The organism is Ferrovibrio sp. (assembly GCF_036381655.1).
In the GTDB taxonomy this organism is placed as follows: domain Bacteria; phylum Pseudomonadota; class Alphaproteobacteria; order Ferrovibrionales; family Ferrovibrionaceae; genus Ferrovibrio.
On record NZ_DASVCJ010000068.1, the window covers coordinates 1 to 113,222 of the forward strand.

Below are 113,222 nucleotides of genomic sequence, written 5' to 3' on the forward strand. Positions count from 1 at the left end.
CGACACGCGGCTCAACCTGACCGATACGCCGATGACGACGGCACAGCTCGTCGCCGCGGTGAAGCAGGCGGACGTGCTCGTCCCGACGGTCACCGACCGGATCGATGCCGGCGTGCTCGCGCAGGCCGGGCCGAACCTGAAGCTGATCGCCTCGTTCGGTACCGGTGTCGACCACATCGATCTCGCGACCGCGCGCCAGCGCGGGATCACGGTGACCAATACCCCCGGCGTCCTCACCGAGGACACTGCAGACATGACGATGGCGCTGATCCTCGCCGTCGCGCGGCGGCTGGCCGAGGGCGAGCGCCTGATCCGGGCAGGCAAATGGCAAGGCTGGGGGCCGACCTTCATGCTCGGCCACCGCATCTGGGGAAAGCGGCTCGGGATCATCGGCATGGGGCGGATCGGCCAGGCGTTGGCGCGGCGTGCCCGCGGCTTCGGCCTGTCGATCCACTATCACAACCGCCGGCGCGTTCCGGACGAAATCGAGCACGCGCTCGAGGCGACGTACTGGGAAAGCCTCGACCAGATGCTTGCGCATATGGACATCGTGTCGGTGAATTGTCCGCACACTCCGGCCACCTACCACCTTCTGTCGGCCCGGAGGCTCAAGCTCCTGCGCGAGCATGCGATCATCGTCAACACGGCGCGCGGCGAGGTGATCGACGAGAACGCGCTCGCGCGCATGCTCGCCAACAAGGAGATTGCCGGCGCCGGGCTCGACGTCTTCGAGCACGAGCCCGCGGTGAACCCGAAGCTTCTGCGCCTCGACAACGTCGTCCTTCTGCCGCACATGGGCTCGGCAACGCTCGAGGGCCGGGTCGACATGGGCGAGAAGGTCATCATCAACATCAAGACCTTCGCCGACGGGCATGCGCCGCCTGACCGGGTCATTGCCGGATTGCTGTGAAACCGCCACGGCGCCGGGCCTTCCGGCGCCGTTTTCGTATCGGCATGCCGTGATCGTATTTTTCAACAATCCTATTCTCTTTATACGAGTACGGCGCCATACTGGCGCAACAACGCCACCTCCCGCATGACCGCGTCGCCGCCATACGCTCCCTGCCCCTCCGATCTGGGCGACCTTTTGGAGTCGCATGGCCGTTTCGTCATGTCGATCGGCAGTTCGGTGCGCATCGGCCGGCGGCTGCAACTCGAACGGGTCGACCTCGACGCCGTCAAGCTGCACAAGCGCGATCTGCGCCACGCCGCCCTGCGCTTTTGCCGCCTGGCCTGCGCCGATCTGCGCGAGAGCAAATTCGTCGAGGCCGAATTGCCGGCCTGCGATTTCACCGCCGCCGATCTGAGCGACGCCGATTTTTCCAAGGCGGATATGCGCGGCACCGATCTGAGCCGCGCCGTGCTGACCGGCACCAGGTTCAACGAAGCCCAGTTCGGCCCGTATCGTGCCGCCGGCGCCGAGCCTGGCACCGCCACCAGGCTGCATGCCGCGAGCCTGCGCGGCGCATCCTTCGCCCGCGCCATACTGATCGATGCCAGCTTCGACAGGGCGAATTTGCAGGATTGCAGTTTCGCCTATGCGCGGCTGGAGAATATCAGCTTCCAGGGGGCCGATCTGCGCGGCGCCGATTTCGCGCTGGCCGATATCGCCGAAGATACCCTGGCCGGGATCGCGGCGGCCGGCGGCACGCTGCCGCTGCGCCCCGAACAGGAGCAGATCCGCGACATCGTGCGCGAGCACGAGGCCTGGGTCATCAGCAACGGCGGCTGCGGCCGGCGCGCAAACCTCAATCGCCATTGCCTGATCGGTGCCGATTTGAGCCGGGCCAATCTCAGCGGCGCCGATCTGAGCGAGGCCAACCTCACGGCGGCGAATTTATCGGGCGCCAAGCTGATCTGCGCCGATCTGCGCGGCGCCAATCTGTCGCGCGCCAATACCCTGGACGCCGATTTCCGCGGGGCCCAGTTGGACGGCAGCTTCGGCTTCAATCAGGCCGAAATGCTGTAGCGCCCCGCCGCCCGCCTACGCCGTCGCGCGCAGGGCCTCCGCCCCGGCCAGGTCGACCGAGACCAGCGTCGAGACGCCGCGCTCGGCCATGGTGACGCCGAACAGGCGGTCCATGCGGGCCATGGTGATCGGATGGTGGGTGACCACCACGAAACGCGTGCCCTCGCCGATATCCGAGGTCTGCCGCGCCATCGCCTCCATCAGGTTGCACAGGCGCTCCACATTGGCGTCGTCCAGCGGTGCGTCCACCTCGTCCAGCACGCAGATCGGCGCCGGGTTGGTGAGGAAGACCGCGAAGAGCAGCGACAGGGCCGTCAAAGCCTGCTCGCCGCCCGAGAGCAGCGACATGACCTGCAGGCGCTTGCCCGGCGGCGAGGCGTAGATCTCCAGGCCGGCCTGCAGCGGATCGTCGCTTTCGACGAGCTGCAGATGGGCGCGGCCGCCGCCGAACACCTCGACGAACAGCTTCTGGAAATGCTCGTCCACCTTCTTGAAGGCGTCCAGGAGGCGCTCGCGGCCTTCCTTGTTGAGCGACGAGATGCCCTGGCGCAGCTTGTCGATGGCGGCGACGAGATCGTTCTGCTCGGTCTGCAGGGTGGTGAGCTTTTCCTCCACCTCCTGCGCCTCGATATCGGCGCGCAGATTGACCGGCCCCATGTTGTCGCGCTCCTTGCGCAGGCGCTCGAGCCGGTTTTCGACCTGCGGCAGTTCGGGGAAATCCTCGCCCTCGTCCACCTCGCCGGCCTTGAGCACCTCGTCCAAGGTGCAATCCAGCGCCTCGCGCACGCGGATCGCCAGTTCGTCCATGCTGGTCTTCTGATGCTCGAGATCGGCTTCGGCGCGCACGCGCTCTTCGCGGGCGGCGCCGAGGATCTGCTCCAGCTCGCGCGCCGTCTTGGCGGCGAGCTGCTGCGCGGCTTCCGCATTGGCGAGGGTGTCGGCGGCTTCGTTGCGCTCGGCCTCGGCGATGGCGATCTGATCGAGCAGGGCCGCACGGCGGCTGTCGATCTCGAGCGGAATCTGCTCCAGGCGCTGCAGCTCGGCCTCGGCTTCCTCGCGCCGCTGGGCCAATGCCGTGATCTGCTGGCTGGCGCTTTCGAAGCGGGCGGCGGCGGTGCGGCGCTCGACGACGATGGCTTCCAGACGGCGGGCGCGGGCCTCGGCGTCGCGGCGCAGCTGCTCCAGCGCGGCGCGGCGTTCGGCAAGCGCCTGGCGCAGCGCATTGACCTCGTCGCGCACCATGGCGATGAGCTGACGCACATCGTCTTCCGGCGGCATCGCCTCGAGGGCGGCGATCTCCGCCTGCCGCGCCTGCTCGGCTTCGGCGATCTCGGCTTCGGTCTGCTGCTTCTGATCGGCCAAAGCGGCCAGGCGCGACTGGCGCTCGGCTTCCTTGCGAACCACCTCAGCCTGCCTGTCGCGCGCCAGGCCAAGCTCGCGGTCGGCGCGGGCGATATCCTGATTGGCGCGTTCGCGGGCAGCCTGACGCTCGCGCTCGGCGGCGGCGACAGCCTGGCCGGCGCGCTCGCGGGCGGCCTGACGGTCGCGTTCGGCCTGACTGACGCCCTGGTTGGCGCGGTCGCGCGCGCCCTGGCGTTCGCGTTCGGCGGCGGCAACCGCCTGGCTGGCGCGCTCGCGCGCTTCCAGGGCGGCGCGTTCCGCCATCTGTACGATGCTGGCGGCCTGCTCGCGGGCGGCGGCGCGCGCCTGTTCGGCGGCCTGCACGATGCTGGCGGCCTGCTCGCGCGCCGCAGCGCGCTCGTTGTCGGCGGCGGTCACCGCCTGACGGGCGGCGCGCTCGGCGGCGGCGGCGGCTTCGGTCGCCTGCTTGGCCTGCTCATAGCGCTGCTGGGCATCGGCCAGCCTGCCTTCCAGCTCGCGCAATTCCTCGCGCAGATCGGCAAGGCGGTTGCGCTGCTCCAGCTTCAGCGAAGCGGCCGTCGGCGCGCCGGCCTTGACGGTGAAGCCGTCCCAGCGCCACAGCGCGCCGGATTTCGACACCACGCGCTGGCCCAGCCGCAATTCCGCGCGGATGCGGGCGCCGTCGGCGTCGTCGCCGACGATGCCGATCTGGCTGAGGCGGCGCTGCAGCGCGGCCGGCCCGGTCACGTATTTCGACAGCGGCTCGACCCCGGCAGGCAGCGGCGGCGCATCGGCCAGCGGCGGCAGCGCATCCCAGTGCATCGGCGCGTTCGGATCGGTCGCGGCATTCAACTCGTCGGCCAGCGCCGCACCGAGCGCCTTCTCGCAACCGGGCGCCACCGTGACCTGATCGATCAGCGGCGGAAAGAGATTGCTCTCGTCGATCTTGAGCAGCTTGGCGAGGCCCGCCTCTTCGGCCTTGAGCCTGGTCAACTCGCCCTGCACGCCCTGCCAGGCTTCGCGCGCCGCCTGTTCGGCCTGGGCGACATTGGCGCGTTCGGCCTCGGCCGCCTCCTGCTCGCGGCGCGCCGCCGCGATCTTCTCGGCATGCTCGGCTTCCACCGCATTCAGTCCGGCCCGCGCGGTTTCGATCTTCTGCGCATGCTCGCCCTCGACGGCGGCGAGGCCGGCGCGCGCCTGCTCGATCTTGCGCTCATGCTCGGCGTCGAGCTCGGCCATCGCGGCGCGGGCGGCTTCGATCTTCTGCGCATGCTCGGATTCGACCGCTTCCAGAGCGGCGCGGGCGGCTTCGATCAGCCGCGCCTGTTCGGCCTCGACGGTCTCGTAGGCGGCGCGCGCCGCCTCGAGCTTCTGCGCATGCTCGGCCTCGACGGCATCGAGCGCCAGCCGCGCCGCCTCGACCGCCTGCTGCTTGGCCTCGACCTCGGCATTGGCGGTTTCGGCCTCGGCCAGGGCTTCCGTCTGCTCCTGCAGGCGCTGCTCTTCCGCGGCGATCTCGTCGATCCGGCCGCGCAGACGGGCCAGCCGCCGCTCGGCATCCTCGATGGCCTGACGCAGACGGGCGCGCTGCGCCTGCTCCTGGGCGGCGCGTTCGGTCAAGCGGTCGAGTTCGCCCTGCCGCTCGTCGACCCGGCCCTGCGCCTCGGCCACGCCGCTTTCGGCGCCGGCCTGGGCTTCCGCCTCGCCGGCACGCCGGGCTTCCAGTTCCTGCTGCTCGACATCCAGCCGCTGCACGGTGGCCTCGGCCTCCTGGGCCAGACCGCTTTCGCGACCGGCATCGGCGCCGATCTGGGCGAGCCGCGCGCGCACCTGCTCGGCGGCTTCGCGGGCGCGGCCTTCCTCGGCATCCAATCCGTCGCGGGCAACCGCCAGGCGATGCAGCTTGGCACCGGCCTCGGCCTCATGCTGGCGCAGGGCCGGCAAGGCTTCGCCGGCGATGCGCTCGGCCTCATGCGCTTCGCTGACCTGCAAGGTGCGGTCGGCGACGTCGCGCTCGGCGGCATGCAGCGCCTGCTCGGCCTCGGCCATGGCCTTGCGCAGAGCTTCGTGCTTGAGGTGGAACAGGATGGCTTCGGTCTTGCGTATCTGGCCGGCGATGTTGCGGTAGCGGCTGGCCTGGCGGGCCTGGCGCTTGAGCGACTGCAACTGGTTGTCAAGCTGGCCGATCACATCGACCACGCGCTCCAGATTCTGCTCGGCCGCCTTCAGCCGCAATTCGGCTTCGTGGCGGCGCGAATGCAGGCCGGAAATGCCGGCCGCCTCTTCCAGCAGCATGCGGCGGTCGGTCGGCTTGGCGTTGATGATGGCGCCGACGCGGCCCTGGCTGACCATGGCCGGCGAATTGGCGCCGGAGGCCAGATCGGCGAACAGCAACTGCACGTCGCGCATGCGGACGTCGTTGCCGTTGATACTGTAGTCGGAACCCTTCTCGCGCTCGATGCGCCGGGTGATCTCGAGCATCTCCTGCTCGTTGAAGGCAGGCGGCGCCGTGCGTGACTTGTTGTCGAGGAACAGCGTCACCTCGGCGATATTGCGCGCGGGCCGCGTGGCGGTTCCGGCAAAGATCATGTCGTCCATGCCGGAACCGCGCATGCGTTTTGCGGAATTCTCGCCCATGACCCAGCGCAGGGCTTCCACCAGATTGGATTTGCCGCAGCCATTCGGGCCGACGATCCCGGTCAGGCCGGGATGAATGATGAAATCCGTCGGCTCGACGAAGGACTTGAAACCGGACAGACGCAACTTGGTGAACTGCACAGGGACTCCCTTTCAGTGACGCTGTCGGCGAAGCCCTACTTGGACTTCGCCTTCACCAGCGCGTTGAGCTTGGTGCGCAAATCATCCAGCGACGGCACGCCGGGCTCGGCCTTGCCGTCGATGATGAGCGTCGGCGTCGAGTTGACGCCGAGTTTCTGATTGGCATCGAGGCGCGACTGCAGGATGTAGTCGCCGAGCGCCTTGTCCTTCAGACAGGCATCGAACTGCTCGGACGTCATACCGCCGAGCCGGCCGATCTGCTTGAGCGCCGCCACCGGGTCCTTCGCGGTGGCCCATTCGACCTGCTGGGCGAAGAGCACGTCGACATAGGTGAAATATTTCTCCGGGCCGGCACAGCGCGCCATGATGCTGCCGACGAAGGCGAGCTGGTCGAGCGGGAAATCGCGGAAGATCAGCTTGACCTTGCCGGTATCGATGAATTCGGTCTTGATCGCCGGCAGGACTTCCTGATCGAAATGGGCGCAATGCGGGCAGGTCATCGAGGCGTACTCGATGATGGTGACCGGGGCATCGGCCTTGCCGAGCACCATGTCCTGCAGGCGGGGATCCGCTCCCGGCTTGCCATCCTGGGCCCAAACGGGGCCGCCAGCGGCCAGAACAAGCGCGAAAATGGCCGCGATCAGGGCATGGGCGGAAACGAAACGCTGTATATATTTCATAAGGATGCTCCCACCCCCTACATCTAGGGGGCATATTATGTTTCGGCGGGACCGGCCTCAACCGGACTCTGCCGTTATCCACAAGAATCTGGCGCGGACAAGGCGCCGCGCCGGTCGATCAGCGGCGCGCACCAAGAATTGATCGTCCAAGATTTTCAAGGGCTTGGCGTAAGCCGCGATCCTCGATCCCCGCCAGCATCGCGGCGAGCCGGGCCGCCGCCTCCGAACTGAGCGGCCGGCTGGCGCGGGGCGGCGGAGCCGGCGACTCGGCACGGTGGATCGGCTTCTGCTTGAGCCGCAGCCCGGCGATGGCGCGATAGCCGAAATAGCCATTCACCTTTTCCACCACGAACGGCGCAAGATGCTGCAATTCCAGAGCAAAGGCCGGGCTGACCGCGATCTCCAGCGTGGCGGCATGACCGGCGCCGGCGGCATAGATCAGCCGCTCGGGCTGGGTCTCCTGGTAGAGCATCGGCCCGGCAATCGCCTCCCAATGGGAGAGGATATCCGCCAAAGCGGCGCCGCGCTGTTTCACGACGGGGCCGGTCAGCCGGTGCAGCGCCGCGCCCAGCGCCTTGGGCGCATTGAAGCGCTGGGCCGGATCGCGCCGTTTCGGGGGATTGCTCATGCCGGCATTCTAAGCCCTGCACCGGCGGCGCGCGACACTTGCCCCGCCATTTCGCTATGCCTAGGGTCGCGCCATGGCCGCAAAGACGCCGGATATCGCAAAGCCGCTGCTGGCCTGGTACGACCGGCATCACCGCACCTTGCCCTGGCGCACGCCGCCGGGCGCCCCGCCGATGGATCCATACCGCGTCTGGCTCAGCGAGGTGATGCTGCAGCAGACCACCGTGCCGGCGGTGATTCCGTATTTCCACAAATTCCTCGCGCGCTGGCCGCGCGTGCAGGATCTTGCCGCCGCGCCCGTCGAGGCGGTGATGGAGGCCTGGGCAGGCCTGGGCTACTACGCCCGCGCCCGCAACCTGCATAAATGCGCGCAGGCCGTCGCCGCCAAACTCGGCGGCAGGTTTCCCGATACCGAAGAAGGCCTGCTGGAACTGCCCGGCATCGGCGCCTATACGGCCGCCGCGATCGCGGCGATCGCCTTCAACCGCCGCGCCGCGGTGATGGACGGCAATGTCGAGCGCGTGCTGGCGCGGCTGTTCGCCGTCGAAACGCCGCTGCCGCAGGCCAAGCCGGAATTGCGCCATCTGGCCGAACGGGTCACGCCGCAGGAACGGCCCGGCGATTTCGCGCAAGCCATGATGGATCTCGGCGCCACGATCTGTATGCCGAAGAATCCCGACTGCCTGCTCTGTCCGTTGCGCGCGGCCTGCCGGGCGCGCCAGCAGGGCTGCGCCGAAAGCCTGCCGCGCAAGGCCGCGAAGGCGGCGCGTCCGGTGCGGCATACCACGGCCTTCCTGCTGCAGCGCGAGGATGGCGCGGTGCTGCTGCGGCGCCGGCCGCCGAAGGGCCTGCTCGGCGGCATGCTGGAAGTGCCGAGCACGCCCTGGCGCGAAACGCCCTGGCAGGACGGCGAAGCGCTGGCCCATGCGCCGCATGCCTGCGACTGGCAGGCGATGAGCGGCACGGCCAAGCATGTATTCACCCATTTCGCGCTGAAGATCGCGGCTGTGCATGGCCGCGTTAACGCCAAGGCGGCCGCCGACCTGGACGGATTCTGGCAGCAGCCCCAGGAGGCGGCGCTGCCGACCGTGATGAAGAAGATGCTCCGGCTGCTGCCGGCCGAAAGCGCTACCGTCAGATCGACGAGAAATCCCCGCCGCGGCCGAGCCCGCTCTTGAAGCGCGCGGCGCCGGCGATCGCCTCCTTCTCGACGATCGGCAGGCCGCCTTCGGCCTCGTCATGCAGGGCGGCATCGAGCGACAGATCCCATTGCCGATAGCTGGAAGCGCGGTCCGCCTTCATGCAGGCCTGCGGAAAACGCGCGATTTCAGCCGCCAATGCCTCGGCGGCGGCGCGGGCCTCGCCTTTCGGCACGACGCGGTTGGCAAGTCCGATCTGCAGGGCCTCGTCGGCCTGCACCGGCCGGCCGGTGAGGATCATGTCGAGGGCGCGGCTATGGCCGATCAGGCGCGGCAGCCGCACCGTGCCGCCATCGATCAGCGGCACGCCCCAGCGGCGGCAGAAGACGCCGAACACCGCATCGGCTTCGGCGACCCGCAGATCGCACCACAGGGCCAGCTCCAGTCCGCCGGCGACGGCATGTCCGGCCACGGCGGCGATGACGGGTTTGGACAGCATCAGCCGCGTCGGCCCCATCGGCCCCTCGCCCTCCGGCGAGACATCGTTGCGCTTGTCGCCATCGGCGATGGCTTTGAGATCGGCGCCGGCGCAGAAGGTGCCACCGGCGCCCCAGAGCACGGCAACGCGCGCAGACTCGTCGAGATCGAAATCCTTGAAGGCCTGCCGCAATGCGTCGGCGGTCGGGCGGTCGACGGCATTGCGGGCCTGCGGCCGGTTGAGGATCACAGTGGTCACCGGGCCGTTCTTCTCGATCTGCACGCTCATGCTGGTCCCTCCCTCGTGAACGGGCAGGCTGACAGCCCGGGGCAGGGCCGGCAAGCCTTAATCCGTCCCTTCGCAACGGCAATATTCGCAGCGATCCGCCGCCTGGAATCTAGCGAGCGGCAAACGGAGCTTGCTATACACCCTCATGGCTTCCGATTGGCGACGCTCGATCTGGCGCGGCGCCGGGCATCTGCTCGGCCCGGTCCTGCATCTGTGGCTGCATCGCCGGGCGCGGCGCGGCAAGGAGGATCCGGAGCGGCTGCAGGAGCGGCTGGGCAGGGCTTCGCTGCCGCGGCCCGACGGCATCCTGATCTGGTGCCACGCGGCCAGCGTCGGCGAGGCACAATCGGTGCTGCCGCTGTTGCAGCATCTGCACAAGCAGCGGCCCGATCTGATCCTGCTGCTCACCACCGGCACGGTGACATCGGCCGCATTGGTGAAGCAGCGCGGCGGGCCCGGCATCCTGCATCAATATGCGCCGCTGGACCTGCCGGGCGCGGTCGACAGCTTCCTTGCGCATTGGCGGCCGTCGCTGGCGCTGTGGACGGAATCGGAATTCTGGCCGGGCCTGCTGAACGCGTTGAAACAGCGCGGCCTGCCGGTGCTGCTGGTCAATGCGCGCATGTCGGAGCGCTCCTGCCGGCGCTGGGCGCTGGCACCCGATACGGCGCGATGGCTGCTCGGCTGCTTCACCGCGATCTTCGCCCAGACCATGCAGGATGCCGAGCGCCTGCGGCGGCTGGGCGCCGGGGATGTGCAGCAGGCCGGCAACCTGAAACAGGCGGCGCCGCCCTTGCCGGCCGACGATGACGATGTGGTGGCATGGCAGATGATGCTGGCGCAGCGGCCGCGCTGGCTCGCCGCCAGCACGCATCCCGGCGAGGAAGACGTCGTCGCCGGCGTGCATCGCACCTTGAAGCTGCGCTTTCCGCAATTGCTGACGCTGATCGTCCCGCGCCATCCGAAACGCGGCCCCGAGATCGCCGCCAGCCTGGCGGCGCAGGGCTTGTGCATCGCGCTGCGCTCGCGCGGCGATACGGTGGATGAGGCCACCGATATCTATATCGCCGATACGATGGGCGAGCTTGGCCTGTGGTATCGCGTCAGTTCCCTGGCCTTCATGGGCGGTTCGCTGATCCCGCATGGCGGACAGAATCCGCTGGAGCCGGCGCGGCTTGGCTGCGCCGTGCTGTTCGGGCCGTCGATGTTCAATTTCAGCGAGGCGGTCGACGGCCTGATCGCGGCCGGCGGCGCGCAGCAGATCGCCGATGAGGCCGAACTGACCGCCGCCGCCGGCATCCTGCTGGCCGAACCGCAGCGCTGCGAAGCGATCGGCGAGAATGCCCGCGCCTATGCCGCCGAACAGGGCCGCATCATCGAAGCGCTGACCGCGGCGGTACTGGAGCGGCTCGCTCCCGTCTGAGCGTCCAAGCCTCAGTCGCCGATGAAGGGCTTGGCGATATGGCCGACTTCCTCCATCGACGAGGCGAAATGCTGCGGCTTGGACATGTCGGTGATCTTCGCGTAATTGGCGGCGAAATCCTCGATCGTGACCTTGGCGTCGACGCCGAAGAACATGCCCTGCGATTCCATGATCTGCATCTTGGCGTAGAAGCCCGCGCCGGCCGAGATGATGTCGCCCGTGGCGGTGCAGGCTTCCGAGCAGAGATAAGCGACCGCCTGGCTGACATATTCGGGCTTCAGATGCGGCAGCAGCTTGGCGGGCAGCAGGGATTCGGTCATGCGCGTGGCGGCGACCGGCGCGATGGTGTTGACCAGGATGCCGTATTTCGCGCCTTCCTGCTTGAGCGCATTCATCAGACCGACCACGCCCATCTTGGCGCCGGCGTAATTCGACTGGCCGAAATTGCCGTACAAGCCGGAATTCGACGAGGTCATCACCACGCGGCCGTAATTCTGCTGCTGCATGATCGGCCAGGCCGCCTTGGTCACGTAAGCCGAGCCGAGGAAATGCACCTTCACGACGGTATCGAAATCGGCCAGGTCCATCTTGGCGAAGGTCTTGTCGCGCAAAATCCCGGCATTGTTGACGACGATATCGACGCGGCCGAACGCATCCATCGCGGTCTTGACGATATTCGCTGCCGCCTGCGGCTCCGACACGCTGTCGTAATTGGCGACCGCCTCGCCGCCATTCGCCTTGATCTCGGCCACCACCGCATCGGCCGCCTTGGCCGAGCCGCCGGTGCCGTCCACCGCGCCGCCCAGGTCGTTGACCACCACCCTGGCGCCGCGCGAGGCGAGCAGCAGAGCGTGGCTGCGGCCGAGGCCCGCACCGGCGCCGGTGACGATGGCGACGCGATTATTGAAATCGATGGCCATGATTACTTTCTCCTTCAATCTTCGATGTCAGATTTTATGAGCGAGCAGCAGATCGCAGACCTCGCGCACCGCGCCATGCCCGCCGGCAGCCTCCGTGACATAGGCGGCCGCCGCCTTGACCTGCGGACGGGCATTGGCGACGGCAACCGGCAGGCCGACCGCCTGCATCAGCTCGAGATCGTTGAGATCGTCGGCGACGTGGCAGACCTCGTCGAGGCCGATGCCGGTCGCGGCGCAGATTTCCTTCAGCTTGGGCAGCTTGTCGTGGATGTTCATGTAGCCGTGGCGGATGTTCAGCTTCTCGATCCGGCGCCCGATGGACGGCGTATCGCTCTGGGTGATCAGCGCCACCTCGATGCCGGCCCGCATGACGGCGACGATGCCGAAGCCGTCCTGGACGAAATACTTGCGCAGCTCCGAGCCATCCTCGGCGTAATACAGGCCGCCATCGGTCAGCGTGCCGTCGAGATCGAGCGACAGGAGCTTGATGTGGCCGAATCGGGCGATCAGGTCGGCGTCGAGCATGGAATGCGATTCCCCAAGCTTATGTCAGCGGGGGAGATTAGCGGGAATGGCGGGCTCGGCGCCAGTATTGACGCCGCGGAAAGCGTTATCGCTCAGCGCCGGTTCTGCTGTTGCAGCTGCTCTTGCTGGGTGCGCTGGCGCTGGAGTTCTTCCTGCAATTGCCGCTGGCGCTGCCGGTCGATCTGACGGCGGCTTTCCTCGTCGCGCAGGCGCTGCGATTCGTAGTTGCGCTGCTCGCGTTCCTGCTGCTGACGGTAATCCTCCTGCTTGAGCCGGTTCCATTCATCCGGCGTCGACGACGGTTGCGCAACGGCTGAAACGCTCAGCAGCAGGACGGCGACAGCGAATAACGACGGATGGCGCATGACCGCCTCCCATGGCTGGCTTATCCAAGCGGCCCGTTATCGAGGTTTGCCCGGGCCGGCGGCATCAAGCCAATACACGATGTGATCCTCGAGTTCGCCGGCCGTCTTCTCGGAAATGCAGCGGCCGGCCACCGACATGCCGGCCTGATGCACCGTCTCGCGGCTGCCGCTCTTCAAATGATGCCACCAGGGCAGATCCTTGCCGGCCAGGACGAGACGATAGGCGCAGGTCTTCGGCAGCCAATTCATGCTCTTGATCTTGGCCGGCGTCAGCTGGATGCAGTCGGGCACCAGCTTCTTGCGCTTGGCGTAGTTGCTGCACTGGCCGGTGGCGCAATTCAGCAACTTGCAGGCGACATTGGTCTGCTCGAGCTTGCCGGTATCGACATCCTCGAGGCGATAGAGGCAGCATTTGCCGCAGCCGTCGCACAGCGCCTCCCATTCGGAAGGCGTCATCTGATCGAGGCGCTTGCGCCGCCAGTACGGAAGGCTGCGAGACATAGACAGGATGTAAGGCAGTCGCCGCGAGGATGAAAGCCCCGCGGCGATCGAATCGCCTAACCGCGGTCGTGCTTGCGGATGAAGGCGCTCACCGTCGGCGCGATCTGTTCGCGCCAGCGGCGGCCGTTGAAGACGCCGTAATGGCCGACGCCGGCCTGCAGATGATGGCCGCGCTTGGAAGCCGGGATATTCGGGCAGATATCATGCGCCGCCTTCGTCTGGCCGACGCCGGAGATATCGTCCTTCTCGCCCTCCACCGTCAGCAAGGCCGTCTTGGTGATCGCCTTGGTATCGACCTTCTCGCCGCGGCAGGTCATCAGGCCGCGCGGCAATTCGTGATCCTGGAACACCCGCTTGACCGTCTGCAGGTAATATTCCGCCGGCAAATCCATGACCGCGAGATATTCGTTGTAGAAGGTATTATGCGCCTCCACGCTGTCGCCATCGCCCTTGACCAGATGATGGAACAGCCGGACATGGGCGCCGACATGGCGGTCCAGGTTCATGGTCATGAAGCCGGTAAGCTGGATGAAGCCGGGATAGACCGGCCGCATGAAACCGGCATGCGGAAACGGCACGCGGCTGATCACGCTGTGCTCGAACCATTCGATCGAGCGTTCCTGTGCCAGATCGTTCGGCACCGTCGGGCTGATGCGGGTATCGATCGGGCCGCCCATCAGCGTCATCGAGCGCGGCAGGTTCGGATCGTTGGCGGCCGACATCAGCGCCACGGCGGCCAAAACCGGCACCGAGGGCTGGCAGACCGCCATCACATGGCAGCCGGGGCCAAGCACATCGAGGAATTCGCGGACCAGATCGATGTAATCGTCCAGTTCGAAGGGGCCTTCGCGCAGCGGAATATCGCGCGCATCCTGCCAATCGGTGATGTAAACCTCGTGGCCCGGCAGCATCGCCTCCACCGTGCCGCGCAGCAGCGTGGCATAGTGGCCCGACAGCGGCGCCACGATCAGCAGCTTGGGATCGTTGCGTTCGGCGCAGCCCTCGCGCTCGAAATACTTCAGGTGGCAGAACGGCGAGCGGACCACGATCCGCTCGGTGACCTTGCGCGGCGCGCCGTCCACCAGGGTGGTGGCGAGGCCGAATTCCGGCTTGGAATAGCGCTTGGTGATATTGGTGAAAACCTCGAGGCCGGCGGCCAGCGTGCGGGCGGCCGGGGTGTAGTTCAGCGGCAGATAGGGCAGCTTCAGTGCCTGGGTCTGGGCTTCCGCAAGCGCCCGGACCGGCTGGAGCGCGGCTCGTTGAAGTTCGTACAACGAATAGAGCATCAGGTCCCACCCCTCTGCTGTGGCACCATCCTGGCGCCGTGATCCTAAACCCGAAACGGTTAACGTATCGGATCGCTACTACTGTTCTATATAGTCATTCCGGGAGCGATTCGTTCGTTTGTCATACAATGATTCGCCGCATAGGCGCAGAGTTATTTCGCAGTGCAGTGGCCCCAGCCTGCACCGTCCGGGCAGAAAGCGCGCAATTAAAAGATGTTAACCTGCCCAATCAGAGCTTGCTGCGGATGCGTTCTGCGATCTCATCCGGGGTGGCGTCGTGACGTAAATGCGCCAAATACCGGCCTTTCCGGTCCATCAGATAGATGAATCCGGAATGATCGACGGCATAGCCGAGGCTGGAATTTTTAAGCTCCGCCTTCTGATAGTAAACACGATACTCTTTTGCGACTTTCGCTATTTGCTCCGGCGTACCGGTCAGCCCGATCAGCCGCGGATGGAAGGCCTGGACATATTCCTTCAGCACGGCCGGCGTATCCCGCTCCGGGTCGACGGTGATCATGATCGGCTGCACCTGGTCGCCGGCGGCACCCAGTTCATCCATCGCCAGGGCGATATTCTGCAACCCGGTCGGGCAGATATCCGGGCAGTTTGTATAGCCGAAATAGACCAGCATCAGCTTGCCGGCGAAATCCTTGTCGCTGACCGTCTTGCCGTCCTGGTCGGTCAGGGCGAAGGGGCCGCCGATCGTCACCTGGCCGATGCCGGCGCCGTTGTCGTCCGACCGGCCGCCCGGGCCGAACCAGCGATAGGCCGTCAGACCGGCAAGAGCGGCGAGCAGGATGGCCGCGACAATGATCAGGCCGCGGGTCAAACCGCGCTGTGCGGGAGACATGGTTTTCAGCTTGCCTTTCCGCCAAGGGCCGAGGCGGCCCCTTCAATGAAGGTCGCCAGCGTGACATCGCGCTGGCTGAGCCCGCCGGCGTCATGGGTGGTCAGCGTGATCGTCACGCGGTTATAGACATTGGACCATTCCGGGTGGTGGTCCATTTTCTCGGCCATCAGCGCCACGCGGGTCATGAAGCCGAAAGCGGCGTTGAAATCGGCGAAGACGAAGCTCTTTGCAATGGCGTCCCGGCCCTCGACGGGCTGCCAGCCGGTCAGCGATTGCAAAGCCGTTGCCCGCGCCGCGCCTTCCAGTCTCTGGATTGCCATGCCATCCTCCTTGCCGACAGCCCGGTTTTCCGGACATGCCGCAGATGAAGTGCGAGGGAAGCTAACGCGCAGGGCAGCCCGCTTCAACCGGTGCCGGCGCCGAATGGGACAATCCGCCACATGGCAACAAGGTCCAATCCGAACCTGACCGGCTTGACCGCCCCCGGCCTCGACGACATCGCCGCCATCGCGGAGATGGAACTGAACCGGCTGAAGCCGGCGCTGGGGCGCTATATCGACAGCGTGCCGGTGCAGGTCGCCGAATTCGCCGACGAGGAGACGCTGGACGAGATGGGCTGCGAAACGCCCTTCGATCTGCTCGGCCTCTATCGCGGCGGCAGCATCCTGGCCGAGCAGCGCGCCCTGACCGGCACCCTGCCGGTGATGATCTTCCTCTATCGGCGGCCGTTACTGGATTACTGGTGCGAAACCGGCGAGACGCTGCGCCGGGTAATCCGCCATGTGCTGATCCACGAAATCGGCCATCATATCGGCCTGTCGGACGACGACATCGACCGCATCGAGTCCGAGTCCGAGAACGATTAGCTGGCGTCTCAGCCGGCCGCGCGCAGCAGCCTCTCGACGAAGGACGGCACCACCTTCGTGGCCGGGCCGTAGATGCCCTCGTCGAACAGCGAATAGCCATCGGAGCGGTCGAGGTTGAGTTCGAGCGTATGGGCGCGGCCGATACGGCGCACTTCCGCAACAAAGCCCGCCGCCGGATAGACCTGACCCGACGTACCGATCGAGACGAACATATCGCAGCGCTCCAGCGCCGCATAGATCTCGTCCATGTGCAGCGGCATTTCGCCGAACCAGACGACATGCGGGCGCATCGCACCGGCATCGCCGCAAGCGGGACAGGCGGTCGCCAGGTCGAGATCGCCGTTCCACGGCCGCACGCTCTGGCACAGGTCGCAGCGCACTTTCGTCAGCTCGCCATGCATATGCAGCAGGTTGCGCGAACCGGCCCGCTCATGCAGGTCGTCGACATTCTGCGTCACCACCAGCACCTCGCCGGGCCATCGGCGTTCGAGCTCGGCCAGGGCGTAATGCGCCTTGTTGGGTTCGGCTTCGATCAGATTCCTGCGCCGGGCATTGTAGAAGTCATGCACCAGCACCGGGTTGCGGGCGAAACCCTCCGGCGTGGCGACATCCTGCAGATCGTATTTGGTCCACAGGCCGTCCTTGTCGCGGAAAGTGCCGAGACCGGATTCCGCTGAAATGCCGGCCCCGGTCAGGATGACGATGCTGGCCGGCCTAGCGGCCATGGCCATAGGCAGCCGCTTCCAGCGCGTCCCAGTGATCGGCCTCGGCCGACATCCAGTCCTCGTCGTGATCTTCGTTCAGGCCGTCGAGCCGGTAGACGCGTTCCGGCGTATAGATCGCCCCCGAGCTGGACAGGAAGCTGGAATACAGCACGAAGCGCTCGCATATGAAGCCCGGCGCCTCGTAGAGCGCATGATGGCTCAGGAAAGCGCCGAGGCGATCCACCGGGGCGTTGTTGAGCCGCGCCAGCGTGACATGCGGCGCGAATTTGCGCCGGTCGGGCGCCAGACCGGCCCGCAACACCGCGTTGTCGACCTTTTCCTGCAGCCGGTTCAGTGCCGGATTGGGCCGCACGCCGGCCCACAGCGAATGGCTCTTGCGCTTGTCGCCGAAGGTGCCGACCCCGAACAGCTTCAGCTCGAAACTCGGCATGGTGATGCCGGAGAGTTCATCGGCGACGGCATGGGCAGCGCGGCCATCGACTTCGCCGATGAAACGCAAGGTGAGATGGAATTGATCGGGTTTCGCCCAGCGGGCGCCGGGCACGCCGGCGCAAAGAGTGGCAAGAGACTGGCGGATCTCTTCCGGGAAACTGATGGCGACGAACAAGCGGATCATGGCTCGGCCCTCCGCTGCAACGGGCGCTCGCACGCCCAGACATGAGTCGCTGACCGCGCCTCCGGGGAAGCGGAAAATCAGGCGCTCGGGTTCGGTTGATCGCGATGGATCGCTTCGATGCCGTCCAGAACCTCCTGTGAAAGTTTCACCTCGATGCTGTCGATATCGCTCTTGAGCTGTTGCATCGTCGTGGCGCCGATGATGTTGGCGGTCACGAAAGGCCGGCTGTTCACATAGGCCAGCGCCATCTGCGCCGGATCGAGTCCGTGCTGGCGCGCCAGCGCCACGTAGCGCTCGGTGGCCCGCTCGGTCTGCGGATTGCTGTAGCGGGTGAAGCGGGTGAACAGCGACAGCCGGGCGCGTTCGGGACGGGCCCCGCCCAGGTATTTGCCGCTGAGCACGCCCATCGCCAGCGGCGAATAGGCCAGCAGCCCCACGTCTTCGCGATGCGCCATTTCCGCCAAACCGACCTCATACCAGCGGTTCACCAGGTTGTACGGATTCTGAATCGAGGCGATCCGCGGCAATCCCTTGGCCTCCGCCGCCTGCACATGCCGCATCACCCCCCAGGGGGTTTCGTTCGAGACGCCGAAGGCCCGGACCTTGCCCGCCTTTTTCAACGCGGCAAAGGCATCGAGGGTTTCCTCGATGGCGACGGTTTCCTCCTCGCGGTGCTTGTATTCCGCGGCGCCGAAATTGTTGGTGGACCGGTCCGGCCAATGGGTCTGGTAGAGGTCGATATATTCGGTCTGCAGCCGCTGCAGGCTGCTGTCGATCGCCTCGAAAATCTGCGCCCGGCTCAAATTCGGCGCCTGCTTGTCGCGGCGCAGCCAGTCGAAACTGCCGCGCGGCCCGCCGCCGCGGCCGGCCACCTTGGTGGCCAGGATCACTTTGTCGCGATTCTTGCGCGCCTTCAGCCAGGTGCCGATATAGCGCTCGGTGCGGCCCTGGGTTTCGGCCCGCGGCGGCACCGGATACATCTCGGCGGTATCGATGAAATTGATGCCGCGCTCCAGCGCGTAATCGAGCTGGGCATGGGCCTCTGCCTCGGAATTCTGTTCGCCCCAGGTCATCGTACCCAGGCAGATCAGGCTGACCGTGATATCGGTGCGGCCCAGGCGACGGAACTCCATGACCAAACTCCCAACGCGAAACACCCCCGCCCCAACCAGCGGCAGGCCCATATTGTCGGTCTGCCCATGAATTTACAACTATGATTTGCGATCAGCTCTGCAGGAACCGCAAAATCTGGGGAAGAATGCGCTCCACCATCACCGCGACGCCCTGCCGATTGGGATGCATGCCGTCGTCGAGATTCAGCTTCGGATCCGCCGCCACGCCGTCGAGAAAGAAGGGATACAGCGGCACGTCGCGCTTTTTCGCCACGGCGGGAAAGATCGCCTCGAAGCGGCGGCCGTAATCGGCGCCGAGATTGGGCGCCGCCCGCATGCCGATCAGCATGACCTTCACGCCGGCCTGCTGCAGCTTCGCGACGATCGCATCGAGATTGGCTTCGGCCTGTTCGGGCGGGAGCCCGCGCAGCATGTCGTTCGAGCCGAGTTCGACCAAGGCATGGCTCGGCTGATCGGCCAGCGCCCAATCGACCCGCGCCAGACCGGCCGAGGTGGTATCGCCCGACACGCCGGCATTGATGACCGGAATATCGACGCCATGCGCCTTCAGCGCCTGCTGCAATTGCACCGGAAAGGCCGCGTCCGGCGGCAGGTTATAGCCGGCCGAGAGGCTGTCGCCGAATACCAGCAGCTTGCGCGGCGCAGCCCCGGCGGGCAATGCCGGCAACAGGACCAGCAGCGTGACCAGGATCACCAGCGCCGCCGAACATGCATTGCGGCGCCGCAGGAAAGCCCCATATCTTGCGTGTTTCATTGTCGCATTTTCCATCCTGTAGCGCAGGCTCAGAAGCACATGGCCCCATCCAAGGCGAAACCCTCGGCCGGCGAACAGCGCGCCATCGTGGCCCTGAGCGATGTCCATCTCACTCTCACGAGCACGGCCGGGCCGGTCAACATCCTGCGCGGCATCGACCTGAACGTGATGCCGGGCGAGCATGTCGGCATCGTCGGGCCGTCGGGATCGGGCAAGTCCACGCTGCTCGCCGTCATCGCCGGGCTGGAACGGGTCAGCAGCGGCAAGGTCGATGTCGCCGGCGCCGACCTTAATGGCTTGAGCGAAGACCGCCTGGCGCTGTGGCGGCGCAATCATGTCGGCATCGTCTTCCAGAGCTTCCATCTGATTCCGACCATGACGGCGCTGGAGAATGTCGCCGTGCCGCTGGAACTCGCCGGCGCAGCCGATGCCGCCGGGCGCGCCCAGGCCGCGTTGGCCGAAGTCGGGTTGGGGCATCGTCAGGCGCATTATCCGGCGCAGCTTTCCGGCGGCGAACAGCAGCGCGTCGCCCTGGCCCGCGCCGTGGCCGCGCGCCCGGCGCTGCTGCTGGTGGACGAGCCGACCGGCAATCTCGACGGCGGCACCGGCCAGGCCATCATCGACCTGATCTTCAACGAGGCGGGCAAGCTCGGCTCGACCCTGATCCTGATCACCCATGACGACAAGCTGGCCGCGCGCTGCGATCGCGTGCTGCGCATCGAGGACGGCCGCATCATCGGCGATACCGGCGACCGCGCCGCCGCCGGGCTGCAGCGCCGGACGGCCGACTGAGCATGGCGGCCCAGTTCCTCTCCCCGCCCCTCTCCCTGCGTTTCTCGCTGCGCGAATTGCGCGGCGGCCTGCGCGGCTTCCGGCTTTTCGTCGCCTGCCTGGCCCTGGGCGTCGCCGTGATCGCCGGGATCGGCACATTGTCGGCCGCCATCGTCGCCAGCCTGGAGCAGAATGGCCGCAGCCTGCTGGGCGGCGATATCGAGTTCCGCCTGGTGCAGCGCCCGGCCGATGCCGCACAGCAGGCCTTCCTGCGGCGCCGGGGCAGGCTCTCCGAGACCGTGACCATGCGCGCTATGGCGCATGCCCCGAACAGCGATCAGCGCACGCTGGTCGAATTGAAGGCCATCGATGGCGCCTACCCGCTTTATGGCGAACTGGCGCTGGAACAGCCGATCGCGCTGGCCGACGCGCTGGCGCCCCGCGATGGCGTGCCCGGCGCGGTGGTCGATCCGCAGACCCTGCTGCGCCTCGCTGCCAAACCGGGCGATCCGATCGAACTCGGCGACGCCATGTTCGAGATCCGCGGCGTGATCGCCCGGGAGCCCGACAAGGCGACCCAGGGCCTGACGCTCGGCCCGCGGGTGATGATCGGCCTCGATGCGCTGCCCGCGACCGGACTGATCAAGCCCGGCAGCCTCGCCTATTGGCATTACCGCATCGGCTTGCCGCCCGGCATCGCGGCCGCCGAGGTCGAGGCGGCGGCCAAGGCCGATTTCGCCGCCGTCGGCTGGCGCATCCGCACCTGGCGCGACGGCAGTCCCGGCATCCGCCGCTTTCTCGGCCGCGCCTCGCTGTTCCTGGTGCTGGTCGGCCTGACCGCGCTGCTGATCGGCGGCGTCGGCGTGGCCAATGCCGTCCATGCGCATCTCGACGGCAAGACGACCACCATCGCCACGCTGAAATCGCTCGGCGCCACCACCGGCTTCATTTTCCGCGTCTATCTGTGGCAGACGCTCTTGCTGGCCGCGATCGGGATCGTCCTGGGGCTCGTCCTCGGCGCGGCATTGCCGAACCTGGCCGCCGGCCTGCTTGCCGCGATCCTGCCGCTGCCGCTGGTGCCGGGCATCTACGCCGCGCCTCTCTGGCTGGCCGCCATATACGGCCTGCTGGTGGCGCTCGCCTTTGCCATCTGGCCGCTGGCGCGCGCCGCCGACATCCGCCCGGCGGCGCTCTACCGCGATCTGGTGGCGCGCGGCCGGCGCTGGCCGCGCCCGCCTTATGTCGCGGCGACCTTCCTGCTGTTCCTCGCCCTGGCGGGCCTGGCCGTCCTCGGCGCCGAGGAGCGCCCCTTCGCGCTGTTCTTCGTGATCGGCGCCGTCGCCGCCTTCCTGCTGTTCCGCGCCGTCGCCATCGGCATCGCCCTCGCCGCGCGCCATGTCAGACCCTCGCGCGGCGGCGCCAGGCTGAAGCTTGCCTTGGCCAGCCTGCACCGGCCGGGCGCGGCGACCTCGGCCCTGCTGCTTTCGCTGGGCGTGTCGCTGACCCTGCTCGTCGCCGTGGCGCTCGTCGAAGGCAATCTGCAGGCGCAGGTGCAGGACCGCCTGCCCGGGGACGTGCCGGCGTTCTTCTTCCTCGACATCCAGCCGGATCAGCGCCAGGCGCTGACCGACATGGTCAAGGCCACACCCGGCACGCATGATCTGGAAATCGTGCCCAATCTGCGCGGCCGCATCACCAGCATCAAGGGCGTGCCCGCCGACCGGATCGATGCCGCGCCGGATCAGCGCTGGGTGCTGCAGGGCGATCGCGGCATCACCTTCGCCCGCGACCTGCCGAAAGGCTCCAGCCTCATCGCCGGGCAATGGTGGCCGGCCGATTACAACGGCCCGCCGCTGGTCTCGATAGAGGCGCGCGCCGCCCGCGGCCTCGGGCTTGAGGTCGGCGATACCTTGAGCGTGAACGTGCTCGGCCGCGAAATCGAGGCGACAGTCGCCAATATCCGGCAACTCGACTGGTCCTCCTTCGGCATCAATTACGTACTGGTCTTCTCGCCCGGCCTGATGGAGCGCGCGCCGCATACCTTGCTGGCCACCGTCAAGGCGGACGATGCGGCGGCGGAGGCCGCCCTGTTCCGTTCCGCAACGCAGAGGTTCCGCAACGTCTCGGTGGTGCGCATCAAGGATGTGCTGAGCGAGCTGAATGCGATCATCGCCAAGCTCGGCCTCGCCATCCGCAGCGCCGCGGGCGTGACGCTGATCGCCGGCCTGCTGGTGCTGGCCGGGGCGCTGGCGGCCGAGCATCGCCGGCGGCTGCGGGAGGGCGCGGTGCTGAAGGCGCTGGGCGCGACCCGGCGCGACATCCTGACGGCGCATCTGATCGAATACGGTCTGATCGGCCTGTGCGGCGCGGTGCTCGCCTTCCTGCTCGGCTGGGCGGTCGCCTGGGCGATGACGACGCACATGATGGGCAGCAGCTTCTTCTTCGCGCCGGGCCGCGCGGCGCTGACCGCTCTGGGCGGCGGCGCGGCGACGCTTCTGCTCGGCCTTGCCGGCGCCTGGCAGGCGCTGGCGGCAAAGCCTGCACCCCTGCTGCGCGCGACCTAGAGACCGGTGCCGTCGGACATAAATGACCGCCGGAACAGGGATATTGCGGTTTTCCGCCGCGGCGGTGCCCGCCGGCCACGACGATGACCGCCGCAATCCGCGGCGGGCCGGCCCGGCGGCTTCATAAAAATTAAAAGGATTTAATGAGTTATCCGCCCGCCCTGCCGCCGGTTGTCCTTGAAATCGACGGCACGGCAGACAATATATCGAACAGCAAAGAATCGTGAGGAGGGATCCACCATGCCGACGCCGTTCAACCAGCCGCGCTATGGCTACGGCGCCACGACGATTGAGCGCGCCACGATCGACCAGGCGCTGCGCTCCTACATGCTGCGGGTCTACAACTACATGGCCTCCGGCCTGGCGCTCAGCGCCATCGTCGCCGTGGCAGTGGCGCAGTCTCCGACGCTCATGCAGGCCCTGTTCGGCAGCGGCCTGGCTTTCGTGGTGATGTTCGCTCCGCTGGTGCTGCTGCTCATCATGAGCTTCGGCGCCAACCGGATGTCGGCCACCGCGACCCAGGCCCTCTACTGGGCCTTCACCGCGACCATGGGCCTGTCGCTGTCGACCATCTTCTTGGTCTATACCGGCACCTCGATCCTGCGGGTCTTCTTCATCACCGCCGGCATGTTCGGCGCCATGAGCCTGTGGGGCTACACCACGAAACGCGATCTGACCGGGATGGGCTCGTTCCTGTTCATGGGCGTGATCGGCCTGATCATCGCCAGCGTGGTGAACATGTTCCTGCACTCGACCGGCCTGCAGTTCGCCATCTCGATCATCACGGTGCTGGTCTTTACCGGCCTGACCGCCTTCCACACGCAGCGGATCAAGTCGGATTTCTACGCCGGCGATCCGGCCGAGATTCAAACCAAGCAGGCGGTGTTCGGGGCCGTGTCGCTCTACGTGAACTTCCTGAACATCTTCCTGGCCCTGCTGAATCTGATGGGCCAGCGCAACAACTGACGGCTTAATACCCGGGAAGACCAAGCCGGCCCCGGCGGGAAACCGCCGGGGCTTTTCATTTGTCCGTGACAGGACGATTGCGGCCGTCCTAAGCTTTCATTCGTCCACACTCGAATCGAAGGCAGCCACTCCATGAAACTCGTCCTGGCGATGATGAAGCATGAGACCAATACCTTCTCGCCCATCGTCACCGACTGGGCGCGGTTCGAAGCCTGGGGCCTCTATACCGGCCAGGCCGCCATCGACGCCTATGCCAAAACCAACATGCCGCTCGGCGTCTATCTGCAGCTCGCCAGGGAATACGGCGCCGAGGTGGTGCTGCCGATGGCGGCCGAAGCCATGCCCGGCGGCAAGGTCACGGCCGAGGCCTATCAGCGCCTGACCGACCCGATCCTGGCGGCGGTCGCCGCCGGCTGCGACGGCTGTCTGCTGGATCTGCACGGCGCCATGGTGGCGGAGGGCACCGACGACGGCGAAGGCACGCTGCTGGAAAAGATCCGCGCCATCGCGCCCGACCTGCCGATCGCGGTGACGCTCGACCTGCATTGCAACCTGACGCCCAGAATGGTGCGAAACTGCACCGCGCTGATCGGCTACAAGACCTATCCGCATGTCGACATGGATGTGGTGGCCCGCCAGGTCGGCCGCATCGTCATGGAGGTGATCGCCGGCAAACGGCAGGCGCCGGCCATGGCCTTGCGGCAATTGCCGCTGCTGTCGCAGACCATCTGCCAGGGCACCGACGACGAGCCGATGAAGTCGGCCATCGCCGCCTGCCGCGAGGAAGAGGCCAGGGGCCTGCCGGCCGCCACCGTATTCGGCGGCTTTGCCATGGCCGATATCGAGCATGCCGGCGCCAGCATCATCACCGTCGGCAAGGATCAGGCGGAAGCCGACGCGGCCGCCGATCGCATTGCCGCCCGCGTCTGGGACACGCGCGACATCCATATCTACCGCCATCGCGACCTGCAGGAGACGGTGGCCAAGGCCAAACAGGTCAAGGACGGCCCGGTGATCCTGCTGGACCATGCCGACAATTGCGGCTCGGGCGGCACCCAGGACGTGATGACGGTGATCGAGGAAGTGTTGCGCCAGGGCCTGGAGGATGTCGCCGTCGGGGCGGTCTGGGATCCCGCGGCGGTGCAGCAGATGCAGAAGGCGGGCGTCGGCGCCACCGTGACGCTGGAGCTTGGCGGCAAGAGCGACATGCCCTCGCTGGGCCTGAAGGGCAAGCCGCTGAAGCTGACCGGGCGCGTGCGGACCATCACCGATGGCGAGTGGATCGTGCGCGGGCCGATGTATACCGGCTACAAGGTGATGATGGGGCCGACGGCGGTACTCGAAGTGGAGGGCCGCATGCAGATCGTGGTCGTCTCGCGCCACCACGAGCCCTGGGATACCGGCGTGTTCACCTCGGTCGGGATCGATCCGCAGCACAAGCGCTATCTGCTGCTGAAATCGCGCATCCATTACCGCGCCGGCTTCGCCCCGCTCGCCAAGGCCACTTTCACCTTGGACGGCGAAGGCGTGACGACGTCCGACAACAGCATCCTGAAATATGAAAAGCTGCGCCGGCCGATCTATCCGCTCGATCGCATCAACGATTGGCATCAATGACGCTGACCGACCGCTGGGGCCTTGCGGTTTCCACCGATGATCCGGCGGTGATCGCCGGGCTGGATACTTTCGACACCAGCTTCATCACCTATGGCACGACGGCCGCAGCCATCTGGGAGGCGGCGAAGGCCGATCCGGCCTGCGTGATGGCGCAGGCGAAAGCGGCCTGCCTGGAGATGTTCCTGCAGACCGGCGCCTCCGCCTTAAAGGCGCGTCCCTGGCTGACGGCGGCCGAGCCGCATCTGGCCAAGGCGACAGACCGCGAGAGGCTGTGGCATGCCCAGGCGGCGGCCTGGGTGGATGGCGATGCCGAAACCGCGATCCGGCTCGGCCGCGAGCTGGTCGCCGATTGGCCGGAAGACCTCTGCGCCGTAAAGATGGCGCAGTTCCATATGTTCCATGTCGGCGACCTCGCCGGCATGCTCGAGATCGCCGAAGCCGCCCTGCCGGCGCATCGCGGCACTGCCGAGATGCATGGCATGCGGGCCTTCGCGCTGGAGGAGATGAACCGGCTCGCCGAGGCCGAGGAGGCCGCCCGCCTCGCCATCGAGATCAAGCGCGCCGAGCCCTGGGCGCATCATGCGCTGGCGCATGTCATGGAGACGCAGGGCCGCTGCGACGAGGGCTTGTCCGTCATGCTGGACCTGGCCGATTGCTGGACCGACCGCAATTCCTTCATGCTGAGCCATAACTGGTGGCATGCCGCGCTGTTCGCCATCGATGCCGACCAGCCGCAGAAGGCGCTCTCGTTCTATGACGATCGCGTCTGGGGCGTCTGGAAGGAATACAGCCAGGATCAGGTCAACGCCGTCTCCCTGCTGGCGCGGCTGGAAATCGCCGGGCTCGAGATCGGCGAGCGCTGGCAGGATGTCGCCGATTACATCGAGCGCCGCGGGCCGGAGCATGTCGAGCCCTTTCTGGACGCGCATTACCTGCTTGGCCTTGCCCGCGCGGGCCGCGACGGCGCCGCGCAGAGGCTGCTGGCCAGCCTGCGCGAGCATGTAGCGTGCCAGCCCGATCGCCTGGTCGGAGACATCTGGCGGCGGGTCGGCCTGCCCCTGGCGGAAGGCGCCGCCGCCTATGGCCGCGGCGATTGGCGGACGGCGTTCGAAAAATTACCTGCCGCGCTGGGCGGCCTGCAGCGGATCGGCGGCAGCCATGCGCAGCGCGACCTGTTCTGGCAGCTTTGGCTGCAGACCGGCGTGAAGGCGGGCGAATTTGCCGCCATACGGCCCTATTTCGAACGGCGCGCGGGCGAGCGGCCAACCGTGGCGAAGCATCGGCGGGATTTGGCTGCGCTCGGCTGAGTTAATTTTTCCTGACGGACAGAATGTCGCAGCCAAAAATATCGCGATTGCCGAAATTCCGGGGCAGGCAGAGAATTGCAACGATGCACAAGCGCCCGATTCGGCCGCTCGATGCAGCACTGTACACACAGGATGGACCCTGATGTTGACCCGCGTGAAGACGATCGCAGCCGCCTTCGTCATGGCCGGCTTTCTCGCTGGCGCCGTAGCTCCCACCTTCGCCCCGGCTGCCCAGGCGCAGACCGAACAGCCGGCGAAGAAGCAGACGGCGAAGAAGCAGACGGCGAAGAAGCATACCGCCAAGAAGCAGATGGCGAAGAAGAAGCCCGCCGCCTAAGCCTGAGTTACCCGACAAATCATAAAAAACCTCGAAACGGGCCCCTGCCGCCAGGCAGGGGCTTCTTTCGTCCGCAGCCGGATCAGAGCGCGGCTTCCCGCTTCGGCTCGAAGAAGCGCAGCATGATCGCCAGGTCGCGGCCGCGGCGCAGGATGCGGCCGCCAGGAGCGATGATGGCGAAGGCGCCCTGCTTGCGCGCCAGCTTCGGCGTCTTGACGATGCGGTAGAGCGCGCCGTCGGCGCTGCGCTTGAAGACGGCGAAGGAACAGCTTTCGCGGTCGTAGCCGATCGCATAGTCGCGCCATTCGCCCTGGCCGACCATGCGGGCATAGAGATTGAGGATCAGGTTGAATTCGTGGCGGTTGAAGAAAACAGCCGGTTCGGCCGGTCTGACGACTGGCTTCTCGGCGCCCGCAGTCCGCGGGGCCTCTTCCCGCGCCGCCGGACGCCGATACTGGTGCAAGGCGATCACCTCGCTCATGCCGAAACGGCCAACCTCCTCCCGCTCCGTCTTGGAGCTGCCCGAATCTTGGGCTTTGGCCGGTGCTGCGTCAAGCCGGCCAAACTTCGGATTGCAAATTAGAGTTCCTTGAGCAGCTCTTCGATGGCGGTATCGGGCATCTGCTGGTCACCCTTGTCGATCATGTCGCGCCGGCGCTCCTCGCCGGTGTAGTTGGAGACCTTGTGCCGGCGCCGGTCGGGACCGAAGAAGTCGTCGGTGCGGACGAATTGCCGGGGCGCTTCGATCACCACCGTGATGCGGCGCGCCATGGTACGCGCCGAAAACGGCTTGACCAGGAATTCGGTCACGCCCGCATCCCGCGCCCGCATCACCTTCCACTCTTCCGACTGCGCGGTGACCATGATGATCGGAACGAAGACGTTCTTCGAGGCGGGATTCTTGCGCACCCACTCGACGAAGCCGATGCCGTCCATCTCGCCGTCCATATGCCATTCGGTGAAAATGATATCGACGACGTTGTTTTCCAGAAATGCGATCGCATCCTTCGCATTCGTGCATTCGGCGATGCGCGCGACACCGAGCGGTCGTAAAACTTCCTTGATAAGCTGCATGTGGTTGTGGTTGCTGTCGACCACAAGCACCGAGACGTTATTAAGCTTGTATGCCATGACCGAAAGCTGCCCTGTGCTGCCTCAGTCGAACAGCTCGATGCTGCCGGCCGGCGTCTGAACAGCCGTGATCTTTTTCGCGCTCTCGCGCTGGAAGACGGCCTTGCCGCTGGCATCCTCGATCTGTTTGACGCGCGCCACGCCGGTGGACGGAAAATACTGCACCTTGCGCGGCAAGGTGCCGCGCAGGTCGGCGGCCATCACCTTGAAGCCCTCCGCCTTCAGATAGCGCTCGATGAAATCGGCATTCTGATGGCCGATGCCGCGCAGGCCGGCCAGCACATTGGCGCCGCCGAAGATCTTCACCTCCAGGCGCTCGCGCCGGCCGCCGGCGGTCAGGATGCCGTTGATCAACTGTTCCATCGAATAGCTACCGTAGCGCAACGCGGCAGAAAACGGCAAATCCGGATTGGTGTCCCCGCCCTTGTCGGGCAGCAGGAAGTGGTTCATGCCGCCGACGCCCGCCACCGGGTCGCGGATGCAGGCGGCAACGCAGGAGCCGAGCACGGTCGCCAGCATCTCGCCCTCGCGGGTCGAAACGAAAAAGTCGCCCTGGAAAACTTGGACGACCTGCACCTTCAGCACCGGGTCGAAATACCGGCGCCGGTCGCTCGAAGCCACGCCGCCGGTTTCGGCAGCGGCGGGGCGACGCAGGATACCCGGTTGCATGCTCATACGGACCGCATCATGGACTGCCGACCTGTTGCGGTTCAAGGCCGCTGGCGCCCTCGGTCACGGCATCGGCCCAGTCGACGCCGTCGCAAGCCGCACCGGCAAGTCTGGCTTTCGACAGATCGGTCGGGATCATCCGGCCGGTGCGTTCGCCCTTGGAACTGAGCAGTTCGGCGCTGGCGAAGCGGCTTTTGCTCAGCCTTGCGCCGCGCAGATCGGCGCCGGTCAGGTTGCAGCCAGCAAAATCGGCGCCGACGATGCTGGCGCCGCGCAGATCGGCGCCGGACAGATCGGCGAATTTCAGCACCACGCCATCGAGCTTGGCGTCGCGCAACGCCGCGCCGCGCAATCGGATGCCGGAAAGGTCCTGCCGGCTGAGATCGAAGCCGCAAAGGTCCTGGCCGCGCAGATTGGCCGGCCGGCCCTGCCCGCCTTCGACCCAGCGCCTGTGCTCGGCCAGGGCGGCGCGGATCTCCGCCTCGCCCATCGGCTTCGGCGGCTGCGCCGGCTCGGCCGCCATATTGGCCATGACGATATTGGCGCCGAAGGTCTCGACCTCGCTGAGATCGACGCCATGCAGATGGGCATCGGTCAGGTTGGCCCCCTGCAGGGTCGCGCCGGCCAGATTGGCGCCGCTCAGTTCGGCACCGACCAGGTTGGCGCCGGCCAGGGTGGCGCCGCCCAGATCGGCCCCGGTCAGGTCGGCGCTGACCAGCTGGCAGTCGGTGAGGGCGGCATCCTGCAGATTGGCGCCGGCAAGATTGCTGCCGCTGAAATCGGCGCCCAGCGCATCGACGCCGATCAGCGTGGCGCCCTCGAAATTGCTGCCGGTCACGTTCTGCCGCAGCACCGCGATGGCGGCGGCCGGATTCTGCCCGATCTCCAGCCCTCTGCGGAAATTGGCGCCGGTCAGGTTGGCGCCCGCCATGTTGACCTGCTCCATCTCGGCGCCGCGCAGATCGGCCCGGGTCAGGTCGGCCTCGCTGAGATCGGCGCCGGTCAGATCGGCCTTGAAGAAGTCGGCCTGCGCCAGCTGGGCCTTGCCCAGGCGCGCGCCGCGCAGCTTGGCCATGCGGAAGATGGCGTGGCGCAGATCGGCGCCGGCGAGATCGGCATTGGACAGATCACGGCCGGAGAAATCCGCCGGCTTGCCGGTCGGCATTCCTTTCAGCCAGAGATGATGGTGGTGCAACATCTCCTTGATATCGATCGGATCCATACCCGGCACCGCTGTCTTTCCCGTGCTTGTTACCATGTTTCCGGAACGCGCCATACTCCCCAAAGCCTTCATAGATAAATGGATATCTATTTGACGATGCATGGTCTGACCCCGCAGTATGGACCGGCGAGCAACCATAGGTCGCATTGCTTCAAGCAGATGCCAGCAACTTCAGGGATTCGTCGGCGCCGAAGGATAAAAACGCCGACTGGTGCAAATCGCCCTGTCTTGTGGAACAATCGCGGCGGGTAAGGGGAAGGCGCTGGTGACTCAACACAATCATCGATCGGGCGGGAAACACGCCGAATCGCCTGGCGTTCCGGCCGCATCCGGCCGTGAGCTCATCGATTTCGTGGCCCTGGTGCTTCTGGCCGTGAAGGAGGAAATCGAAGACCTGCAGCAGTCGCAGAGCGCGACCTCGCAGGCTTTCGCCAGCAAGCTGGTCGAGCTGGGCAAGCAACTGCCAAATTCGCCGCTGATGAGCGAGATCGTTGGCCTGATGCAGAACGACGACCTGCGCGCCCAGCGCCAGCAGCATGTGATCAACGCGCTGCGCTATGTGGAAGACATCATCCGGGAGCATTCCGGCCGCGATTGGGCGCCGCAGCTGACCGAGCGCGCCGCCGGCTGGGGCGAGGGCCTGATCGCCAGCCAGACGCTGGAGCAGGTCCGGGCCCATTTTCACCATTATCTGCTCGGCGCGCCGACCGACCCGTCCGTCAGTATACGTCACTCCCGCGACGGCGCGGCGTCGGACGTGGAGTTGTTCTAGAGGCGGCCATATTCCATTGCGGCGACGTCAACGGAAGTTTAGCTTGTGAACGATAGTGTAATGCCGACTGCATTCATTACCTTTGTCAGGGAGCGGCGATAGCGAGCATGGCTGACGACGACAACGCCAAGGTGACGGGAGCCGATGTCAGGCAGCCTGGCGATGCGCAATTCGTCACGCCGCCGAATTACCTGAAGATGAAGGTCGGCAGCGGCGGCATCGACAAGGAGGCGCTCAAGGAGGCGGAAATCGCCATCCAGGTGCTGGGGCATAAGATGTATGCCAAATGGGCCGATGACGATCTCGACCGCATGCGCGCCGCCTTCGACGAGATGAAGCAGACCGATCTCAACGACCCCGAAGGGGTCAAGAAGATGCTGCGGATCTGCTGGGACATGAAGGGGCTGGGCGGCACCTTCGGCTATCCGCTGGTTACCACCATCACGCATTACCTCAGCAATTACCTGGAGCATTGCCTCGAGCATGCCGAGGCCAGGGTCAGCGCCGCCGTCGTCTCGCCGCATATCGACGCGCTCTATGTCGTGCTCAGCCAGAAGGTCAGCGGCGATGGCGGCGCGATCGGCCGCGAGCTGGTGGCCGGGCTGGAAAAGGTCGTGCTGAAAACCGGCGCCCGCATCGGCGGGCGCGGCTGATCCGCCAGCAAACCCAATACGTTGTGGCCGCTCACGGTGACAACCCCGTGATCTAGCGGTTCAAACTTGACCCTGCGAATCGGCATGGGCTAAGGTCAGCAAGCTGATTCGCCTCGGCGTTTCCATCTGTAGTGACGGGAAAGCCTGTGAACTTCGATCAAGGGTTGCTGCCGACCGATCCTGATGGCGCTGCTCACGCCGAGAGCGCGGCCATTCCCGCCGACGCCGTGATCGATGTCGAGATCGAACCGATCGGCGAGGCCGGCCGCAGAATCGATGACGACCCCGCCGCGGCCAAGGCCAAGGCGCTGCTGGGCACCATCGGCGACCGCTTCAATACCGAAACCCGCTTCCACGACCTTTCGCTGTCGCAGCTTGCCGTCCGTTCCCTCTGGATCGTGGATTACCTGCGCCAGCTTGGCGAAACCGAGATGGCCGATGGCGACCTGGACAGCATCGGCCGCTGCGCCGACGATCTGGAAAATGCCATCATACTGATGTTCCAGCTTGCCGGCGGCACCAGCCAGGAACTGCGCCAGCGCTACCACGACATCATCCGTGCGATGCGCGCCGCCCAGCACGGAACCATCGACCAGACCCGCCCGCAATAGATTCACACTCCGTTAGTGAAGTTCAGCGAAGCCTCGGGCGCCGTTGTGGTTTTTTGGTAATGACCGCGTCATCCCCCTTCCGTCCCGGCGGACCCTCGGCTAGGTTAAGTTGGATTTTACCTGATACCGCTTTCCGTGTGGTATCGGGGGGCTCGAAGGCATGGGGCCCAGGGGGAAAGGTGGATGGAACCGTTCACGATCAGCAAGTCCGACGACACGGCCCGGCTCGGGCTTGTTGCCAGCATGGACCTGCGGGCGGCGGAGCCGCTGCTGCATAGCTTCCACGAGGTCATGGCGCATCCCGGCAAGGTGGAGATCGACGCCTCCGCCGTCGACCGGCTGTCGACCCCTTGCGTGCAGATCCTGCTCTCGGCCGCCCAGCATATGGAGCAGCAAGGAATCCCCTTCGTCATCAAGGCGCCGAGCGACGCCTTCGTTTCCGCATTCGACGATTTGGGCCTGTTCTCGTTTCTCATGAAATGGCCGGTACAGACATGACTAAGACGGTTCTTACCGTAGACGATTCGAAGACGATGCTGCAGATGCTTCAGTTCGCTCTGAAGCAGGGCGGCTACGAGGTCATTCAAGGAGAGAACGGCCAGGAAGGCCTCGAACTGCTCGACCGCAATACGGTCGACGTGATCATCACCGACATCAACATGCCGGTTATGGACGGCATCACCTTCATCAAGGAATTGCGCAAGAAGGCCGCGAACAAGGCAACGCCGGTGCTGATCCTGACCACCGAAAGCAGCCAGGCGAAGAAGCAGGAAGGCCGGGCCGCCGGCGCCACCGGATGGATCGTCAAGCCATTCGACCCGGGCAAGCTGCTGGAGGTGATTCGGAAGGTCAGCCCGTAAGCTGGCCGGCAGAGACGCGGAGCAGAAGCGGGACGCGCCACATGGATGATCTAGCCCAGTTCAGACAGACCTTCTTCGCAGAATGCGAGGAGTTGCTTGGCGACCTGGAAGGCCATTTGATGGCGCTCCAGTCTGGCGAGGGCGACAACAACACGCTCAACGCGGTCTTTCGCGCCATCCATTCGATCAAGGGCGGCGCCGGCGCCTTCGGCTTCGACCGTCTGGTCAATTTCGCCCATATCTTCGAAACCGTCCTGGATCTGATGCGGGACGGCCGGCTCGAGCCGGCGCCGGACTCCGTCCTGCTGGTGCTGCGCTGCGCCGATATCCTGTCCGACCTGGTCCGCGCCGCGCAGAGCGGCACCGAATTGCCGGAAGAGCATGAAAACGAGGGCCGCAAGGCGCTGATCGACCTTGCCGCCACCGTCGGCGTCAATGCCGACCCCAACGCGGCGGACGCCGAACTGGCCGCGCTGGACGCGCAACTGGCCGCCGGCGGGCCCGATACCCTCAATGCCGAAGCGCCTGCGGCCGAAGCGGCGCCGGCCAAGCCCGCGCCGCCGGCCAAGGCGCCGATGCTGAAATACCTGGTCAAGTTCGCGCCGCGCGACGCGCTGTATCAGCGCGCCAACGAGCCGCTGATCCTGATCCGCGAGCTGAAGGAGCTTGGCGGCTTCCTCGCCCGCGCCGATGCCTCGGGCATTCCGGCCTTCGATCAGATCCAGCCCGAAGGCGCCTATATCAAGTGGGAATTCGAGATCGACACCGATCGCGGCGAGCAGGCCATCCGCGACGTGTTCGAATTCGTCCTCGACGATTGCGACCTCGACGTCACCTGCCTCAACCCGCCATCCGAGGCGGCGCCCGCCGCGCCGGTGGTCGAGGCCAAGCCGGTCAGCTTCACGGCTGCCCCTGCCGAGACCGCCGCCAAGCCGGCTGCCGCGGCCGCTCCCCGCAAGCCCGAGCAGGGTGGCGCCGCACCGGCGGCGGCCAAGCCGGCCGCCGCGAAGGCCGAGGCCGGCGGCGGCGCGGAAACCAAGACCGTGCGCTCGATCCGCGTCGATCTCGACCGCGTCGACAAGCTGGTCAACATGGTGGGCGAGCTGGTCATCACCCATGCGATGATCGCGCAGCAGACGGAACATCTGCATGCCGATCAGCATCCCGAACTCGCCAACGGCCTGGCCGAGCTGTCGCATCACATCCGCGATCTGCAGGAAAGCGTGATGGCGATGCGCGCCCAGCCGGTCAAGAGCGTCTTCGCCCGTCTGCCCCGCCTGGTGCGCGAACTGGCGATGATGACGAACAAGAAGATCCGCCTCGACATGAGCGGCGAGAATACCGAAATCGACAAGACGGTGATCGAGCAGCTCGGCGATCCGCTCACCCACATGATCCGCAATTCCTGCGACCACGGCATCGAAAGCCCCGACGAGCGCGTCGCCGTCGGCAAGCCGCCGGAGGGCGTGATCCATGTCTCGGCCGACCAGCGCGGCGGCCGCATCGTCATCGAGATCACCGATGACGGCCGCGGCATCAACCGCGAGAAGGTGATGAAGAAGGCGATCGAGAAGAAGCTGATCGCGCCCGATGCCGTGCTCAGCAACGAAGAGATCGATAACCTGATCTTCCTGCCGGGCTTCTCGACGGCGGATACGGTGTCGAACATTTCCGGCCGCGGCGTCGGCATGGACGTCGTGCGCCAGAACATCCAGTCGCTCGGCGGCCGCGTCCATATCCAGTCGCGCCCCGGCCAGGGCTCCAGCTTCATCCTGACGCTGCCGCTGACCCTAGCCGTGCTGGACGGCATGGTGCTGCGCGTCGGCGAACAATCCTACATCCTGCCGCTGGCCAATATCGTCGAGAGCCTGCGGCCCGAGCCCGACCAGATCAACATCGTCGCCAATCAGAGCGAGTTGCTGCGCATCCGCGGCGAGTACGTGCCGCTGGTCTATCTGCACCGCATCTTCAAGGTGCCCAACGGCATCGACGATCCGACCAAGGCACTGGTCATCATCGTCGAACTGGAAGACGGCGCGAAAATGGGGCTGGTGGTGGACGAAATCGTCGGCCAGCAGCAGGTCGTCATCAAGAGCCTGGAAGAGAATTTCGATCCGATCCGCGGTGTCGGCGCCGCCACCATCCTGGGCAACGGCCGCGTGTCGCTGATCCTTGACGTCGCCGGCATCAAATACATCGCCGAGCACGAGGCCAATCGCCCGTCACCGCGGGCGATGCAGCAACTCGCTGCTCCCGCGCTCGAAGTCAGCGCCTGAGGTGGAAGGTGGTGAGTATGGCATCTGCTGAACCGCGCAACAGCAACGGACAAAGTGGCGAACGGGATGGCGAACAGGCCAGCCGTTCGAGCCGCACCGTGCAGCTCATATCGTTCACGGTCGGCAACGAGGAATATGGCGTCGACATCATGGCCGTGCGCGAAATCCGCGCCTGGTCGGAAACCACGCCGCTGCCCAACACGCCGGAAGTGGTGCGCGGCGTGATCAACATGCGCGGCGCCATCGTGCCGATCTTCGATCTGCGCGCCCGCTTCGGCATGCCGCGCACCGAACCGACGAAATACAATGTCGTCATCATCGTGTCCGTCGCCTCGCGCATCGTCGGCATCCTGGTCGACGCGGTTTCCGACATCATCACCATCAACGAAGATGAAATCCGCGCCATGCCCAGCATGGAGCAGGTCAACGGCATCGGCTTCATGGAGGGACTGATCACCGTCGGCGAGCGCATGGTCGGCCTCATCGGTCTCGACCGGATGTTCTCCGGCCGCATGCTGGAAGCCGCCGACGGCGTCGACAAGCCGATGCTGAGCGGTCCCGCGGAGGCGGCGAGCGCCGCCTGACCTTTTGCCGATGGCCGGACAATGACCGTCGAGACGCAAGCGCGAAACGCCAAGCTGGCCGCCATCGTGCCGGTCCCGGAAGATCGCGAGTTCAGCTTCTCGGCCGACGACTATGCCTTCCTGCGCGCCATGCTCAAGCAGCGGACCGGCATCGAGCTCGGCCCCACCAAGCAGAACATGGTCTATGCCCGGCTGGCCAAAAGGCTGCGCAAACTGGGCTTCAAAAGCTTCCGGCAATATATCGAGTTCATCGGCTCCGAAGAGGGCCGCGACGAACTCGGCACGACGCTGAACGCGCTGACCACCAACCTCACCAAGTTCTTCCGCGAGAACCATCATTTCGAGCATCTCGGCAGCACGGCGCTGCAGGAGATCCGGGCGCGGGCGACGACCCAGGGCCGGCGGCTGCGCATCTGGTCGGCCGGCTGCTCGTCCGGCGAGGAGCCCTATTCGATCGCCATCACGCTGCTGCGCGCGATGCCCGACATCAAGCAGTGGGACGCCAAAATCCTCGCCACCGACATCGATACCGAGATGGTGCGGCGCGGCGCCGAGGGCGTCTATTCGGCAGCCGCCCTGGACGGCATACCGCCGGATATCGCGAAGAAATATTTCGAACTCTACGGAGCCGACAAGATCCGCCTCTGCGACGAGGCGCGCGGCCTGATCAGCTTCAAATACCTCAATCTGATCGGCGACTGGCCGATGAAGGGGCCGTTCGACGCCATCTTCTGCCGCAATGTCGTGATCTATTTCGACAAGGATACGCAGCGGACCTTGTTCGACCGCTACGCCAACCTGCTGGTGCCGGGCGGTTTCCTGTATATCGGCCATTCGGAAAACTTGTTCGGTATCACCGAGCGGTTCAAATTGTTGGGGCGGAACATTCACCGCAAGATCGCTTGACCCCGGCTCTGGCGGGGTATGGGGAGTAGCGCCGTGACGGGCAAGAAAATCAGAGTCCTCATCGTCGACGACAGCGCCCTGATCCGGCAGTTGCTGACCAGCGCCCTGTCGAGCGATCCGGAAATCGAAGTCGTCGGCGCGGCGCCGGATCCGCTGATCGCCCGCAGCATGATCAAGGAGCTCAATCCCGACGTTCTGACGCTGGATATCGAGATGCCGAACATGGACGGCATCTCCTTCCTCGAGAAGATCATGCGGCTGCGCCCCATGCCGGTCGTGATGGTTTCGACGCTGACCCAGAAGGGCGCGACCATCACCATGCAGGCGCTGGAAATGGGGGCGGTCGATTTCGTGCCCAAGCCGACGCTGGACATCAAGCATGCCCTGGAAGAGATCAAGCAGGAGCTGATCGCCAAGGTGAAGATGGCGTCCACGGCCCGCGTCGTAGCGCGCAACCGCCCGGTGGAAGGCCAGACGCCGAAGCGGCTCACTCCCGGCCCGGGCTTCAATTCGACCGATATCATCGTGGCGATCGGCTCGTCCACCGGCGGGGTAGAGGCTCTCAAGGAAGTGATCACGGTGCTGCCGCCCGACAGCCCGCCGATCCTGATCACCCAGCACATGCCGCCGCGCTTCACCGGCAGCTTCGCCGCCCGCCTCGATTCACTCTCCGCCGTGGCGGTCTCCGAGGCGAAGGACAACGTTCGCGTCTTTCCGGGCCATGTTTACATCGCACCCGGCGACTTTCATCTGACGCTGTATCGCTCCGGCGGCCATTATTACACCAGGCTTAACCATGATCCGCCGGTTTCTGGCCATCGTCCCTCCGTGGACGTGCTGTTCAACTCGGTGGCCGAGCATGCCGGCCATAACGCCATCGGCGTGATCCTGACCGGCATGGGCAAGGACGGCGCTGCCGGGTTGAAGAAAATGCTGGAAGCCGGTGCCCAGACCATCGGTCAGGACGAATCGACCAGCCTGGTTTACGGCATGCCCAAGGCCGCGAAACTGATGGGCGCGGTACAGGCGGAGGTAGCGATCGGGCATGTCGCGGAGGAAATCCTGAACCGCTGCAAGCAGCGTTGAGATAAGTGAACTTTTAGGTTAAACAGCGGGATGGAAGTCCAAGTAGGGATGCGGGTTCGCCAGGATGGCAGGACCGGCCAGTGTGGAGATCAACGAGGGGCGGATATATGCCTTCGGCCAGCACTCTTCGGGTATTGATTGTCGACGATCAGATGAGCATGCGCGGTATCGCCCGCTATTGCCTTCAGGAGATCGGCATCAAGAATGTCGTCGAGGCCAAGAACGGGGCCGAGGCGCTCGTGTGCATGAACTCGAACAAGTTCGATCTGATCATCTCCGACTGGAACATGGACGGGATGGATGGTCTGACCCTGCTCAAGACGATCCGCAGCAACCCGCTGACCAAGCGCATGCCCTTCATCATGGCGACGGGGCAGCGCGATACCGAGATGGTCAAGACGGCGATCCAGGCCGGCGTCAACAACTACATCGTGAAGCCGTTCAACGCCGCAACGATGAAGCAGAAGATCGAAGCGGTGCTCGGCAAGCTGGGGGCCTGACCGGCCCCGGCGCTCGCAAGGCCGCACCGTGACCGCCGCCAAGCCACCCACCTCCCATCCCGACGCTCTCCATCTCGACCGGTATCTTCCCTATCTGATCAACCGTGCCGGCGTATCCATGGCGATGCGCTTCGGCGCCGTGCTGCGCCGCGAAGGCATTTCGCTGCAGGATTGGCGCGTGCTGGCCGCCCTGCGCGAACGCGGCGGACAGCGGCTGACCGAACTGGCCCAGCGCACCAGCATCGAAATCTCCACGCTGTCGCGCGTCGTCGGCGCCATGGAAGCGGCCGGCCTTGTCAGCCGCGGACGCGACGAGGCCGACGCCCGCGCCATCGCCATCCGCCTGACCGCGGCGGGCGAGGCCCTCGCCGGGCGGCTGACCCCGGCGGCGGAACGGCTGGAGCGGCATGCGCTGGCCGGCCTGAGCGATGCCGAAGCCGATCAGCTCAAGGCCCTGCTGCACCGGATCTACGACAATCTGGCGACGGTGCCGGGACTGGACGGATCGCCTGCCGGCAGCAGCGTCAGCGGCGGCAATGGCAGGGGCGGCAACGGACACAGGCGCCGATAGCCGCCTCAGCCGCGCAGCGCGCTCAGGCAGCTTTCGAAGAAGGCGATGATATCGGCGGTGACTTCGTCGCGGTTGATCTCGTTCAGCAATTCATGCCGCGCTTCGGGATAGAACTTGCTTTCCACCCTGGTCAGGCCGGCCGCGCGATAGGCCGCCAATAATTGCTGCAGGCCCCTGCCGCCGACGGATACCGGATCATGCCGGCCGGCGATGACGAAGACCGGCAGGGTTTTCGGAATCCGCGCCTGGTTCTTTGGCCGCGCCATCGCCTCCAGGGCGTCGAGCAGATCGATCCAGGACTGCACCGTCATCGGAAAGCCGCAGAAGGGATCGGCGATGTATTTGTCCACTTCGGCCGGATCGCGCGACAGCCAGTCGAATTCCGTCCGCGCCGGCGCGAAGCGCTTGTTGAAGGCGCCGAACGACATCGCGTGGATCAGCATGCTGATGCCGCGCCGCCCGACGCGCAGCCGTTCCAGCCGGGCGATCAGCCGGCCGAGCGCGGCGATCTTCGGCGGCTTGCCGTTCGAGGCGCAGAGCACGCAGCCGGCCAGCATGGCGCCGTGCTGGTAGAGGAATTGCTGCGCCATGAACGAACCCATGGAATGGCCGAACAACAGTAGCGGGACGCGCGGATGGCGCTGCCGCGCCATCTCGCAGATGCCGGCCAGATCGGCGACTGCCCGGTTCCAGCCGTCACGGTCCGCCATATGGCCGAGTTCGGACACGCTCGGCGCCGTATGGCCGTGGCCGCGGTGATCGAAGGCATAGACGGCCTGGCCCGCCGCCGCCAGCGCCGCGGCGAAACGGTGATAGCGCGCGGCATGCTCGGCCATGCCGTGGGCGATCACCACGACGGCGCGCGGCTGCTGCGCCGGCTGCCATTCATAGCCCCGCAGCAGGATGCCGTCGGCCGGCGAAACCAGCGTGATGGTCGGATGCATCGTCATCGCAAAAGCTTAGCCAGCGGGCGGCGATCGGAACAGGGCGGAGTTTCACATATTTTGACAGCGGACGGTTTTCGCCGTCTACTGACGGCCTTCCCAGGAGGCCCGCCCCATGACCGCTTTGCCCAACTCGCTCGCTGCCCGCGACATCGCCCATGTGCTGCATCCCTATACCAACCTGGTGAAGCACGAGACCGCCAGCCCACTGGTGATCGAGCGCGGCAAGGGCATCTATGTCTACGACGACCAGGGCAAGGAATATATCGAGGGCATGGCCGGCCTGTGGTGCGCCGGGCTCGGCTTCAGCGAGCCGGCGCTGATTGATGCCGCCATCGAGCAGATGCGCAAGCTGCCCTTCTATCACGGCTTCGGGCACAAGACGACGCCGCCGGTCGTGGCGCTGGCCGAGAAGCTGAAGGCGATCAGCCCGGTGCCGGTCGGCAAGGTCTTCTTCGCCGAAGGCGGCTCGGCGGCGAATGATACGCTGATCAAGCTGATCTGGTACTACAACAACGCGCGCGGCCGCACCAAGAAGAAGACCATCCTGTCGCGGCAGAAGGGCTATCACGGCGTGACCGTCGCCACCGCCAGCCTGACCGGCCTGCCGGCAAACCAGCGCGATTTCGACCTGCCGATCGCCGGCATCAAGCATGTCGACTGCCCGCATTACTACCGCTTCGCCGAGCCGGGCGAGAGCGAAGCGGACTTCACCGCGCGGCTGGCGCGCAATCTCGACGCCTTCATCGCCGCCGAAGGCGCCGACAGCATCGCCGCCTTCTTCGCCGAGCCGGTGATGGGCGCCGGCGGCGTGATCGTGCCACCGAAAGGCTACTTTCCCGCCATCCAGGCCGTGCTGAAAAAGCATGACGTACTCAGCATCTCCGACGAGGTGATCTGCGGTTTCGGCCGCACCGGCAAGCCCTGGGGCGCCGAGGCCCTGGACTACAAGCCGGATTTCGTCACCTGCGCCAAGCAGCTTTCCGGCGCCTATCTGCCGATCTCGGCGGTGCTGGTGCCCGAACAGGTCTACGACGCGATCCGCGACAATTCCGGCAGGATCGGCACCTTCGGCCACGGCTTCACCTATGGCGGCCATCCGGTCGCCGCCGCCGTCGCGGTGCGCGCGCTCGAACTTTACGAGGAGCGCGACATGCTCGGCCATGTCAACGCCGTCGCCCCGCGCTTCCAGGCGCGGCTGCGCCGGCTAGCCGATCATCCGCTGGTCGGCGAGGCGCGCGGCATGGGCCTGATCGGCGCCGTCGAACTGGTCGCCGACAAGGCGAGCAAGCGCTCCTTCCCCGCCGCCGCGGGCATCGGCGCCGCCTGCATGGGCTTCGCCCAGGAGGAAGGCCTGATCCAGCGCGCCATGGGCAGCGATACCCTCGCCTTCTGCCCGCCGATGATCATCACCGAAAGCGAGATCGACGAGATGTTCGACCGCTTCGAACGGGCGCTGGAGCGGACCGCCGCCCTGGCCGCCAGGGAAGGGTTAACGCGTTAACATTGCAGAACCTTTTTCGTATCGATCCGCCAATAATGTTAAGGTTAATGTAACGGTGTTCCGACCATCATCCGCCCGATGACGACAGTAGATAATCACGCTCATAACCAGGAAGCGAACGAACTGGTTTCGCGCATCGAACAGCGCGCCATCCAGATCTTCAAGTTCACCGAGGATTCGGACGAGAAGCGCGCCAGCGTTGCCAGCTTCCGCAAGTTTTCCGATCTGGTCGACGATTTCCACCAGGCCGCCGAGATGGCCGAGGGCCGCCTGTCGGTGCTCAAGACCGGCCGGCGCGACGAGCTGCGCGGCTATGTCGTGCAGATGCGGGCCAAGATCCTGAAGGTCGAGATCGACGTCACCCAGACCTATCTGGAGAACCTGATCGAATCGCGCGCCGCCCTGCCCTTCGGCGCGCGCGAATTCTTCGCCACCCGGCTCAAGCGGCTGGAGGAGCTGAGCCACGTGCTCAAGGACGGGCCCGAGGCCAGCGGCTCGAGCGGCAGCCTGCTCGATCACATGCGCAAGATGCTTGAGCATCTGATCGCGCAGGCGCCGCAGCTCGAAGTGTTCGAGCGCGACCCGGAGTGGCGGCCGCCGCACCGGCAGGCGGCGGCGCGCCCGGCGGTGAAGGCGGTGGCGCCGAAGCCCAAGCCGACGCAGGCGGTTCCCGAGATCAAGCCGATCAAGCTCACCGGCCGCGACAATTGGGGCCGCGTCTTCCTCGACAAGGGCTCGTTCGACGAGGTCCATATGGCCTGCCGGGCGCGCAACATCACCATCGACCAGGTCGCCGCGCGCCTTGGCATGACGCGCGTCTCGCTGACCCTGATCCTGAACGGGCAGGACCCGATCCAGCGCAACACGCTGGACGTGCTGCACCGGATCATCAACAACTATAACGCCAAGACCGGCGAGATGGGCTGAGCCCTACTTCGCCGGCTCGAGCCGCAGGATGCGGCCGTCGTTGCGGGTCGCGACGTAGAGATAGCCGTCCGGCCCGTTGCGCACGTCGCGGATATCGGCGCCGAGATTGATCCGCTCCTCGCGCACCACCTTGGTGCCGTCGAGCACCAGCCGGTGCAGCGTGCCGAATTTCAATGAGCCGATGAAGAGGTTGTTCTTCCAGGCCGGCAGCTTGCTGCCGGTATAGAAGGCCATGCCCGAGGGCGCGATCGACGGCACCCAGTAATAGAGCGGCTGCTCCATGCCCGGCGCCTCGGTGCCGATGCCGATCTTCTCGCCGGAATAATGCACGCCATAGGCAATGACCGGCCAGCCGTAATTGCGGCCCTTTTCGGGGATGTTGATCTCGTCGCCGCCCTTGGCGCCGTGCTCGCTTTCCCACACCACGCCGGTCATCGGATTGACCGCCAGGCCCTGGATGTTGCGATGGCCGTAGGACCAGATTTCCGGCCTGGCGCCCTCCTGGTCGACGAAGGGATTATCGGGCGGAATGCTGCCGTCCTTGTTCAGCCGCACGATCTTGCCCAGATCGTTCGACAGATCCTGCGCCGGATCGAAGCGGAAGCGCTCGCCCATGCCGAGCCAGAGCTTGCCGTCGGAGCCGACCACGACGCGGCTGCCGAAATGATTGCCGCCGGTCAGCTTCGGCTGCTGGCGGAACAGCACTTCGACATCCTGCAACTCCGTCTCGGCGAAGCGGGCGCGGGCCAGGGCCGTGCCGGCGCCGTCCCTGGCGCCCGTATCCGGGCCGGACTCGCGCTCCGTTTCCGGACCCGGTTCGGCATAGGTGAAATAGATCGTGCGGTTGGTGGCGAAATCGGGATCGAGGATGACATCCAGCAGGCCGCCCTGGCCGGAATGGAAGACCTCGGGGACATTCTTGAGCGGCGCCGACAGCTTGCCGTCCTTGCCGATCACCCGCATGCGGCCGGGCCGCTCGGTGACTAGCAGACGATCGTTCGGCAGGAAGGCGATCGCCCAGGGATTGTCCAGACCCTTGGCGATGGTGACCACCCGCAGCTTCGCCGCCTCGGTGCGCAGAACCGTATCGGACTGCGCCCAGGCCGGCGCGGCGTACCACAGGCCGAGCGCGGCGAGCAGCCATGTCATCGAACGGGCCATCTTTCCTCACAGGAATGCCTCAGCCAGGCCTACAAGATGGAGCCGCGCGGCGCGGCGCCAAGATGCCGGCGAAGATGGCTGGCCAGATACGGCACAGCACCGTTCCGGCCCGGTCCGGCCCGGTCCGGACCGTTTGCGCCCGCCCCGTCCCGCTGCGAACCATTCCGAACCGTTTTGAACCATTCCGTCTTATTCCGGCTTAACGCGCCTTATTCCGGCTTATTCCGGCCTGGCCGCGCCGGCCATTGCAGCCAGCGCCTGCCGCCGCGCGGCCGCCTGGCGGATCAGGCCGCGAACCGTTCGGATTGTCCGAAATGCCGCCAGAACCGCTCCTCCGGGATGCCCACAATCGCGGCGATGTCCTGCAGCGCCCGCCCCTCCGCGACTAGGCCGGCGGCCCGCGCCCAGTCGATGCGCCGCCGCCGGCGCGGCGTGGAAAAGCGGGATTCGGCAAAGGGCACGGCCGGCAGGGCTGCCGATGCCGCCCCGGCTTGGTTCGGATCGCATCGGTCTTCGCGCATGGCAATCTCCTCCTGACAGAGTTACGGAACAATATAGATATTCAAGGAATAAAGTCAATATAGCCGTAATCTCTTCGCATCTCGTTCCAGGCTTCGCCCCGGAGCAGGAAAGCCGCCGGCTCGCCGGCGGGCCGCGCCAGACTAGGTTTTTGCCGGGGCGAGACTGGAGGCGGACATGGCCGGCAGCTTTGCGATCTATCCCAGCCTGCGCGGCAAGGTGGTGCTGATCACCGGCGGCGGCAGCGGCATCGGCGCCGCGATGGTCGAGCATTTCGTCCGGCAGGGCGCGCGCGTCGCCTTCCTCGACATCGACGTCGAGGCCTCCAGGGCGCTGGTGGCCCGGCTGGTCGATGACGGCGAGGAAGGCCAGGTCCGGCCGCTTTTCCTGCGCTGCGATCTGCGCGACATCGACGCCCTGCGCGACGTGATCGCCGGGGTCAGCGAGACGCTGGGCCGCATCGATGTCCTGGTCAACAACGCCGCCAACGACGACCGGCACGAGATCGAGGCGATCGAGCCGGCCTATTTCGACGACCGCATGGCGATCAACCTGCGCCATCAGGTCTTCGCCGCGCAGGCCGTGCTGGCGGACATGAAGCAGGCCGGCGGCGGCAGCATCATCAACATGGGCTCGATCAGCTGGGTGATCGGCGAGCCCGACCTGCCGCTTTACACGGCGGCCAAGGCGGCGGTGAACGGCCTGACCCGCAGCCTGGCGCGCAAGCTCGGTCCGCATGGCATCCGGGTCAATTGCGTCATGCCGGGCTGGATCATGACCGAGCGCCAGCGCAGGCTATGGCTGACCCCGGCCGGCGAGGCCGAAATCATGGACCGCCAGGCGCTGAAGGAAAAACTCTATCCGCCGGATGTCGCGCGCATGGTGCTGTGGCTCGCCGCCGAGGATAGCCGGCTCTGCACCGGACAGAATTTCGTGGTGGATGGCGGCTGGACCTGAGGGGATTCACGCCTGTCATCCGGGGCGCCGCACTCTCCTCGTCCGTCAGCTATACATGAACAGCCAGGCGAGGAAGAAGGCGACGATGACGCCGATGAGGCCAAAGCCCAGCACGTAGCGCATATGGCCGGTCTTGGCAGCGGCGCGGGCCTTCTCGGTGGGAACCACGCGCTCCTTTGTGTCCCAATCGTCTTGCTGCATCGCTATCTCCTCTACTCTGGCCCGGCCCCCACCTTGGCCCGGCTCTACCTGGGGCCGAATTCGGCTGCGGCCACCGGCGCGGCCGGCGCCGGCGCCCTGCCAAGCGACAGATATCTGCCGGCCCGCGCCGTCTCTGTGCTACAACCCGTTATCTAAACCCCTCAGCCGCAATGATGATCCTGCGACGTCCGGCCCGTTTCCCGTTCCCCGCCTTCGCGCTGCCCGCGCAGCAACTGATGAGCGGCGTGACGGCCGCAATCGGCGTGCTGATCGTGGCCCTGCTCGCCGGCCTGGCCGCCGGCCAGATCGCCGCCGCCGCCGCCATGGTCGGGGCGATGTGCGTCAGCATCGTCGACATCCCCGACCCTCCCGAGCATAAGCCGCCCGGCTTCATCACCGCCTCGCTGGGCGGCGGGCTGATCACTGTCGCCGTGGGCCTGAGCGGCAGCAATCCCTGGCTGCTGGTCCCGATCATCGCCGCAACCAGCTTCGGCGCGGCCATGGTCACGGTCTATGGCCGCACCACCCTGCCGCTCTGCATGGCGATGATCCTGGCCCTGGTGCTGGCGCTCGGCGCCCAGGTACACGCGGCGTCCACGATGCCGGCGCTGAAGCCTGCGGATGCCGCTTTGCGGCAGGCCATGCTGTTCACCTTCGGCGGCATCGGCTACGCCGTCTACGGCATCCTCACGGCGCGCATCCTGGAAATGCGCTACAAGCGCCTGGCGCTGATCGACGCCCTGCAGGCCTTCGCCGCCTATATCCGCTGCAAGGCCGGACTGTACGATCCCGCGGCGGAGATCGACCTGACCTATGGTGCCCTGATCGAACGTCAAGTCACGCTGATGGAGCGCGTGCAGACGGCAAGGAACCTGCTGTTCCGGCAATTGCGCGACGCCCAGCACGAGAAGATGGCGGCGGCGCTGGTGCTGCTGATCGACGCCTTCGAGAGCGTGCTGTCCAGCCAGGGCGACTTCGTCCTGCTGCGCCGGCATTACGGCGATACGGCCTTCCTTGGCGATATCCGCGACAACATCCTTGCCGCCGCCGACCGGCTGGATGCGCTGGCACAGGAGGTGCGCGGCGGCAGCATGAGCGCGGCGGTGGAGCCGCTGCGGCGGAATCTCGGCCGGATCGCCGGGCAGGTCCTGCAATCGCGCCCGGTAGGCGGCCGTCACGATGCCGGCCATGAAAGCGAACGCGCGCGCGCCGAGCTGAACGCGGTGCTGGTCCGAGTTACGCACAGCCTGGACATCCTCGTCGGATTGCAGAAGGCCCTGCGCGATCCGGCGGTGGCGCGCAGCGTGCTTGGCCGCATCGATCTGGCGGCCTTCCTGCCGCCGCAGCCCTACCGCCTGCGTACGCTGCTGCGCCAGATCCGCTTCCGCTCGCCGATCTTCCGCTACGCGCTGCGGCTGACCGGCGCGATGCTATGCGCCTTCGCGGTCGCCGAAACCATGACCCGCTATTTCCACCATGGCAGCTGGATCCTGCTCACCGTCGCGGTGATCATGCGGGCCAGCTACAGCGCCACGCGGCAGCGCCAGAAGGACCGCCTGATCGGCAACCTGATCGGCTGCGTGCTGGCGGCGGTGGCGCTGCGCGTGCTTCCCGAATACGCGCTGCTCGGCATCATCTTCCTCGGCATCGGCGCGGCCCATGCCTATGCGGCGGTGCGCTATCGCATCACCTCGATCGCCGGCGCGGTGATGGCGCTGCTGCTGCTGCATTTCCTCGATTCCGGCCAGGAGGTGCTGCTGATCGAGCGCCTGCTAGACACGGCGGTCGGCGCCGCCATCGCCTTCCTGTTCAGCTTCGTGCTGCCGTCCTGGGAGCGGCAGACGCTGCAGGACCGCGTCGCGGCATTGCTGCGCGCCAACCGGCGCTATGCGCATCAGAGCCTGCGTCTGGCCCTGCAGGAACAGGCCTACCGGCTGGCCCGCAAGCAGGCCTTCGATGCGATCGGCGATTTCGCCGGCATGATCCGCCGCATTCCGCAGGAGCCGGGCGGCCGGCGCTACGATATTGGCGTGCTGCAGTCGCTGCTGGTGTCGAATTACCGCCTCTCCGGCCTGCTGGCGGCCCTGCAATTGCTGCTGCGCCGGCGGCGCGGCGAATTGCCGCCGGTCGATACCGAACGCCGGCTGGCGCAGTCGCATGTCCGGCTGCGCCGGCTGCTCGGCGGCTCGGTGGCGGAGCTGCCCGCGACGCCGATGCCGACGGCGGCGCCGTTCGCCGAGAAAGGCCGCGCCGCCGCCGCCCTCGATCACCGGCTGCACCAGGCCGAAGAGATCGCGACGCAGATCCATGCGCTGGCCGGCAAGCTGGCTGCCGCAGCGCCGCTGCCCGGCAAAGCGGCCGCGGACAAGGGCGGATAAGCGCGAGCAAGAGCGGATAAGGAAAGGGCGCCTGGTTGCCCAGACGCCCCCGAAAGCCGGCCTCTTGCGGGCCGTTCCTCCCTGTAAGCTCCGTCAGCCCCGGTTCATCCGGTTGTTGACCAGATCGTCGACCACGCTCGGATCGGCCAGCGTCGTGGTGTCGCCGAGATTGCCGAATTCGTTCTCGGCGATCTTGCGCAGGATGCGGCGCATGATCTTGCCCGAGCGGGTCTTCGGCAGGCTCGGCGCCCATTGGATCAGGTCGGGCGAGGCGATCGGGCCGATCTGCTGGCGCACATGCGCGACCAGCTCCTTGCGCAGCTCCTCGGACGGCTGGATGCCGGCCTTGAGCGTGACATAGGCATAGATACCCTGGCCCTTGATCTCGTGCGGATAGCCGACCACGGCGGCCTCGGCCACCTTGGAATGGGCCACCAGCGCGCTTTCGACTTCCGCCGTACCCATGCGGTGGCCGGAGACGTTGATGACGTCGTCGACGCGGCCGGTGATCCAGTAATAGCCATCGGCATCGCGGCGGCAGCCATCGCCGGTGAAATACTTGCCCGGGAAGGTGCTGAAATACGTGTCGATGAAGCGCTGATGATCGCCATAGACGGTGCGCATCTGGCCCGGCCAGCTATCGGCAAGGCACAGATTGCCCTCGGTGGCGCCGGTCAGCTCATTGCCGTCGCCATCGACGATCACCGGCTTGACGCCGAAGAACGGCAGCGTCGCCGAGCCGGGCTTCTGCGCGATCGCGCCGGGCAGCGGCGAGATCAGGATGCCGCCGGTCTCGGTCTGCCACCAGGTATCGACGATCGGGCAGCGGCGGTCGCCGACCACGCGGTGATACCAGAGCCAGGCTTCCGGATTGATCGGCTCGCCCACCGAGCCGAGCAGGCGCAGGGAGGCGCGGCTGGTCTTCTTCACCGGCGCCTCGCCCTCGCGCATCAGGGCGCGGATCGCGGTCGGCGCGGTGTAGAAGATGTTGACCTTGTGCTTGTCGATCACCTGCCAGAAGCGCGAGGCGTCCGGGTAGTTCGGCACGCCCTCGAACATCAGCGTGGTAGCGCCGTTGGCCAGCGGGCCGTAGACGATATAGCTGTGGCCGGTGACCCAGCCGACATCGGCGGTGCACCAGTAGATGTCGCCGTCGTGATAGTCGAAGACGTATTGATGCGTCATCGCGACGAAGACGAGATAGCCGCCGGAGGTATGCAGCACGCCCTTCGGCTTTCCGGTCGAGCCGGAGGTATAGAGGATGAACAGCGGATCTTCCGCATTCATCGGCTCGGGCGCGCAGGTCGCCGGCACCTTGGCGGCTTCCTCATGCAGCCAGATGTCGCGGCCGGCCGTCCAGTCGATCTTGCCGCCGGTATGCCTGACGACGAGGACCTTCTTCACGCCCGGACAGGTCTTGAGCGCGGCGTCGGTATTGGCCTTGAGCGGCACCGGACGGCCGCCGCGCAGGCCCTCGTCGGCGGTGATGACGAACTGGCTGTCGCAATCCTGGATGCGGTTGGCGAGGCTGTCCGGCGAGAAGCCGCCGAAGACCACCGAATGCACCGCGCCGATGCGCGCGCAGGCCAGCATCGCATAGGCGGCGGCCGGGATCATCGGCAGATAGATGGTCACGCGGTCGCCCTTCTTGACGCCATGCGCCTTCAGCACGTTGGCGAAGCGGCAGACCTCGTCGTGCAGTTTCTGGTAGGTGATATGCTCGGATTTGGCCGGATCGTCGCCTTCCCAGATGATCGCGGTCTGGTTGGCGCGCTTGGGCAGATGGCGGTCGATGCAGTTGGCGGAAACGTTCAGCTCGCCGTCATGGAACCAGCGGATATGCAGATCCTTCTTGTCGTAGGAGACGTCCTTCACCTTGGTGAACGGCTTGATCCAGTCGAGGCGCTTGCCATGCTCGGCCCAGAAGCCTTCCGGATCCTGGATCGATTTCTCGTACATGGCCTTGTATTGGGTGGCATCCACCCAGGCCCGCTTGGCCCAGTCCGCCGCTACCGGAAACAACTCATTGTCGGCCATGGTCAACTCTCCCTTCCTCAACACTTTTCGTTTTTAGCTTTCGGTTCTCTGCCGGGGCGCTTTGGCGCTTCCTCGCGATGTGCCGAATGATGCCTCCAAAAGGCTGCAATCGACAAGCATCGCACGGCGCCCTTCGACCAAAGCATGGGCCGGAAAGGCGGATTTGGCGGTGATTTCTTGTGCAATTACGCCGGATTATTCGGCGGACGGACTGTCGATGGCCGGACTGTCGACGGCCGGCCCCGGCGTGGCGGCGATCGCGGCGGCCAGGCCGCGCGCCAGCGCCGGATAGCTTTCCGCCAGGCCGGCGATCATCTCGTCCTGCGCCCGGCGCCACAGCGCCACGCCGGCGCGATAGACCATGCGGCCCTCCCGCGTCGCGCGCACCGCCTTGGCGCGGCCGCCCCGGCCGAAGCCCCGGCGCGCCGATCCGACCGCGATATAGCCGGCGGCGATCATCGGCCTGATGTTGCGGGTCAGGGTCGTGCGGTCGAGATCGAGCGCCGCGGCCAGTTCGCTCAGCGTCGCCGGGCGGCCATTCTGCTTCTCGAAGGCCGCCGCCATGCCGATCAGGGCATGCTGCGCCAGGCCGAGCCCGAGCGGCGCCAGATGCCGGCCGTACAGCGCGCTGGCCCGCCGCGCCGCCGCGCGCAGCAAGAAGCAGAGGCAGTCCTCGCGGCCGTCCGGCGCCGGCCGAGGCATCGCCGGCGGCGGACCGGCGGCGGAAAGGGATTGCGGCAAGGCCATATCGTGTATATACACAATATGAAATGATCCGACAAGCCAGGAGAGCCGAATGTCCGCCGCCCCGACGGCGCCCGCCGCGCCAGCCCATGCCGGCCGCAGCGCCGATGCCCAGCCGCCCAAGATCCGCGAATACCGCTCGCTCTCGCTGGACGAATTGCGCCAGATGTCCGGCTTCGAACTGTTCCAGCGCATGCTGGCCGGCGAACTGCCCGGCGCGCCGATCGCCGAGCTGATGAATATGTGGGTGCATGAGGCCGAGCCGGGCCGCGTCGTCTTCGCCGGCCGGCCGGAGCGCAAGCATTACAACCCGATCGGCAGCGTGCATGGCGGCTATGCCGGCACGTTGCTGGACAGCTGCATGTCCTGCGCGGTGCAGTCGATGCTGCCCAAGGGCATGGGCTATACCACGCTGGAATACAAGGTGAGCCTCGTGCGCGCCATCACGGATGGCGTCGGCGCCGTCTATGCCGAGGGCAAGGCGATCCAGGTCGGCAGCCGGATCGGCACGGCGGAAGGCCGCATCGTCGATGCCAACGGCAAGCTCTACGCCACCGGCACGACGACCTGCCTGATCTTTCCGATCTGACGCTAGCGCCGCCAGCGCGGCTTGCGCAGTTCGGCCAGGATGTCGCGGCGGCTCAGCCCGACATCCTTCAGGATCTTGTCGCCCAATACATCGACTATCGGGGCTTCGTTTACCGGGGCATCGTTTACCGGGGCCTCCTCGATCAGGGCGGCAAGCCGGGCGCGTTCGCGGGCATTGGCCTGCCATTGCACCAGCCGCGTGGCAAGCGCCAGGCCGGGCCGCGCCAGCCGGAACAGCGCATGGTCGATCAGCCGGCCCAGCCGACCGCCGAATTGTTCGATGGCTCCCGCTTGCTGCATGGCGCTCTCCGTCACGTCGCTGCCGCCTGAATAAGCCGCCCGGATGCGCCTGTCGCGCGCCGTCGCTTCGGTCGCGGCCGAAGCATGCCGCATTGCCTCGCCGCGGCCGCCTGCCTAGATTGGGCGCATGAGCAACGCCGCCAGCACTACCGGCACCGAGCCGCAATTCGCGCTCGTCGCCGCCCTCGTCGGCGATCCGGCGCGCGCCAACATCCTGCGCATGCTGATGGATGGCCGCGCCCGCACAGCCAAGGAACTCGCCTTCGCCGCCGGCGTCACGCCGCAGACCACCAGCGGCCATCTGGCCAAGCTGGTCGACGGCAAGCTGCTGACCGTCGCCAGCCAGGGCCGGCACCGCTATTACCGGCTGGCGAACGGCCTGGTCGCCTGCGCCATCGAGGGCCTGATGGCCCTGGCCGGCGAGCGCGCGATGCCGCGGCACCGGCATAATCATGCGCTGACCGAGGATCTGCGCCAGGCGCGGACCTGCTACGACCACCTGGCCGGCCGGATCGGCGTGCAGATCTTCAATCGCCTGCTGGCCGCCGACTGCCTGCGCGAGAGCGGCAGCGAGCAGGGCGATTTCGGCGTCACCGCGGAGGGCTATCGGCTGTTCGCCGGGATCGGCATCGATGTCGACAGCGTGGCGCGCCAGCGGCGCGGCTTCGCCCGGCCCTGCCTGGACTGGAGCGAACGGGTGCCGCATCTGGCCGGCGGCCTGGGCGCGGCGATCGCCAGCCGCTGCTTCGAGCTGGGCTGGATCGAGCGCCGGCCGCATAGCCGCGCCGTCGCGGTCACCGCCGCCGGCTGGGACGGCCTGGCCCGCGTCTTCGCGCTGGCGCCTGAGACGCTGCGCGGCGGCCTGTCCTGATCCGCCCGGGCTATGAAAGCCAGGTATTGAATGCCGGCCGTTGCAAGCCGGGCGTTGAAAGCCTGGGACCGCTTCGCTATCTTCGCCCGGCGAAGCGGGTGTAGCTCAATGGTAGAGCAGAAGCTTCCCAAGCTTACGACGGGGGTTCGATTCCCCTCACCCGCTCCAAAGCATCCCGGCCGTTCATAATTCCCCTCGATAAACCGTGTTGCGTTTGGCATATCTGCGTATGCCGCGTTTGCACCGCGCCGGGCACCGATGCTGCGCTGCGACATGACGCCTCATGCTTTGCGTTCCTAATTGCGGTATATACAATACATGTTAAAGCACGCCGGGCGGCTTGGCGCCGGCGTCGCGGCAGGTATCGCGCCAAGCGCGCTGGGAAACCTCTAAAAGAACAGATCGCAGCATGATATCGACGTTGACTACCCGCGAGCGCCAGATCGCGCTCCTCATCTCGATCCTGGTCGCTTTGTGCGGTCTGGTTCTGGCCTGGGCGGGACAGCGCGACGCGCTCGCCACCCACGGCTTCGTGATCCTGTTTTTCGGGCTCGCCTGCGCCTTCGCGGTGATCCACGGCTATTACAAGCCCGAACCCTCCGAAACGCGCCTGACGAGCTATTACGACGAGCCGATCAAGGCCGGCATCCTCATCGCCATGGTCTGGGCGATGGTCGGCATGCTCGTCGGCGACTGGGTGGCCTGGCTTCTGGCCTATCCGGAAATGACCTTCGACACCGCCTGGGCCAGTTTCGGCCGGGTGCGGCCGATCCATACGACCGGCGTGATCTTCGGCTTCGGCGGCAACGCCCTGATCGCCACCTCGTTCCATGTCATGCAGCGGACGTCGCGCACCCGCCTGCCGGATCAGCTCAGCGCCTGGTTCGTGCTGGTCGGCTACAACCTGTTCTGCGTGCTCGCCGCCAGCGGCTATCTGATCGGCATCACCCAGTCGAAGGAATATGCCGAGCCGGAATGGTATGCCGATATCTGGCTGGTGATCGTATGGGTCACGTATTTCGTGCTGTACCTGCGCACCCTGGCGCGCCGCAGGGAGCCGCATATCTATGTCGCCAACTGGTATTTCCTGGCCTTCATCCTGGTGGTGGCGATGCTTCACATCGTCAACAATCTGGCCCTGCCGATTTCCCTGGGCAGCGCCAAGAGCTATTCCCTGTTTTCCGGCGTCCAGGATGCCATGGTGCAATGGTGGTACGGCCATAACGCCGTCGCCTTCTTCCTGACCGCGGGCTTTCTCGGCATGCTGTATTACTACCTGCCGAAACGCGCCGGCCGGCCGATCTATTCCTACCGGATGTCGATCATCGGCTTCTGGGGCATCACCTTCTTCTATATCTGGGTCGGCTCCCACCACCTGCATTACACGGCATTGCCGCACTGGGTGCAGACGCTGGGCATGACCTTTTCCGTCATGCTGCTGGTGCCGTCGTGGATCGCCGCCGCCAACGCGCTACTGACGCTGAACGGCGCCTGGCACAAGGTGCGCGACGACGCCACCTTGCGGTTCATGATGGTCGCCGCCGTGTTCTACGGGCTGTCCACCTTCGAGGGCTCGTTCCTCGCCATCCGGCCGGTCAACTCGCTGTCCCACTACACCGACTGGACCGTCGCCCATGTCCATGCCGGCACGCTGGGCTGGAACTCGATGATCATCTTCGGCGCGTTCTACTATCTCGTGCCGCAATTATGGAAACGCGCGCGGATGTATTCGCCGGTGCTGGTGGAGGTGCATTTCTGGCTCGCGGTGGCCGGCGCCTTCGTCTACGTCTTCGCCATGTGGAATTCGGGCATCATCCAGGGCCTGATGTGGCGCTCCTACAATGAAAGCGGCACCCTGGCCTATTCCTTCCTCGATTCCCTCGTCGCGATGCATCCCTATTACATCGCGCGCGCGACCGGCGGCCTGATGTTCCTCGTCGGGGCGGCCATCGGCTTCTACAACATCTGGATGACGACCCGGGCGGCGCCCGCCGCCGCCGAGGAGCCCGCGGCGGAGCAATCCGCCGCCGCGCTGGCGTCGCAGGCCGCATTGCAAGCTGGGAAATGAGCCGTCATGTTCCGGACCCACTATAAACTCGAACGCTATTCCATCGGGCTCGCCCTGGCGATCATCGTCGTCGCCAGCATCGGCGGCCTGGTCGAGATCGCGCCGCTCTTCACGATCCACCAGACGGTCGAAAGCGCCCCCGGCATGCGGGTCTACACGCCGCTCGAACTGGCGGGCCGCAACATCTACATCCGCGAAGGCTGCTATGCCTGCCATTCGCAGATGATCCGCACCCTGCGCGACGAGGTCGAGCGCTATGGGCCCTATTCGCTGGCCGTGGAATCGCAATACGACCATCCCATGCTGTGGGGCTCGAAGCGCACCGGTCCGGACCTGGCGCGGGTGGGCGGGAAATACACCGATCAATGGCAGGCGGCGCATCTCAACAATCCGCGCGATGTCGTTCCGGTGTCGATCATGCCGGCCTACCCCTTCCTGAAGAGCACGCCGTTGCGCACCGACGACCTGCCCGAGCATCTGGCAACCCTGAAGAAGCTGGGCGTGCCCTACACGGACGAGATGATCAAGAACGCCGTCAGCGATGCCTACGATCAGGCGAATCCCGACAGCGGAGATGCCGATGGCGTGAAGTCGCGCTATGGCGAGGCGACGAATATCCGCGCCTTCGACGGCAATCCCCAATCGCTGACCGAAATGGACGCCCTGGTGGCCTACCTGCAGATCCTCGGCCACCTCACCGATGCCGCCTACCAGCAAGAGGAAGCGGCTGGAGAGAAGAAATGATCGGCTTCGAACATGAGACACTGGTCGGCCTCGCCAAGTCCTGGGGCCTCTTCTACCTGATCGCCCTTTCGGCTTGCGTCCTGGCCTATGTCTTCTGGCCGGGAAACCGCAAGCGCTTCAATCGTGCGAAGAACAGCATCATGAACGACGAGAACGGGCCATGGGCGTGATCGAACGCGACCCCCATACGGGTCATGCCACAACCGGACATGAGTGGAACGGGATCAAGGAACTCAATACCGCGGTTCCCTGGCCGATCATCGCCTTCCTGATCGCCACGGTGCTGTTCTCCGTCGCGTGGTGGATTCTCATGCCGGCCTGGCCCCTGGGGCGGACCTATACCAAGGGCCTGCTCGGCGTCGATGTCCGCCAGGAAGTGGCGGCCGGGCTGCGCGCCGCCGCCGAGAAGCGCGCGGTCTGGACGCAGCGCATCGACAAGGAGGATTTCGCCGCCATTCTGGCCGATGCGGCCCTGATGAAGGATGTGCGCGAAACCGGACATGCCCTGTTCGGCGACAATTGCGCCGCCTGCCATGGCATCGGCGCGAAGGGCGGCCCCGGCTTTCCCAGCCTGGTCGACGGTGCATGGCTGTGGGGCGGAACGCCCGAGGCCGTCTTCGAGACGATCCGGGTCGGCGTGAACGCGCAGCATCCCGAAAGCCGCTCCTCCCAGATGCCGGCCTGGGGCCGCGACCAGATGCTGGACCGCGCGGCAATCACCGACGTGGTCAGCTATGTCTATGCCCTGTCGCATCCGGGCCAGGCGAAAAAGGCGGATGCCGGCCATATCTCCGCCGGAGAGAAGATTTTCGCGGACAATTGCGCCGCCTGCCATGGCGCGGATGCGAAAGGCAATGCGGAGACCGGCGCCCCCGACCTGACGGATTCATTCTGGCTTTACGGCGGCGACGAAGCTTCGATCTACGAATCCGTCTACAACGGCAGGCAGGGTCATATGCCGAGCTGGGAAGGCCGGCTGAGCGAAACCGACCGCAAGATTCTGGCGCTTTACCTGATCGATCTCGGCAAGGGGTCGCAATGAAAGCGCGGATCAGGATACGGCTCGCGGTCGGCCTGGCGATCCTGACCGTGCTCGGCATCTTCACCGCCGCCAATGCGCATCTGATTTGGACATCGGTGCGCTCGCAGCCCGATTGCGTGCCGCATCTCAAGATGCCCGGGCGGGACGGACAGTTCCGCGCCGCGCAGTCGTCCTGCTGAGCGCAAGGAGGATCACTATGGCCTTGACCCGCGACACCGACGAACTTCCCCCCGTCGTTCCTCCCATCGCCCCCGCCAAGCCCAACTGGGACCGGGCGGTGCCGCCGGCCGTCGCCTTCGCCTGGCTTGCGGCGGGATGGCGGGATTTCGCCCGGCGGCCCTGGCTCAGCCTGTCCTACGGCCTGGTGGTTTTCCTGATCTCGCTGGCCATCGTCGCCGGACTTTTCAATCTCGGCTACGACTACATCCTGTTTCCGGCAGTCTCCGGCTTTCTGGTGGTCGCGCCGCTGGGCGCGACCGGCCTTTATGAAAAGAGCCGGCGGCTGGCGCTCGGTCAGCCGGTCACGCTGGCCGACATGCTCTGCGTCAAGATCCGCTCCGGCGGCCAGATCGTGTTCGTCGGACTGCTTCTTTGCCTGCTGATGATGCTCTGGAACCGGGCGGCCGTCCTGCTCTATGCCCTCTTCTTCGGGTTCCGCCCGTTCCCCGGCATCAACGAGGTTCTCGTGATACTGCTCACGACGCCGCTGGGCTGGGCGCTGCTCGTCGTCGGCAGCCTGGTCGGCGGCCTGTTCGCGGCCTTTTCGTTCGCCATCAGCGTGTTTGCCGTCCCGCGGCTTCTGGCCGAGCGGACCGATGCCCTGACCGCGATGGGACAGAGCATGGCCCTGGTGTGGAACAACCTGCCCGTCATGCTGACCTGGGGGGCGATCGTCGTCGGGCTTTTCGCCCTGAGCCTGGCAACCGGCCTGATCGCGCTGATCGTCGTTTTCCCGGTTCTCGGCCATGCGACATGGCATGCCTTCTCGACGATGCGGGGCGCGCTGGATGCGGCTGAACAGCCAACCGCCGAGAGGGGAGCGGCCGGAGCCGCCTCATGAACCAGCACCCGCCGGAGGCCGCAGCCTATGCCGGCCCGCCAGCCGCGCAGGATGGCTATCCTTCACGCGAGGAGGTCATGCTGGCCTCGCGTTTGGCCGGGAAGGATCTGCGCGAGGTCAGGTTTTCGGTTCCGTCCATCCATTGCGGCGGCTGCCTTCGCAGCATCGAGCGTGCGCTGGGCCGCCTCGACAACGTGGCGGAGGTGCGCGCCAATCTGACCACGAAGAGCGTCACCGTCCGCTGGCCGGACGGCGCGCCGCCGCCGCCGATAGCCGAGACGCTGGCCGCCATCGGCCATACGGCACATCTGGGCAGTGGCGATGCCGCGGCGACGGACCGCACGCAGGCCGAACTGATCCGCGCGCTGGCGGTGGCGGGATTCGCCGCCGGGAACATCATGCTGTTCTCGGTTTCGGTCTGGTCCGGCGCGGAGGCCGAACTGCGCAACCTGTTCCATGTCCTGTCGGCCGTCATCGCGTTTCCAACCCTCGTCTATTCGGGGCGGATCTTCTATCGCTCCGCCTGGGCCGCCATCCGTCACGGACGCACCAACATGGACGTGCCGATTTCGATCGGCGTGGCGCTCGCCTTCGCGATGAGCCTTTACGATACGGTTCAAGGCGGCCCGCATGCCTATTTCGACGCCGCCGTCATGCTGCTGTTTTTCCTGCTCATCGGGCGCACTCTCGATCATTTCATGCGCGCCAGGGCGCGGTCGGCGGTCGGCGATCTCGCCAAGCTGACGGCGCGCGGCGCGAGCGTGGAGCATGAGGACGGCAGCCGCTCCTATCTGCCGGTGGACGAGATCAGGCCTGGCATGACGATCCTTCTGGCCGCCGGCGAGAGGGTGCCGGTCGATGCGCGCGTACGCTCCGGCGCCTCGACGATCGACCGTTCGCTGGTGACCGGCGAAAGCGCGCCGCGGCCGGTTTCCGCCGATGCGGTCATCGAGGCCGGCACGCTCAACCTCACCGGGCCGTTGCGGCTCGAAGCGATCAGCACGGCGCGCGATTCCTTCCTGGCGGAAATGGTTCAGCTGATGAGCGCGGCCGAGGCCGGCCGCTCCGCCTATCGGCGGCTCGCCGACAAGGCGGCCGGCCTGTATGCGCCGCTGGTGCATAGCGCCGCGTTTCTGGCCTTTCTGGGCTGGGCCGTCGCGACGGGCGACTACCACCGGGCGGCGACGATCGCGATCGCGGTGCTGATCATCACCTGCCCCTGCGCGCTCGGCCTTGCCGTTCCCATCGTCCAGGTGGTCGCGGCGCGCCGCCTGTACGAGCGCGGCGTCATGGTGAAGGACGGCGCCGGACTCGAACGCCTGGCCGAAGCCGATACGGTGGTTTTCGACAAGACCGGCACTTTGACGGCGGACTGCCCGGAGCTTGCACATATCTACTCCGCCGATGACCGGGCCCTGGAGCTAGCCGCCGCTCTGGCGGCGCATTCCCGGCATCCCCAGTCGCTGGCGATCGTGGCGGCACAGGCCGCGCAACCCAAGCACGGCGAGACCAGGCATCTCGATGACCTGCGCGAAGTTCCCGGACAGGGGCTCGAGGCGCGCGCCGGCTCGGCGCTGCTTCGGCTCGGCCGCGCGGAATGGGCGCTCGACGATCCGGCCGCGATTGCGGCCCTGCGGCAGCAATCGCGCACAATCCTGTCCCGCAACGGGCAGCTGGTTGCCGCCTTCGCGTTCCGCGAGCGCCTGCGCCCCGGCGCGCAGGGGGCGATCGCAACTCTGAAGGACCATGGCATCGCCGTCGAGATACTGTCCGGCGATCATGCGGGCGCGGTCGAAAGCCTGGCCGGAAATCTTGGCGTGACCCGCTTCGCCGCCGGCCTGCGGCCCGGCGACAAGCTGACGCGGCTGGAAGCGCTGGCCCAGGCCGGCCGCAAGGTGCTGATGGTCGGCGACGGCCTCAACGATGCGCCCGCTCTCGCCGCGGCGCATGTTTCCATGGCCCCGTCCAGCGCCGTCGATGTCGGACGCAATGCGGCGGATTTCGTCTTCATGCGCGGCAACCTGGAAGCCGTGCCCTTCGCGCTGGCCATCGCCAGGCGCGCCGGCCGGCTGATCCGGGAAAACTTCGCCCTCGCCATCCTCTACAACGCGGTCGCCTTGCCATTCGCGGTCGCCGGCTACGTCACGCCGCTGGCCGCCGCGCTCGCGATGTCGGCATCGTCGCTGCTGGTGGTCGGCAATGCGTTGCGTCTCAATAGGGAACGCCCGCGAAAGACCGGGCGAAAGGGTGCGCCAAGCCTTGCGGACAGGGCGGCGCAGTCCTTGCCTGTTGCAGCCGGAGGTGCCGAATGAGCGTGCTCGTCTATCTGATCCCGGTGTCGATCGCGCTCGGCGCCGCCGGCCTTCTCGCTTTCCTCTGGTCGCTGCGAAGCGGACAATATCAGGACCTGGACGGCGCGGCCGAACGCGTCCTCTTCGACGACGAAGAGGGACCGGAGATCGGCAAACCGTAACAGCGGCGGGACCGGTTCGCGCCCTGGCGGGCCGCCGGCGCGATTTTCAGGAAAACGAGTATTGCCGGGCATACTGCCTGAGGCTGTCCAATGCGACGCCGATCGTCTCCTTGTCGGCCTCTGCATGCGAAACCAGATAGGCCGGCAGCGAGAATTCCAGCGCGCCCCGGATATGATGCAGCCGGCCATTGGCGACATGCGGCGCGACCAGCCGTGCCGGGAAATATCCGGATCCGCCATTGCTGAGGATATGCTGCAGGCCCAGCCAGCCGATATTCGCCGTCAGCGCCGCGCCGGTATAATCGGGATAACTGGCGCTGTGCCGGGCGTAAAACTCCGGCCCCCAATCGTTGTAGACATAGTCGCCGGAGGGAATGGCGGAGCTTTCCGGGTTGGTCGATACCAGCACCAGCCTGTCCTCCAGCAACGGTTCGACGAGCAGGCCCGGCCGGCTTTGCGGCGCATACATGACGCCGATATCGATCCGCCCCTCCATCAGTCCCTGCATCAGATCGGCCTCGAAGCCGATCTCCGCGCGCAGGGAAATGTCGGGCGCTGCGGCGCGCATCGCCGGCAGCCATTTGATGAGCAGTTGTTCCCACAGGCCGAACCGGCCGCCGATGCTGATCGCGGCGCGGAAGCCGCGCGGCACGCCGACATCGTTCCTCGCAAGCTCGACGGTGCGCACAAGCATGGCGGCATGCTTCTGGAACTGCCGCCCGGACGGCGTCAGGCTGACGCCGGCCTTGTTGCGCACGAACAGCGCGCAGCCAAGCTGCTGCTCGAGATTCTGGATCCGGGCGCTGACCGTGGACTGGGTGACGTTGAGCAATTCGGCGGCGTCGATGAAGCTGCCCGCCGAAATGACCGCCAGAAAGGTCCGTGCCAGTTCCGTATCCAAGGGTTTCGGCCGTTAATATCGGAATTATCGATTTTATAGGTCATTAATATTCGCTTTTCAAATTTTTATAGCCCGATATCGTGGATTGTCTGCTGTAGCCAAGCACGAGGCGCCGACGGCCATGCCCCTTCGCACACCGATCTGCGACATTCTGCAATGCCACTATCCGATCCTGCAGGCCGGCATGGGCGGCGTGGCGCGCGCCGAGCTGGTCGCCGCCGTTTCGACGGCCGGCGCCTACGGCTTCCTCGGCATGGTGCGCGAAGCGCCGGACTTCATCGCCGCGCAGATCGATGCCGTGCGCGCCGAGACCGACCGGCCGTTCGGCGTCAACCTGATCCCGGCCGCCACCGAGCCCAGCCTCTTCAGGGCCGAACTCGATGTCTGCCTCGCCCGGCGGGTGCATTCGATCTGCTTCTTCTGGAGCGTCGATGCCGAAGCCGTCGCGCGGGCCAAGGCCGGCGGCTGCATCGTGCTCTACCAGGTCGGCTCGGTCAAAGACGCCATCGCCGCCGAGGCGGCAGGCGCCGACATCATCATCGCCCAGGGCTTCGAAGCCGGCGGGCATGTGCGTGGCGCGGTATCCTCCCTGGTGCTGCTGCCGCAGGTCGCGGCGGCGGTCGGCTGCCCCGTCGTCGCCTCCGGCGGCTTCGCCACCGGCCGCAGCCTGGTGGCGGCCCTCTCGCTCGGCGGCCAGGGCATTCATTGCGGCACGGCTTTCCTGGCGACGACCGAATCCTTCGCCCACGATTGCCATAAGAACGCCCTGCTTGCCGCCGGCTCGGAAGACACCGTCTATACCGACGCCTTCTCGATCAATTGGCCGCCGCATTCTCCCGTGCGCGTGATCCGCAATGCCGCCACCGACCAGCTCGGCGGTCAGCTGGTCGGCCATGATCCGGACGATCTGTGGTGGGAGCAGGTGGCGACCGATTCCGGCCGCCCGATCTACCGCTACAGCACGGACTCTCCGCTGCGCACCACCTGCGGCAATGTCGACGAACTGGCCCTGTTCGGCGGCCAATGCTGCGGCATGGTCACGACGATCGTGCCGGCAGCCCGGCGCATCAATGATATTATCCGAGAGGCGGAAGCGACCCTGCACCAGTTCGAGAACAACCTGTATCCCGCGCTGCCGGCCGAGCAGCTGGTGGGCAGCCTCTGACGTCCGGAAAGGAAACGGCGAGCGATATGCACAAGCGGCTTTCCCACCGGGCGGATATCGGCAGCGAATTACAGGACCAGTTCCGCAGCGGTTATCGGCCGAGCAGCATCGCCGGGCCGGACGAGGACCCCAATGTCGGCCATGCCTGCTACGCCTCTCCCCCCTGCTACATGCATGAACTCGATCCGACCTGCTTCGAGACCACGGCGGATACCGAGCTGGCCGCGCTGCTTCGGGAGCTGCTTGCCGAATGGACAGGCGCCATCCCGCCGATCGACGCCATGTGCGCCGCCATCACGGAAGGCGTGATCGCCGCAGACCTCAGGAAGATCCGCGATCAGACCGTCGCGCATTGCCAGAAACTCGAACACATGCTCGGCCCGTCCGCCGCCCTGCCGGCGCGCCTTACCGATCTCACGCTGCATGACTTCATGGAGCGCAGCCATATCCGCCATCGCCTGATAGATCGGGCCAAGAGCCTATTGCCGCAGCTCTCCGACCGCGCGGCGCGGGATACGCTCGCCAGGATGGTCAACGCCTTTCCGGATACCGAACTGACCATCCTGGTTGCGGCTACGCTGCTTCACCTCAACAGCTGAATGCGGCAAAGCCGTCATTCGGCAGGGTGCGGATTATCCTGCGCGGCGGACTCCGGCATGAGACGGCGCTCGCGCGCCAGCAGAGTATAGGCGGTCGGCACCACGAAGAGGGTCAGCAACGTGCCGAGCAGCAGGCCGCCGACGATGACGAGGCCGATCTGGTTGCGGCTTTCGGCGCCGGCTCCCATCGCCGCGGCAAGCGGCACCGCGCCCAGCACCATCGCCGCCGTGGTCATCAAGATCGGGCGCAGGCGCATGCCCGCCGCCTCCACCACCGCCTCCAGCCGGCCACGGCCCTGGTCCTGCAGCTGGTTGGCGAATTCCACGATCAGGATGCCGTTCTTGGTGATCAGCCCGACCAGGGTCACCAGTCCGACCTGGCTGTAGATGTTCATCGTGCCGCCGCCCAGTTTCAGCGCCAGCAGCGCGCCGGTCATCGACAGCGGCACGGTCAGCATGATGATCAGCGGATCGATGAAGCTTTCGAACTGCGCCGCCAGAACCAGGTAGATGAAGATCAGCGCCAGGATGAAGGTGAAATAGATGTCGCCGGACGCCTGCATAAATTCGCGCGACTGGCCGTAATAATCGATCTGCACGCTGGCCGGCACCACCTTGCGGGCCGCCTCCACCATCTGCGCCAGCGCCTCGCCCTCGGAATAGCCGGGCGCGACATTGGCGGTGATATCGGCGGCGCGGAGCTGGCTCATCCGGGTCAGTTCGCGCGCGGTAAGCGATTCCCGCACGTCGACCAGATTGGACAGCTGGATCATCTGGCCGCCGCTGCCGCGCACATAGATCTTCGACAGATCCTCCGGATTGGTTCGCGCCACATCGGCAATCTGCACGATTACGTCATACTGCTTGCCGTTCTGCTTGAACCGGGTGACCTGCCGGCCGCCCAGCATGGTTTCCAGCGTACGGCCGATCGCCTCAACCTCGACGCCGAGGTCGGCCGCCTTCTCGCGATTGACCGAGACCTTGATCTCCGGCTTGTTGAGCTGCAGCCGCGTGTCGATGTTGGTCAGGGCCGGATACTTCGCCGCCTCCTGCATCACGGCGTGCACCATCCGGTTCAGATCGTCGTAATCGGCGCTGGTCTGCAGCACGATCCAGATCGGCGCGGACCGGAGATTCTGCCCGAGCGATGGCGGATTGGTGACGAAGCCGCGAACGCCGGCGAGTTCACGGAACTTGGGCGTCAGCTCGTTGACGATCTCCTGCTGCTTGCGTTTGCGCTCGTCCCAGTGCTTCAGACGGGTGAACGATACGCCCTGCGAGACGATCGGGTTGCCGGCCACCACGAAGCGTGCTTCGGCCTCGGGCACGGCTTCGACGATCGACTCTACCTGGCGCGCGTATTTCTCCATGTAAGTGATGGTGGCGCCTTCGGGGCCGTTGAAGCTGCCGATCACGGTGCCGCGATCCTCCACCGGCGACAGCTCCGACTTCAATCCGGTGAACAGGAAATAGCTGGCGCCGGCGAAGACGACGCCGACGAGAATCACCAGCGGCCGCATCCGGAGCGAGGTGCGCAGCAGCCTGCGGTAGCCGTCGGTGAGCCCCTCAAGCCCGCGCTCGACGAGGTTGTAGATCATGCCATGCCGGGCCTCGTGCCGCAGCAGGCGGCCGCACATCATCGGGCTGAGCGTGAGCGCGACGAAACCCGATACCAGAACCGCGCCGGCCAGAGCCCAGGCGAATTCGGTAAACAGCCGCCCCGTGGTGCCGCTCATGAAGCCGATCGGCGCATATACCGCCGCGAGCGTCAGCGTCATGGCAACGACGGCGAAGCCGATCTCCTTCGCGCCGGTAAAGGCCGCGCGCAGCGGCGGCATGCCATCCTCGATATGGCGGTAGATGTTCTCCAGCACGACGATGGCATCGTCGACCACCAGACCGATCGCCAGCACCATCGCCAGCAGGGTCAGGGTGTTCACGGTGAAGCCGAGCGCGTACATGATGGCGAAGGCCCCCAGCAACGACGCCGGAATGGTCACCACGGGAATCAGCGTGGCCCGGAAGTTGCGCAGGAACAGGAAAACCACCGCCACCACCAGAAGGACCGCCTCGCCGATGGTGTGATAGACGGAATTGATCGAGGCGCGGATGAAGACCGACGTATCGTAGGCGACCTCGACATGCATGCCCTCCGGCAGAAGGTCGATGATGCCCGGCAGGGCCTCGCGCACGCTTTCGGAGATTTCGAGCGGATTGGCCACCGCCTGCTTGACGATGCCGATCGCCACCGCCGGCTTGCCGTTGAAGCGCACGCTGACCCGCTCGTCGAGCGGCCCGACCTCGACACGCCCGACATCGCGCAGCCGTACCGGATAGCCGTTGACCTCGCGCACGATGATCGCGCCGAACTGATCCGGCGTGCGCAGGTCGGTCTCGGACAGCACGGTGAATTCCATGTTGCGGCTTTCGATGCGGCCGGCCGGCACCTCGATATTCTGCCGCCGCAGCGCGCCCTCGACATCCTGCGGCGTGAGGTCGTAAGCGGCAAGCCGCGCGGCATCCAGCCAGATCCGCATGGCGTAGCGCCGCTCGCCGAAGATGCGCGCCTCCGCCACGCCGGGGATCGACTGCAGGCGGTCCTTGACGAAGCGGTCGGCGAAGTCGGTCAACTCCATGGCCGAATGGCGGCTGGAGGAAAACGCCAGATACAGGACCGGCTGCGCATCTGCCTCGATCTTCGAGATCACCGGCTCTTCGATCTCGTCGGGCAGCTTGCCGCGCACGCGGCTTACGCGGTCCCGTACGTCGTTGGCGGTTTCCTCTGCGTTGCGCGACAGCTTGAAACGCACGACGACCAGGCTGCGCTCCGGCCGCGTGATCGAGCGCAGAATGTCGATTCCCTCGATGCCGGCGATCGATTCCTCCAGCACACGGGTCACCTGGCTCTCGATCACCTCGGCACTGGCGCCGCGGTATATCGTCTCGACCAGCACGACGGGAGGATCGATGTTCGGATATTCGCGGACCGTCAGGCGGGTGAACGACACCAGGCCGACCACGACAACCACCAGACTGAGGACGGTCGCGAAAACCGGCCTGCGGATGCACAGCTCGGAGATTTTCATCGCCTATGAGCCCCGGATCTGCGAAAGGCGGACGAACTGGCCGTCGCGCAGCTTCATCGCACCCTCGGCCACGATCCGATCGCCGGGGCTGAGGCCGGAGAGGATTTCGACGCGGGCATCCCGGCGCAGGCCGATCTTCACTTTCGTCTGCACCGCCTTGTCGTCGACGACGCGAAAGACGTAGATATCCGTACCCGACGGCAGCAAGGCCGTTTCCGGCACCAGCAGGGCGTCGCGTTCGTCGACGATCAACGTCACGCGGGCGAACATGCCGGGGCGGAGCTGGCGGTCCGGGTTGGGCAGCCGGGCGCGCAGGATGGCGGCGCGGCCATTGGCGTCGAAAGCCGGGTCGATGGCGTAGACGCGCCCTTCGAATTCGCGCCCCGGCAAGGCGTCGAGGCGAACCCGGATCGCCTGATCCGGCGCCAGCAGGCGGGCATATATCTCAGGGACGCGAAAATCGACCTTGAGCCTGTCGAGACTCTCGATGTTCACCATCGCCTGCCCAGGATTGACGTAGTCGCCGACGCTCACCTGACGCAGGCCGGCCACGCCGTCGAACGGCGCCGCGATGGTGCTCTTGTCCAGCACCGCCTGCGCCAGCGCCAGGCTCGCCTCGTCGCTGGACAGCTTTGCGGTTGCCTCATCGAGCGCCCGCTGGGTTCCCGCGCCGCGCTGAAACAGCTCGCGGGCCCGTTCGAAATTCGCCCGGCTGAGGACGATGCTCGCCCGCGCCTGGCTGACCTGGGCACGGGCGATGGCCGCATCCAGCCGCACCAGCGGCTCGCCCCGTTTCACCGCGCGGCCTTCGTCGAACAGGATTTCCGCTATGCGGCCGGCGATCTCCGGCCGCAAGATCACCGATTCCTCCGATCGCAGACTGCCGACCGCCTCGATCTGCTGCTGCACCTTGCCGCGGCTGACGGTCTGGATGTCGACGGGGATCGGCGCGCTGCTGCTGCCCGGCTCGGTGCCCGGTTTGGGCGTGGCCGACGCGACGGCAGCGGGATCGAAGATGGCCCTGATCTGAGGAGCAAACTGCCACACGCCGACGCCGACGACAGCCAGCCCCGCGACGGCCGCAACAAAAGCCTTACGCATTCCTATCCCCGCCTCTCCCTGCCGGCACCATCATTGATGGCAAAGTCCTGTCTACGCTGCAGGGTTTGCCTTGTCGCCAAGGGCCGTCAATAACTATACTATAGGGTACAGAAAATATGCCGCGCAACAGACAAGATATCTCCCGCAGGCGGGAGCCGAAGGTCGCCGCATCCGACGACGCCGGGTTCGGTGCGGAGCATGCGCGGCGGCGCGGTCGGCCGGTGGATCTGCGCAAACGGACCGGAATTCTCGCCGTGGCCAAGCGTGTCTTCCTCGAACGCGGCTTTCATGCCGCCAGCATGGATCTGATCGCTGCGCGAGCCGGGGTATCGAAGATCACAGTCTATGCGCATTACTCCGACAAGGCGACGCTGTTCGGCGCCATCATAGAGGATATTGCCGGGCAGCTGACCCGGGAAATCGACCAGCTGGCGATCGCCGGCCTGCCGCCCGAGCAGGCCTTGCGGCGGGTCGGCGCAACCTATCTCCGGTTGACACTGGCGCCGCAATCGCTGGCCCTGTACCGACTCCTGGTTGCCGAAGCGGCCCATTATCCGAAGCTGGGACGCCTGATCCACCAAAGCGGTCCGCGCCCGATCGTGGCAACGCTCGCCCGCTACCTGGAATCGCGCCGCGAGTTGCGCATCGGCGACACATTGCTGGCGGCCGAGCAGTTCCTGGGCATGGTGCTCGGGCATCGCCAGCTTGGCCTTTTGCTGGATGCCCTGCCCAAGGCGGCGACCCGCGCCGACATCGACAAGGTGGTCGACCATGCCGTCAACCTGTTCCTATACGGCTGCGGCGCATAAGCACGTAATGCGGCAAGCCAGGGCTGGCTCTGCACGAGACCTGGCTCGTCACAAGACTTCGAGCACCAGTTCCATAGTCATCAGCACCGGATTGTCTCCCCGTACCAGCCGGCCTTCCGCAACATCGCCCTGATAGTCGACCAATCCGACATCCAGTTCGGCCTGCAGGCCTCCAGCCGGCCCCGCGGCAATCTCCGCCGGCCGGACGGCCAGCTCGGTGGCAAAGGGCTCGACGCGACGGCCATCGGCAAACCGCGCCCCGATCGTGCTGCCGACCCCGCCGTGAAGCCGGGCCCGCGTGATGCCGCGTGCCGCGCAGAAACCTTCCAGGGCATGGGCGAAATCCTGGTTTGGCCGCAGGCGCAAGGCAAAAGCCCGGGCGGCGGCCTTGCTGCCCGCCGGCTTCAGCGGGACCGGCCCGAACAGCTTGAAATTCGTCTCGGCATCCGGCTCGACGTCGAAGACGCCGCCATCGAAGCCGAATGCCTGTACCAGGAAAGGTTCGGCGACGATAGTCTGGTCGGCCAAAACATGGCCCCCCATGATCCTCCCGTCGGCCTCGTTCCATACGGCGTGGCAATGGATGAACGGATTTCCCTCGTTGCGGCCGAGCGTCATGGACGCCATCTTCAGACGCGTGATGCCGGCGGGACGGAAGGTCTCGCTGTAAAAGGCGGCATTCCTCCCGTCCTTGGAAAGGGCCGGAATGACATAGGCGAAGGGAGCGAACGCACCCTCGGCAGCATTGACGACGCCGCCGACGAAGCCCGCATCCGCAAAGCCGCGGCGCACCGCCTCCAGCAGCGACAGGCCGGCCGGCAGCGTGAAGGAGAAGGCGCGGCCGCGCCCCTCCACCCATTGGATGCGCTCGGGTGTTTTCGGCCCCGGCTGGGCGGTACGCCGCATCGTCATGATCCCACCTGCTGGTCAATGGCATCGAGCAGACCGCGTGCCTCGAGTTCGTCCCGCACCAGGCGCTTGGGTATTTTACCATAGCCCGATTTCGGCAACGCATCCCAGAAGAACCAGCGTTTCGGCATCTTGTAGCGCGGCACTTTCGCGGCCAGGAAATCGGCCAGCTCGGCTTCGCCGATCGGCGCGGCATCCTCGCGCAGAACGCAGACCGCCACACCCACCTCGCCCCAGACCGGATCGGGTACGCCAAGGACGGCGACTTCGCTCACTGTCGGATGGGCGAGGATTTTTTCCTCGATCTCGCGCGGATAGATGTTCGATCCGCCCGAGATATACATGTCGGACGCGCGACCCGTGATGTACACGAAACCCTGCTCGTCCATATGTCCAAGATCGCCGGTGCGGAACCAGCCGTTGCGGAAGGACTTGGCATTGGCCTCGGGGTTGTCGTAATAGCCGGCGAAAACCGCCGGGCCGATCACGCATATTTCGCCGGTTTCGAACGGCGCAAGTTCGCGTCCGTCGTCGTCCTGTATCGAAACCTGCATGCCGGTGCGCTCGAATCCGCAGGTGCCGATCCGCGCATGCGGCCCGTCCTCGGCGTCATGCAGGGCCGGCGGCAGAACGGTGATGTTGCCCGTCACCTCGCCGAGGCCGAAATACTGCACCAGCACCTTGCCCAGCTTCTTCAGCGCCGCCTTCTGGTCTTCGCGATACATCGGCGCGCCGGCATAGATCACATAGCGCAACGAGGAATGATCGTAACGGTCGATCGACGGATGCTCGACCATCATTTTCAGGATTGTCGGCACCGTGAAGATGTTGGTCACGCGATGCGCCTCGATCAGCCGGAATGCCTCGTCGATGTCGAACCGTTCGCTCGACAGCAGAATGGTCGGAACCGCCCGCGCGGTCTGCACCAGCTGATGCACGCCGGCCCCGTGCGACAACGGCGCGACGACGAGGGAGGCGTCCTGCTCCGTAGTGCCCGGCATCAGGTCGCAAAGGTGGTTGGTGACGACGAAGGCCATCTGGCCGTGCGTCAGGACCGCAGCCTTCGAACGGCCGGTCGTGCCCGAGGTGAAGAAGAACCAGCATGGATCGTCGTATTCGACCTCGGCATCCGCCACCGGCGTGCCGCCATGGGCGGCGATCTTCTGTTGCACCGACGCTTCGCCCAGAGTCCCCTCGCCGATCCGCCAGGTGAAGACAAGCGTCCGGCTCGCCTCGGCGACGGCCGCCGCATGGTCGGGAAAATCGCCGTGGCAAAGAAACGCCCTGGCGCCCGAGGCGGTGGCAAGATAGGCGACTTCATCCGGCATCAGCCGGAAATTGGTCGGCACCCAGACGGCCCCGAGCCGGAAGGCGGCGAACATCGACCAGAACATCTCGTCGCAATTCTTGGAATGCACCAGAATCCGGTCGCCCTTGCCGATGCCGCGCGCCGCCAGCGCCGCCGCCAGGGCAGTGACGAGGCCGTCGATCTCGCGCCAGGTCCAGGACCTGTCGCCCCAGACGAAGCCGACGCGGTCGCCATGACGACGGGCATTCTGGGTCAGAAAATGCGCCAGGTTCATCACGCGGCGCGATACACGTGCGATGCCGCCGACCGGCACCGGCTGGGCCGCCGGAGTCGTCACTTGGTACGCTCCAGGATCGAAACGTAGTTGGCGACGGCCGCGCCACCCATATTGAAGACGCCGGCGAGAGCCGCGTCGGGAAGCTGCATTTCACCGGCTTCGCCGACCAGCTGCATGGCGGCCATGACATGCTGCGACACGCCCGTGGCGCCCAGCGGATGTCCGCGCGACTTGAGGCCGCCGGACAGGTTGACCGGCAGGCGCCCGCCGCGCGAGGACTGGCCTTCGCGGGCCACGCGCCAGCCCTGGCCCGGCTCGGCGAGGCCCATCGCCTCGTACTCGATCATCTCGGCGATGGTGAAGCAGTCATGCGTCTCGACCAGATCCAGATCGTCGATCGCGATTCCCGCATCTGCCTTCGCCCTGCTCCAGGCGCGCCTGGCGCCCTCGAAGGCGACGGGATCGCGCCGCGACAGAGGCAGCATATCGTTGACGTGCTGCCGGGCGCGGAAGGAGATCGCCCGCCGCAGCGTTTGTGCGGTTTCCTCGTCGGCGACGACCAGCGCGGCTGCGCCGTCGGAAACCAGCGAACAATCGGTCCGGCGCAGCGGTCCGGCCACGAGGGGATTCCGGTCCGACACCGTATTGCAGAAATCGAAACCGAAATCCTTACACATATGGGCCAGCGGATTGGCGAGGCCGTGCTTATGGTTTTTCGCGGCGATCATGGCGAGTTCCTGGCTGCGATCGCCGTAGCGCTGGAAATAGGTCTGCGCGATGCGGCCGAAGATTCCGGCAAAGCCGGACTCGCCCATTTCCTCCTTTCGATAACAGGCTGTCAGCAGGATGTCGCCAAGCTCGCTGCCCGCAGTCGCGGTCATCTTTTCCGCACCGACCACGAGCGCGATGCGGCCGCGGCCGCTTTCGATGAAATCGAGCGCCGAATACAAGGCCGCCGATCCGGTGGCGCAGGCATTTTCGACATGCATGGATGGCGCATAGGCAAGATCGGGAAGGTTCGTCGCAACCAGCGCGCCTTCGAATCCCTGCCGGGAAAAGCCGTTATTGTAGACCCCGACGGTGATGGCATCGACATCGGCGGGCGCGACGCCGGCATGATCGAGCGCGGCGGCCGCGACCCGTCCAATCAGGCTCTCGACATCGGGTTCGTCCAGCTTGCCGAAGGGGGTATGCGCCCAACCCACGATCGCTGCGCCACGCGTCATTTTTCATTTCCTCTCGCTGATGCGGCGTGGCGGCATCTGGGTTGCCGGCGCCATTGTCGTTCTCGTTTCGCTGCCTGCCGCCAGATCCCTCATCCGCGCCTGCAGACGATCGACCTCGCTTTGCAGCAGCGCGACCAGATGCGGTACGCGATCCGGCGTCATCCGCGCCTCGATCGCGGCGAGCGACAGGCAGAAATCCGCCCGGCCCTGGGCGTCGCGCACCGCCATGCCGATGCCCCAGGAACCGGGGAACAGGATGCCGCGATTGAAGCCATAGCCCTGCTGCCGCGCTTCGGCGACGAGGTCTTCCAGCAGGGCCCGCGTCAATTTGGGATAGCGCTCGGCCAGCAGTTGCTGATTGGCCAGTATGGCCCTTTCGCCATCCTCATCCGAAAGAGCCGCAAGCAGGGCAATTCCCCCGGCGCCGGCACCCAGGGGATGCCGGTCGCCGGCCGCCAGCACGTGCGAGCGGATCGGAAACGGACCATCCTCGCGATGCAGGCAGACAACGGACCAGTCGCGGCGAACCTGAACGAAGGCGGCGTCGCCGGTGCCTTGCGCAAGCCGGGTTACGCTCTCCATGGCAAAGCGGTGGATTCCGTAGCGCTCGGTGGCGAGCGTACCGAGGACATAAGCCTCGGGCCCGAGGAAATAACGGCGCGTCTGCGGGTCCTGCTCGATGAGACCGGCATCGATCAGCGCCAAAAGAATACGCCGGCAGGTCGGCTTGGCCAGGCCCGAGGCCTCGACCAGGCTGGACAGCCCCGCCCCTTTCATCCCCTGGGCCGCGACCAGGCGCAGCAAAGCCACGGCACGGCCGATGCTCTGCGTGCCGGTCGGCTCGATATCCGGGACAATCGCGACTAGATCTTCTCGATCCATATTGTGGACCATTGGTGATTGCGATCTGCGTTGACAAATCCGGTAGTTCTGATCTTCTGTCAATTACAAAAAATCTGATCGAAAAATCAGTCCAATATATGGACCCATTTTCCGATTGGGATAATCGACTCTCGATAATCCCGTCATCGAGGGTTGGGCGGCATTGCCCGTTCGGGCCAATGACCGTCGCATCGGGAGAAACGAACCGTGGAGAAGCGACCTATGATGAAGATTTCACGCCGCAGCTTTGCCGCTGGCGCAGGCGCCGTTGCCGTCTCGACTTTCGCCATCGGCAGGGCGCGGGCGGCGGAGTTCACCTACAAATACGCCAATAACCTGCCGCTGTCGCATCCGCTGAACATCCGGGCGCAGGAAGCGGCGAACAAGATCAAGGAAGAGACCGGCGGTCGCTTCGAACTGCAGATCTTTCCCTCCAGCCAGCTCGGCTCCGATACCGACACCCTTGGCCAGATCCGGTCCGGCGCCGTCGACTTCTTCACCCTGTCGGGCCTGATCCTGTCGACCTATGTGCCGGCCGCTTCGATCAACGGCATCGGCTTCGCCTTCAAGGATTACGCTACGGTCTGGAAGACGATGGACGGCAAGCTCGGCGAATATGTCCGCGCCGAAATCGCCAAGTCGCGCTCCATCATCGCGTTCGAAAAGATTTGGGATAACGGCTTCCGCCAGACCACCTCGTCCAGCAAGCCCATTGCGACGCCGGCGGACCTGGTCAATTTCAAGATCCGCGTTCCCCCTTCGCCGCTCTGGACCTCAATGTACCGCGCTTTCGAGGCGGCGCCGACGACGATCAATTTCAACGAAGTCTACAGCGCATTGCAGTCGAAGGTCGTCGACGGCCAGGAGAACCCGCTCGCCATCGTCGAGACAGCCAAGCTCTACGAAGTCCAGCAGTATTGCTCGCTGACCAACCATATGTGGGATGGCTTCTGGTTCCTGGCCAACCGCCGCAATTGGGAGGCGTTGCCGGAAAACATTCGTACCATCGTCACCAAGCATATCAATGCCGCCGCTGTCGCCGAACGCGCCGATGTCGCCAAGCTGACCGAAGGGCTGCAGAAGAAGCTCGCCGACCGCGGCATGAAGTTCAATGCCGTCGATCCGGCCCCGTTCCGCGACAAGCTGAAATCGGCAGGCTTCTACAAGGAATGGAAAGGCAAGTTCGGCGATGCCGCCTGGGCGATGCTGGAAAGCTCGGTCGGTGCGCTCGGCTGATGGATACGCAGGCCAATTCTGAGTTCGCGGCGCCCTCAGGGATGGGGGCGCCGGCAACCCGACCGGCGCTGGCGGCGGCCGATAGAATATTGGGGCTGATTGTCGAGATTCCCGCGGCAATCCTCGTCGTGGCCGAAGTCGTCGTGCTGTTTTCCGGGATTGTCGCCCGCTATGTCCTGAACGAACCGCTGATCTGGTCCGACGAACTGGCCTCCACCCTGTTCCTGTGGCTTGCCATGCTGGGCGCCGTCATCGCCTTGCGGCGCGGCGAGCATATGCGCATGACCGCCATGATCGGCGGACTGCCTGCCCATAGGCGGGCTTTCTTCGACGCCCTGGCGGTGGCTGCCGGGCTCGGCTTCCTGGTTCTGATCATTGCGCCGGCTTATGAATGGGCTCTGGAAGAGGGCTTCATCGTAACTTCGGCCATGGAAATCTCCGCCGCCTGGCGCGCCGCAGCCTTCCCCACCGGCGTCGGCCTGATGATCGCCTTTTCGCTGCTGCGGCTCGCCACGCGTAGCAGCCTGTTGCATGCCGTCTGTTCCCTCGCCCTTGTGACGGCCTTCGCCGCCCTGTTCTGGATGATCGGGCCGAGCCTGAAAACGCTGGGCAACATCAACCTCATCATCTTTTTCGTCGGCGTCGTGGGCGTCTGCGTCTTCGGCGGGGTCCCGATCGCCTTCTCCTTCGCGCTTGCCACGCTCGGGTATCTGGCGCTGACCACGCGCGTTCCGTCCATGACCCTGGTAGGCCGCATGGACGAGGGCATGAGCCACATCATCCTGCTGGCGGTGCCGCTGTTCGTCTTTCTTGGCATGCTGATCGAGATGGCCGGCATGGCGCAGGCCATGGTGCGCTTCCTGGCCAGCCTGCTTGGCCATGTCCGCGGCGGCCTCTCCTATGTCCTGATCGGCGCGATGTATCTGGTGTCGGGCATTTCCGGCTCGAAGGCGGCCGACATGGCCGCAGTGGCGCCCGCTTTGTTTCCCGAGATGAAGGCGCGCGGCGCCAGACCGGGGGATCTCGTCGCCCTGCTCTCCGCCACGGGCGCGCAGACCGAAACGATCCCGCCCTCCATCGTGCTGATCACCATCGGCTCGGTGACCGGCGTTTCGATTGCGGCGCTCTTCACCGGCGGCCTGGTGCCGGGGCTGGTGCTGGCCGCCATGCTGTGTTTCGTCGTCGCCCGCCGCTACCGCCGCGATGACCTCAGCCATGTCCGCCGGGCGCCGGCCGGCGAGATCATGCGCAGCTTCGTCGTCGCGTTGCCGGCGCTGGCGCTGCCTTTCCTGATCCGCGCCGCCGTGGTGGAAGGCGTTTCCACGGCGACCGAGGTCTCGACCATCGGCATCGTCTACTCGCTGATCGTCGGCATACTCGTCTACCGGCAGTTCGACTGGAAGCGGCTCGGCCCCATTCTGGTCGATACCGCGTCGCTGTCCGGCGCCATCCTCATCATCATCGGCGCCGCCTCGGCCATGGCATGGGGCCTGACGCAATCGGGATTTTCGCATACGCTGGTCAAGATCATGACGCATCTGCCCGGCGGCGCCGTCGGGTTCATGACAGTCTCCATCATTGCGTTCGTGATCCTTGGCAGCGTACTGGAGGGCATCCCCGCCATCGTGCTGTTCGGACCGCTGCTCTTTCCCATCGCCAAGCTGGTCGGAATCCACGAAGTCCACTATGCGATGGTCGTCGTGCTTGCCATGGGCCTCGGCCTTTTCGCGCCGCCATTCGGCGTCGGCTATTACGCGGCCTGCGCCATCGGCAAGGTCAATCCGGACGAGGGCATCCGTCCGATCCTGGCCTATCTTGCGGCATTGCTGATCGGACTGATCCTGGTGGCCGCCGTTCCGTGGTTCTCGGTCGGCTTCCTCTGAGGAGACGACAATGCGCCTGAAGGACCGCATCGCTATCGTTTTCGGGGCCGGCTCTTCGGGGCCGGGCTGGGGCAACGGCAAGGCCGCCGCCGTCGCCTATGCCCGCGAAGGAGCGAAGGTGGCCTGCGTCGATCTGTCGGCTGAGGCCGCGGAAGAAACCGCCGCAATCATCGACGGCGAAGGTGGCAGCGCCATCGCCATCGTTGCCGATACCACCGACCTTGCGGCCATCGAGGCCGCGGTCGCCACGACGGTCGGGACCTACAGCCGGATCGACATATTGCACAACAATGTCGGCGTGGTGCTGCATGGCGGGCCGGTCGACCTCGATGAGGAAGCCTTCCGCCGCAATATCGACATCAATCTTGGTTCGGTCTACCGCACCGCCAAGGCAGTGCTGCCGCATTTCATCGCCCAGAAAAGCGGCGCCATCATCAACATTTCGTCTCTGTCGGCGATCCGCTGGACCGGCTATCCATATTTCGCCTATTACGCAGCCAAGGCCGCGGTGAACCAGGCGACCGTGGCGCTCGCCTTGCAATACGCGCGGCACAACGTGCGCGCCAACTGCGTGATGCCGGGCATGATCGACACGCCGCTGATTTACCAGCAGATATCGAACCAGTATGCCTCGGTCGAGGATATGGTGGCCGCGCGCAACCGCGCCGTGCCGCTTGGCCGCATGGGAACGGCCTGGGACGTTGCCAATGCCTGCGTCTTTCTCTGCTCCGACGAGGCGCAGTTCATCACCGGAGTCTGCCTGCCGGTCGATGGCGGCCAGTCCTGTGCGGTACCACTGCCGAATTAGCGGGTCGCGGACCAGCACGATGCGCCTGCCGCTCGGCCGAGGGAGCCCATCTGCGGGCCCCTTCGGCGGGCCTCCTCGGCACCGGCCTTACTTGCCCGGCAAGGCCCCCTCGGCTTTCAGCACTTCGTGGGCTGCCTTGAACGCTTCCAGCCCCGCCGGGATGCCGCAATAGACGGTGGCATGTAGCAGAATTTCCTTGATCTCCTCCACCGTAAGGCCATTCGTCAGGGCGCCCTTCACATGGAGCTTCAGCTCAGCGGGTTTGCTCAGCGCCGTCAGCATCGCCAGATTCAGCATGCTGCGGGTTTTGCGATCGAGCCCCGGCCGCGTCCAGGCATACCCCCAGCACCACTCGGTCGTGATGTCCTGAAAAGCCATCATGAAATCATCGGCCTTGGCGATGCTGCCATCGACATAGTCGGCCCCCAGCACCTCGCGGCGCACCTTGAGGCCGTCCTTGAAATATTCACTATCGGACATGATCGAATCTCCCTGGCTGGTAAACACTGTGCTGCGAGTATCGGTTTGATACGCTCTCAGCGATTGAACAGGTTCCGGATCGCAGTGCCGAAACCGGACCAGAAGCCCGGTTCCTCTGCGGCTGGCTGCCCGCCGGCTTGCAGCTGCTCGGCGACCTGACTGAGCGGATTATACTGATAAAGCTGATCCCCGGCAGGCAGTCCGAAATCGTGAAAGTCGCCGCCCAGCGCCTGGATCAGGGAAACGCTGGCCAGCATGCGATCCCGCCAGATCGTCAACGCCGTCTGGCGGTTGTTCAGCGCCGTCGTCTGCGCCGTGACCACGGTCGTATAGCTGGTCACCCCGCCGAGATACTGATTCAGCGCCAGGCGCTCGGCCTCGGTGGCGGCGCGGACCGCATTGTCCTGCACTGCCGCCTGCTCGGCCAGGACGCGCAGAGCCGCCAGTTGATCCTCCACCTGCTGAAAGCCGGTAAGCACTGTCTGCCGATAGGTGGCGACTGCTTGATCATAGGCCGCCCGGGCCTGCTCGACGCTGGCGCTGGTGGCACCGCCATTGAAGATGGGGGCGGAACCGGCAGCACCGAGCGACCAGGCCTGGCTGCCGGCCCGAAGCAGATTCTCCAACGCCGTCGAGGTGAAGCCGAAGGAGGCCGACAGCGACAGTGTCGGAAAATATGCCGCCTCGGCGACGCCGATCTGCGCATTGGCGAAGGCCATCCGGCGCTCGGCCGCGGCGATGTCCGGCCGCCGCTCCAGCAGGGCCGACGGCAGTTCTACCGGCACCTCGGGAATGTGGGGGTTGTACGGGATGGGCGCGATGCTGAATTCCGACGGCGGCTTGCCGATGAGGACGGCGATGGCGTGTTCGAATTGCGCGCGTTGCGATTCGACGGCGATGAGGCTGGCGCGCGTCGTCTCGAGCTGGGTTTCCGCCTGCGCGACATCGGCGCGCGATGCCACTCCGGAGTTATACTGGTTGCGCGTGATCTGCAGCGCGCGCGTGTAGGCTTCGACCGCGTCGCTGAGCAGCCGCTTCTGTTCGTCGGCAGTGCGAAGCTGGATATAATCGGAAATCAACTCCGCCTGGGTGGACAGCAATGCCGAGGCAAGGTCGGCGGCGCTGGCCTGCGCGTTGGCGATATCGCCTTCGACCGTGCGCCGGATGCGGCCCCATACATCCAGCTCCCAGCCGGCATCCGCCGGCAGGTCATAGATGGTGCGGAGGATGCGCGTGCCACCCGGGCGCCCGATGGAGGATGAACTCACACCGGAACTCGACCGCGTCACGGAGGGATCGACATTCAAGGTCGGATAGTAGCCGGCGCGGGCGGCCCGCACCGCCGCCCGGGCTTCGCGGAAGGCGGCTTCCTGCGCCTTCAGATTCTCGTTCGAGATCGCAACCTGCCTGACCAGACCGTCCAGCACCGGGTCATTGTAGATCGCCCACCAGTCGCCCCGCCGGATGGCATCTTTCGGCGTCGCCACTTTCCAGCCATCCAGCTCCTTGTAGGTCGCGGCGATCGGCGCAGCGGGACGCTTGTAGTCCGGGCCGGCGGTACAAGCCGCCAGGCCAAACGACAGCATCGCCAATGCGAGAACGCAGGATCTCATAATCGCTCCTATCCTTGTGACGGAAGACCGGCGGGGCCTGCGCGCCTCTCAGAACGAGGGCGGCGGCGGAAGCGGTCGAGATAAAGGTAGATGACCGGCGTCATGTAAAGCGTCAGCATCTGGCTGACGATCAGCCCGCCGATGATGGAGACCCCGAGCGGCTGACGCAATTCGGCGCCATCTCCCTGGCTGAGCGCCAGGGGCACGGCGCCGAAAATCGCCGCCAGGGTCGTCATCATGATCGGGCGGAAACGCATGACGGCCGCCTCGCGGATCGCGGCATGCGAATCCAAGCCTCGGTTGCGGCTGGCATCGAGGGCGAAATCCACCATCATGATCGCATTCTTCTTCACGATGCCGATCAGCAGGATGACGCCGATAAGCGCAATGATACTGAACTCCATGTTGCAGAACATCAGCGCCAGCACCGCGCCGACGCCGGCCGGCGGCAAGGTGGAGAGAATCGTGATCGGATGGACGTAGCTCTCGTAGAGAACCCCAAGCACGATATAGACGGCCAGCAGGGCCGTCAGGATGAGGATGGGCTGGTTGCCGACCGACTGCTGGAACACCCTGGCCGTGCCCTGGAAACTGCCGTGGATCGTCGATGGTACGCCGAGCCTGTTCATCGTCGCATTGATCGCCTGTACGGCAGTGCCGAGTGAAACGCCGGGCGGCAGATTGAAGGACAAGGTGGTGGCGACGAATGGTCCATGGTGATTGACGGAAAGCGGCGTGTTGCTGAGCCCCCAACGGGCGAAAGCCGCCAGCGGCACCATGTCTTCCGCGCGCATGCTGACCGCCGCGCCCGTCGACGTGCCGCGGCGCCCCTTGTTGGCCAATTGGTTGGCGCGCTGATTGACGACGGCGTTGCCGGCAAGATCGCCGGCAGCGCCTGTGTTGGATGCGCTCAAGGTGCTGGCGGCGGCATTGCTGGACCGGCTGCCGGAAATCGCCCCGGTATTGGCGACATAGATCTGATTCAGCGTCTCCGGATTCTGCCAGTATTGCGGCGCCACTTCCATGACGACGTGATATTGGTTCAGAGGATTATAGATGGTCGAAACCTGGCGCTGCCCGAAGGCATCGTAGAGCGTGTTGTTCACCTGGCTCATGGTCAGGCCGTAGCGCGCCAGGGCGGCACGATCGATTTGCAGGCCGATCTCCAGGCCGCCTTCCTGCTGGTCGGAATTGACATCCGCCAGTTCCGGCACATCCTGCAATGCCTCCGCTATTTTCGGGGCCCAGCTCAATAATTGGGCGAGATCGTCGCCCTGCAGCGTGTATTGGAATTGCGCATTGCTTTGCCGCCCGCCGGCGCGGATATCCTGCACCGGCTGCATGAATATCCGGGCACCGGAAACCTGCGCCACTTTGGGCCGCAGCCGCGCGATCACCTCATCGGCCGACACCTTGCGCTGATTACGGTCTTTCAGCGCGATGAACAGGAAGCCCGAATTGGTCTGGAACCCGCCGGTGAATCCGACCGCGGTTTCGACTGCCGGATCGGAGCGGACGATGCTCATGAACTGCCGAAGCTTCTCCTGCATTGCCTGAAACGAGATGCTTTGATCGGCCCGGATGCCGGCGACCATCCGTCCCGTATCCTGCTGCGGGAAGAATCCCTTCGGCACGGCAATGTAGAGGTAGACATTCAGCCCGATGGTGGCGAAGAACAGCAGCAGCACGAGGCGCGGATACCGCAGCGAGTGATCCAGCAGCCAGCGATGCAGGTTCAGCATATCGTCGAGAAAACGGCCCCAGCGACGGGCAGGCCGGCCGGGTTGCCTGCGCTCTTCCTCGCCGCGCAGCAGGTAGGCGCAGAGCATCGGGGTGGTGGTCAGCGAAACCACCATGGATACCAGGATGGCCAGAGACAGGGTCATGGCGAATTCGCGGAACAGCCGCCCGACAATGCCGCCCATCAGCAGGATCGGAATGAAGACGGCGATCAGCGACAGGCTTATCGAGACGACGGTGAAGCCGACCTCGCGCACGCCCTGTATGGCCGCCTTGCGCCGGGGCATGCCGGCTTCCACATGGCGGGTGATGTTCTCCAGCACCACGACGGCGTCGTCGACGACAAACCCGGTCGCGATGGTCAGCGCCATCAGCGACAGATTGTCGAGACTGTAGCCCATCAGATACATCAGGCTCAGCGTGCCGGACAGGGATACCGGGATGGCGATGGCCGGAATGAGCGTCGTTCTCGGCCGGCGCAGGAACAGGAAAATGATCGCGATGACCAGGATTGTCGCGATCAGCAGGGTCCGCTCGACCTCGTGCAGCGAGGCGCGGATCGTCGGCGTGCGGTCCACCGCAATGTCGAGATCGATCGCTGCCGGAATCGAGGCGCGCAATTCCGGCAGCACCGCCTTCACACGGTCGACCGTTTCGATGATGTTGGAGCCAGGCTGGCGGTAGAGGATGACCAGAATCGCCGGCTTGTCGCCGGAATAGCCCTGATTGCGCAGGCTTTCCACGGAATCGACCACGTCGGCGATGTCGCCCAGATGCACGGCGGCGCCGTTACGATAAGCGATCACGATCGGGCGGTATTCATCGGCCCGGCCGGCGCGGTCGTTGGTATAAATCTGAAAGCGCAGATCCCCCTGCTCGATCACGCCTTTCGGGCTGTTGGCATTGGTGGCCGCCAGGGCTGCGCGGACATCCTCCAGGCCGATGCCGTATTTGAACAAGGCGTTGGGATTGAGCTCGACGCGGACGGCCGGCAATGAGCTGCCGCCCAACGTGACCTGCCCAATGCCTTCGATCTGCGACAGCTTCTGTTCGAGAACGGTAGTCGCGGCGTCGTAGATGCGGCCCTGACTCAACGTGTCGGAGGTCAGCGCCAGCACCATGATCGGCGCATCCGCCGGATTGACCTTGCGGTAGGTCGGATTGCTGCGCAGGTCGCTCGGCAGATCGGCACGCGCCGCGTTGATGGCGGCCTGCACATCACGGGCGGCGCCATTGATGTCCCGGTTGAGACCGAATTGCAGGACGACGCGGGTAGAGCCGACGGAACTGCTCGAGGTCATCTCGGTGACATCGGCGATCTGGCCCAAATGGCGCTCCAGAGGCGTGGCGACGCTGGTCGCCATGACCTCCGGGCTGGCGCCGGGCATCTGCGCCTGCACGACGATGGTCGGAAAATCGACCTGCGGCAACGGTGAAACCGGCAATTTCGCAAAAGCCAGCAGACCGGCCAATGCCACGCCGATCGTCAGCAGGGTGGTGGCGACAGGCCTTCGGATGAACACTTCCGAGACATGCATATCGCGCTATCCCCGCGGCCCGGCCGGCAGCCGGTCGCCATCGGTGCGGCCGCGGCGGAGGCGGCGCGCGAGGCGTTCGAAGGCCAGATAGATCACCGGCGTGGTGAACAGGGTGAGTATCTGGCTAACGATCAGGCCGCCGACGATGGTGATGCCCAGGGGCTGCCGCAATTCGGAGCCGGTGCCGCTGCCGAGCATCAAGGGCAAGGCGCCGAACAGGGCCGCAACAGTCGTCATCAGGATCGGCCGGAAGCGCAGCAGGCAGGCCTGGAAGATGGCATCACGCGGCGCCTGGCCGCCGTCGCGTTCGGCCTCGAGCGCGAAATCGATCATCATGATCGCGTTCTTCTTGACGATGCCGATCAGCAGGACGATGCCGATGATGGCGATGATGTCGAGATTGGACCGGGTCAGAATGAGGGCAAGCAACGCGCCGATGCCGGCCGAGGGCAGGGTCGATAAGATCGTGATCGGGTGAATATAGCTCTCGTAGAGAACGCCCAGCACGATATACATCGTCACCACTGCGGCGAGGATGAGGTAGAGCTCATTGGCGAGGGAGGCCTGGAACGCCAAAGCCGCGCCTTGGAAGTGGGTGCGCATACTGGGCGGCAACCCGAGTTCGCGTTCGGCCTGCTTGATGGCGTCGATCGCCTCTCCCAGCGAATAGCCGGCGGCGACGTTGAAGGACACCGTCGTTGCCGGATACTGGCTCATGTGATCGATCTGCAGCGGCGCCTTCTGCTGGTGGATCGCGGCAATCGCCGTCAAAGGCACCTGGCCGTTGGCGGCGACCGAGGACGGCAGATGGATCTGCGACAGGGACTGAAGCGTCGCGGTTATGGTCGGATCGGCCTCCATGATCACGCGATACTGGTTCGATTGCGTGAAAATGGTGGAGACGATCCGCTGCCCGAAGGCGCCATAGAGCGCATTGTCGACAGTCGCCGGCGTGATCCCGAAACGGGCCGCCATGCCGCGGTCGATTTCGATATAGGCGGTCAGGCCTTCCGCCTGCAGGTTGCTGGCAACGTCCTCTAGCTGCGACAGATCGTGCAGCCGCTCGACAAGGCGAGGCACCCAGAGCGCCAGTTCGTCGTAATCGACATCTTCGATGATGAACTGGTACTGCGCCCGGCCGACATTGGAGTCGACGGTCAGATCCTGCACCGGCTGCATATGGAGGACGATGCCTGGAACCGTCGCCGTATTGCGGGAAATCCGCCGGATGATCTCGCTCGCCGAGGCCGTGCGCTCGGCTTTCGGTTTCAGGTTGATCAGAAAGCGGCCGGAATTCAGCGTCATATTGGTGCCATCGACGCCGATGAACGAAGACAGGCTTTCGACATCAGGATCGCGCAGGATCGCCTCGGCCATGGCCGACTGGCGCCGCGCCATGGCGTCGAAGGAGATCGACTGCTGCGCCTGCGTGATGCCCTGGATCAGGCCGGTATCCTGTACCGGAAAGAATCCTTTGGGCACCATGACATAGAGAATCGCGGTCAGCGCCAGGGTGGCGACGGCCACGATCAGCGTCGGCACCTGGTGATCCAGCACCCAGTTCAGCAGGCGGCCATAGCCAGCGATCAAGACGTCGAACCATTCGCGGCTGCGCCGCGCGACCGGCCCCTCGACCTCTGCCGTTGGACGCAACAGGCGCGCGCACATCATCGGCACCAGGGTGAGCGAAACCACCGCCGAGATCAGGATGGTCACGGCGAGCGTTATGGCGAATTCGCGGAATAACCGCCCGACCACATCGCCCATGAACAACAGCGGAATGAGCACGGCGATTAACGACACCGTCAGCGACATGATGGTGAAGCCGATCTGCTTGGAGCCCTTGAGGGCCGCCTGCAGCGGCGGTTCCCCATCCTCGATATGCCGCGCGATATTTTCGATCATTACGATGGCATCGTCGACGACGAAGCCGGTGGCGATCGTCAGGGCCATCAGCGAGAGATTGTTCAGGCTGAAGCCGGCGAAATACATGATGCCGAAAGTGCCAACCAGCGACAGCGGCACCGAAAGGCTCGGGATGATCGTGGCCGGGACGTTGCGCAGGAACAGAAACATCACCAAGACCACCAGGGCGATGGCGAAAGCCAGCTCGAACTGCACGTCGCGCACCGAGGCGCGGATCGTGTTGGTCCGGTCGGTGAGCACCGTCAGATCGACCGCCGCCGGCAAGGATGCCTGCAGGCTCGGCAGCTGCGCCTTGATCGTGTCGACGACGTCGATGACATTGGCGCCAGGCTGGCGCTGGACATTGACGATGACCGATGGCGTCTCGTTCATCCAGGCGGCAAGCTTGTTGTTTTCCGCCCCCTGGACAATCGTGGCGACATCCGACAGCCGGACCGGGCGATCGTCGCGATAAGCAATCACCAGATCGCGGTATTCGTCGATACTGCCGAGCTGATCATTCGAATTTATGCTGTAGGAACGGGCCGGTCCGTCGAAGCTGCCTTTTGCCGTATTCACGTTGGCGTTGGCTATGGTGGTCCGCAGGTCGTCGATATTGAGACCGTAGGCGGCCAGGATCGTCGGGTTGAACTGGATGCGCACCGCCGGGCGCTGCCCGCCGGCGAAGCTGACCAGGCCGACGCCGGGCAATTGCGAAATCTTCTGCGCCAAGCGGGTATCGGCGAGATTCTGAACCTCGGTCAGCGGAATGGTCTTCGACGTGAGCGCCAGGGTCAGGACCGGAGCGTCGGCGGGATTGACCTTGGCATAGATCGGCGGCGCCGGCAGATCGCTGGGCAGCAGGTTGCCGGCCGCATTGATGGCTGCCTGCACCTCCTGTTCGGCGATGTCGAGATTGATGTCCAGGCTGAATTGCAGCGTGATGACCGAGGCACCGGCAGAGCTGGTCGACGACATCTGGTTCAAGCTCGGCATCTGGCCGAACTGGCGCTCCAGCGGCGCGGTGATGGCGGACACGACCACCTCGGGGCTGGCCCCCGGATAGAAGGTCTGCACCTGGATGGTGGGATAATCCACCTCCGGCAGCGCGGACAGCGAGAGGAAACGGTAGGCAACCGCCCCAGCCAGCAGGATAGCCAGCATAAGCAGCGTGGTTGCGACCGGGCGCAGAATGAAGGGACGGGATGGATTCATCACCGCTCCCCCGGCATCTTGGGTTCGCCGGTCATTAATATTACTGCGTCTTGCGCGGCTGCTGGCCGCCGACCCGGTTCTGGCCGGGCGGGTTACGGCCAGCCAGTTCCGCAACGACGACCTTGGCGCCGTCGCGCAGCCGATCGGTGCCATCGGTAACGACACGGGTGCCGGGCTCCAGCCCGGATTCGATCGAGGTTCTGTCGCCATCGACGATGCCGAGCTTCACCGGCCGCACCGATACGGTGTCGTCGGCGTTGACGACATAGACATAAGTGCCCGGCACGCCGCGCTGGACGGCGGCCGTGGGCACGATCGGCACGCTGCGCAGCACTTCGACGATCAGCTCGACATTGACGAATTGATTGGGAAAAAAGCTTTCATCGTCATTGGCGAATTCGGCGCGCAGCTTCACCGTGCCGGTGCTGGTATCGATCTGGTTGTCGATGGTGGTCAGCTTGCCGCGTGCCAGCAGTTTGCTCCGCGTGGAGTCATAGGCCAGCACCGTCATGTCGTTATCGGCCGCGTTGAAGCGCTTCACCACGGTTGCCAAAGCATTCTCCGGAATGCTGAACACCACGGTGATCGGCTTCATCTGCGTGATCACGGCGATACCGGTGGCATCGCCGGCGGTGACATAGTTGCCGATATCGACTTGCCGCAAACCGATGCGGCCGCTGATCGGGGCGGTGATATGGCAATAGGCAAGGTTGAGCTTGGCACTGTCGACGACGGCCTGGTCGTAGCGCACGGTGCCGCGGTACTGCAGGACCAGATTCTCCTGAGTGTCCAGGGTCTGCTTGGCGATTGAATCCTGGGCGAACAGCCGGCGATAGCGAGCCAGGTCCGTTTCGGCATTCTTCAGCAGGGCCTGATCGCGCAACAACTGCCCCTCCGCCTGATCCAGGGCGATCTGGTAGGGACGCGGATCGATCTCGGCGAGGAAATCGCCGGCATTGACATATTGCCCCTCCTGAAAACCGAGCCGGGTAATGCGGCCGGCAATCTGCGTTTTCACCGTCACGGTCGCCAGCGGCGTCACCGTGCCAAGGGCCTGCAGGCTATGGGGGATGTCCCCGCTTTGCACGACCGCCGTGGCAACGGTCATCGGGCCGGCTCCGGCAAACCGGCCTTGCCGCACCGGCTGGTGTCGTGCCGGCCAGAACCAGATCGCCGCCCCGATCACCGCTGCCAGAACGACGATGACGGTCAGCCAGCCGGCGACGCGACGCAACCTGCTGCGGCGGGGGCGCGAAAAAGGCGCTCCGGCATGGGGCTTGGGTTCAATGGACTGCCGGTTCATTCGTTGTTACTCATTTCCTGGATAGTTCACTCCTAGGGACCGGGCATGGTCCATAGGTGAAAAGGCCGCACGAGCCCTTCTTTACACGCATGGCGTTGCAGATTCCTTCGCCCCGTTGAAAGGGGCGCGTCATTCGAGTTCGCCGCCACAAATACCACATTATTAAATTGTATTTTTGCGGAGTATTCGGTGCGGTTTTCATAATTTACTGAATTTGCCGGAATTTGGTCAGACCAGCACTGCCGTCATCACGGGAGCAGCCGGCAACCCGGCCTTCCGCAGTCCCGGTCAGCCGCCCTGTACTCTGGCAAATCCATTGTTGACGACGATCACGTCACGCTCCACCAGCCGGGCGCGAAAGGCGCCGCTGCGCCATATCTCGGTGCGGATCGTCTCGCCGGGGAAAACGGGCGACGAGAATCTCAGGTCCAGAGAGCGCAAGGCAGCAGCGCGATAATCCGCCAAACGGCGCAGGATCGCATGGGTGACCACGCCCAGCGTGCAGAGGCCATGCAAAATAGGCCGCGCGAACCTGGCCTTGGCGGCGGTCGCCGGGTCGGAATGTAACGGATTGTCGTCGCCGTTCAGCCGGTAATAGAGCGCCTGCTCGGGCCTGGTGGGCAGGTCGACCACATAGTCCGGCATCCCCTGCGGCTCCGGATGGGGTGCTTTTACCCGGCCGGAAGGGCCCCCGAAGCCGCCGTCGCCGCGTAAGAACGTCGTCGAACGGGTGGTAGCATAGAGCGTCCCGGCAGGATCGCGTATCTGCTTTTCGGAATAAAGCAGGGCACCCCTGCCTTCTCCCTTGTCGACAAGGCCGGTGACGCGCGTGCGCCCCACCAGTTCGCCTTCGACCGGCAGCGGCCGGTGCCATTCGATGCCTTGCTCGCCATGCACAAGGCGGACAGCGTCCACCCCGGTCCGCGGATCGCGCAGCCAGAAACCAGGATGGCATAATACCACTGCCATGGAGGGCATCACCTGCAATGCGCGGTGCTGGTCGACAAAGTCGAGCTGGCGTTCATCCAGCGGATCCTGGCCAAGTCCGATGGACAGGGCGTAGAAGACGGCATCCCGCTTCGTCAGCGTCTGCCGCACTTCCGGAATATTGAAATTCAGCAGAGTCTCGTAATCAATTGCCATTGCCGCCCCCTTTCGATCACCGCCTCGGCGGCAAGGCGCGCCCCTTTTCGTCCGGCAGAACAGTCATAGGTGCGGCGCCAGCTGCCTGGGTCCAGCCAGTCCTTCACAGCGCCACCGCTCCGCCCAGCAGAGCGGTGACCTGGCTGGACAAGGTGCCGCCATTGCCATGGCAGACAGCTACATCGCAGGTGGGAAGCTGGCGTTCTCCCGCCTCTTTGCGGATCTGCATCACCGCTTCCAGGATCAGGAACATGCCGTACATGCCCGGATGGATGCAGGACAGGCCGCCACCGCTCGTATTGACGGCCAGCCTCCCGCCCGGGGCGATAGCGCCATCCTGCACGAAGCGGCCACCTTCGCCTTTCGGGCAGAAACCGAGGTCTTCCAGAAAGAGCAATGTCGTGATGGTGAATGCGTCATAAAGCATCACCAGATCGACATCGGATGGCTTCAGCCCCGCCATGGCAAAGGCGCGCGGGCCGCTTTCTGCGGCCGCCGTGCGGGTCAGATCCTTCATCTGGGTGATCGAGCGATGCGAATGGGCGCCGCCAACGCCGAGCAGATAAACGGGCTTCTGCTTCATGTCCTTCGCGCGGCCCGCCCGCACCATGACGCAGGCTGCGCCGCCATCGGTCACCAGGCAGCAATCGCGAGCCGTCAAGGGGTCGCTGATCATCCGGGATGCAAGCACATCCTCCCGCGAGAGCGGACCCCGCGCGAAGGCATGCGGGTTGAGATTGGCCCATTGGCGGGCCGCGACGGCGATATCAGCCAGCATCTCTCGCGTCGTGCCGAATTCATGCATGTGGCGCTGCGCCGCCAGCGCATAGGCGGTTATCGGATTACGCGGCTTGAACGGCACTTCATGCCATTGCGGCTCGCTCATCGAAACCAGCCGGCCACCAGCGGTGCGCTGAGTCGATCCGTAGCAGATCAGCACGGCATTGCAGATGCCGGCATCCAGCGCCAAGGCAGCCTGCAGCAGATGCATTTCGAACGATGATCCGCCGACATTGGTGCCGTCGAAAAAGCTCGGCTTGATGCCGAGATATTCGGCGACGGACAGGGTCGGAAAGGCATGGGTGCTGGTCGCGGCGCATAAGCCATCGATATCTTTCAATTCCAGACCGGCATCAGCAATCGCCGCAAGCGCGGCATCGCCCAGAAGCTCGATGGCGCTGCGGCCGGGCGCTTCGCCCCAGCCTGCCCCGCCAATACCGACAATCGCCGTCCGTCCGCGCAGGGAAGTTGCCGTCATGCCGCCCTCACCGTTCAACGACGTCGAAAACGACGGTCAACTCGCCGTTGACTTCGGCGATGCGCGCTTTCACCCGGGTGCCGATCGGTGCGGTTTCGACGCCTTCGATACGGGTCATCAGGCGCGGCCCTTCATCCAATTCGACCAGGGCGATGTTGTAGCTGCCGGTGCGGGCGCGATTGACCGTAATGGAATAGATACGGCCCAGGCCGGAGGCTGCCACCCATTCAAGATCCGCGACTCCGCTGCCAGGAGCCGCCACCCGCGGGTAGAAGACGTATTGGCCGGTTGTACGGCTGCGCTGGATCATGAAGCGCCCTTCCTGCAGGAAGGCGCGATATTGCATTTCAGGCCCTGGTCCGGGCGCGACCTTCGGTATCATACGTTTCCTCAGCTTACCTGACCGTACCGACCCAGCCATACTATATGCCATATCGCGAAACACAATCGGCGGGGTTGGCGCGACTGAGCTGGCCCGCGGCATGATCGGCAATGGCCGGTATGGCGACGATGGCGATACCGTCGTCATCGACTGCGCCTGCGGGAAACGTGTCGTACGCGTCGGCATGCGCATCGGCTCGCGTCGGTCATCATCGCCAGTCATCATCGACCGGCGCGATCGGCTGCCGCGTTGCGGCCTCTACAAGCTCAGGCCTGAATGTGATGCATGCCGCTTTCGTCGGCTGCATATACCGAGATTTCGGGAAATTTCGGTAGCAGCGACCGAATCTTCGCGGCATCCAGCAGCGAAAAGGCCGTCGACAAGGCATCCGCCGTGGTCGCATCTTGCGCAACCACGCTGACGCTTCGGCCGACCGGCGCCGTGCGGCCGGTGTGCGGATCGATCAGATGGCTGTACCGGCCATCCGCATCGAATACCGTGCCGTACCCCCCAGAGGTCGCCAAGGCACGATCGATCAGGTCAAGCTTGCCGATCAGATCGCCTTCCCGCAGGGGATTTCTGATGCCCGCACGCCAGGGCCGTCCATCAGGATGCCGCCCCATAGCGCGGATTTCGCCAAGATCGACCATGACCTGGCCGATACCCTCGCTACGCAGCAGTTGCGCGATCCGATCCGTTATAAAGCCCTGAGCGATGCCATTGAGCGTCGCCGCCATGCCGGGACGGCCGAAGGCGATGCGTTCGGGTGCAACGCGCAGCAGCCGCCAATCGACCAATGCCAATGCGGCGCTTACATCGGGCCCTGCCGGAGCGGCGTCGGCCTGTGCAAAATAACGGGCATAGTGCGCCCATAGCGGCTGCACCGTCACGTCGAAGGCGCCATCGGTCAGCGCACTGATACGCTGCGCGCGGCTCAGCAACTCGACCATCGCCAGCGGCGGCCGATCGATGGCGCCAAGGCGGTTGAGCCGCGCCAGGACGGAATCGCCATCGTAAAGACTGAAGATGCGCTCCAGCCGTCGCATTTCCACCACGCTGCGCTCGATCAGCCGATCCGCCACGGTTTTGTCGGGATGCACCAGAATCATGCTGGCATCGGCGCCGAGCGCAATTCCCTCCCAGCGATGCAAAGGTGTTGGGGTGGATGCGAGAGCCTTGCCCGAGAACAGGGAAACACCGGCTGCCGCCCCGGAGATGGTGATAAAGCGCCGGCGCGACAGAGCCCCCGGCGAGCAAGAGCCATCAGTTCTGGACATGATCATCATTCCTCCTCGAAGGAGCTGAGGCAGTCGTGCCGTTATCCGCGTCAGGCGGCCCCACGACATACTCGTCGGGAATTTCCGCCAGGCGCACGATCCGCCCGCCGTAGGAGTCGACGAAATGCTGCGCCGCCGCCGCATCGCCGAATGGGATCGCTTCCTGGGCGCCCATGCCGCCGCGGTTTTTGCTGCCGATCACGAAGACGGCTTTTTTGGCGTCGATCCAGGTTCCCGGTTCCGGATGGCTCCAGTTCTTCACCTTGGCCATGTCGTTAACGTAGATCGCACGGATATTCCGCGCCTCGCCCGGCATCCGGGTGAACGCGATGGCATCGCGTACCGCCGAAAACCACAATGGCGCCTGCCGGTCCGACAGATGGATCTGCCCTTTCGGCCCGGGATGATCGTTGAGCAGCATGCCGCAATAAAAGCCGGCGGTATCCTCGGCGATCTCCTCAGGCTGCGGCATCACGGCCTGCCGGTCGTTGTCGCAGGCCGTCAATGGCAGGACCAATACAGCCAGCAAAAGCAGAATCCGGATCATGGCTCTCTCCGCCCCAAGGCCGCCACCGCCAGGCAGAGCGGCAGCAGGGTCCAGCCGAGCAACGACGCCAGCAGAGCCCAGAGCGGCAGGCGGCCGGTCTGACCCAAACCGACCATCCCGCTGAGCGCACGAGCGGACTCCGCCGAGGTCAAATTCAAAAGCCGGAAGGCGTCGGCAGGGTTGATCAGCAACAATGCGTCCAGCAAATCGGCGCTGAGCAGGCGATTCTGTCCGGCGACAAGCACCCCCAGCAAAGCGGCGTCGTACACCAGCACCAGCGCGAACCAGATGCCGACCGCCAGACCGGCAGCGGTCGCCCGTTCACGCACCAAGACGCTGACCAGCATTCCCAAGGCCAGGAACGCGGCGCCAAGTAACGTCGCCGAGCCGATCAAACCGCCAAAAGCCTGCCAATCCAGCCCTGCGGCCCGCCCATCCTTTATCACCAGCGCCAGCCCGGCCGCGCCATAACCGAATGCGGTGGCCACCAGCAGGATTGCAAGATGACCGGTGAATTTCCCCAGCACGACCTGCCAGCGGGCCAGCGGATAGGCCAGCAGCAACAGCAGCGTGCCGCGTTCGGCCTCGCCGACCACCGCATCGAAGGACAGCAGCAGCGCGATCAGCGGCAGCAGGAAAATGGTTAGGCTGGCCAGGCTGACGACCACAATCGCCAGCGGATCGGCGCCCAGCTCGCCGGTCGGCGTGCTGCCGAGCAGCGTCAGGCTCAGGGCCAGGACGCCCAGGAGCAGCGTCGTGGCGAGTACCCAGCGGTTGCGAAGTCCGGCCCGCAATTCCTGGCCGGCAATGACGAGGGCACCGTTCATGACAGCGCCTCCTGCTGCCTGGCCAGCAAGGCGCGGTAAATGGCGTCCAGGTTCGGACGTTCGGTCTCGATATCCCGGACGATATCGCCGAGTTGAGCGATGCGGCCAAGCAGGTCGACCTTGGCAGCGGCATCGCAGAGCAGGAGCAGGCGATCCGGTGCGCGCGCCTCGATTTCCGCCCGCCCAGAAACAGCCTCGAGCACGCGGCCGGTCGTGCAAGGCGTCACCCGCACCGTGATCCGCAGGGCGAGTGCGACACTGTGCTGCAACGCCGGCAGGTCATCGCAGGCCAGCAGCCGCCCGCGTCCGATCAGGGCAAAAGCGTCCGCCTTGGTTTCGATCTCAGCCAGCGCATGACTGGATAGCAATATCGCCACGCCATCGGCGCGCAGGGTGTCCAGCATGGCATAGAATTCCTGCCTTAAGGCCGGATCGAGACCCGTGGTCGGCTCGTCCAGCAGCAAAAGCCGCGGCCGGCCGATCATGGCTTGCGCCAGTCCAAGGCGCTGACGCATGCCTTTGGAATAGGTCGAAACGCGGCGATCAATGGCTTCGCCAAGACCGACGCGCTCCAGCAGGGCATTGCCGGCGGCCGGTGCCTCGCCCTTCAGGCGACAATAGAACGCCATGATCTCGCGGCCGCTCATTGCTCCCGGAAATGCCACGCTCTCCGGCAGAAAGCCGATGGCGCGCCGCACTGCGGCTCCGCGGCGTCCCGCAGGATCCTGGCCCAGTATTCGCACCGAGCCTGCGCTCGGCACGATCAAACCAAGCATCAGCTTCATCAGCGTGGTCTTGCCGGCGCCGTTGTGGCCGACCAAAGCCATCACCTTGCCGGCTTCGAGCTCAAAGCCGACATCGCGCAGCGCCTCCACCTTGCCGTAGCGCTTGGCAACGGCGTCGATGGCCACAATGGCCGTCATGGCCGTTCTCCTTCACTGCGCGCCGCATCTCCTGCGGGCGGCTGCATCAACGGCGCCGAATCAACCACGCCGCCGGGCTGGATCGCCGGAAAGCGCGCCTGCGCCCAGCGGATCAGATCCACGGTCGGAGAATTGGCCAGCATCTTGGCTTGCGGATACATCCATAACAGCTGATCCATGATTCCGTTCGGACGATACGGGCGGTCGGCTATGCCATCGCCGTCCAGATCAAAGGCGGGATTGTCGCTCCAGTAATTTCCGCGACCCCGTTCTGCCCAGTCCAAGTAGCGCGTTCCGACATATTTCACCTGGTTGCGGTTGCCGATGAAGGCGTTGCCGGAGATGACGTTGCGCTCTGAGCCGGCCGTGAAGTGGATGCCGATCGGACAGTTCTCGAACCGGTTGCCGCGGATTTCGTTCTTGTTCGCATTATAGAGAAAGAGGCATTTCTCGCCGCCATCCTTCACGACGTTGCCGGAGATGTCAGACTCGTTTGCATAATTCAGCATCAGGCCGTGATCGCGATCGCCGATGCTCACATTGTCCCGGATCCGCAGGCGGCTGGAATACATGATCGCCCAGGCGACGTGATTGCGTTCCGAATGGTTTCCGATGATCTGGCTGTCGTTGGTGTACATGTAATGGATGGCGAAGCGCAGGTCGCGAAACCAGTTGTCGCGAAAGACATTCTGCCGGCTGGTATTGACGAAAATTCCGTCGCGCCCGTAGCGGATATTGTTGTGCACGACCCGGGCTCCGGGCGCATTCCAGATCGAAACGCCGTTACCGGCCTCGGCCATGCGCAGATCCCTGCGCCCGACGATTTCATTATCGCGAACGATCGAATCCGCGGCGCCATGCAGGTAGACGCCGAACAGATTGTTTTCGAAACGGTTGCCGATCACAGCGGCTCGCGACGCCGCCTGATGAGCCAGTATCGCCGAATCCATCGCCGGCAAGTCGGTGCCCGATCCGCGAATCAGCAAGCCCTCGATACGGGTGTCCGGGGCGCCGATCGTAATGACGCTACCATGTCCGTTTCCCTCGACGATCGCCCCCTGATCGCCGAGCAGCGTCAGCGGCTTGTCGATCGTGATCGGCCCCTGATGGGTGCCGGCCGATAGACGAAGCACATCGCCCGGCGCTGCCGCCGCAATCGCCTGCTGCAACGGCACATCCGATGTTATGTGCCGTTCCGCCGCGCCACCCTCCGATACGGCGCCGGCAAGCATCAACAGCCCTGGAAGCAAGGCCGACATAAAACGCCCGATATGGGAAGGAGAGGTCATGGCACTATCTCAGCAGATGGCGGCGCCGGCAGGAAAACTGCCGGCGCCTCCGTCTCAGGCCCGTTTCGGCTCGACCAGCATGCGCCCCTTCATTTCCATATGGAGGGCGTGGCAGAACCACTGGCAGTAATACCAGTAGACGCCTGGCCGGTCGGCGGTGAAGGTGACCGATGCCGTCGCCTGCGGCGCGACCTCCATCGCCACGCCATGATTGGCGATGGTGAAGCCATGCGTCAGGTCCTGCACGTCATCCATGTTGGTGACATAGACGGTAACCTCATCGCCTTCCCTGACGGTGAATTCGGTCAGGCTGAAGGCCGGCGCCACCGAGGTCATGTAGACACGGACCTTGTTGCCGTCACGGATGACGTCCGCCGCATTCTCGAGATCCACCTTGTCGGCGGCGGCCTGCTTGCGAGCCTCCTCGAACATCGGATCGTCGCGCTTCCAGATGTCGATCGGCTTCACCTTGGAGCGATGCACGATCATGGCGTCATGCGGCTCCGCGAAGCTCGGGCCGTCATGCACCAGTTTCATCTCGTCGCCCGAGATGTCGATCAACTGGTCGCATTCAGGCTTAAGCGGGCCGACATTGAGGAAGCGGTCCTTCGAGAACTTGTTCAGCGACAGCAGCCACTTGCCATCGGCCTCCTTGGTTTCGCCCATTGAGGTGTGGTTGTGGCCCGGCTGATAATGAACATCCAGCTTCTGGATGATCGGATCGACCTTTTCGCCCTTGAACTTGCGGATCGCCTTGTCGATGTTCCACTTGCACATCTGGCTGTCGATGAACAGAGTGGTATAGGCATTGCCTCGGTTGTCGAAAGCCGTATGAAGCGGGCCGAGGCCGAGTTCCGGTTCCGCCACCACGGTGTCGCGCGGCTTGATCTTGTCGTTGAACAGGTCGGGGAACTTGCGCACGTCGAACACGGTGACGGTCGGCGACAGCTTGCCGTTGGCAACGACATGGATGCCGTCCGGTGCGGTGTTGATGCCGTGCGGGCTGTTCGGCACCGGCACGTAGCGGGTATAACGCGAGCCATGGCGGCCATCGATCACCGGCACGCCGTTCATCAGCTTGTAGTCGCCCTTCTTGACCGCGTCCTCGATGCGGGCAATGTCGAAAATGACGATCCAATCCTGCTCGGCGGCAGTCATTTCCGCCAGAGTGACGCCGCCCTCGGAATTGTAGCAGGTGGAAAAGGCGTATTTGCCCTGATAGTCAGCATCGACATTGTCCAGATTGCCATCAACCATGACCTGCCAGGCGATCTTCATCGTATCCCCGTCGATTGCGGTGAAGATGCCGTGGTACTGCTTCGGATCGTCCAGGATGGTGCCGTCGTTCGGCAGCGGCACGCGATCCTCGCCATTGGCGAACACATAGCCGGTGCGCGGGTATTTCTGCGGCCGCAGGCCATGCACCGACAGCATGTTGGGGATTTCGACGATCTTGTCGCATTTCATCACGTCGCAGCGGATCCGGGCGACCCGGCTGTTCGCCTTGTCGTTGACGAAGACATACCGGCCGTCATAGGTGCCGTTGGTGAACGACATATGGGGGTGATGCAGATCGCCGTTCAGATAGACGCCGCCGCGCTTTTCCAGGAACTTCTTGGTATTCGGCTGCAGACCTTCCGTCAGGATCTTGCGGCTTTCATTGGTCAGGCCCCAGCCGGTGGCGCTGCAACGGTTGAAAACCGGGATTCGCATCAGTTCGCGCATGGAGGGCATGCCGATAATGCGCACCTCTCCGGTCTGGCCGCTTGAGAAGAAGACGTAATATTCGTCCAGCTCGCCTGGGGCGACCTCAGACTTGAGCTTCGATGCCGTCTTGGCGCTGGCAGGCGAGGCAACCAGCCCGCCCGCGACGCCCGAGGCGCCCATCAGACCAGCCATCGTGGCCAGCTTGGCACTATTCCCCAGAAGATCGCGCCGGTTCACGCCGGCCGTCTTGTCCTTTTCGTCCGTCATCTCTGACTCCATTAGATGGTCGTTCATTCGACCGGTGGCGCCGCCGCAGCGCCGCTGCTTGATTGCTGCACGCCGCCGGCAACGACGCGCTGCTTGTGACCGGGGCCACCCGGCCGCATGCTCGGTGAACTGAGGGCATCGCGACGCTCCCGCTTGAGGCGCCGCTGGATGACAACCGGACATTTCTGGTCGTGGTGATAGAGGACCTGGCAATGCAGGCACGAGATGCATTCATTCGGATTGATATGCCCCTCGGGATGGATGGCCTGCACCGGGCATTCGTTGTGACAGCGCATGCAGGGGTTGCCGCATTCGCGGTAGCGCTTCAGCCAATCGAACATGCGCAGCCGGCCCGGGATCGCCAGCGCCGCGCCCAGCGGGCAAAGATAGCGGCAGAAGAACCTTTCCACGAACAGGCCCGCGCCGATCAGCAGCAAGGCGAAGCCGACGAACCACCATTCGCGCATGAAGCGCAGGATGATGGCGGTCTTGAACGGCTCGATCTCCGCCAGCCGCTCGGCCATGCTCAGCGAGCCGAGCGAGACGCCGAACAGCACCAGAAAGACGATATATTTGATCGGCCATAGCCGTTCATGCAGGCCCCATGGCACCTTGATCTGCGGAATCTTCAGAACCCGCGCGGCACGGTTGCTCAGTTCCTGCAGGGCGCCGAATGGGCACAGCCAGCCGCAGAAAGGCCCCCTTCCCCAGAACAGCAGCGCCGCGGCAACGGCGAACCAGAGAATGAAGATCAGCGGATCGACCAGGAAGCTGGACCACTGGAAATCGGAGCGCACGGCACCGATGAAAGCCAATACATTGACTACCGAGAGCTGCGCCTGCGCCACCCAGCCGAGCCAAACCAGCGTCACCGCCAGGTAGCCCAGCCGGATTCGATCGAACAGCACCGGCCGCTTCACCAGCGCATCCTGGAAGAAGAAGATCGCCGTCAGCGCGGCAATCATGGCCGCCAGCACGCAGATGGAGACCAGCTTGCTGTGCCAGATGCGCAGCCAAAGCGAGCGCTGGCCATTACTCGTGCCGGTCAGATCGGCCAATAGCTGGGCCAGGGCATCACCGATATCCGTGTTTTCGGAATTGATACTGTCGGCACCGGCACTCGCCGCCACCTGCACTTTCCCCGCCGGGGCGGTTTGCGCGACTGCCGCCGGCGCCGCCTTCTCGACATGGACGTATTTGTCCGGCAGTGCGTAGCCGAGTTCGAAGGTACGGAATACCTTGCTCAGCGCCCCGGTCTGCCGCTGCACCAGAAGCTTGAGCGTCCAGGGCTCGGCAGCATTGAACTCGGCCTGTTCGGGAACGACAAAAACGTCGACATCCTTGAAGGACGGCGCCCCGGCGGCGGCGAGCCCGCCGATGCGGAAATGCTGCTTGTCGTGGAAGCGGATCGTCTCGGTGCCCTGCACCAGCTCGATGCGGTCGAATATGCCGCCGCGAACATAGCCCGAGCCCTTGAAGGAATAACGCCCGCCGCCGGTGACCAGTATGGCTTCCTGTCCCGGCCTGAGTCTGCTTGCTATATTGGCATATTCCTCCTCGCCCAGCAGGCTGCGGCCGATTGCAGGCTGGCTGACAAGGGCAACGTAGAGGTCAATGAAGCCGCTTTCCGGATCGCCCGCTTCCTGCCGTTTCGCAGCTTCTGCGTCGTCAGCGAAGGCGTCATTGACCTCGCCGACTGTCAGCTGCAGGCGGCGGATGGCGCCTTCGCCCAGCAATGCCTGCCAGTTCGCGATATCCCCTGCCTGCCGGTCGACTTTGCGCTGATCGCGCTGAACCGCCTCCGGCTCGGCCGCGCCGGCGATGCGGCGGGCAACCCGCGCCGCCGAGCGGGTCAGGCTGTCGCCAATCACCATGACGGTGACGGTTGCGCCGCTGACGATATCGACGGCTGGCGACTTGTCGCCCGAGTCCGCCGCCCGCATCGGATCAAAGCCGTTGTAGCCGGCGAGAAAGGTCTCGATCTTGCGCTGGGGAATGCCGATCAGGACGATCGGCTCGTGATGTTCGACAAGCCGTGAGCCGGTGATGACGCCTTTGGGATCAACGCCAACCAGAATCCGGATCGGTTTGCCGGAATAGCCGGCAGCGTTGACGTAGTCGGTGTTCAGATAAACATAACCGATCAGCTTGTCCGCTTTGTATGCGGCAACGATCGGCGGCGTACCCTGGGGCGGGCCGAACCGGTCGGCACCCGGCACCAGATCGCCAGGCTGGGCTTGCGGCAGATACCGCAGGAGACCGGCTTCCGCTTGCGCCGGTCCTGCAGCGATCAGAAAAGCGAACAGCGCCACAGTCAGCCCAGACAATATCGTGATCAGGAGATGCGGGCCGGTCCGTCGCGTTTGGTATCCGATTGGATTCAGCACTGAAAGCTCGGTGTCTCTGTCCGCGATGAGACGCATGCAATGACGCGCATCGATCCGTCTCGCCGCAGGCCGGGGTTGGCGCTGCTTGCGGCCGCCGCCGCGAAAATGCATCGGCCGCACTTGTTAGGAAGCGAATACCGCCGACCGGCTGTCGTAACATTGCTCTAGATCAATTCGGGCCGCCGAAAACGTGATTTATTCTTGACCTGAAATCACCGCCGGAGATCGAAAATGGGCAATTTGCTGTCCAGCGCACCCGAGATGGGCGTCGCCAGCTTGACGGAGCTCATCGGGATCGCCCATGCGCTGGAGGCAGAGTCGGTGCGCCGCTACGAATTGCTGGCGGGCGAAATGAAGCGCCTCGGCGCTCTCGATACCGCCGCGACGTTTCGCCTGCTGCTGAAGGAGGAGCAGGGGCATATCGACGCCGTGGAAAGCTGGGCGGCCGATCTTCATGAGACGGTACCGTCCACCGCCTCCTTCACCTGGCGATTGCCGCCGGATATCGCTTCGTCCTGGGATGAGGTCTCAGGCAGCGCTCTGCTGACACCCTATCGCGCCCTCTCCATCGCGGTCACGAACGAGGAGCGTGCCTTCGCTTACTATACTTATATCGCAGCACATACCGATAACCCTCGCATTGCGAGGGCGGCGGAGGAGATGGCGCAGGAGGAACTGCGCCATGCCACGCATTTACGCCAATTCCGCCGCCGGGCCTATCATCAGGAACGCCACGAGACGCCCGAGATCCGACAGGCGCTCTCAAGCCTGCCGGCGTTCGAGGCGCGCATACGCGACCTCTGTCAGAGGGCCGCGCGCGAGCATATCGGCATCGCCGCCGAATTGCACAGGCGGGGTGACGTTGTCAGTACGGCCCTGATCGCCGACCTGGCGAGGCAGGAAATCCAGTCAGCCGGCCCGGCCGCCACCATCGCGGATATCGGCGAAGACCTGCACGGCGATCCCGTCGCGTTGCTGCACCGGGCCAAGGCGCCGGTCGAGCGGCTGGCGGAATTCTGCGAGCTTGTCGCGATGAAGGCGGAGTCGGAGGCGGTACTTGCCGCAGCGCAGAAGACTCTGTCGGATGCCGTCGCGGTCCTGGCCCGGATCGCCCTGCGCGCGGAACAGCTGGATGAACTGCGGTCTGCATAACCGGATTCTGCGATGCACCTGACCACATTCACCGATTACAGCCTGCGGGTGATGATGTATGTCGCCTTGAGTGCGGATCTTGTCACCATCGACAAGATCGCGGCGGCCTATGGAATCTCGCGCAATCATCTGATGAAGGTGGTGTTCCGGTTGGGCCAGCTCGGCTATCTCGAAACCATTCGCGGCAAAGGCGGAGGCATGCGCCTCGCCCGTCCTCCCGGAAATATCACGATCGGCAGACTGATACGGCAGACCGAAGACGATATCGGGCTCGTCGAGTGCTTTCAGCGCAGAGGCCGCTCCTGCACAATAGCGCCCGCCTGCATCCTGAGGGGCGTCATGAGGGAGGCCCTGGATGCCTTTCTCGCCGTGCTGGACGGCTATACTCTCGCGGACCTGATAGAACCGAAGCGCCAGCTATGCCGGTTGCTGGCTATCCCGGCGCCCCTGACAAAGCCGCATTCGGGCGCCTTGCCCGGCAAGCGGCAACCATAAACACCGCCGCCACGCCACAGTTTCGGGTGTACAAGATCATGGCAATCCGCTAGTGATCGCCGGTCGATCAACGGCTGTTTCCACCATACCCCTATGCCATTCAGCAGCGGCCGGGACTGCAGATGAGCAAATCGTCTTCCGATGCGTTCGATGTCATTGTCGTCGGAGGCGGCATCGTCGGATCGTCGATTGCCTGGGGCCTGGCCAAGCTCGGGCAGAAAGTGGCCGTGCTCGATGAAGGCGACGATGCCTATCGGGCGTCGCGCGGCAACTTCGCCCTGATATGGGTGCAAAGCAAGGGCCTCGGGATGCCGGCCTATGCCGCCTGGACGGTCAGGTCGGCCCGGGCCTGGCCAGGCTTTGCCGAGGAACTGCGCCAGCAGACCGGGTTTGACCTCTCTTTGCAGCAGAATGGCGGCTTCCAACTGGCGCTGAGCGAGCCTGAATTGGAGACACGTGCGCAGCGGCTGCGGCGCCTGCAGGACCAGCCGGACATGCCGCGATATGGCTGCGAAATCCTGCCCTCGGAGAAGATCAGGGCCATGCTTCCGGCGATCGGCCCGCAAGTCGTCGGCGGCAGCTATTGCCCCCTGGACGGCCATGTCAATTCGCTGCGTCTTTTTCGCGCTCTGCACGCCGGGATGCAGGAATTCGGGACCGAATACAGGCCGAACCACAATGTCGACCGCATCGAATGCAGCAATGGAGAATTCCGCATCCATTCGGCGGGGCGCGAATTGCGGTCCGGCAGGCTCGTGCTGGCGGCTGGTCTCGGCAATCGGCGGCTGGCACCGATGGTCGGCCTCGATGCCCCGGTTCGGCCGCAACGCGGGCAATTGATCGTTACCGAGAAGACAATGCCGTTTTTGCCCCATCCGATCGTCACGATCCGGCAGGCCGACGAAGGCGGCGTCATGATCGGCGATTCTCACGAGGAAGCCGGTTTCGATTCCGATTTGCGAACGCAGGTCCTTTCGGTCATGGCGGACCGCGCCATACGCATGTTTCCCGTTCTTGCCGGGCTGAATGTGGTCCGTAGCTGGGCGGCGTTGCGCGTGATGACGAAAGACGGCTTTCCGGTTTACGAGCAGTCGGAGACCTGCCCAGGCGCCTTCATCGCCACCTGTCACAGCGGTATCACCTTGGCAGCGAGTCATGCATTGATCCTGCCCCGCTGGATCGTGCAGGGAGAGCGGCCGGCCAAAGACTTTGGCGCCTTCAGCGCACGGAGGTTTCATGTTCCATCGACTGCCTAGCGCGGCGGCTGAGATCGTCACCATATCGGTCGATGGCAGGCCGGTTGCCGCCCGCAAAGGCGATTCCGTTGCAGCCGCCATGCTGGCGGCCGGCATCGTGCAGAATCGGACGACGCCGGTTTCCGCTGCGCCGCGCGGGCCTTATTGCATGATGGGCGTCTGCTTCGAATGCCTGGTGATGATCGACGGGATCGGCAGCCGCCAAGGCTGCATGACCCTGGTGGCCGACGGCATGGTTGTCGAAACGCAGCTCGGAAAGCGCGAGCCTGGCCGATGACGGATCAGATCGCCCCTCATTACGACGTCGTGGTGGTCGGCGGCGGACCGGCCGGACTTGCGGCAGCGACGCTGACCGCCCGCGCCGGCTTGAAGACGGCATTATTCGACGAGCAGCCGGGCCCGGGCGGGCAAATCTATCGCGCGATCACGCAAACCCCGCTGCAAAGCCGATCGGTACTGGGCGGGGATTATTGGCGGGGTCAAATCCTGGTCGACGATTTTCTGGCCAGCAAGGCGGCGTATGTTCCGAACACGACCGTCTGGAGCGTGTCACGCAACCGCGAGATCGGCGTCTCGTCGGCAGGCAAGGCTCGGATGGTGACGGCGCAGCGCATCATCCTGGCAACCGGCGCCCAGGAGCGGCCGTTCCCGGTTCCCGGCTGGACACTGCCCGGCGTCATGACAGCGGGCGCAGCGCAGATCCTGCTCAAATCCTTCGGCCTGGCGCCGCAGCGGCCGGTCGTGCTCGCAGGCTGCGGCCCGCTGCTCTGGCTGCTGGCCTGGCAGATGCAGAATGCCGGCGCGGTCGTCGATGCCATCCTGGACACCACTCCGCGCGCCAACTGGATGCGGGCTTTGCCGCATTTGCCCGCGTTCCTGACTTCGCCTTATTTCCTGAAGGGACTGAAGCTGATGCTCGGCGTCCGGCGGCGTGTACGGGTCATCAGCGAAGTCGTCGATCTGGCTGCGGAAGGGGATGGCCGCGTTGAAGCCGTGACCTATAGCACGGCGTCAGGCCGGATCGCTCGCCTGCCTGCCGAGACCTTGCTGCTGCACCAGGGGGTGACGCCGAATGTCAACCTGGCGATGTCGATCGGCATCCCGCATCGCTGGAGCGACGAGCAAGCCTGCTGGGAGCCGGAACTGGACGCCGACGGCAATACGGCAATCGAAGGCATCATGATCGCCGGCGATGGCGGCGGCATCATCGGCGCCAGGGCGGCTGAGGAGCGCGGTCGGCTGGCGGCCTTGGGGACTATCCGTGCCTTGAAGGGGCAAACCGCAGCGGCCGGCGCCGGCGACGCAGAACTGATTCGCCATCGCCTGCGGCGCCAGATCTCCGGCCGAGCCTTCCTCGACCGGCTTTACCGGCCGGCCGCTCAATTCCGCCGCCCGCGCGGCGATACGATCGTTTGCCGCTGCGAAGAGGTCACGGCACGGCAGGTCATGACCACGGCCGCGCTCGGCTGCACCGGCCCCAATCAAATGAAGGCCTTTTCGCGATGTGGCATGGGGCCTTGCCAGGGTCGGCTTTGCGGGTTGACGGTGACCGAATTGCTGGCCGAGGCGCATGGCATAACGCCGGAGCGGGTCGGATATTACCGGTTGCGCGCGCCCATAAAGCCGATCACGCTTGGCGAACTGGCGCAGCTGCCCACGGACGACGCAGCGATGAAGGCGGTCATTCGCACCTGATCGCGGCTGCGGCGCTAGGGCCGACCCTCGAAGTCCGTTGAGATTTCGCGGGCGATGAAAGCGGAGGCATGCCGCCATGCCTCGTCGGTATCGCCCCGGAAACTGAAGGAGCGGGCAAACGCAACCTTGCCTTTCCGGACATCCGTGATATCGATTTGCACCGACAGAACAAGCGTGCTCATTTTACGGACCACGCCTCGCATCAGGTAATCCGCGCCGCTGTTTTGCGCATCCTGCAGAACCCGGTCCGCATCCATTCCGCTGACACAGGACCGGTCGCCGCAAGCGATATCGACAATGTCGAACTTCCGCGTTGCGCTCAACCCGTCGCGCAGATCATCCGATAATTGCCGCAGGCGGGATTCATGGGCGAGCCTTTTATCCTGTATCTCGCCGGAGGTATCGAGAAAGCCGAATTCAAGAATGGCCAGGTTCGGAGCGGATATCGCTGGCTTGGCAAAAACCGCCGCGATGGACAAATTCAGGGCTACGGCCAGCGCAGCGCCATATGCAGCCTTCGATCCCATCGAAACGGAAAACGGTCAGGCAGCGACTCCGGTTCCCGCGGATCGGTAAATGTCGATGCGTTCCTGGCCGGTTCGGCGGTCGTGTCGCTGCTATCGGTTGGGCGGCCTTTGCTGCGGCAGAAACAGGCCTTTGTCCCAGCTCGGCTCCGGGGCATAGAGCGCCTGAAGATAGTCGACGAAGGCGCTGACGCTTGCCGGCACGAAATTGGTTGCCGGATAGACGGCGAAAATGCCGACATCGGTTGCGCCTGGATGATCCGGCAGAACCACCTGCAGGGCGCCGGCCCGCAACTCCCCGCTGACATCCCAGGTGGAGCGCAGGGCAATACCCAGGCCCGCGATGGCCAGCTCGCGCACCACTTCGCTGGAATTGGTCCGCACCGCGCTTTCGCCATGCACCAGAACTGGCCCGTTTCCGCCTTCGAGCCGCCACGGCAATTGCGATGCCGCGGCCAGGAGGCGGTGTTCTGCCAGATCCTCCAGCGTCTTTGGAATTCCGTGCCGCGCCAGATATTCCGGACTGGCGCAGAGGACGCGGCGGTTGGGCGCCAGGCGGCGGCCGGCAAGACCATTGCCGACGTTCGGCGCGATGCGGATGGCAAGGTCGAAGCGCTCGGCGAGCAGATCGGCATAGGCATCCGTCAGGTCCAGCTCGATCTTCAGGCGCGGCCAGCGATCTAGGAAGGGCTTCAGATGCGGCGCGACATGGAGGCGGCCGAAAGAGGTCGGCGCCGAGATGCGCAAACGCCCACTCGGCTCGCCGGCAACACCGGTGACCAGACGCTCCGCTTCCTGCGAGGCTGCCAGGATTTCGACCACCCGCTCGTAGAAACGCTGGCCGGCCTCGGTGGTCGTCAGCTTCCGGGTGGTCCGGTGCAGCAGCCGCGCGCCCAGGCGTTCCTCCAGCCGGGCGATCCGCTTCGAGACCATGGCAGGCGACAAGTTCAGCGCCCGCCCCGCCGCTGCGAGGCTGCCGGTTTCGATCACCCGGGCATAAAGCTCATATTCTTTGTCCATGCCATTCCTTCTCATAAGGAACGGCTGCATTCAATTCTATTCATCTACAGAAAGAATTGTCACTCTGGTAAATTGCGGCAACAGCCTAAATCCACCCGGGAAACCTTAGGAAACGCCATGACTTCCACCGTCGATCGCGCCGGCCTCGCCGTCGCCCCGGACCTCGCCCAGTTCATCGAGCAGCAGGCCATACCGGGAACCGGCATGGCTCCGGAGGCCTTCTGGCCGGGTGTGGCCGGCATTTTCGCCCGCTTCACGCCGGAAAACCGCGCCCTGCTGAGCAAGCGGGACGAACTGCAGGCGAAGATCGATGCCTGGCATTCGGGCCGCGCCGGCCAGCCGCATGATCCCGCCGCCTATCAGGCCTTCCTGCGCGAGATCGGCTATCTGGTCGAGGAACCGGCGCCGTTCGAGGTAGCGACTGAGAATGTCGATGACGAGATCACCCGGATGGCCGGACCGCAATTGGTGGTGCCGGTGCTCAACGCCCGCTTCGTGCTCAACGCCGCCAATGCGCGCTGGGGCAGCCTGTACGACGCTTATTACGGCACCGACGCCATCCCGCAGGACGGTCCGGCGAAGAAGGGCTACGACCCGGCCCGCGGCGCCAAGGTGATCGCCAAGGCGAAAGCCTTCCTCGACCAGGTCGTCCCGCTCGCCTCGGGCAGCCATGCCGATGTTACCGGCTGGTCGGTGACGAACGGAAAACTTGCGCCCGCGCTCAAGCATCCCGAAGCCTTCGCCGGGTATCGCGGCGATGCGGCCAATCCCAGCGCCGTCCTGCTCCGGCATAACGGGCTGCATATCGAATTGCAGATCGACCGCAACCATCCCGTCGGCAAGGGCGATCCGTCCGGCCTGGCCGACATTCTGCTCGAAGCGGCGCTGACCACCATCATCGATCTTGAAGACTCGATCGCGGCGGTGGATTCCGCCGACAAGGTCGAGGCCTACGCCAATTGGCTCGGCCTGCTCAAGGGCGACCTGACGGCCACCTTCGAGAAGGGCGGCCGCACCATGATCCGCGCGCTTGAGCCGGATCGCGAATATACCGCGCCGGACGGCTCCAGGCTGACGCTGCCCGGCCGCAGCCTGCTATTCGTGCGCAATGTCGGCCATCTGATGACGACGCCGGCGATCCGCCTGCCGGATGGCAGCGAGGCGCCGGAAGGCATCCTGGATGCCATCGTCACCAGCCTGATCTCGATCCATGACCTGAAGCGGAACGGCCGCTTCATCAACAGCCGCGCCGGCTCGGTATATATCGTCAAGCCGAAGATGCACGGCCCCGAAGAGGCGGCTTTCACCAACCGCCTGTTCGATGCCGTCGAAGACCTGCTAGGTCTGGCGCGCCACACCGTAAAGGTCGGCGTCATGGACGAAGAGCGCCGCACCTCGGCCAATCTGGCGGCCTGCATCAAGGCGGTGAAAGACCGCATCGTCTTCATCAATACCGGCTTCCTCGACCGCACGGGTGACGAAATCCACACCTCGATGCGCGCCGGTCCCATGGTCCGCAAGGCGGAGATGAAATCCAGCGCCTGGATCCAGGCTTACGAGGAGCGCAACGTTGCCATCGGGCTTGCCTGCGGCCTGTCGGGCCGCGCCCAGATCGGCAAGGGCATGTGGGCGGCACCGGACCGCATGGCCGACATGCTGGAGCAGAAGATCGGCCATCCGAAGACGGGCGCCAATACCGCCTGGGTGCCCAGCCCGACGGCGGCCACGCTGCATGCCACGCATTATCACATGGTCGATGTCTTCGCCCGCCAGGCCGAGATCAAGGGCAAGCCGGTGCCGCCGCTGAGCGCCTTGCTGACCATCCCGCTTGCCACCGGACAGAACTTCTCCGAACAGGATATCCGCGATGAACTGGACAACAACGCGCAGGGCATCCTGGGCTATGTCGTGCGCTGGGTGGATCAGGGCATCGGCTGCTCCAAGGTGCCGGACATTCACGATATCGGCCTGATGGAAGACCGCGCCACCCTGCGCATCTCCTCGCAGCACATCGCCAACTGGCTGATGCATAATGTCTGCACAGCCGAGCAGGTGGATGCGGCGCTGAAGCGGATGGCGGCGAAAGTCGACAGCCAGAACGCTGGAGATCCGGCCTATCGGCCGATGGCGCCCGATCCGGCCAACAGCCTGGCTTTCCAGGCGGCGCGCGCCCTGATCTTCGAGGGCGCCAAGCAGCCGAACGGCTATACCGAGCCGCTGCTGCATGCCTTCCGCGCCAAGGTGAAGGCAGCGCGGCGCTGATCCGCCGCGCTTAAGCCGCCAGCCAGCGATACAGGGCCGCGCCGTTGAGCTGCAACGGCCGGCCATATTCGCCGGCAAAATCCATCCAGGCGGAGAGGCAGCGTTCGGGCAGGCCGACGAGAACCGGGACCTGCGCTTCCATCGCCTCGGCGACAAGGCCGCGCAATCCGCCGCCCTCGGCCTCGGTCTTGCCGAATTTGCTGACGACGACGAGATCCGCCGCCGCAAAATTGGCCTTGACCGCGGCATAGGCCAGAGCCAGGCCGGACAGGTCAAGCCGGCAGGCCGTGGCGGCCTGGCCGCGATCCTCGGCTATCGAAATGCGCCGGCCCGTGGCGATGTCCTCCAGTTCCATGTCGCAATGCGAATGCCGGGACGGCTCCTTGTTGCGCTCGATCAGGCCGGCGATGCGCAAGCCGCGGTTTTGCAGGAACGCGACGCTTTCGGTCAGCGCGGCGGCGGGATAATGCCCGTTGGCATAGACGAAATACGCAACGCCCCCGTCGGTCGAACGGCTCCGACGGCCTGTCGCGATGACCTCCCCGGCGGTCATCTCAACGTCCCGCCCCGCTTTCGAATTGAGGAAACAGCACTTCGTTTTCGAGCCTTATATGCTGTCGCAGGTCGTCGATCAGCTTGCGCAGACCGGCATACAGGGCCTGCCATGTCCGGCAGGCACCCTCCGGGGTGACGCATCCCGTGGTCAACGCTTCGAGCTGACGAAGGTGATTCTCGTGATCTTCATGCTCGGACTTCATCATCAGGATCGGGTGCGTGAGCATCGGATTACCGCCGGAGCGCATGATCGGGAAGAGGACATGCTCCTCCTTGATCATATGCCCTTCCAGCTCGAAGGCCAGGTTGCGTAAAGCCGCGGCCAGGCCGACCGGAACATTGGCATGGTGCCGATGAACCGCTTCCACCTTCTCCGCCAACCGGATCAGTTCCGGAAATTCCTTCCGGTGGACCTCGTGATAACGCGAGATGATGTGGTCGATCAGCCCTTCCGGGGAGCCATGATCGGAAGCCGGCTCGCCCGGCGGCGCCGCACAGGAGACATTCGATCCATAATCGACACCTTGATTGCTGGCCATGATTTTCCCCTTTTCCCAAGCCGGCCGGGTCCGGCGCCGGGGAAGTTTCGAGGAATAGCCGGAAGCCTTTATTGCGGCAGATCAAACTCTTTTCCGTTGCCGCCTGCCCCGCGACAGCCGGATTTGACACTTGTCAAAATTCCGCTGCGTCGAATCGCCGGCGAGATTGACGTGGGTCAAAGTCATTTCCGGCCTGCCGCCTAGTCTGCTGTCTGGGCAGAGAAATCGATGTACAGCGCTGATCGGGTCCTTTTCGAAAAAACGGATTTATATCGCCAGGTCGATCCGGCCGCCGTCGAACGGCTGATCCGGGATTGCCCTGTTCAGACCTATAACAAGGGAGCGATTTTGACCCGGCAGGGAGAGGTCTCGGATTACGTCTACCTGATCCTGTCCGGACGCATCGCCCTGACGGCCGAATGCAACGATGGCGAGAGCACGGTGATCGCCGTCTTCGGCGAAGGCGAGCTTTTCGTCAGCCCCGCCGTGCTATTGAAACAACCCTATCTCGTCAGCGCGAAAACGACCGCCACGTCGCGCATATTGCGCATACCCAGCGAGCGGTATCGACAGGCCCTGCGGGCCGAACATTCGCTCGCGCTGATGATGACGAATACCCTGGCCGGTCATTGGCGCCTCCTGGTCGACCATCTGGTCGAGTTGAAGCTTCATACCGCCATCGAGCGGCTGGCCCATTTCCTGGTTCGTCACTGCCCCACCCGGTCCGGGGCCGCGATCATAAGGCTGCATGACGACCGCAAGACGATCGCGGCGGAACTCGGGATCAGCCCCGAATTCCTGTCGCGGACATTTCAGCAATTGCGCAAGCATGGCGTTTCCGCCAGCGGACGGATTGTGCGGATCGCCGATGTCGAAGTTCTCACCGGCCTGTATCGTTCCGTCGCGCCGTGTAGCGACAAAAAACCCGCGGCCGCAACGACGCCGCGCAGGGTTTTCAGCGGGCTGAAACAGGTGCGGCGCTCCTAGCGGATTGCCATAGCGAGCAACGGCGAAATCTGATCTTCTGACGCAGGTCAATGTTGCAGTCAGAAGGAAATGCCGATTATGGATTTCGACCTCTCCCCGGAGCAAAGCCAGCTGCAGGAGCTTGCCGGCAATTTCGCCCGCAAGGAGCTCGCGGCCATTGCGCATGAATTGGAAAGCGAGAACACGCCCCTGCCTTCCTGCTGGGTAAAGCGGCTGGCAGAGATGGGCTATCTCGGCATCAATCTCGATCCGCGCTATGGCGGCGCCGGGCTGGCCCATCTGGATGCCGTGCTGATTCTGGAGGCCATCGCCAAGGTTTCCCCCGCCGTTGCGTTTCCGATTTTCGAATCCTGCTTTGGCCCGGCGCTGGCGATCCAGCATTTTGCCGGCGAAGAGTTGAAGCAACGCATCCTGCCGCGCGTCTGCCGCGGCGAGATGATCGTCGCCGTCAGCATGTCCGAGCCCGATGCCGGCAGCGCCCTCACCGACCTCAAGACGCGCGGCGAGATCAAGGGCGACAAGGTGATCATCAACGGCCAGAAGCGCTGGTGTTCCGGCGCCGGCCATTCGGACGGTTACGTCGTCTATTGCCGTCTCTCGCCCGATTCCGGCGCCAAGGGAATCGGCGCCGTATTCGTGGAGAAGGGAACACCCGGCCTGACCTTCGGCAAGCCGGAACAGCTCATGGGTTTCCGGGGCATCCCCAGCGCCGACATGTTCTTCGACAACGTCACCGTCCCGGCCGAAAACATCGTCGTTCCGGCCGGCGGCTTCAAAAAGCTGATGGAAGCCTTCGACCTGGAGCGTTGCGGCAATGCAACCATGAGCCTGGCCATAGCCGCGAGCGCGCTGGATTACGTGCTCGACTACGTGCAGTCGCGCCGCCAGTTCGGCAAGGCTCTGGTCGAATTCCAGGCGGTGCAGCTCAAGCTGGCCGAGATGGCCATGCGCGTCGATGCCGCCCGGCTGCTGATCTATCGCGCGGTGACCAACGCCGCCAAAGGCCTGCCCTCGATCCGCGACAGCTCCATTGCCAAATGCTTCGCCAACGAGATGACGCGCGAGGTCTGCGGCGCGGCGATCCAGTTGCTCGGCGGCTACGGCTATAACAAGGAATATCCGATCGAGCAGAAATTCCGCGATGCCTGGGGCTGGGGAATCGCCGGCGGCGCCATCGACATCCAGAAAGTCAATATCGCCTCGGCCCTGGTGAACCGGCGGTTCGACCAGCGGCGCTGAACGCGCCGCTGCGTCGATCACAGCCCGAGAATCAGCTTCGACATGATGTTGCGCTGAATCTCGTTCGAGCCTGCGAAGATCGTCACCTTGCGCATATTCAGATAGCGCGCGGCGACGCCGTCGGCGTAATCGGGGCCGATGATCGGCTCGTTCGCGCCCTCGATCAGCGGGTTGAACGGCATCAGGTAATAGCCGACGGCATCGGCCGCCAGCTCGGTGACCATCTGCTGCAATTCGGTGCCGCGCGTCTTCAGGATGGAAGACGCGGCACCGATATTCTGCCCGCTGCGCGACTGTCCGAGAATACGCAGCTCGGTCATCTCGAGCGCCATGATCTCGATTTCGGCTTGCGCCAGCCGGGCTGAAAAGGCCGGGTCCTGAATCAACGGCAAGCCGCCGCCGATCGATTCGGCCAGAGCCATCCGGCGCACCCGGTCGAGGCCGCGCTTGAGGTTGCCGGAATAGGCATTGCCGCGTTCGAATTCGAGCAGGTATTTGGCGCAGGTCCAGCCCTGGTTTATCTCGCCGACGAGATTCTCCTTCGGCACCTTCACGTCATCGAAGAAGACCTGGTTGACCTCCTGCATGCCGGCGCTCGGCTCGTCGATGGTGATGATCGGCGAAACGGTCACGCCCGGCGATTTCATGTCGATGAGCAGGAAGGAGATTCCCTCCTGCGGTTTCTTGGTCTGCGCCGTGCGCACCAGGCAGAAGATCATATCTGCGTGCTGCGCTTCCGAAGTCCAGATCTTGCTGCCGTTGCAGAGGAAATGATCGCCCTTGTCCTCGCATTTCATCTGCAATGACGCGAGGTCCGAGCCCGAGCCCGGCTCAGAATAGCCCTGACACCACCAAGTGTTGCTGGCCAGGATATCCGGCAGATATTTCTTCTTCTGCGCCTCGGTGCCGAATTTCATGATCACCGGCGCCAGCATGCGCGGACCGAAGGGCACCACGATCGGCGCGCCCGCCGCCGCCATCGTCTGGTCGTAAATGTAACGCTGCACCGGGGTCCAGCCGGGACCGCCATATTCCTGCGGCCAGTTCGGCGCCAGCCAGCCCTTCTCGTTGAGCCGTTTCTGCCAGCGGATATGCAGATGCTTGGCGATGTAGCCCGTTCGCGTGCGTGCCATGGCGGCGCGCATCTCGTCGTCATAATTCTCCTCGATGAAGCGGTTCACCTCATCACGGAACGCCAATTCTTCCTTGGTGAAATTCAGATCCATGTCCCTAGACCTCAATCAGGCGCTGCTTGCGGATTACCATACATCTGCGGGCAGGAAATAGGACATGAAAACCGGCAATCGTCAAATCATGTGCAGACCCTGCCGTTACGGCAAGCCGATTGCCGGCGCGGCGCCGACCATCTATGATCCGGGCGAAACGCCCGTCTCGCAAATCACGCCCAAAAGATGCAGAAAAAACACAGCCTCGATGGCATGGCCATCCTGTTGATGACCGCCCTGTGCCTGACCTGGGGCATCCAGCAAGTCGTCATCAAGGTCGCCGCGGAAGATGTCTCGCCGCTCCTGCAGGCCGGCATTCGCTCCGTTGGCGCCACCATCCTGGTACTGGCGTGGATGCGCTGGCGCGGCCTGAAACTGCTCCAGGGTGACGGCAGCCTGATCCCGGGCATTTTTGCCGGGTTGCTGTTCGGTGCGGAATTCGGCCTGATCTTCGTCGGCCTGACCCTGACCACCGCATCCCGGGCTGTGATCCTGCTCTACACGACGCCGTTCTGGGTGGCGCTGGGCTCGCACGTCTTCATTCCCGGCGAGCGCATCCGGCCGGTGCAAGTCGCCGGCCTGCTGCTGGCCTTCGGGGGCGTGGTGCTGACCTTCGCCGAACGCGTGCAGGCGCCGCAGCCGCGCGAATTGCTGGGCGATGCGCTCATGGTCATGGCGGCGATCCTTTGGGCCGCGACAACGATTCTGATCAAGGCTTCGCGCCTGCGCAGCGTATCGCCGCACAAGACCCTGCTCTATCAGCTTGCCGTCTCCGGCGTCGGGCTGATCCTCGCTGCCATTCTCAGCGGCGAGCCTTTCAGGGTTCCGGCCACGCCTTTCGTCATCGGCGCCCTCGGCTTTCAGATCGTCATCGTCGCCTCGATCAGCTATGTCGTCTGGTTCTGGCTGATCCAGCGCTATCCGGTGTCACGATTGTCCGCCTTCTCGTTTCTCACGCCGGTTTTCGGCGTGGCGAGCGGCGCATTCTATCTCGACGAACCTCTGTCGTTTTCGCTTCTGCTTGCGCTGCTGCTCGTCGCCGTCGGCATATATATCGTGAACATGCCGAAAAATTCGGCGACGCAGCCGAACGAATAAGAAGTCGATTTGCACTCTATGTCAGGAACTTGATGGATTCCCGCGGTCGAATTTCGCCCGGATCCGAATGAAAGTTTGCGTTGCCGGGCATCAGTCGTTATTCTCCTAGCGCACACGAAAACCCGGCAGTCCTACGCGCGCTTGCGAAGCGCGCCACGCAAAATCTTTTTTCGTAAGGGGGATGCTTATGACCGTGAACGGCGATTTCTCCACCATCAATCTGGGCAAAGCAGACTTCGGATCGATCTACGTTCAGCCCGATCCCCGCGCCTATTTCCGCACCCTCGGCGCATTGGACTACGTCATCCCGCACCTGGCACGGCCGATTTTCGACCAGCTGATCGATTCACGCCAGCGGGCAAAAGGCGGCGAGCCGATCACCATTCTCGATCTCGGCTGCTCTTACGGCGTCAATGCCGCGTTGATGCGGTACGCGCTCAGCTACGATCAATTGGCCGAGCGTTATGCGGCGCTCGCCGCGCAGCCGCTCGATCCCGACGAAGTACTGGCGCTTGACCGGCAATATTTCGCCGCCTGGCCGAAACGGCGCGATGTCCGCATCATCGGGCTGGATGTCTCGCGTGAAGCCATCTCCTACGCCATGGGATGCGGCATCCTCGACAAAGGCATCGTGGCGGATCTCGAGCAGGATGACGTTCCGCCGGCGGCGGCCGAGATTTTGTCCAAAGTCGACCTGATCGTGTCGACCGGCTGCGTCGGCTATATCAGCAGCAAGACCTTCGAGAAACTGGCGATCTGCACCTCGAAGGACGATGCGCCATGGGTGGCGTCTTTCGTCCTGCGGATGTTCGACTATGCCGACATCGCCAGGACGCTGGAGCGGCAGGGGCTGGTGACCGAGAAATTCGAAGGCGCCACCTTCGTTCAGCGGCGCTTCCGCGACGAGGCCGAGATGCAGGCCACCTTGACGGCAGTGACCGAGCGCGGCCTCGATCCTTTCGGAAAGGAAAGCGAGGGGCTGTTTCACGCAGAGCTGTTCTTCTCGCGGCCGGAAAGCGAAGCCCTCGCCAGCCCGATCAACCAGATGGTCTCGATCGCCAGCGGCATCAACCGCAATTACGGCGCCCGTCCGATGATGGCGCCGAAGGCTATCAAAGCCGGCCGCGCCCGTCGCCCCGTCGCTGCGGCCGCATCCTAGGCCGTTTCAGATCACGCCCTTCTTGCGCAAGGCCGCGAGATCGGCCTCCTTGAGGCCGAGCCGCGTGCGCAGTACCTCGTCGGTGTCCTGACCGAGCAGCGGCGGGCCGCGATCGTAAGAGACCGGCGACGCCGATAGCCGCAGCGGGCTGGCCACGGTCGGCACCTTGCCTTGCCGGATATGGGGCACTTCCTTCTGCAGGCCGCGCGCCTTCACATGCGGGTCGGCGAACACCTTGTCGATGGTGTTGATCGGACCGCAGGGTACGGCGCGCTTCTCCAGGCCGGCGATCAGATCCGCCATCGGACGCTTGCGCGTCTCGGCTTCGATCAATGGGATCAGCGCGTCGCGATTGGCGACACGGGCCGAGTTGGATGCAAAACGCTCATCGCTCGCCCATTCCGGATGGCCAAGCTCGGCCGCCAGCTTGGCGAACTGCCCGTCATTGCCGACGGCGATGATGGCGTGACCGTCGGCGCAATGGAAGACCTGATACGGCACGACGACGGCATGGCCGTTGCCCATGCGCACCGGCGCCTCACCGGAGACGAGATAATAGAGCGCCTGGTTGGCGAGCGTCGCCACCTGCACATCGAGCAGGGCAAGGTCGATATACTGGCCTTCGTTGCTGCGGTCGCGCTGATGCAGGGCGCCGAGAATGGCGATCGTCGCATACAGCCCGGTCATGACATCGGCCAAAGCGACGCCGGCCTTCTGCGGTCCGCCGCCGGGCAGGTCGTCCCTCTCGCCGGTGACGCTCATCAGGCCGCCCATGCCCTGGATCAGGTAATCGTAGCCCGCCCGCGGCGCATAG

The 113,222-nt window shown here is 65.0% G+C and carries 106 protein-coding genes and 1 tRNA gene (1 of these 107 running past the window's edge); 53 read left to right on the plus strand and 54 right to left on the minus strand.

What is annotated here, in order from left to right; genetic code table 11:
* Together VF194_RS15170 and VF194_RS15175 are read left to right on the plus strand one after the other, a co-directional pair.
* Window positions 1-910, plus strand: a 910-nt coding sequence (locus VF194_RS15170) for a D-glycerate dehydrogenase (protein ID WP_330892027.1), incomplete at its 5' end; no start/stop codon positions are given.
* Between the two features lie 201 nt (window positions 911-1,111).
* Window positions 1,112-1,969 carry a pentapeptide repeat-containing protein gene (locus VF194_RS15175; protein ID WP_330892028.1) on the plus strand — a complete coding sequence of 286 codons (858 nt, stop codon included), beginning with the start codon at window positions 1,112-1,114 and terminating at the stop codon, window positions 1,967-1,969.
* A gap of 15 nt (window positions 1,970-1,984) precedes the next feature.
* Here the strand turns inward: VF194_RS15175 and VF194_RS15180 are convergent, their stop codons facing one another.
* The 3 genes from VF194_RS15180 to VF194_RS15190 form a co-directional block, all read right to left on the minus strand.
* Window positions 1,985-6,109, minus strand: coding sequence for an AAA family ATPase (locus VF194_RS15180; RefSeq protein WP_330892029.1), 4,125 nt, complete (start codon window positions 6,107-6,109; stop codon window positions 1,985-1,987).
* 35 nt (window positions 6,110-6,144) lie between these two features.
* The gene (locus VF194_RS15185; RefSeq protein WP_330892030.1) at window positions 6,145-6,789 is read right to left on the minus strand and encodes a DsbA family protein; all 645 of its coding nucleotides are present in this window, start codon (window positions 6,787-6,789) and stop codon (window positions 6,145-6,147) included.
* 118 nt (window positions 6,790-6,907) lie between these two features.
* A complete protein-coding gene (locus VF194_RS15190) occupies window positions 6,908-7,417 on the minus strand; it encodes a DUF721 domain-containing protein (protein ID WP_330892031.1) in 510 nt (169 codons plus the stop codon).
* Window positions 7,418-7,490: 73 nt separating this feature from the next.
* On the opposite strand from VF194_RS15190, the gene mutY reads away from it, so the two are divergent.
* Complete coding sequence (mutY, locus tag VF194_RS15195; protein WP_330892032.1) at window positions 7,491-8,594, plus strand: A/G-specific adenine glycosylase; 1,104 nt, start codon at window positions 7,491-7,493, stop codon at window positions 8,592-8,594.
* On the opposite strand, the gene VF194_RS15200 is transcribed toward mutY, so the two are convergent.
* Window positions 8,551-9,321: a crotonase/enoyl-CoA hydratase family protein gene (locus VF194_RS15200; protein WP_330892033.1), complete on the minus strand. Its 771-nt coding sequence runs from the start codon at window positions 9,319-9,321 to the stop codon at window positions 8,551-8,553. The genes mutY and VF194_RS15200 overlap by 44 nt on opposite strands.
* 145 nt (window positions 9,322-9,466) lie before the next feature.
* Here VF194_RS15200 and VF194_RS15205 point away from each other — a divergent pair, with 145 nt between their 5' ends.
* The gene (locus VF194_RS15205) at window positions 9,467-10,744 is read left to right on the plus strand and encodes a 3-deoxy-D-manno-octulosonic acid transferase (protein ID WP_330892034.1); all 1,278 of its coding nucleotides are present in this window, start codon (window positions 9,467-9,469) and stop codon (window positions 10,742-10,744) included.
* Between the two features lie 11 nt (window positions 10,745-10,755).
* Here VF194_RS15205 and VF194_RS15210 read toward each other — a convergent pair whose 3' ends face one another.
* The 7 genes from VF194_RS15210 to VF194_RS15240 all read right to left on the minus strand — a co-directional run bounded on the left by VF194_RS15210 (window position 10,756) and on the right by VF194_RS15240 (window position 15,514).
* The gene (locus VF194_RS15210) at window positions 10,756-11,664 is read right to left on the minus strand and encodes an SDR family oxidoreductase (RefSeq protein WP_330892035.1); all 909 of its coding nucleotides are present in this window, start codon (window positions 11,662-11,664) and stop codon (window positions 10,756-10,758) included.
* 27 nt (window positions 11,665-11,691) lie between these two features.
* Window positions 11,692-12,189, minus strand: coding sequence for a KdsC family phosphatase (locus tag VF194_RS15215; RefSeq protein WP_330892036.1), 498 nt, complete (start codon window positions 12,187-12,189; stop codon window positions 11,692-11,694).
* Between the two features lie 92 nt (window positions 12,190-12,281).
* Window positions 12,282-12,554 carry a hypothetical protein gene (locus VF194_RS15220; protein ID WP_330892037.1) on the minus strand — a complete coding sequence of 91 codons (273 nt, stop codon included), beginning with the start codon at window positions 12,552-12,554 and terminating at the stop codon, window positions 12,282-12,284.
* 36 nt (window positions 12,555-12,590) lie between these two features.
* Window positions 12,591-13,055: a YcgN family cysteine cluster protein gene (locus tag VF194_RS15225; RefSeq protein ID WP_330892038.1), complete on the minus strand. Its 465-nt coding sequence runs from the start codon at window positions 13,053-13,055 to the stop codon at window positions 12,591-12,593.
* A 56-nt stretch (window positions 13,056-13,111) separates the two neighbouring features.
* Window positions 13,112-14,341 carry a polyhydroxyalkanoate depolymerase gene (locus tag VF194_RS15230; protein ID WP_330892039.1) on the minus strand — a complete coding sequence of 410 codons (1,230 nt, stop codon included), beginning with the start codon at window positions 14,339-14,341 and terminating at the stop codon, window positions 13,112-13,114.
* 229 nt (window positions 14,342-14,570) lie between these two features.
* A complete protein-coding gene (locus VF194_RS15235) occupies window positions 14,571-15,194 on the minus strand; it encodes an SCO family protein (RefSeq protein WP_330892040.1) in 624 nt (207 codons plus the stop codon).
* Window positions 15,195-15,199: 5 nt separating this feature from the next.
* Window positions 15,200-15,514 carry a 4a-hydroxytetrahydrobiopterin dehydratase gene (locus VF194_RS15240; protein WP_330892041.1) on the minus strand — a complete coding sequence of 105 codons (315 nt, stop codon included), beginning with the start codon at window positions 15,512-15,514 and terminating at the stop codon, window positions 15,200-15,202.
* Window positions 15,515-15,634: 120 nt separating this feature from the next.
* Between VF194_RS15240 and VF194_RS15245 the strand changes: the two genes are divergently transcribed.
* Complete coding sequence (locus VF194_RS15245; RefSeq protein WP_330892042.1) at window positions 15,635-16,060, plus strand: metallopeptidase family protein; 426 nt, start codon at window positions 15,635-15,637, stop codon at window positions 16,058-16,060.
* An 8-nt stretch (window positions 16,061-16,068) separates the two neighbouring features.
* On the opposite strand, the gene cobB is transcribed toward VF194_RS15245, so the two are convergent.
* The 4 genes from cobB to VF194_RS15265 all read right to left on the minus strand — a co-directional run bounded on the left by cobB (window position 16,069) and on the right by VF194_RS15265 (window position 19,288).
* Window positions 16,069-16,791 (minus strand): Sir2 family NAD+-dependent deacetylase, encoded by a 723-nt coding sequence (gene cobB / locus VF194_RS15250; protein ID WP_330892043.1) that lies wholly within the window; start codon window positions 16,789-16,791, stop codon window positions 16,069-16,071.
* On the minus strand, window positions 16,775-17,401 hold the full coding sequence (gene thpR / locus VF194_RS15255) for an RNA 2',3'-cyclic phosphodiesterase (protein ID WP_330892044.1): 627 nt from the start codon (window positions 17,399-17,401) through the stop codon (window positions 16,775-16,777). The genes cobB and thpR overlap by 17 nt, the downstream gene beginning before the upstream one ends.
* Before the next feature lie 77 nt (window positions 17,402-17,478).
* Complete coding sequence (locus VF194_RS15260; RefSeq protein ID WP_330892045.1) at window positions 17,479-18,534, minus strand: NADP(H)-dependent aldo-keto reductase; 1,056 nt, start codon at window positions 18,532-18,534, stop codon at window positions 17,479-17,481.
* Between the two features lie 91 nt (window positions 18,535-18,625).
* Entirely contained in the window at window positions 18,626-19,288 is a 663-nt protein-coding gene (locus VF194_RS15265) for an arylesterase (RefSeq protein WP_330892046.1), read from the minus strand.
* A gap of 39 nt (window positions 19,289-19,327) precedes the next feature.
* On the opposite strand from VF194_RS15265, the gene VF194_RS15270 reads away from it, so the two are divergent.
* From VF194_RS15270 to VF194_RS15295, 6 genes are all read left to right on the plus strand, one after another.
* Entirely contained in the window at window positions 19,328-20,080 is a 753-nt protein-coding gene (locus VF194_RS15270; RefSeq protein WP_330892047.1) for an ABC transporter ATP-binding protein, read from the plus strand.
* A 2-nt stretch (window positions 20,081-20,082) separates the two neighbouring features.
* Window positions 20,083-22,623 carry an ABC transporter permease gene (locus VF194_RS15275; RefSeq protein ID WP_330892048.1) on the plus strand — a complete coding sequence of 847 codons (2,541 nt, stop codon included), beginning with the start codon at window positions 20,083-20,085 and terminating at the stop codon, window positions 22,621-22,623.
* Window positions 22,624-22,863: 240 nt separating this feature from the next.
* Complete coding sequence (locus tag VF194_RS15280) at window positions 22,864-23,589, plus strand: Bax inhibitor-1/YccA family protein (protein WP_330892049.1); 726 nt, start codon at window positions 22,864-22,866, stop codon at window positions 23,587-23,589.
* Window positions 23,590-23,721: 132 nt separating this feature from the next.
* Window positions 23,722-25,206 carry a M81 family metallopeptidase gene (locus VF194_RS15285; protein WP_330892050.1) on the plus strand — a complete coding sequence of 495 codons (1,485 nt, stop codon included), beginning with the start codon at window positions 23,722-23,724 and terminating at the stop codon, window positions 25,204-25,206.
* Window positions 25,203-26,513: a tetratricopeptide repeat protein gene (locus VF194_RS15290; RefSeq protein WP_330892051.1), complete on the plus strand. Its 1,311-nt coding sequence runs from the start codon at window positions 25,203-25,205 to the stop codon at window positions 26,511-26,513. Before VF194_RS15285 ends, VF194_RS15290 begins: the two co-directional genes overlap by 4 nt.
* Before the next feature lie 142 nt (window positions 26,514-26,655).
* Complete coding sequence (locus tag VF194_RS15295; protein ID WP_330892052.1) at window positions 26,656-26,850, plus strand: hypothetical protein; 195 nt, start codon at window positions 26,656-26,658, stop codon at window positions 26,848-26,850.
* A gap of 82 nt (window positions 26,851-26,932) precedes the next feature.
* Here the strand turns inward: VF194_RS15295 and VF194_RS15300 are convergent, their stop codons facing one another.
* The 4 genes from VF194_RS15300 to VF194_RS15315 form a co-directional block, all read right to left on the minus strand.
* Window positions 26,933-27,331 carry a DUF2794 domain-containing protein gene (locus tag VF194_RS15300; protein ID WP_330892053.1) on the minus strand — a complete coding sequence of 133 codons (399 nt, stop codon included), beginning with the start codon at window positions 27,329-27,331 and terminating at the stop codon, window positions 26,933-26,935.
* Window positions 27,332-27,429: 98 nt separating this feature from the next.
* Entirely contained in the window at window positions 27,430-27,981 is a 552-nt protein-coding gene (locus tag VF194_RS15305) for a response regulator (protein ID WP_330892054.1), read from the minus strand.
* Window positions 27,982-28,005: 24 nt separating this feature from the next.
* A complete protein-coding gene (locus tag VF194_RS15310; protein ID WP_330892055.1) occupies window positions 28,006-28,656 on the minus strand; it encodes a chemoreceptor glutamine deamidase CheD in 651 nt (216 codons plus the stop codon).
* 10 nt (window positions 28,657-28,666) lie between these two features.
* Window positions 28,667-29,872 carry a pentapeptide repeat-containing protein gene (locus VF194_RS15315; RefSeq protein WP_330892056.1) on the minus strand — a complete coding sequence of 402 codons (1,206 nt, stop codon included), beginning with the start codon at window positions 29,870-29,872 and terminating at the stop codon, window positions 28,667-28,669.
* A gap of 211 nt (window positions 29,873-30,083) precedes the next feature.
* On the opposite strand from VF194_RS15315, the gene VF194_RS15320 reads away from it, so the two are divergent.
* The 11 genes from VF194_RS15320 (at window position 30,084) to VF194_RS15370 (ending at window position 38,691) form a co-directional block, all read left to right on the plus strand.
* A complete protein-coding gene (locus VF194_RS15320) occupies window positions 30,084-30,644 on the plus strand; it encodes a hypothetical protein (protein ID WP_330892057.1) in 561 nt (186 codons plus the stop codon).
* A 107-nt stretch (window positions 30,645-30,751) separates the two neighbouring features.
* Window positions 30,752-31,297: a hypothetical protein gene (locus VF194_RS15325; protein ID WP_330892058.1), complete on the plus strand. Its 546-nt coding sequence runs from the start codon at window positions 30,752-30,754 to the stop codon at window positions 31,295-31,297.
* Window positions 31,298-31,443: 146 nt separating this feature from the next.
* The gene (locus tag VF194_RS15330; RefSeq protein ID WP_330892059.1) at window positions 31,444-31,908 is read left to right on the plus strand and encodes a hypothetical protein; all 465 of its coding nucleotides are present in this window, start codon (window positions 31,444-31,446) and stop codon (window positions 31,906-31,908) included.
* A 183-nt stretch (window positions 31,909-32,091) separates the two neighbouring features.
* A complete protein-coding gene (locus VF194_RS15335) occupies window positions 32,092-32,406 on the plus strand; it encodes an STAS domain-containing protein (protein ID WP_330892060.1) in 315 nt (104 codons plus the stop codon).
* Window positions 32,403-32,768 (plus strand): response regulator, encoded by a 366-nt coding sequence (locus tag VF194_RS15340; protein ID WP_330892061.1) that lies wholly within the window; start codon window positions 32,403-32,405, stop codon window positions 32,766-32,768. The genes VF194_RS15335 and VF194_RS15340 overlap by 4 nt, the downstream gene beginning before the upstream one ends.
* Before the next feature lie 41 nt (window positions 32,769-32,809).
* Window positions 32,810-35,044, plus strand: coding sequence for a chemotaxis protein CheA (locus tag VF194_RS15345; RefSeq protein WP_330892062.1), 2,235 nt, complete (start codon window positions 32,810-32,812; stop codon window positions 35,042-35,044).
* A 17-nt stretch (window positions 35,045-35,061) separates the two neighbouring features.
* Window positions 35,062-35,628, plus strand: coding sequence for a chemotaxis protein CheW (locus tag VF194_RS15350; protein ID WP_330892063.1), 567 nt, complete (start codon window positions 35,062-35,064; stop codon window positions 35,626-35,628).
* Between the two features lie 21 nt (window positions 35,629-35,649).
* On the plus strand, window positions 35,650-36,534 hold the full coding sequence (locus VF194_RS15355) for a protein-glutamate O-methyltransferase (RefSeq protein WP_330892064.1): 885 nt from the start codon (window positions 35,650-35,652) through the stop codon (window positions 36,532-36,534).
* Between the two features lie 33 nt (window positions 36,535-36,567).
* Window positions 36,568-37,620, plus strand: coding sequence for a chemotaxis response regulator protein-glutamate methylesterase (locus tag VF194_RS15360; protein WP_330892065.1), 1,053 nt, complete (start codon window positions 36,568-36,570; stop codon window positions 37,618-37,620).
* A gap of 107 nt (window positions 37,621-37,727) precedes the next feature.
* Window positions 37,728-38,120, plus strand: a complete 393-nt coding sequence (locus VF194_RS15365; protein ID WP_330892066.1) for a response regulator — start codon at window positions 37,728-37,730, stop codon at window positions 38,118-38,120.
* A gap of 28 nt (window positions 38,121-38,148) precedes the next feature.
* Entirely contained in the window at window positions 38,149-38,691 is a 543-nt protein-coding gene (locus VF194_RS15370) for a MarR family transcriptional regulator (protein ID WP_330892067.1), read from the plus strand.
* Between the two features lie 5 nt (window positions 38,692-38,696).
* On the opposite strand, the gene VF194_RS15375 is transcribed toward VF194_RS15370, so the two are convergent.
* Entirely contained in the window at window positions 38,697-39,641 is a 945-nt protein-coding gene (locus VF194_RS15375) for a lysophospholipase (RefSeq protein WP_330892068.1), read from the minus strand.
* A 109-nt stretch (window positions 39,642-39,750) separates the two neighbouring features.
* On the opposite strand from VF194_RS15375, the gene VF194_RS15380 reads away from it, so the two are divergent.
* Together VF194_RS15380 and VF194_RS15385 are read left to right on the plus strand one after the other, a co-directional pair.
* Window positions 39,751-41,139, plus strand: a complete 1,389-nt coding sequence (locus VF194_RS15380) for an aspartate aminotransferase family protein (RefSeq protein ID WP_330892069.1) — start codon at window positions 39,751-39,753, stop codon at window positions 41,137-41,139.
* Between the two features lie 78 nt (window positions 41,140-41,217).
* Window positions 41,218-42,066 carry a hypothetical protein gene (locus VF194_RS15385; protein WP_330892070.1) on the plus strand — a complete coding sequence of 283 codons (849 nt, stop codon included), beginning with the start codon at window positions 41,218-41,220 and terminating at the stop codon, window positions 42,064-42,066.
* A 3-nt stretch (window positions 42,067-42,069) separates the two neighbouring features.
* Here the strand turns inward: VF194_RS15385 and VF194_RS15390 are convergent, their stop codons facing one another.
* Both VF194_RS15390 and VF194_RS15395 read right to left on the minus strand, forming a co-directional pair.
* Window positions 42,070-43,227 carry a PQQ-dependent sugar dehydrogenase gene (locus VF194_RS15390; RefSeq protein ID WP_330892071.1) on the minus strand — a complete coding sequence of 386 codons (1,158 nt, stop codon included), beginning with the start codon at window positions 43,225-43,227 and terminating at the stop codon, window positions 42,070-42,072.
* A gap of 284 nt (window positions 43,228-43,511) precedes the next feature.
* Entirely contained in the window at window positions 43,512-43,748 is a 237-nt protein-coding gene (locus VF194_RS15395; RefSeq protein ID WP_330892072.1) for a hypothetical protein, read from the minus strand.
* 175 nt (window positions 43,749-43,923) lie between these two features.
* On the opposite strand from VF194_RS15395, the gene VF194_RS15400 reads away from it, so the two are divergent.
* Window positions 43,924-44,703 carry an SDR family oxidoreductase gene (locus tag VF194_RS15400; protein WP_330892073.1) on the plus strand — a complete coding sequence of 260 codons (780 nt, stop codon included), beginning with the start codon at window positions 43,924-43,926 and terminating at the stop codon, window positions 44,701-44,703.
* Window positions 44,704-44,748: 45 nt separating this feature from the next.
* Here VF194_RS15400 and VF194_RS15405 read toward each other — a convergent pair whose 3' ends face one another.
* Window positions 44,749-44,904 carry a hypothetical protein gene (locus tag VF194_RS15405; RefSeq protein ID WP_330892074.1) on the minus strand — a complete coding sequence of 52 codons (156 nt, stop codon included), beginning with the start codon at window positions 44,902-44,904 and terminating at the stop codon, window positions 44,749-44,751.
* Between the two features lie 236 nt (window positions 44,905-45,140).
* Between VF194_RS15405 and VF194_RS15410 the strand changes: the two genes are divergently transcribed.
* Window positions 45,141-47,282 (plus strand): FUSC family protein, encoded by a 2,142-nt coding sequence (locus VF194_RS15410; protein ID WP_330892075.1) that lies wholly within the window; start codon window positions 45,141-45,143, stop codon window positions 47,280-47,282.
* A gap of 93 nt (window positions 47,283-47,375) precedes the next feature.
* On the opposite strand, the gene acs is transcribed toward VF194_RS15410, so the two are convergent.
* Window positions 47,376-49,319, minus strand: coding sequence for an acetate--CoA ligase (acs, locus tag VF194_RS15415; RefSeq protein WP_330892076.1), 1,944 nt, complete (start codon window positions 49,317-49,319; stop codon window positions 47,376-47,378).
* Between the two features lie 195 nt (window positions 49,320-49,514).
* On the minus strand, window positions 49,515-50,060 hold the full coding sequence (locus tag VF194_RS15420; protein WP_330892077.1) for a MarR family winged helix-turn-helix transcriptional regulator: 546 nt from the start codon (window positions 50,058-50,060) through the stop codon (window positions 49,515-49,517).
* 55 nt (window positions 50,061-50,115) lie between these two features.
* Between VF194_RS15420 and VF194_RS15425 the strand changes: the two genes are divergently transcribed.
* Entirely contained in the window at window positions 50,116-50,652 is a 537-nt protein-coding gene (locus VF194_RS15425; protein ID WP_330892078.1) for a PaaI family thioesterase, read from the plus strand.
* A 2-nt stretch (window positions 50,653-50,654) separates the two neighbouring features.
* Here the strand turns inward: VF194_RS15425 and VF194_RS15430 are convergent, their stop codons facing one another.
* Window positions 50,655-50,951, minus strand: coding sequence for a hypothetical protein (locus VF194_RS15430; protein WP_330892079.1), 297 nt, complete (start codon window positions 50,949-50,951; stop codon window positions 50,655-50,657).
* Window positions 50,952-51,078: 127 nt separating this feature from the next.
* Between VF194_RS15430 and VF194_RS15435 the strand changes: the two genes are divergently transcribed.
* The 10 genes from VF194_RS15435 (at window position 51,079) to ccoS (ending at window position 59,209) form a co-directional block, all read left to right on the plus strand.
* On the plus strand, window positions 51,079-51,822 hold the full coding sequence (locus tag VF194_RS15435; protein WP_330892080.1) for a helix-turn-helix transcriptional regulator: 744 nt from the start codon (window positions 51,079-51,081) through the stop codon (window positions 51,820-51,822).
* 94 nt (window positions 51,823-51,916) lie between these two features.
* Window positions 51,917-51,990: transfer RNA gene (locus VF194_RS15440), tRNA-Gly, on the plus strand.
* A 241-nt stretch (window positions 51,991-52,231) separates the two neighbouring features.
* Entirely contained in the window at window positions 52,232-53,890 is a 1,659-nt protein-coding gene (gene ccoN, locus VF194_RS15445; protein WP_330892081.1) for a cytochrome-c oxidase, cbb3-type subunit I, read from the plus strand.
* Window positions 53,891-53,896: 6 nt separating this feature from the next.
* Window positions 53,897-54,634, plus strand: coding sequence for a cytochrome-c oxidase, cbb3-type subunit II (ccoO, locus tag VF194_RS15450; RefSeq protein WP_330892082.1), 738 nt, complete (start codon window positions 53,897-53,899; stop codon window positions 54,632-54,634).
* Window positions 54,631-54,804 (plus strand): cbb3-type cytochrome c oxidase subunit 3, encoded by a 174-nt coding sequence (locus VF194_RS15455; protein ID WP_330892083.1) that lies wholly within the window; start codon window positions 54,631-54,633, stop codon window positions 54,802-54,804. Before ccoO ends, VF194_RS15455 begins: the two co-directional genes overlap by 4 nt.
* The gene (gene ccoP / locus VF194_RS15460) at window positions 54,795-55,676 is read left to right on the plus strand and encodes a cytochrome-c oxidase, cbb3-type subunit III (RefSeq protein WP_330892084.1); all 882 of its coding nucleotides are present in this window, start codon (window positions 54,795-54,797) and stop codon (window positions 55,674-55,676) included. The genes VF194_RS15455 and ccoP overlap by 10 nt, the downstream gene beginning before the upstream one ends.
* The gene (locus VF194_RS15465; RefSeq protein WP_330892085.1) at window positions 55,673-55,855 is read left to right on the plus strand and encodes a hypothetical protein; all 183 of its coding nucleotides are present in this window, start codon (window positions 55,673-55,675) and stop codon (window positions 55,853-55,855) included. The genes ccoP and VF194_RS15465 overlap by 4 nt, the downstream gene beginning before the upstream one ends.
* Before the next feature lie 17 nt (window positions 55,856-55,872).
* Window positions 55,873-56,736 (plus strand): DUF2189 domain-containing protein, encoded by an 864-nt coding sequence (locus tag VF194_RS15470; protein WP_330892086.1) that lies wholly within the window; start codon window positions 55,873-55,875, stop codon window positions 56,734-56,736.
* Entirely contained in the window at window positions 56,733-59,048 is a 2,316-nt protein-coding gene (locus VF194_RS15475; RefSeq protein ID WP_330892087.1) for a heavy metal translocating P-type ATPase, read from the plus strand. The genes VF194_RS15470 and VF194_RS15475 overlap by 4 nt, the downstream gene beginning before the upstream one ends.
* Window positions 59,045-59,209 (plus strand): cbb3-type cytochrome oxidase assembly protein CcoS, encoded by a 165-nt coding sequence (gene ccoS, locus VF194_RS15480; RefSeq protein WP_330892088.1) that lies wholly within the window; start codon window positions 59,045-59,047, stop codon window positions 59,207-59,209. Before VF194_RS15475 ends, ccoS begins: the two co-directional genes overlap by 4 nt.
* Before the next feature lie 46 nt (window positions 59,210-59,255).
* On the opposite strand, the gene VF194_RS15485 is transcribed toward ccoS, so the two are convergent.
* Window positions 59,256-60,110, minus strand: coding sequence for a LysR family transcriptional regulator (locus VF194_RS15485; protein ID WP_330892089.1), 855 nt, complete (start codon window positions 60,108-60,110; stop codon window positions 59,256-59,258).
* Between the two features lie 121 nt (window positions 60,111-60,231).
* On the opposite strand from VF194_RS15485, the gene VF194_RS15490 reads away from it, so the two are divergent.
* Complete coding sequence (locus VF194_RS15490; protein ID WP_330892090.1) at window positions 60,232-61,275, plus strand: nitronate monooxygenase; 1,044 nt, start codon at window positions 60,232-60,234, stop codon at window positions 61,273-61,275.
* A 26-nt stretch (window positions 61,276-61,301) separates the two neighbouring features.
* Window positions 61,302-61,874, plus strand: a complete 573-nt coding sequence (locus VF194_RS15495; RefSeq protein ID WP_330892091.1) for a hypothetical protein — start codon at window positions 61,302-61,304, stop codon at window positions 61,872-61,874.
* A gap of 14 nt (window positions 61,875-61,888) precedes the next feature.
* Here VF194_RS15495 and VF194_RS15500 read toward each other — a convergent pair whose 3' ends face one another.
* Window positions 61,889-64,960 carry an efflux RND transporter permease subunit gene (locus tag VF194_RS15500; protein WP_330892092.1) on the minus strand — a complete coding sequence of 1,024 codons (3,072 nt, stop codon included), beginning with the start codon at window positions 64,958-64,960 and terminating at the stop codon, window positions 61,889-61,891.
* A 3-nt stretch (window positions 64,961-64,963) separates the two neighbouring features.
* Window positions 64,964-66,061, minus strand: coding sequence for an efflux RND transporter periplasmic adaptor subunit (locus VF194_RS15505; protein WP_330892093.1), 1,098 nt, complete (start codon window positions 66,059-66,061; stop codon window positions 64,964-64,966).
* A gap of 254 nt (window positions 66,062-66,315) precedes the next feature.
* Between VF194_RS15505 and VF194_RS15510 the strand changes: the two genes are divergently transcribed.
* Entirely contained in the window at window positions 66,316-66,870 is a 555-nt protein-coding gene (locus VF194_RS15510; protein ID WP_330892094.1) for a TetR/AcrR family transcriptional regulator, read from the plus strand.
* A 48-nt stretch (window positions 66,871-66,918) separates the two neighbouring features.
* On the opposite strand, the gene VF194_RS15515 is transcribed toward VF194_RS15510, so the two are convergent.
* From VF194_RS15515 to VF194_RS15530, 4 genes are read right to left on the minus strand one after another with little or no spacing between them, the layout of a single operon-like run.
* On the minus strand, window positions 66,919-67,782 hold the full coding sequence (locus VF194_RS15515) for a PCC domain-containing protein (protein WP_330892095.1): 864 nt from the start codon (window positions 67,780-67,782) through the stop codon (window positions 66,919-66,921).
* Window positions 67,779-69,425, minus strand: a complete 1,647-nt coding sequence (locus VF194_RS15520) for an acyl-CoA synthetase (RefSeq protein ID WP_330892096.1) — start codon at window positions 69,423-69,425, stop codon at window positions 67,779-67,781. Before VF194_RS15520 ends, VF194_RS15515 begins: the two co-directional genes overlap by 4 nt.
* Window positions 69,422-70,591 carry an acetyl-CoA acetyltransferase gene (locus VF194_RS15525; RefSeq protein ID WP_330892097.1) on the minus strand — a complete coding sequence of 390 codons (1,170 nt, stop codon included), beginning with the start codon at window positions 70,589-70,591 and terminating at the stop codon, window positions 69,422-69,424. The genes VF194_RS15520 and VF194_RS15525 overlap by 4 nt, the downstream gene beginning before the upstream one ends.
* A gap of 3 nt (window positions 70,592-70,594) precedes the next feature.
* Window positions 70,595-71,473, minus strand: a complete 879-nt coding sequence (locus VF194_RS15530) for an IclR family transcriptional regulator (protein WP_330892098.1) — start codon at window positions 71,471-71,473, stop codon at window positions 70,595-70,597.
* Window positions 71,474-71,680: 207 nt separating this feature from the next.
* On the opposite strand from VF194_RS15530, the gene VF194_RS15535 reads away from it, so the two are divergent.
* From VF194_RS15535 to VF194_RS15545, 3 genes are read left to right on the plus strand one after another with little or no spacing between them, the layout of a single operon-like run.
* Entirely contained in the window at window positions 71,681-72,709 is a 1,029-nt protein-coding gene (locus VF194_RS15535) for a TRAP transporter substrate-binding protein (protein WP_330892099.1), read from the plus strand.
* A 41-nt stretch (window positions 72,710-72,750) separates the two neighbouring features.
* Window positions 72,751-74,592, plus strand: a complete 1,842-nt coding sequence (locus VF194_RS15540) for a TRAP transporter large permease subunit (RefSeq protein ID WP_330892100.1) — start codon at window positions 72,751-72,753, stop codon at window positions 74,590-74,592.
* Window positions 74,593-74,602: 10 nt separating this feature from the next.
* A complete protein-coding gene (locus tag VF194_RS15545) occupies window positions 74,603-75,400 on the plus strand; it encodes a glucose 1-dehydrogenase (protein ID WP_330892101.1) in 798 nt (265 codons plus the stop codon).
* Between the two features lie 87 nt (window positions 75,401-75,487).
* Here VF194_RS15545 and VF194_RS15550 read toward each other — a convergent pair whose 3' ends face one another.
* The 15 genes from VF194_RS15550 to VF194_RS15620 all read right to left on the minus strand — a co-directional run bounded on the left by VF194_RS15550 (window position 75,488) and on the right by VF194_RS15620 (window position 97,141).
* Window positions 75,488-75,880 carry a carboxymuconolactone decarboxylase family protein gene (locus VF194_RS15550; protein ID WP_330892102.1) on the minus strand — a complete coding sequence of 131 codons (393 nt, stop codon included), beginning with the start codon at window positions 75,878-75,880 and terminating at the stop codon, window positions 75,488-75,490.
* 56 nt (window positions 75,881-75,936) lie between these two features.
* Entirely contained in the window at window positions 75,937-77,493 is a 1,557-nt protein-coding gene (locus tag VF194_RS15555; protein WP_330892103.1) for an efflux transporter outer membrane subunit, read from the minus strand.
* 8 nt (window positions 77,494-77,501) lie between these two features.
* Entirely contained in the window at window positions 77,502-80,771 is a 3,270-nt protein-coding gene (locus VF194_RS15560) for an efflux RND transporter permease subunit (RefSeq protein WP_330892104.1), read from the minus strand.
* 6 nt (window positions 80,772-80,777) lie between these two features.
* The gene (locus tag VF194_RS15565; RefSeq protein ID WP_330892105.1) at window positions 80,778-83,891 is read right to left on the minus strand and encodes an MdtB/MuxB family multidrug efflux RND transporter permease subunit; all 3,114 of its coding nucleotides are present in this window, start codon (window positions 83,889-83,891) and stop codon (window positions 80,778-80,780) included.
* 40 nt (window positions 83,892-83,931) lie between these two features.
* Complete coding sequence (locus VF194_RS15570; RefSeq protein ID WP_330892106.1) at window positions 83,932-85,194, minus strand: MdtA/MuxA family multidrug efflux RND transporter periplasmic adaptor subunit; 1,263 nt, start codon at window positions 85,192-85,194, stop codon at window positions 83,932-83,934.
* A 288-nt stretch (window positions 85,195-85,482) separates the two neighbouring features.
* Window positions 85,483-86,337, minus strand: coding sequence for a MaoC/PaaZ C-terminal domain-containing protein (locus tag VF194_RS15575; RefSeq protein ID WP_330892107.1), 855 nt, complete (start codon window positions 86,335-86,337; stop codon window positions 85,483-85,485).
* Window positions 86,338-86,440: 103 nt separating this feature from the next.
* Complete coding sequence (locus VF194_RS15580) at window positions 86,441-87,595, minus strand: acetyl-CoA acetyltransferase (RefSeq protein WP_330892108.1); 1,155 nt, start codon at window positions 87,593-87,595, stop codon at window positions 86,441-86,443.
* A 7-nt stretch (window positions 87,596-87,602) separates the two neighbouring features.
* Entirely contained in the window at window positions 87,603-87,905 is a 303-nt protein-coding gene (locus tag VF194_RS15585; RefSeq protein WP_414656114.1) for a Zn-ribbon domain-containing OB-fold protein, read from the minus strand.
* Between the two features lie 338 nt (window positions 87,906-88,243).
* The gene (locus VF194_RS15590) at window positions 88,244-89,254 is read right to left on the minus strand and encodes an FAD:protein FMN transferase (RefSeq protein ID WP_330892109.1); all 1,011 of its coding nucleotides are present in this window, start codon (window positions 89,252-89,254) and stop codon (window positions 88,244-88,246) included.
* Entirely contained in the window at window positions 89,241-89,801 is a 561-nt protein-coding gene (locus VF194_RS15595) for a nitrous oxide reductase accessory protein NosL (protein ID WP_330892110.1), read from the minus strand. The genes VF194_RS15590 and VF194_RS15595 overlap by 14 nt, the downstream gene beginning before the upstream one ends.
* Window positions 89,798-90,628, minus strand: coding sequence for an ABC transporter permease (locus tag VF194_RS15600; protein ID WP_330892111.1), 831 nt, complete (start codon window positions 90,626-90,628; stop codon window positions 89,798-89,800). Before VF194_RS15600 ends, VF194_RS15595 begins: the two co-directional genes overlap by 4 nt.
* Window positions 90,625-91,551 carry an ABC transporter ATP-binding protein gene (locus VF194_RS15605; protein WP_330892112.1) on the minus strand — a complete coding sequence of 309 codons (927 nt, stop codon included), beginning with the start codon at window positions 91,549-91,551 and terminating at the stop codon, window positions 90,625-90,627. Before VF194_RS15605 ends, VF194_RS15600 begins: the two co-directional genes overlap by 4 nt.
* A complete protein-coding gene (locus VF194_RS15610) occupies window positions 91,548-92,726 on the minus strand; it encodes a nitrous oxide reductase family maturation protein NosD (protein ID WP_330892143.1) in 1,179 nt (392 codons plus the stop codon). Before VF194_RS15610 ends, VF194_RS15605 begins: the two co-directional genes overlap by 4 nt.
* Window positions 92,727-92,894: 168 nt before the next feature.
* Window positions 92,895-94,814 carry a TAT-dependent nitrous-oxide reductase gene (gene nosZ, locus VF194_RS15615; protein ID WP_330892113.1) on the minus strand — a complete coding sequence of 640 codons (1,920 nt, stop codon included), beginning with the start codon at window positions 94,812-94,814 and terminating at the stop codon, window positions 92,895-92,897.
* Between the two features lie 23 nt (window positions 94,815-94,837).
* Window positions 94,838-97,141 carry a 4Fe-4S binding protein gene (locus VF194_RS15620; protein WP_330892114.1) on the minus strand — a complete coding sequence of 768 codons (2,304 nt, stop codon included), beginning with the start codon at window positions 97,139-97,141 and terminating at the stop codon, window positions 94,838-94,840.
* 291 nt (window positions 97,142-97,432) lie between these two features.
* Between VF194_RS15620 and VF194_RS15625 the strand changes: the two genes are divergently transcribed.
* From VF194_RS15625 to VF194_RS15645, 5 genes are all read left to right on the plus strand, one after another.
* Window positions 97,433-98,353 carry a ferritin family protein gene (locus VF194_RS15625; protein ID WP_330892115.1) on the plus strand — a complete coding sequence of 307 codons (921 nt, stop codon included), beginning with the start codon at window positions 97,433-97,435 and terminating at the stop codon, window positions 98,351-98,353.
* Window positions 98,354-98,365: 12 nt separating this feature from the next.
* Window positions 98,366-98,848 carry an Rrf2 family transcriptional regulator gene (locus VF194_RS15630; protein ID WP_330892116.1) on the plus strand — a complete coding sequence of 161 codons (483 nt, stop codon included), beginning with the start codon at window positions 98,366-98,368 and terminating at the stop codon, window positions 98,846-98,848.
* Between the two features lie 122 nt (window positions 98,849-98,970).
* Window positions 98,971-100,104: an FAD-dependent oxidoreductase gene (locus VF194_RS15635; RefSeq protein ID WP_330892117.1), complete on the plus strand. Its 1,134-nt coding sequence runs from the start codon at window positions 98,971-98,973 to the stop codon at window positions 100,102-100,104.
* On the plus strand, window positions 100,085-100,381 hold the full coding sequence (locus VF194_RS15640; RefSeq protein ID WP_330892118.1) for a (2Fe-2S)-binding protein: 297 nt from the start codon (window positions 100,085-100,087) through the stop codon (window positions 100,379-100,381). Before VF194_RS15635 ends, VF194_RS15640 begins: the two co-directional genes overlap by 20 nt.
* Complete coding sequence (locus tag VF194_RS15645) at window positions 100,378-101,799, plus strand: NAD(P)/FAD-dependent oxidoreductase (protein WP_330892119.1); 1,422 nt, start codon at window positions 100,378-100,380, stop codon at window positions 101,797-101,799. The genes VF194_RS15640 and VF194_RS15645 overlap by 4 nt, the downstream gene beginning before the upstream one ends.
* A 14-nt stretch (window positions 101,800-101,813) precedes the next feature.
* On the opposite strand, the gene VF194_RS15650 is transcribed toward VF194_RS15645, so the two are convergent.
* Both VF194_RS15650 and VF194_RS15655 read right to left on the minus strand, forming a co-directional pair.
* Window positions 101,814-102,326, minus strand: coding sequence for a DUF2380 domain-containing protein (locus VF194_RS15650; protein WP_330892120.1), 513 nt, complete (start codon window positions 102,324-102,326; stop codon window positions 101,814-101,816).
* A 90-nt stretch (window positions 102,327-102,416) separates the two neighbouring features.
* Window positions 102,417-103,343, minus strand: coding sequence for a LysR family transcriptional regulator (locus tag VF194_RS15655; protein ID WP_330892121.1), 927 nt, complete (start codon window positions 103,341-103,343; stop codon window positions 102,417-102,419).
* Between the two features lie 117 nt (window positions 103,344-103,460).
* Here VF194_RS15655 and VF194_RS15660 point away from each other — a divergent pair, with 117 nt between their 5' ends.
* Window positions 103,461-105,605, plus strand: a complete 2,145-nt coding sequence (locus VF194_RS15660; RefSeq protein ID WP_330892122.1) for a malate synthase G — start codon at window positions 103,461-103,463, stop codon at window positions 105,603-105,605.
* Between the two features lie 10 nt (window positions 105,606-105,615).
* On the opposite strand, the gene VF194_RS15665 is transcribed toward VF194_RS15660, so the two are convergent.
* Together VF194_RS15665 and VF194_RS15670 are read right to left on the minus strand one after the other, a co-directional pair.
* Window positions 105,616-106,158 carry a DUF2478 domain-containing protein gene (locus VF194_RS15665; RefSeq protein WP_330892123.1) on the minus strand — a complete coding sequence of 181 codons (543 nt, stop codon included), beginning with the start codon at window positions 106,156-106,158 and terminating at the stop codon, window positions 105,616-105,618.
* Window position 106,159: 1 nt separating this feature from the next.
* Window positions 106,160-106,699 (minus strand): hemerythrin domain-containing protein, encoded by a 540-nt coding sequence (locus VF194_RS15670; protein ID WP_330892124.1) that lies wholly within the window; start codon window positions 106,697-106,699, stop codon window positions 106,160-106,162.
* A gap of 228 nt (window positions 106,700-106,927) precedes the next feature.
* Between VF194_RS15670 and VF194_RS15675 the strand changes: the two genes are divergently transcribed.
* Entirely contained in the window at window positions 106,928-107,686 is a 759-nt protein-coding gene (locus VF194_RS15675) for a cyclic nucleotide-binding domain-containing protein (protein WP_330892125.1), read from the plus strand.
* Window positions 107,687-107,764: 78 nt separating this feature from the next.
* Window positions 107,765-108,925: an acyl-CoA dehydrogenase family protein gene (locus VF194_RS15680; protein WP_330892126.1), complete on the plus strand. Its 1,161-nt coding sequence runs from the start codon at window positions 107,765-107,767 to the stop codon at window positions 108,923-108,925.
* A 17-nt stretch (window positions 108,926-108,942) separates the two neighbouring features.
* Here the strand turns inward: VF194_RS15680 and VF194_RS15685 are convergent, their stop codons facing one another.
* Window positions 108,943-110,151 (minus strand): acyl-CoA dehydrogenase family protein, encoded by a 1,209-nt coding sequence (locus VF194_RS15685; protein WP_330892127.1) that lies wholly within the window; start codon window positions 110,149-110,151, stop codon window positions 108,943-108,945.
* 186 nt (window positions 110,152-110,337) lie between these two features.
* Here VF194_RS15685 and VF194_RS15690 point away from each other — a divergent pair, with 186 nt between their 5' ends.
* Both VF194_RS15690 and VF194_RS15695 read left to right on the plus strand, forming a co-directional pair.
* Window positions 110,338-111,249: a DMT family transporter gene (locus VF194_RS15690; protein WP_330892128.1), complete on the plus strand. Its 912-nt coding sequence runs from the start codon at window positions 110,338-110,340 to the stop codon at window positions 111,247-111,249.
* Window positions 111,250-111,436: 187 nt separating this feature from the next.
* Entirely contained in the window at window positions 111,437-112,408 is a 972-nt protein-coding gene (locus tag VF194_RS15695) for a hypothetical protein (protein WP_330892129.1), read from the plus strand.
* Between the two features lie 6 nt (window positions 112,409-112,414).
* Here VF194_RS15695 and VF194_RS15700 read toward each other — a convergent pair whose 3' ends face one another.
* Window positions 112,415-113,222: the 3' portion of a CaiB/BaiF CoA-transferase family protein gene (locus VF194_RS15700; protein WP_330892130.1), read on the minus strand. It continues 413 nt past the right edge of the window; the window shows 808 of its 1,221 coding nt (coding positions 414-1,221); the start codon falls outside the window, past its right edge; its stop codon occupies window positions 112,415-112,417.

Coding starts and splice junctions, on each gene's coding strand:
- VF194_RS15175 (WP_330892028.1), top strand. CDS start 1,112: ATGTCGATCGGCAGTTCGGTGCGCATCGGCCGGCGGCTGCAACTCGAA.
- VF194_RS15185 (WP_330892030.1), bottom strand. CDS start 6,789: ATGAAATATATACAGCGTTTCGTTTCCGCCCATGCCCTGATCGCGGCC.
- VF194_RS15190 (WP_330892031.1), bottom strand. CDS start 7,417: ATGAGCAATCCCCCGAAACGGCGCGATCCGGCCCAGCGCTTCAATGCG.
- mutY (WP_330892032.1), top strand. CDS start 7,491: ATGGCCGCAAAGACGCCGGATATCGCAAAGCCGCTGCTGGCCTGGTAC.
- VF194_RS15200 (WP_330892033.1), bottom strand. CDS start 9,321: ATGAGCGTGCAGATCGAGAAGAACGGCCCGGTGACCACTGTGATCCTC.
- VF194_RS15205 (WP_330892034.1), top strand. CDS start 9,467: ATGGCTTCCGATTGGCGACGCTCGATCTGGCGCGGCGCCGGGCATCTG.
- VF194_RS15210 (WP_330892035.1), bottom strand. CDS start 11,664: ATGGCCATCGATTTCAATAATCGCGTCGCCATCGTCACCGGCGCCGGT.
- VF194_RS15215 (WP_330892036.1), bottom strand. CDS start 12,189: ATGCTCGACGCCGACCTGATCGCCCGATTCGGCCACATCAAGCTCCTG.
- VF194_RS15220 (WP_330892037.1), bottom strand. CDS start 12,554: ATGCGCCATCCGTCGTTATTCGCTGTCGCCGTCCTGCTGCTGAGCGTT.
- VF194_RS15225 (WP_330892038.1), bottom strand. CDS start 13,055: ATGTCTCGCAGCCTTCCGTACTGGCGGCGCAAGCGCCTCGATCAGATG.
- VF194_RS15230 (WP_330892039.1), bottom strand. CDS start 14,341: ATGCTCTATTCGTTGTACGAACTTCAACGAGCCGCGCTCCAGCCGGTC.
- VF194_RS15235 (WP_330892040.1), bottom strand. CDS start 15,194: ATGTCTCCCGCACAGCGCGGTTTGACCCGCGGCCTGATCATTGTCGCG.
- VF194_RS15240 (WP_330892041.1), bottom strand. CDS start 15,514: ATGGCAATCCAGAGACTGGAAGGCGCGGCGCGGGCAACGGCTTTGCAA.
- VF194_RS15245 (WP_330892042.1), top strand. CDS start 15,635: ATGGCAACAAGGTCCAATCCGAACCTGACCGGCTTGACCGCCCCCGGC.
- cobB (WP_330892043.1), bottom strand. CDS start 16,791: ATGGCCATGGCCGCTAGGCCGGCCAGCATCGTCATCCTGACCGGGGCC.
- thpR (WP_330892044.1), bottom strand. CDS start 17,401: ATGATCCGCTTGTTCGTCGCCATCAGTTTCCCGGAAGAGATCCGCCAG.
- VF194_RS15260 (WP_330892045.1), bottom strand. CDS start 18,534: ATGGAGTTCCGTCGCCTGGGCCGCACCGATATCACGGTCAGCCTGATC.
- VF194_RS15265 (WP_330892046.1), bottom strand. CDS start 19,288: ATGAAACACGCAAGATATGGGGCTTTCCTGCGGCGCCGCAATGCATGT.
- VF194_RS15270 (WP_330892047.1), top strand. CDS start 19,328: ATGGCCCCATCCAAGGCGAAACCCTCGGCCGGCGAACAGCGCGCCATC.
- VF194_RS15275 (WP_330892048.1), top strand. CDS start 20,083: ATGGCGGCCCAGTTCCTCTCCCCGCCCCTCTCCCTGCGTTTCTCGCTG.
- VF194_RS15280 (WP_330892049.1), top strand. CDS start 22,864: ATGCCGACGCCGTTCAACCAGCCGCGCTATGGCTACGGCGCCACGACG.
- VF194_RS15285 (WP_330892050.1), top strand. CDS start 23,722: ATGAAACTCGTCCTGGCGATGATGAAGCATGAGACCAATACCTTCTCG.
- VF194_RS15290 (WP_330892051.1), top strand. CDS start 25,203: ATGACGCTGACCGACCGCTGGGGCCTTGCGGTTTCCACCGATGATCCG.
- VF194_RS15295 (WP_330892052.1), top strand. CDS start 26,656: ATGTTGACCCGCGTGAAGACGATCGCAGCCGCCTTCGTCATGGCCGGC.
- VF194_RS15300 (WP_330892053.1), bottom strand. CDS start 27,331: ATGAGCGAGGTGATCGCCTTGCACCAGTATCGGCGTCCGGCGGCGCGG.
- VF194_RS15305 (WP_330892054.1), bottom strand. CDS start 27,981: ATGGCATACAAGCTTAATAACGTCTCGGTGCTTGTGGTCGACAGCAAC.
- VF194_RS15310 (WP_330892055.1), bottom strand. CDS start 28,656: ATGAGCATGCAACCGGGTATCCTGCGTCGCCCCGCCGCTGCCGAAACC.
- VF194_RS15315 (WP_330892056.1), bottom strand. CDS start 29,872: ATGGATCCGATCGATATCAAGGAGATGTTGCACCACCATCATCTCTGG.
- VF194_RS15325 (WP_330892058.1), top strand. CDS start 30,752: ATGGCTGACGACGACAACGCCAAGGTGACGGGAGCCGATGTCAGGCAG.
- VF194_RS15335 (WP_330892060.1), top strand. CDS start 32,092: ATGGAACCGTTCACGATCAGCAAGTCCGACGACACGGCCCGGCTCGGG.
- VF194_RS15340 (WP_330892061.1), top strand. CDS start 32,403: ATGACTAAGACGGTTCTTACCGTAGACGATTCGAAGACGATGCTGCAG.
- VF194_RS15345 (WP_330892062.1), top strand. CDS start 32,810: ATGGATGATCTAGCCCAGTTCAGACAGACCTTCTTCGCAGAATGCGAG.
- VF194_RS15350 (WP_330892063.1), top strand. CDS start 35,062: ATGGCATCTGCTGAACCGCGCAACAGCAACGGACAAAGTGGCGAACGG.
- VF194_RS15355 (WP_330892064.1), top strand. CDS start 35,650: ATGACCGTCGAGACGCAAGCGCGAAACGCCAAGCTGGCCGCCATCGTG.
- VF194_RS15365 (WP_330892066.1), top strand. CDS start 37,728: ATGCCTTCGGCCAGCACTCTTCGGGTATTGATTGTCGACGATCAGATG.
- VF194_RS15375 (WP_330892068.1), bottom strand. CDS start 39,641: ATGACGATGCATCCGACCATCACGCTGGTTTCGCCGGCCGACGGCATC.
- VF194_RS15380 (WP_330892069.1), top strand. CDS start 39,751: ATGACCGCTTTGCCCAACTCGCTCGCTGCCCGCGACATCGCCCATGTG.
- VF194_RS15385 (WP_330892070.1), top strand. CDS start 41,218: ATGACGACAGTAGATAATCACGCTCATAACCAGGAAGCGAACGAACTG.
- VF194_RS15390 (WP_330892071.1), bottom strand. CDS start 43,227: ATGGCCCGTTCGATGACATGGCTGCTCGCCGCGCTCGGCCTGTGGTAC.
- VF194_RS15395 (WP_330892072.1), bottom strand. CDS start 43,748: ATGCGCGAAGACCGATGCGATCCGAACCAAGCCGGGGCGGCATCGGCA.
- VF194_RS15400 (WP_330892073.1), top strand. CDS start 43,924: ATGGCCGGCAGCTTTGCGATCTATCCCAGCCTGCGCGGCAAGGTGGTG.
- VF194_RS15405 (WP_330892074.1), bottom strand. CDS start 44,904: ATGCAGCAAGACGATTGGGACACAAAGGAGCGCGTGGTTCCCACCGAG.
- VF194_RS15410 (WP_330892075.1), top strand. CDS start 45,141: ATGAGCGGCGTGACGGCCGCAATCGGCGTGCTGATCGTGGCCCTGCTC.
- acs (WP_330892076.1), bottom strand. CDS start 49,319: ATGGCCGACAATGAGTTGTTTCCGGTAGCGGCGGACTGGGCCAAGCGG.
- VF194_RS15425 (WP_330892078.1), top strand. CDS start 50,116: ATGTCCGCCGCCCCGACGGCGCCCGCCGCGCCAGCCCATGCCGGCCGC.
- VF194_RS15430 (WP_330892079.1), bottom strand. CDS start 50,951: ATGCAGCAAGCGGGAGCCATCGAACAATTCGGCGGTCGGCTGGGCCGG.
- VF194_RS15435 (WP_330892080.1), top strand. CDS start 51,079: ATGAGCAACGCCGCCAGCACTACCGGCACCGAGCCGCAATTCGCGCTC.
- ccoN (WP_330892081.1), top strand. CDS start 52,232: ATGATATCGACGTTGACTACCCGCGAGCGCCAGATCGCGCTCCTCATC.
- ccoO (WP_330892082.1), top strand. CDS start 53,897: ATGTTCCGGACCCACTATAAACTCGAACGCTATTCCATCGGGCTCGCC.
- VF194_RS15455 (WP_330892083.1), top strand. CDS start 54,631: ATGATCGGCTTCGAACATGAGACACTGGTCGGCCTCGCCAAGTCCTGG.
- ccoP (WP_330892084.1), top strand. CDS start 54,795: ATGGGCGTGATCGAACGCGACCCCCATACGGGTCATGCCACAACCGGA.
- VF194_RS15465 (WP_330892085.1), top strand. CDS start 55,673: ATGAAAGCGCGGATCAGGATACGGCTCGCGGTCGGCCTGGCGATCCTG.
- VF194_RS15470 (WP_330892086.1), top strand. CDS start 55,873: ATGGCCTTGACCCGCGACACCGACGAACTTCCCCCCGTCGTTCCTCCC.
- VF194_RS15475 (WP_330892087.1), top strand. CDS start 56,733: ATGAACCAGCACCCGCCGGAGGCCGCAGCCTATGCCGGCCCGCCAGCC.
- ccoS (WP_330892088.1), top strand. CDS start 59,045: ATGAGCGTGCTCGTCTATCTGATCCCGGTGTCGATCGCGCTCGGCGCC.
- VF194_RS15490 (WP_330892090.1), top strand. CDS start 60,232: ATGCCCCTTCGCACACCGATCTGCGACATTCTGCAATGCCACTATCCG.
- VF194_RS15495 (WP_330892091.1), top strand. CDS start 61,302: ATGCACAAGCGGCTTTCCCACCGGGCGGATATCGGCAGCGAATTACAG.
- VF194_RS15500 (WP_330892092.1), bottom strand. CDS start 64,960: ATGAAAATCTCCGAGCTGTGCATCCGCAGGCCGGTTTTCGCGACCGTC.
- VF194_RS15505 (WP_330892093.1), bottom strand. CDS start 66,061: ATGCGTAAGGCTTTTGTTGCGGCCGTCGCGGGGCTGGCTGTCGTCGGC.
- VF194_RS15515 (WP_330892095.1), bottom strand. CDS start 67,782: ATGACGATGCGGCGTACCGCCCAGCCGGGGCCGAAAACACCCGAGCGC.
- VF194_RS15525 (WP_330892097.1), bottom strand. CDS start 70,591: ATGACGCGTGGCGCAGCGATCGTGGGTTGGGCGCATACCCCCTTCGGC.
- VF194_RS15530 (WP_330892098.1), bottom strand. CDS start 71,473: ATGGATCGAGAAGATCTAGTCGCGATTGTCCCGGATATCGAGCCGACC.
- VF194_RS15540 (WP_330892100.1), top strand. CDS start 72,751: ATGGGGGCGCCGGCAACCCGACCGGCGCTGGCGGCGGCCGATAGAATA.
- VF194_RS15545 (WP_330892101.1), top strand. CDS start 74,603: ATGCGCCTGAAGGACCGCATCGCTATCGTTTTCGGGGCCGGCTCTTCG.
- VF194_RS15550 (WP_330892102.1), bottom strand. CDS start 75,880: ATGTCCGATAGTGAATATTTCAAGGACGGCCTCAAGGTGCGCCGCGAG.
- VF194_RS15555 (WP_330892103.1), bottom strand. CDS start 77,493: ATGAGATCCTGCGTTCTCGCATTGGCGATGCTGTCGTTTGGCCTGGCG.
- VF194_RS15560 (WP_330892104.1), bottom strand. CDS start 80,771: ATGCATGTCTCGGAAGTGTTCATCCGAAGGCCTGTCGCCACCACCCTG.
- VF194_RS15565 (WP_330892105.1), bottom strand. CDS start 83,891: ATGAATCCATCCCGTCCCTTCATTCTGCGCCCGGTCGCAACCACGCTG.
- VF194_RS15570 (WP_330892106.1), bottom strand. CDS start 85,194: ATGAACCGGCAGTCCATTGAACCCAAGCCCCATGCCGGAGCGCCTTTT.
- VF194_RS15575 (WP_330892107.1), bottom strand. CDS start 86,337: ATGGCAATTGATTACGAGACTCTGCTGAATTTCAATATTCCGGAAGTG.
- VF194_RS15580 (WP_330892108.1), bottom strand. CDS start 87,595: ATGACGGCAACTTCCCTGCGCGGACGGACGGCGATTGTCGGTATTGGC.
- VF194_RS15585 (WP_414656114.1), bottom strand. CDS start 87,905: ATGATCCAGCGCAGCCGTACAACCGGCCAATACGTCTTCTACCCGCGG.
- VF194_RS15590 (WP_330892109.1), bottom strand. CDS start 89,254: ATGTCCAGAACTGATGGCTCTTGCTCGCCGGGGGCTCTGTCGCGCCGG.
- VF194_RS15595 (WP_330892110.1), bottom strand. CDS start 89,801: ATGATCCGGATTCTGCTTTTGCTGGCTGTATTGGTCCTGCCATTGACG.
- VF194_RS15600 (WP_330892111.1), bottom strand. CDS start 90,628: ATGAACGGTGCCCTCGTCATTGCCGGCCAGGAATTGCGGGCCGGACTT.
- VF194_RS15605 (WP_330892112.1), bottom strand. CDS start 91,551: ATGACGGCCATTGTGGCCATCGACGCCGTTGCCAAGCGCTACGGCAAG.
- nosZ (WP_330892113.1), bottom strand. CDS start 94,814: ATGACGGACGAAAAGGACAAGACGGCCGGCGTGAACCGGCGCGATCTT.
- VF194_RS15625 (WP_330892115.1), top strand. CDS start 97,433: ATGGGCAATTTGCTGTCCAGCGCACCCGAGATGGGCGTCGCCAGCTTG.
- VF194_RS15630 (WP_330892116.1), top strand. CDS start 98,366: ATGCACCTGACCACATTCACCGATTACAGCCTGCGGGTGATGATGTAT.
- VF194_RS15635 (WP_330892117.1), top strand. CDS start 98,971: ATGAGCAAATCGTCTTCCGATGCGTTCGATGTCATTGTCGTCGGAGGC.
- VF194_RS15640 (WP_330892118.1), top strand. CDS start 100,085: ATGTTCCATCGACTGCCTAGCGCGGCGGCTGAGATCGTCACCATATCG.
- VF194_RS15645 (WP_330892119.1), top strand. CDS start 100,378: ATGACGGATCAGATCGCCCCTCATTACGACGTCGTGGTGGTCGGCGGC.
- VF194_RS15650 (WP_330892120.1), bottom strand. CDS start 102,326: ATGGGATCGAAGGCTGCATATGGCGCTGCGCTGGCCGTAGCCCTGAAT.
- VF194_RS15655 (WP_330892121.1), bottom strand. CDS start 103,343: ATGGACAAAGAATATGAGCTTTATGCCCGGGTGATCGAAACCGGCAGC.
- VF194_RS15660 (WP_330892122.1), top strand. CDS start 103,461: ATGACTTCCACCGTCGATCGCGCCGGCCTCGCCGTCGCCCCGGACCTC.
- VF194_RS15665 (WP_330892123.1), bottom strand. CDS start 106,158: ATGACCGCCGGGGAGGTCATCGCGACAGGCCGTCGGAGCCGTTCGACC.
- VF194_RS15670 (WP_330892124.1), bottom strand. CDS start 106,699: ATGGCCAGCAATCAAGGTGTCGATTATGGATCGAATGTCTCCTGTGCG.
- VF194_RS15675 (WP_330892125.1), top strand. CDS start 106,928: ATGTACAGCGCTGATCGGGTCCTTTTCGAAAAAACGGATTTATATCGC.
- VF194_RS15680 (WP_330892126.1), top strand. CDS start 107,765: ATGGATTTCGACCTCTCCCCGGAGCAAAGCCAGCTGCAGGAGCTTGCC.
- VF194_RS15685 (WP_330892127.1), bottom strand. CDS start 110,151: ATGGATCTGAATTTCACCAAGGAAGAATTGGCGTTCCGTGATGAGGTG.
- VF194_RS15690 (WP_330892128.1), top strand. CDS start 110,338: ATGCAGAAAAAACACAGCCTCGATGGCATGGCCATCCTGTTGATGACC.
- VF194_RS15695 (WP_330892129.1), top strand. CDS start 111,437: ATGACCGTGAACGGCGATTTCTCCACCATCAATCTGGGCAAAGCAGAC.